Below are 112,269 nucleotides of genomic sequence, written 5' to 3' on the forward strand. Positions count from 1 at the left end.
CGTCGGCGCCGGCGTTGTGTCGAAAATCATCGAGTAATTCGCACCCGCGAATACCGACAGAAAGGGCGCCCAAATGGGCGCCCTTTTTTGTTTTGCCTCACTCGGACCATAGTGAGACGAGGGCTGGTTAGACATTCATACCGTCGAAAACTCCCCAGAAGGGCATTATATGGACCGTTTTGTGGTCTATGTGGCGCCATAGCAGCGGTGGGTTTTACGAGTTGTAGAATGTCCAAAGAAGTGCTCATAAAGGTCTCTGTCGATCCACTTTGACGCAAGCGTTCAGGGAGTTCTTTAGATGGACGAAATCGTACAATGAATGTCCAGACGTTTGAAACGCCGCGGCTATGAGGTTCTGCCGAACAAAGAGACAGGCGAATACATCCGCAGTCTCGGTTTTGACGTTCAAATCGTCATAGAGGTTGGGGTCGCCGGTGGAACCGCGCATCTTTATGAGGCATTCCCCGACGCCAAGTTCGAATTGATCGAGCCTATTGTTGAATACGAAACCAAACTTCGAAAAAACTGGTCGGACAAAATCGACTTTGACTTTCATGCCTGCGGTGTTGGGGCGGAAAGCGGGCAGACAACGCTGCGTATTCCACCTGTTGGCACCCGGTCGATGGGCACACGCGCGACCATGCTGGAATTCGAAGAATCTGCAACGGCACAGATGTCAAAAATCGAAGAGCGACAGGTGCCGGTAAAGACTCTTGACGAGGTTGCGTCGACTTATGAAGGGCCATTCGGCCTGAAAATTGACACAGATGGTTTCGAGATCGAAGTCATCCGAGGCGCATCGGAGTTGTTGAAAAACTGCGCCTTCGTCTTGGCCGAGGTTTCAACGCGCCGCCGTTACCAGGGCGGCTACAAGTTCAGCGATTTCGTCTCGATTATGGCCGGTCATGGGTTTGAGTTGCACGAGTTCATCAGCCCCCCGTCACCGCAAGCAACCGACTGCGACGCGATTTTTGCGCCTTTCGACAGCTCTTTGTTCGACTACCGGGATTTGAAGCTTTCGCGCATGACAAAGAAGGGGTGAAAACCATAGGTCGCCGCGTTGTGCCGAAAATCGTCGCGTAATTCGGTTCTGCCGACCGATGGGTAAAATGGCTCTGCCGGACAAGTTAGAGCCCACACCATCGAATTAAGAAAGAACATCCCATATCAGACGGTCTGTTTTGTCTTCGACACGATCGTAGATTTGCTGAGTGGAGCAGGCCTTCAAGCAGCCACGGCGGCCCCCAGTGGAACGCCCTCTATCGTGACTCTGTGCATCAATCGACGAAAGCCGTGGTAGTCGTTGATAGCTTTGTGCCAGGTTGCCCGGTTGTCCCATATGGCAATGTCTCCGGCGCTCCAGCGTACACGGCATTGAAATTCAGGTTGTTTGCAATGCTCATATATCATGGCCAGAATCGCCAGTGACTCATCTGGATTTAAGCCTTGGATATGGGTGGTAAAAACTGGATTTACATATAATCCCCGGCGGCCACTGATCGGATGTGTGATGACCATGGGATGTGTTGCATCCTGCGTCGCAGCGTCAGCATTTCCGAGCCGCCCGCTTGTTGCTGCTTCGGAGTCGCGAATAGAGGATCCGAATACATGGCGAGACGAGTGGACGGCTGACAGGCCATCAACGAACTTGCGCATAGAAGGTGAAAGAGCTTCGTATGCCGCCGCCATGGAAACAAATAAGGTGTCTCCGCCGAACGGAGGGACTTCCAGTGCGCGCAAGATCGAACCCATCGCGGGAACTTCGTCATATGAGTGATCCATGTGCCACCCTTCGCCGACGGCTTCCGTTTGATCTTTTTCTTTGAGCACGGTGGCAATCTCGGGATAGCCCACAACGGGTTTAAAGAACCGGTTTACGTTAATCTGGCCAAAGCGCCGCGCAAAAGCCAAGTGATCGCCCGGCGTGCATTGCTGATCTCGTATGACGACAACGGAGTGCTCTGCAAAGGCGTCGAAGATTTGCTGAAAATCGTCGGGGTCAGTTACACGCGCGCCTACAATCTCGGCGCCGATAGTTCCAGTCAACGGGATAACTTTCACCTTTTCCTCCTCCCAGTATTGGCCACCAAGTTTCGGCTACTTCACTTGAGCTTACCTCATAAGGCTTGCTACACGACAAGGTGCCGTCGGGTTCGTGATGTAATTGAGCTTAGCATGCGGTGTACCAGCTGCATTCAATTTTACTCTTGCCAAAATACTCGAGCGCCTTTAGTACGCGCGAGTTCTCAATAAGAACGTCAAGGCGGGGTGATTCCCGCCTTTTGGGTTCGAAGAGGGTTGGCGATGCGCGTCTGTCCTCCTCTCAACCTCAACGCCTAAAAAAGGCTGTTAATATGCAAAGCCAAAACATCCGTATTCGGCTGAAGGCATTTGACTATCGCGTTCTGGATGCCAGCACGCAAGAGATCGTCAACACTGCCAAGCGGACCGGCGCGAACGTGCGCGGCCCGATCCCGCTGCCGAACAAGATTGAGAAGTTCACGGTTCTCCGTGGCCCTCACGTTGACAAGAAATCCCGCGACCAGTTCGAGATCCGTACGCACAAGCGTCTGCTCGACATCGTTGATCCGACCCCCCAGACCGTTGACGCGCTGATGAAGCTCGACCTCGCTGCTGGTGTGGACGTCGAGATCAAGCTGCAGTCGTAAGATCGGAGGGTATAGATTATGCGCTCTGGTATTATCGCAAAAAAAGTTGGCATGACCCGCCTGTTCATGGAAGACGGCAAGCAGATCCCTGTGACCGTTCTTCACCTGGACAACCTGCAGGTTGTTGCACAGCGTACCGCTGACAAAGACGGCTACACCGCCGTTCAGCTGGGCGCCGGTGCTGCCAAGGCAAAACGCACCTCGAAAGCCATGCGCGGTCACTACGCCGCTGCAAAGGTTGAGCCCAAGCGTAAGCTGGCCGAGTTCCGCGTCTCCGAAGATGGCCTGATCGATGTGGGCGCCGAGATTTCGGCAGAACACTTCCTGGAAGGTCAGAAAGTTGACGTTTCGGGTACCTCGATCGGTAAAGGCTTTGCCGGTGCGATGAAGCGCCACAACTTCGGTGGTCTGCGCGCCTCGCACGGTGTTTCGATCAGCCACCGTTCGCACGGTTCGACCGGTCAGTGTCAGGACCCGGGCAAGGTGTTCAAAGGCAAGAAGATGGCCGGTCACATGGGTGCAGCCCGTGTAACCACCCAGAACCTGGAAGTCGTCAAAACCGACGCCGACCGGAACCTGGTCTTCATCAAAGGCGCCGTTCCCGGACCGAAATCGGGCTGGGTCACCGTCAAGGACGCCGTCAAGAAGAAAGCACCGGAAGGCCTGCCTTTCCCGGCTGCTGTGAAATCGGCTGCAACCGAAGCACCTGCGGAAGAAGCTCCCGCGGAAGGTGGTGAAGCATGAAACTTGATGTAATCAAACTGGACGGCGGTAAAGCCGGCGACATCGAGCTGAACGCCGATCTGTTCGGTCTCGAGCCGCGTGCGGACATCCTGCACCGTGTGGTCCGTTGGCAGCGCAACAACGCGCAGGCTGGCACCCACAAGGTCAAGACCCGCTCGGAAACCAGCTACTCGACCAAGAAGATCTACCGCCAGAAGGGCACCGGTGGCGCACGCCATGGTGACCGCAACGCGCCGATCTTCCGCAAGGGTGGTATCTACAAGGGCCCGACCCCTCGTTCGCACGGCCACGACCTGCCGAAAAAGTTCCGCAAGCTTGGCCTGCGCCACGCTCTGTCGGCAAAAGCCAAAGCAGGTGAACTGGTTGTGATCGAGAACGCCGAAGCCGAAGGCAAGACCGCCGCTCTGGCCAAACAGGTTGCAAACCTGGGCTGGAAACGCGCTCTGGTCATCGACGGCGCGACCGTGAACGAAGGTTTCCTGAAGGCGTCGCGCAACATCGAAGGTCTGGATATCCTGCCGTCGATGGGTGCAAACGTTTATGACATCCTCAAGCGTGACACCCTGGTGCTCACCAAAGCGGCTGTCGAAGCACTGGAGGCTCGTCTGAAATGAGCGCGAAGGCAGAACACTACGACGTGATCCGCAAGCCGATCATCACTGAAAAGTCGACCATGGCGTCCGAAAACGGCGCGGTTGTCTTTGAAGTGGCGATCGACAGCAACAAGCCGCAGATCAAAGAGGCCGTCGAGGCACTGTTTGGTGTGAAGGTCAAAGCGGTGAACACCACCGTGACCAAAGGCAAGGTCAAGCGGTTCCGCGGCCAGCTGGGCCGTCGGAAAGACGTCAAAAAAGCATATGTGACCCTGGAAGAGGGTAACACCATCGACGTGTCCACCGGTCTCTGATCGAACCCGTCTTTGGAAAGAGATAGAGATAAAGGCCCCCGCGAAAGCGGGGGTTTTTTATTTTGGGAGCTGTCTTTTACGCAATCTATTGTTGTGGAGGTGATATTCAGTGAATACAGAAGTTGATGAATTTGAGCTGATTTAGAAGCGCGATTGCGTATTCGGTAAGTCGCGTTCTGGTACGGCTCAACGCGAGAAAACCGAAGAAACTTAAGGAACCGAGCTTGATCTCCAAAGTAATAATCGAGAATTTCCTGAGAATAGACCAAGAGATTCATCTTCAACTATCGCCGCTCACAGTTTTGGTTGGGGAAAATGGTGCCGGAAAGTCGTCCGTTCTTAAGGCGCTACATTGGGGGATTCGTTGCGCGACATTGGCCGATGCCTCAAACAAAGTGACGCTTGAGCAAATGGACTATGTGCCAAGTAAAGAATTTCTTGAACTGGGACACAAATTGAAGCTGCAGAATTCTGCAGCGGGTCGGCGAACAGCGATTACCCTTGTGGATGACGACTTCCAGAAAACACTAATTTCTATTGGTGCCGCAAGAAATGATGCGGGTGTGAAAGTAGAAATGGAAGGTCCGCTCAGAGAGGTGCTGACAAGTGACAGTACTCCATCTACGGCATTTATCCCGGGGCTTTCAGGGTTAGCCGAAGAGGAAACTATTTTGGCTACCCCAGTGCTTCACCGCAGGGCGTCATCCGGGGAGGGAGGATCTGCTTTGCGCCAAGTTCTGTTGCAGCTTTCTGCTGGAGCTGAAGGAACTGGCACTGACTACATCGAGCTAGAAGAATTGTCCCAGTGGGTTGGAAAAGTGCTGCCCGGTGTCAGGTTTTGGATCAAATTCGATAGGTTACGTGATCGTAATATCGACGTCAGATTTCTCACGCCTGATATGAAAGTCGCTGGCCAAAGTGACCGCGTTGCTTGGAAATCCATTGATATGGCGGGGACTGGGTTTTTACAGGTAGTGCAGATTTTTGCGTATCTTTTGTACTTTAAACCTAAGTTGTTGTTGGTAGACGAACCAGATGCGCATTTACATCCAACGCGTCAGCAGTCCCTAATTCGCGCGTTGTCGGAAGCAACAAGCGTGTTTCCGGAAACGCAAATCATTGTCTCGACCCACTCCCCCAGCCTTGTGCGAGCGCTGCCGCAAGATACCAGAATACACTGGATTTCCGACGGTGAGGCGAAAGCCGAAGGCGACATAGTAAAGGAGAAGATGGGTTGGAGTGCGCTCGACAAGGAGCTAATAATTTTCTCAGAGGATGGTAACTCAAAGTATCTAGAGAGCATCCTGTCGGTTCGCCCCGACATTCAAAACCGATGCCTAGTCTGGCCGACCTTTGGAAAAGATGCTCTGCCAAACGGGCAGAAGGCCAAAAGCATTTCAAAGCGTATGAGTGTGAAGGTTCTCGTACATAGGGACAGAGACTTCATGAGCGACGCAGACGTCGAAGCTTGGGCGCAAAAGAAGGGATATGGTGATTGTGGTATTCGCCATTGGGTGCCGAATGGCTCTGATATCGAAAGCCTGTTCGTTTCTCCGGAGCACATAGCCCGAGCATTAGATGTTGATTTGAACATAGCGACCGAAATTCATGAAAATGCTCTCGCTCGCTTCAATGAAGCTACAACCATGACTGAGTTCTCCTCTGCCTATCAGGCTGCGGTTTCCAAACTTCCTGATATCGACGGTAGAAACCCGATCGCCCGTTGGGCTTTACTTGGAGGTTTCTGCAGGGAAACTATCAAAGGAAAGGACTTCCTCGCAGCTGTTAAAGCTGCTTGCGTTGAAGTTTTGCCTGCTCATGGACTCGGAAGAATGGTGGGGCGACGTGTCCAAATTAGTGAATCGAATTCGGACCACCCGATCGCGCAGGATTTATTGTACACCTTAGAGGAACTTTTGGAAGACTGACACATCTCCCTATAGACACCCACCCCCAACACTGCTAAATGCACCCAATCTTGCGGCCTCGGATTCGTTCCGGGGCCTCTGATATTTGTAACCGGGGACCTTCGGGGCCCTATACCCTTGGCACCTACGGGGGCCTATCACATAGCGGGGAAACTCCCTGCACTTGCTAAACGGAAGACAGAAAGCATGGCACTCAAGTCGTACAAGCCGACGACGCCGGGCCAGCGCGGGCTGGTGCTGATCGACCGTTCGGAGCTTTGGAAAGGACGTCCGGTCAAGTCTCTCACAGAGGGTTTGACCAAATCGGGCGGCCGGAACAACACCGGACGGATCACTTCACGCCGCCGCGGCGGTGGCGCAAAGCGTCTCTACCGGATCGTTGACTTCAAACGGAACAAATTTGATGTCGCGGCAACCGTCGAGCGGATCGAATATGACCCGAACCGGACCGCATTCATCGCACTGGTAAAATACGAAGACGGCGAGCAGGCATATATCCTGGCTCCGCAGCGTCTGGCTGTTGGTGACAAGGTCATCGCGTCGGCGAAAGCTGACATCAAGCCGGGCAACGCAATGCCGTTCTCGGGCATGCCCATTGGTACCATCGTCCACAACATCGAGATGAAGCCTGGCAAAGGCGGTCAGATCGCACGTGCGGCTGGTACTTACGCTCAGTTCGTTGGTCGCGATGGCGGCTACGCTCAGATCCGTCTGAGCTCGGGCGAGCTGCGCATGGTCCGTCAGGAATGCATGGCCACCGTTGGTGCCGTGTCCAACCCCGACAACTCGAACCAGAACCTCGGTAAAGCCGGTCGTATGCGCCACAAAGGCGTTCGTCCGTCGGTTCGTGGTGTTGCAATGAACCCAATCGATCACCCGCACGGTGGTGGTGAAGGTCGTACCTCGGGTGGCCGTACACCGGTTACACCGTGGGGTAAGGACACCAAGGGTAAGCGTACCCGCAACAAGAACAAAGCGTCCCAGAAGCTGATCATCCGCTCGCGGCACGCCAAGAAGAAGGGACGTTAATCTATGTCTCGCTCTGTTTGGAAGGGTCCTTTCGTCGATGCTTACGTGCTGAAAAAAGCCGAAGCAGCGCGCGAGTCGGGCCGCAACGAAGTCATCAAAATCTGGTCGCGTCGTTCCACCATTCTGCCCCAGTTCGTGGGTCTGACCTTTGGTGTGTACAACGGCCAGAAGCACATTCCCGTCAACGTCTCGGAAGACATGATCGGTCAGAAGTTCGGTGAATACTCGCCGACCCGTACCTATTATGGCCACGCCGCAGACAAAAAAGCGAAGCGGAAGTAAGTCATGGGCAAGGAAAAGAACCCCCGCCGCGTGGCTGAAAACGAAGCAATGGCGAAAACCCGCATGCTTCGCACCAGCCCGCAGAAACTGAACCTGGTTGCGCAAATGATCCGCGGCAAGAAAGTTGAGAAGGCTCTGACCGACCTGACTTTCTCGAACAAGCGTGTCGCGCAGGATGTCAAGAAGTGCCTGCAGTCCGCAATCGCGAATGCCGAAAACAACCACAACCTGGACGTTGACGAGCTGATCGTCGCCGAAGCATGGGTTGGTAAAAACCTGGTCATGAAGCGCGGTCGTCCGCGTGCCCGTGGCCGTTTCGGCAAGATCATGAAGCCGTTCTCGGAGATCACCATCAAGGTGCGTCAAGTTGAGGAGCAAGCCTAATGGGTCATAAAGTAAATCCGATCGGCATGCGCCTGCAGGTCAACCGCACCTGGGATAGCCGCTGGTACGCCGACACCAAGGACTACGGTGATCTTCTGCTGGAAGACCTCAAGATCCGTGAGTTCATCAACAAAGAGTGCAAGCAGGCCGGTGTTGCACGTGTGATCATCGAACGTCCGCACAAGAAGTGCCGCGTTACGATCCACACTGCACGTCCTGGTGTCATCATCGGCAAGAAAGGTGCAGACATCGAAGTTCTGCGCAAAAAGCTTGCTCGTATGACCGACAGCGAACTGCACCTGAACATCGTCGAAGTGCGCAAGCCCGAGCTTGACGCGCAGCTGGTTGCCGAGTCCATCGCTCAGCAGCTGGAACGTCGTGTTTCGTTCCGTCGCGCCATGAAGCGCTCGGTTCAGAACGCCATGCGCATGGGCGCCCTGGGTATCCGGGTGAACGTCGCTGGTCGTCTGGGCGGCGCAGAAATCGCACGGACCGAGTGGTATCGCGAAGGCCGCGTGCCTCTGCACACCCTGCGTGCCGACATCGATTACGCACATGCCGAAGCGATGACTCCTTACGGGATCATCGGGATCAAGGTCTGGATCTTCAAAGGTGAGATCATGGAGCACGATCCGCAGGCACGTGACCGTAAAGCACAGGAACTCCAGGACGGCCCTGCACCTCGTGGTGCTGGTGGCGGTCGTCGCTAAGGAGGGAAAGATATGCTTCAACCAAAGCGTACTAAATTCCGCAAGATGCACAAAGGCCGGATCAAGGGTCTCGCCAAGGGCGGCTCTGATCTGAACTTTGGCACCTACGGCCTAAAAGCTCTTGAGCCTGAGCGTGTAACCGCACGCCAGATCGAAGCTGCACGTCGTGCCATGACGCGTCACATGAAGCGTCAGGGTCGTGTCTGGATCCGCATCTTCCCTGACACTCCGGTCACTGCAAAGCCGATCGAAGTTCGTATGGGTAAAGGTAAAGGTTCGGTCGACCGCTGGGCATGCAAAGTCAAGCCTGGCCGCGTGATGTTCGAGATCGACGGCGTCAATGACGACATCGCCCGCGAGGCCCTGCGCCTGGCCGCGATGAAGCTGCCGATCAAGACCCGCGTCGTGGTTCGCGAAGACTGGTAAGCGATCCGGGGAAACCCGTTCGTTTTGAATTGACCCCGCCGGGAAACTGGCGGGGTTTTTCGTTTGTCGGGCGCAGGCCACAGAGACTTGACTGGCAATCGAAACGCAGACATGGCTATCAGCGAACCTAGCATTCTTGTCTCGGGACGGCCGGTCATGTCACGCATTCTTCGCCTGTTTGCATTTTCCTCTATGATGGCTTGCGCGGCATTCATGGTCGCGCCGACCGCGCGCGCTGCGTCGCCCGAAGTGAACCTGGGTCACTTCAACGGCCTCGCGATGAACGGCTACGACGTCATGACATATTGGCGTGGTGGCAACCCGCAAAAAGGCGACCCAGAGATTGCGGTCGAGTACAACGGGGCCACCTGGATTTTTCAGAGCGATGAAAACCGGCAAGCTTTCCTGTCCGATCCTGCGAAGTTCGCGCCACAATTTGGCGGATATTGCGCCTACGCGGCCAGCCAGAACGCGCTTGCGGATGTCGACCCGATCGCTTGGCGTATCTGGGACGACAAGCTTTACCTGAACTACAGCATCGAGGTGCGCCGGATTTGGGCCAACAAAATCGACGAGAATATCGAAAAAGCGAACGGCTACTGGCCGGACCTGTTGCAGCAATAGGTCGCGATCCCGGGCGGTCATAGCCCTCGCCTGCGGGAACTGACTGGGCTATGACGGGGCCATGGCACAGATTGAATCGCTCTTCGTTACCCGTCTCTATCGCGCAGCTTTGTCCGAGTTTGATCCCAAGATCGACGCGGGTGAGTTGGAAAGCTCTTGCCTTGTCATCGCCGAGGATGATGAGGCTGGGCAGGAATGGTGTGAAGAGAACGGCTATCCCGGCTATACCAGCTATGCCTCGCTGACCGATCTGCCGTGGCGGTTCCCGATCTTCGCCGATCTGGTCAAAGCGCTGGACAGCCATGTGGCCGCCTTTGCCAAGGATCTGGAGTTCGATCTGGGCGAGGGCGAGCTGAAGCTGGAAGACCTGTGGATCAACATCCTGCCCGAGGGCGGCATGCATTCGAGCCACCTGCACCCGCACAGCGTGATCTCGGGCACGACCTATGTGGCGATGCCCGAGGGGGCGAGTGCGCTGAAGCTGGAAGACCCACGCTCAGGCCGCATGATGGCTGCGCCGACGCGGATCAAGGGTGGTCGCCGGGATTTGCAGCCGTTCATCTATATGAAACCGCAGGTGGGCGACGTTCTGCTATGGGAAAGCTGGCTGCGCCACGAGGTGCCGATGAACATGGCCGAAGAAGAGCGGATCAGTGTCAGCTTTAACTACAAGTGGGAGTAACAGCTGCCTTGTGGAGGCTGTGAATGCTGGCGCTCCTGTATTTTGCGGCGGCTTCCTCATACTGTTTCTTGCGACGCTCTTTCGTTCTGGCGGGAACATAAGAAATAGTCTTCGGGCAATTCTGTGGCGTTCTAATTTGCACTTGCTGCCGAGATATGAGGGTGCAATCTGGGCCGCGATATTTGTTGCTACATTTTACGTCTCTTGGACTGCGTTAAAGGCTTGTTCGGGTTAGTGGAGAGCCGTGTTCAGACCGGCTTCCAAACTTTCCCTTGCCACCTACCCCCCAAACCCTTATACGGCGGCATCCTGCGATCTCCCGGCGTTGTCGGGCGATTCGTATGTCTATCATTCATCCACCAGGTCCAAGGTGACCCTATCAGGGGGCCTTCTGGTGTTTTGAGCAAAGGAAAAAGGCGATGAACGCCCAAGAACTGCGTGACAAGACCCCGGACCAGCTCCGCGAGGAACTGGCCAACCTGAAGAAAGAAAGCTTTAACCTGCGCTTTCAACAGGCAACCGGTCAGCTGGAAAACACTGCTGGTATCAAAGCGGCCCGCCGCAATGCTGCCCGTGTCAAAACCATTCTGAACGAAAAGGCCGCTGCTGCGGCATCCGAGGAGTAATCAGATGCCCAAGCGTATCCTGCAAGGCACCGTGACCAGCGACGCCAACGAACAGACCGTAACCGTTCAGGTAGAGCGCCGCTTTACACATCCGGTTCTGAAGAAAACCATCCGTAAGTCCAAGAAATACCGGGCTCACGATGAAAAGAACGCCTTCAAGGTCGGCGACACCGTACGCATCATCGAATGCGCGCCGAAATCGAAGACGAAACGTTGGGAAGTTCTGGAAGCGTAAGTTTCCGGGATTTTCCCATTTGTCGAAACCCTGGGGGATCTAACGAGACCAGCCCCCACAGGTCGGGAGAAACCACATGATCCAGATGCAGACCAATCTGGATGTCGCTGACAACTCCGGCGCTCGCCGAGTTCAGTGCATCAAGGTTCTGGGTGGTTCCAAGCGTAAATACGCCTCCGTCGGCGACATCATTGTCGTCTCGGTGAAGGAAGCCATCCCGCGCGGCCGCGTAAAGAAAGGTGACGTCCGTAAGGCCGTCGTCGTACGCACCGCCAAGGAAGTCCGTCGCGAAGACGGCACCGCGATCCGTTTTGATCGCAACGCCGCCGTCATCCTTAACAACAACAACGAGCCCGTAGGTACCCGTATCTTTGGCCCCGTTGTTCGCGAACTGCGCGGCAAGAACTTCATGAAAATCATCTCGCTGGCTCCGGAGGTGCTGTAATCATGGCTGCTAAACTCCGCAAAGGCGACAAGGTCGTCGTGCTGGCCGGCAAGGACAAGGGCAAAGAGGGAACCATTTCCTCGGTTGACCCCAAAGCCGGTAAAGCTGTTGTCGATGGCATCAACATCGCCATCCGCCACACCCGCCAGACCCAGAACTCGCAAGGTGGTCGTCTGCCTCAGGCGAACCCGATCGAGCTGTCGAACCTGGCACTGCTGGACAAAAACGGTAAAGCAACTCGCGTCGGCTTCCGCATGGAAGGTGACAAGAAGGTCCGCTTCGCCAAGACCACAGGGGACGTGATCGATGCTTGATAACGCAACCTACACCCCGCGTCTGAAAGCTCAGTACGTTGAAACCATCCGTGCCGCTCTGAAAGAAGAGTTCGGCTATAAGAACGACATGCAGCTGCCCAAGCTGGAAAAGATCGTTCTGAACATCGGTTGTGGTGCTGAGGCCGTCAAAGACTCGAAGAAAGCGAAAGCTGCTGTCGAAGATCTGACTGCGATTGCTGGTCAACAGGCCGTTGCAACCAAGGCGAAGAAGTCGATCGCGGGTTTCCGCGTCCGTGAAGACATGCCGCTGGGCGCGAAAGTGACCCTGCGCGGTGACCGGATGTACGAATTCCTGGATCGTCTGATCACCATCGCGCTGCCGCGCGTTCGTGACTTCCGCGGTGTTAAGCCTTCTTTCGATGGCCAGGGCAACTTTGCCATGGGCATGAAAGAGCACATCGTGTTCCCGGAAATCGACTTCGACAAGGTCGACGAGGTCTGGGGCCTGGATATCGTAATTGCCACCACAGCGAAAACCGACGCTGAAGCGAAGAGCCTGTTGAAAGCATTCAACATGCCGTTCAACGCGTAAGCGCCGGGAGGATTGAGACATGGCTAAAAAAGCAATGATCGAACGCGAGAAGAAGCGCGAACGCCTGGTGGCCAAATATGCCGCAAAGCGTGCCGAGCTGAAAGAAATCGCGAATGACGAGAGCCGCCCGATGGAAGAGCGTTTCAAAGCGCGTCTGAAACTGGCGAAACTGCCGCGCAACAGCTCGGCTACCCGTCTGCACAACCGTTGTCAGCTGACCGGTCGTCCCCACGCTTACTACCGTAAGCTGAAGGTCAGCCGTATCGCGCTGCGCGAGCTGGGTTCTGCTGGTCAGATCCCCGGCATGGTGAAATCGAGCTGGTAAGGGAGACATAGATATGAATGATCCTATCGGCGATATGCTCACCCGTATCCGCAACGCGCAAATGCGCGGCAAGTCCACCGTTTCCACTCCGGCTTCCAAGCTGCGTGGTTGGGTTCTGGACGTGCTGGCGGACGAAGGTTACATCCGTGGCTATGAAAAGACGACCGGTGAAAACGGTCATCCGGCCATCGAAATCAGCCTGAAATACTACGAAGGCACCCCTGTCATTCGCGAACTGAAGCGGGTCTCGAAGCCCGGTCGCCGCGTGTACATGGGCGTCAATGACATCCCGCAGGTCCGTCAGGGTCTGGGTGTGTCGATTGTCAGCACTCCGAAAGGTGTGATGTCGGACGCAAACGCTCGCTCCAACAATGTTGGCGGCGAAGTGCTCTGCACCGTCTTCTAAGGAGGTCTGCAATGTCTCGTATTGGTAAAAAACCGGTCGAGCTGCCCAGCGGCGTTACCGCCTCTGTGTCCGGCCAGACCATCGAAGTGAAAGGTCCGAAAGGCACCCGCAGCTTCACCGCAACCGATGACGTAACGCTGTCGGTCGAAGACAACGTGGTCAAGATCGACCCCCGTGGCATGTCCAAGCGTGCCCGCCAGCAGTGGGGCATGAGCCGCACCATGGTTGCCAACCTGGTAACCGGTGTGACCCAAGGCTTCAAAAAAGAGCTGGAGATCCAGGGTGTTGGTTACCGGGCTCAGATGCAGGGCAACACCCTGAAGCTGAACCTGGGCTACAGCCACGATGTTGATTTCACTGCCCCGGAAGGTGTCACCATCACCGCGCCGAAGCAGACTGAGATCGTTGTGGAAGGTATCGACCAGCAGCTGGTGGGCGAAACCGCGGCCAAAATCCGCGAGTGGCGCCGTCCCGAGCCGTACAAAGGCAAGGGCATCCGCTATAAGGGCGAGTTCATCTTCCGCAAGGAAGGCAAGAAGAAGTAAGGACGCAAACAATGGCAAACAGCAAAAGAACCCTGTTTCTGAAGCGCCGCCTGCGCGTTCGGAACAAACTTCGCAAAGTCAACGCCGGCCGTGTACGCCTGTCGGTTCACCGTTCGAACAAGAACATCAGCGTTCAGCTGATCGACGACGTTCGTGGCGTGACCCTGGCTTCTGCCTCGACCCTGGAAAAAGACTTGGGTGTTGTTGGCAAGAACAACGTCGAAGCGGCCACCAAAGTGGGCGCAGCTATCGCCGAGCGTGCCAAGAAGGCAGGCGTCGAAGAGGCCTATTTCGATCGTGGTGGCTTCCTGTTCCACGGCAAGGTGAAGGCAGTTGCCGACGCCGCGCGTGAAGGTGGTCTGAAGATCTAAGACTTGCGGGCGGGTTTCGGTCCGCCCCGATGATCCGGGAGCCCTGACGTCAGTCGGGGCTCACTTGGATTGAACTAAACGGCGCCGTAAGCGCCACATGAGAAAAGGGATGCCAAATGGCAGAACGTGAAAACCGTCGGGGCCGTGGCCGCGACCGTGAAGAAGCACCGGAATTTGCAGACCGCCTGGTCGCAATCAACCGCGTGTCGAAAACCGTAAAAGGTGGTAAGCGCTTTGGCTTCGCCGCTCTGGTGGTTGTCGGCGATCAGAAAGGCCGCGTCGGCTTTGGCAAAGGTAAAGCGAAAGAAGTACCTGAAGCCATCCGTAAGGCGACTGAGCAAGCCAAGCGTCAGATGATCCGCGTGCAACTGCGCGAAGGTCGGACCCTGCACCACGACATCGAGGGTCGTCACGGCGCTGGTAAAGTGGTTATGCGCACTGCACCTGAAGGTACTGGTATCATCGCCGGTGGTCCGATGCGTGCTGTGTTCGAAATGCTGGGCGTTAAGGACGTTGTGTCTAAGTCGCTGGGCTCGCAGAACCCGTACAACATGATCCGCGCCACCATCAACGGCCTGCAAAAAGAGCAGAGCCCGCGTTCGGTTGCCGCACGTCGTGGTAAAAAAGTTGCCGACATCCTGCCCAAGCGGGACGAAGCACCGGCTGCTGAAGCCGAAGCGTAAGGAGAGCGACCCATGGCAAAAACCATCGTCGTCAAGCAGATCGGTTCTCCGATCCGCCGCCCCGCCGAACAGCGCGCAACCCTGATCGGCCTGGGCCTAAACAAGATGCACAAAACCCGTGAACTGGAGGACACTCCTTCGGTCCGCGGCATGATCCGCAAGATCCCGCATCTGGTAGAGATCGTCGAAGAGCGCGGCTAATCGCGACCCCTTCGAAGACTTAGAAAAGGCCTCCGTTTCGGGGGCCTTTTTGCTTTTTGGGATAGATCGGAGTACCTTTGGGTCCGTTTTTTTATGGATGTTTATCATGAAGACTTTGATTTCTGCGCTTTGCGGCGTGTTTGTCGGTTTCACAGCTCAGGCCGCGTGCCCTGCTAAGGCTCCTAAATTGTCCAAGAGCTTCTTTTCGGACGGGGACCAGAAGGTGAATGCGGCATAGCTTCAGAAAAATCTTGCTGGTCGCAAAGTTGTGTACCCCGGAAACGAAGTTGAAACCTACACTGCGGATGGATCGTATTCCTACAAGGCCAATGGACAAACCTGGAGCGCTGGGTCCTACAAGTTTTATGACAATGGAATGCGGTGCATCGGCTATGCCAAGCCTCGGTTTGATCTCTATGTTGTGAACGATGGAAAACTGGTTCTGGTGAACGAGGGTAAAGGCCGTTACGTCGGCCAAATCAGAAACTAGGCCATCAGACCTTTTTGTGTTTCGCACAAGCCCTTGCAATTTTCGCATAGCGGCTAGACCAAATCTTCCGTTGTTAGCGATAGCGGTCCTGCCTATCTCACGCCTGTCCAACCAAGGAACAAACAAGTGGCATCGGGGAATACGCCCCGACATTCGAAAGGAACTGAGACATGGCACACACTGCAACACAGACATTTGGCGGCTTCAACCTGAGCGCCCGTATCGCAAACCTGGTCGCAAGCTTCAAAGAAGCTCAAGCCCTGCGCGCGCAGTACAATCAGACTTACTCGGAACTGCAGGGTCTGACAGATCGCGAACTGGATGACATCGGTGTACGTCGGTGCGACATCAAAGACATCGCTCGGGAACACGTGTACTGCTCGTAATCGAAACGAGAGTACTTTGATCCGGAGGCGCCGCAAGGCGTCTCTTTTGTTTTCAAGGGTTCGCATGCCACAGGGCGCGGGAAAAAACGTGCGTTTCGGTTGCGGGCTCTTCCAAAATCCGTCAAATCCTTCGATGGCGACCTATAGAGTTATTGTCCGAAGTGAGGGATGACTATTTTGGCTGAATATCAGATCGGAATGCTTTGGGTTGAAGGCCCGCTCAGTTTTCTTGAGCAACTTTGCATTAAGTCATACCTTGATGTCGGCCAAAGCGTACGTCTTTACACCTATGACAATGTGACAAACATTCCTGAAGGCGTTGAACATCGGGATGCGCGCGAGGTTTTACCTGACGTCGAGTTCATTACTCACGGCAAGACCGGCAGTCCCGCACCGCATTCGGATAAGTTTCGATACCGGATGCTGGCGCAAGAGAGCGATCTGATCTGGGCGGATACAGATGCCTATTGCATCAAGCCATTCACAACGGAGAACGGGCACTATTACGGTTATCTTCAAGGCGAGGTGGCAATTGGTGTGCTTGGTCTGCCGCAAGATAGCGAAACTTTGGGGAAACTGATTGAAGTTACCAACGACCCGTATTTTATCCCACCCTGGCTGCCTCCGCGCCATCGCAAGCCGCTAGAGCAGGCGCTGCTTGACGGCAACCCTGTAAACGTGCCCGAAGTGTTTTGGGGCGTCTGGGGCCCAAAAGCATTTGCCTGGGCTCTGCACCAGACCGGCGAGATCAGGTATACACTGCCCGAGCACGTGTTTTACCCCTTCAGCTACTCGCGCAGACGCGCGTTGGCCCGACCTGGTGTTGCTGCTAGCCGATTTCTGAAAGACGATACAGTTTCGATCCATTTCTACGGGCGGCGAATGCGCTCTATCCTACTGAACAAATATGGCGGTCAGCCCGACCCAGACAGTCTGATTGGTCGGTTGATTGCCAAACATGGAATAGATCCTCTCGCTGCACCGATACGCCCCCGCGAGACCTCGGAGACTGCTCGGGCAGAAGGTGCGTGACGCCAAGCCCCGACCGGGCTTGCCAAGCTATCTCAACAGTTCTATACGCCTCCGGTGGCTTTGCGGCCACGAGAATCAAAACCAAGAAATGCCGTGTTTGGCCCATCACGCTTCGGGGGTCACATCCGGCTTAGGAGAAGCGAAATGAAACTGAACGAACTGCGCGACAATCCTGGCGCCAACCCGAAACGCACCCGCGTTGGTCGTGGCCCAGGTTCCGGCAAAGGTAAAATGGGTGGCCGCGGTATCAAAGGCCAGAAATCCCGTTCGGGTGTGGCCATCAATGGCTACGAAGGCGGCCAGATGCCACTGTACCAGCGCCTGCCCAAGCGCGGCTTTAATAAGCCGAACCGCAAGGAATTCGCCGTTATCAATCTGGGCCTGATCCAGAAATTCGTCGACGCTGGCAAACTGGACGCCAAAGCTGCGATCACCGAAGATGTACTGGTTGCATCCGGTCTGGTTCGCCGCAAGCTGGACGGTGTTCGCGTTCTAGCCAAAGGCGAAATCAGCGCAAAAGTGAACCTGGAAGTCACCGGTGCCTCGAAATCTGCTGTTGAAGCAGTCGAGAAAGCGGGCGGCTCACTTAAGGTCACAAAAGCTGCTGCGGCAGAGTAAGCGCTTGTGAGCGGGCCAAGACCCGCTTACATAGACCTCAGAGTTTTCCAAGACGCCGCCCGAGCCGGAAAACGGTTCCGGGCGGTGTTTTCATAAGAGAGACCGATTTATGGTATCAGCAGCAGAACAAATGGCAGCCAACACAAGCTGGTCTGCCCTTGGGAAAGCCACCGATCTGCGCAACCGCATCCTGTTCACGCTTGCATTGCTGATCGTCTATCGTCTGGGCACCTTCATTCCGGTTCCGGGCATCGACGGCCAAGCACTGCGCGAGTTCATGGAGCAAGCGGGGCAGGGCATCGGCGGTATGGTTTCGATGTTCACCGGCGGGGCGCTGGGGCGGATGGGTATCTTTGCCCTCGGCATCATGCCTTACATTTCGGCCTCGATCATCGTGCAGCTGTTGACATCCATGGTTCCCGCGCTCGAACAGCTCAAGAAAGAGGGCGAGCAGGGACGCAAGAAAATCAACCAATATACCCGTTTCGGCACCGTGGCACTGGCCACTGTTCAGGCCTATGGTCTGGCCGTCTCGCTGGAATCGGGCGATCTGGCGACCGATCCGGGCATGTTCTTCCGCATGTCCACCATGATCACCCTGGTCGGCGGCACAATGTTCCTGATGTGGCTGGGTGAGCAGATTACCGCGCGCGGCATCGGCAACGGTATCTCGCTGATCATCTTCGTGGGCATCATCGCCGAAGTTCCCGCTGCGTTGGCGCAGTTCTTTGCATCGGGCCGCTCGGGCGCTATCAGCCCAGCAGTGATCATCGGTGTGATTATCATGGTCATCGCGGTTATCACCTTTGTGGTGTTTATGGAGCGTGCTCTGCGCAAAATCCACATCCAGTACCCGCGCCGTCAGGCCGGTATGAAGGTATACGAAGGCGGCTCAAGCCACCTGCCGGTCAAAGTAAACCCGGCGGGGGTTATCCCGGCGATCTTTGCAAGCTCGCTGCTGTTGCTGCCGGTGACGATCTCGACCTTCTCGTCGGGCGCGACCAATGGGCCGATCATGTCGTGGCTGCTGGCCAACTTTGGCCCCGGACAGCCTCTGTACCTGCTGTTCTTCGCCTCGATGATCGTGTTCTTCGCCTATTTCTACACGTTCAACGTATCGTTCAAACCAGACGACGTTGCGGACAATCTGAAAAAGCAGAACGGCTTTGTGCCCGGCATTCGCCCAGGCAAAAAGACCGCCGAGTACCTCGAATACGTGGTCAACCGCGTTCTGGTTCTTGGCTCCGTTTATCTGACAGCGGTCTGCTTGCTGCCTGAAATTCTGCGGAACCAGTTCGCCATTCCGTTCTATTTCGGCGGTACATCGGTTCTGATTATCGTCTCTGTGACCATGGACACGATCCAGCAAGTCCAGAGCCATTTGCTGGCGCATCAATATGAAGGGCTTATCGAAAAGTCCCAGTTGCGCGGAAAAAGCAAGAAACGCGGCAGGAAGGGACCCGCTCGTCGATGAACATCATTTTGTTAGGCCCGCCGGGTGCGGGTAAGGGAACGCAAGCGCGTCACTTGGTTGAAACGCGCGGCATGGTTCAGCTGAGTACCGGCGATATGCTGCGCGAAGCCAAGGACAGCGGTACCGAGATGGGCAATCGCGTTGCCGAAGTGATGGCAAAGGGCGAATTGGTCACCGACGAAATCGTCATCGGTCTGATCCGCGAGAAACTGGAAGCAGGCGCCGCAGGCGGTTTCATCTTTGACGGTTTCCCGCGCACTCTGGCGCAGGCAGACGCTCTGGGTGAGCTGTTGGTCAGCACCGGCGAAAGCCTTGATGCCGTGATCGAGATGGAAGTCGACGACGCCGCGCTTGTACAGCGCATCACTGCAAGGTCGACTTGTGGCGGGTGTGGTGAGGTCTACAACGATATCACCAAACCGATCCCGGCCGATGGCAAATGTACCAACTGCGGCAAGGAAAACGACTTCAAGCGCCGGGCGGATGACAATGAGGAAAGCCTCAAGACCCGCCTGATGGAATACTACAAGAAAACCTCTCCGCTGATCGGCTATTACTATGCCAAGGGTCAACTCACCAAGATCAACGGCTTGGGTGAAATCGAAGAGGTTCAGGGCGCGATTGCCGACGTACTGAACGGCTGACGTTTTGCCTGAAATGATATGGGCTTGACGTCCGGCTAAAAAGCCCATATCGACCCCCATCCCCTTAGGGAATCAAGACCGCAGGCGGGATTCGTCCCAACTGCCCCGACCACCTCGAATAATGCTGAACCCTCTGGCGGCACTGCCACGGTTAGGCGTTGTGAAAAAAGGTTCTGGAGCTACGGAACCGCAACGAAAAGGAAAGTGACACGTGGCACGTATTGCCGGCGTAAACATCCCGACTGCAAAGCGGGTACCTATCGCCCTCACATATATCACCGGTATCGGTAACACCTCGGCCAAAGCGATCTGTGAAGCCGTTGGCATTGAAGCGACCCGTCGCGTCAACGAACTGTCCGACGCCGAAGTACTGAAGATCCGCGAATACATCGACGAAAACTTCACCGTTGAAGGTGACCTGCGTCGTGAAGTTCAGATGAATGTCAAGCGCCTGATGGACCTGGGCTGCTATCGCGGTCTGCGTCACCGCCGCAACCTGCCGGTTCGCGGTCAGCGTACCCACACCAATGCTCGTACCCGCAAAGGCCCCGCAAAGGCCATCGCTGGTAAGAAGAAATAAGGGAGGGTCTGACTGATGGCACGTGATAAGACTCGCGTTAAGCGCAAAGAGCGTAAGAACATCGCATCGGGCGTTGCCCATGTGAACTCGACCTTCAACAACACCAAGATCCTGATCTCGGACGTACAGGGCAATGCCATTTCGTGGTCGTCTGCCGGTACCATGGGCTTCAAGGGATCGCGGAAATCGACTCCCTACGCCGCTCAGATGGCTGCAGAAGATGCCGGCAAAAAGGCGCAGGAACATGGCGTCAAGACGCTGGAAGTCGAAGTTCAGGGCCCCGGTTCGGGTCGTGAATCGGCTCTGCGCGCGCTGGCTGCAGTGGGCTTCAACATCACGTCGATCCGCGACGTGACTCCGATCGCTCACAACGGCTGCCGCCCGCCGAAGCGTCGCCGCGTCTAAGCGATTTTGAATTGAGCTGGGGCTGTGTTTTTGCACGGCCCCAGCACGTCATTTTGAACCTCGGGCGTCTGCACCTTGTTGGTCATGGGGCGCGGACAGGAATGGAGGGATTACATGATCCATAAGAATTGGGCAGAATTGATCAAGCCGACCCAGCTGGAAGGCAAGCCGGGCAACGATCCCGCGCGTCAGGCAACTCTGGTTGCTGAACCGCTGGAGCGTGGCTTTGGTCTGACCCTGGGCAACGCGCTGCGCCGCGTTCTGATGAGCTCGCTGCAAGGCGCGGCCATCACCAGCGTTCAGATCGACAACGTATTGCACGAATTCTCGAGCGTCGCAGGCGTTCGTGAAGACGTCACCGACATCATCCTGAACCTCAAGCAGGTTGCCCTGCGCATGGAAGTTGAAGGCCCCAAGCGCCTGTCGATCAATGCCAAAGGCCCTGCAGTCGTCACCGCAGGCGACATCAGCGAAAGTGCTGGCATCGAGGTTCTGAACCGCGACCACGTCATCTGCCACCTGGACGATGGCGCTGACCTGTTCATGGAACTGACCGTCAACACCGGCAAAGGCTACGTCTCGGCTGAGAAGAACAAGCCGGAAGACGCGCCCATCGGCCTGATCCCGATCGACGCGATCTATTCGCCGGTCAAAAAGGTTGCCTATGACGTTCAGCCGACCCGTGAAGGCCAGGTTCTGGATTATGACAAGCTGACCCTGAAGATCGAAACCGATGGTTCGATCACTCCGGAAGACGCGCTGGCCTTTGCCGCGCGTATCCTGCAGGACCAGCTGTCGATCTTCGTCAACTTCGACGAGCCGGAAGCCGCTGGCCGCCAGGACGAAGACGATGGTCTGGAGTTCAACCCGCTGCTGCTGAAGAAAGTGGACGAGCTGGAACTGTCGGTCCGTTCGGCAAACTGCCTGAAGAACGACAACATCGTTTACATCGGCGACCTGATCCAGAAGACCGAGGCCGAGATGCTGCGCACCCCGAACTTCGGCCGCAAGTCGCTGAACGAGATCAAAGAAGTGCTGTCCGGCATGGGTCTGCACCTCGGCATGGATGTCGAGGACTGGCCGCCTGACAACATCGAAGATCTGGCGAAGAAATTCGAAGACGCGTTCTAAACGCGTCTTCCCAAATGCCCGGGCGTCCGGGGATCAAATGGGCACTTCCGCCCCAAGGAGAGCCGGTGACACGCATCGCCGGCCAGACAAAGCAAAACGCGAAAGAAGGAACTAGAAAATGCGTCACGCACGTGGTTACCGCCGCCTGAACCGTACTCATGAGCACCGCAAGGCGCTGTTTGCGAATATGGCTGGCTCGCTCATCGAGCATGAGCAAATCAAAACGACTTTGCCTAAGGCAAAAGAACTGCGCCCGATCATCGAAAAGCTGGTCACTCTGGGCAAGCGCGGCGACCTGCACGCCCGTCGTCAGGCCGCAGCACAGCTGAAAGAAGACAAAGACGTCGCAAAGCTGTTTGAAGTTCTGGGCCCCCGCTACGCCGAGCGTCCGGGCGGTTATGTCCGTATCCTGAAAGCTGGCTTCCGCTATGGCGATATGGCTCCGATGGCGATCATCGAATTCGTTGATCGTGACGTCGACGCCAAAGGCGCGGCTGACAAAGCCCGCGTTGCCGCCGAAGAGGCAGCAGACGAAGAATAAGAAAGCCCGGCTTTCTGATCTAAACCCCTGCGTCTCGGGCGCGGGGGTTTTTTTGTGCCCGCGCATGTCGCAATCAGCGTATTTTCGGGAATTTCTGTGGAAGAAACCCCAACGCAAACACATCACGTTGTATGGTGCATGTGGAGGGCGAAAAATGACAATCCTTGCAGAAATTCCCAACGAACTGACGGGCCCATCTGTCTGGACCGGGCAAGACATGCGGGAACGGAAGGATGACTGGATCGTCGACCTGACCCCCGAAGACATCGCAGACCTTGAGCAGGCAGCACGTCACTACCTGAGCCTTAGGCAGGATATTGGTGAGATCACCAAGGTCGATTTTCCACTGAAACGGTTCGACCAGCATCTGGCCGAGTTGCGCGACAAGCTGATAAACGGAATCGGGTTCGAGGTAATCCGCGGCTTGCCAGTGCAAGGGTACACACAAGAAATGGCGGCCACGATCTTCTGCGGGGTCGGTGCGCATCTGGGCACGGCCCGGTCGCAAAACGCCCAAGGTCACATTCTTGGCCACGTTCGGGATATCGGCGCCGACGCCAACGACCCGAACACACGCATTTACCAGACCCATGAGCGTCAGACATTCCACACCGACAGTGCCGACATCGTCGGCCTTTTGTGCCTGCGTGAGGCCAAAGAAGGGGGCGACTCACTGCTGGTCAGCGCCGAAACGATCTATAATCGTATGCGGTCCGAGTGTCCGGAGTTGCTGGAACTGCTGTTCGATCCCATCGCAACCGACAGGCGTGGGGAAATCCCTGAGGGGATGGAGCCATTCATGACGATCCCGCCGTTCAGTTGGCATGATGGCAAACTGACGGTGTTTTACCAGCGGCAGTACATCGACAGTGCGCAGCGGTTCTCTGACGCCATGCGGTTGACGCCCGCGCATGTCGAAGCCCTGGACCGTTTCGATGCTTTGGCCAATGATCCGGATTTGTACCTGACCATGCGGTTGCAGCCCGGCGATATGCAGTTCGTCTATAATCACGCGCAATTGCACGATCGCACCGGGTTCGTGGACTGGCCGAATCCTGCTCAGCGGCGTCATCTGCTGCGGCTGTGGCTGTCGCCCGAAGGGGACCGTGAATTGCCCGAAGTTTTCAAGCAGCGTTATGGCACGATCGAGGTCGGCCAACGTGGCGGCATCATCACGCAAGGAACCCGCCTGCACGCCCCGTTAGATTGACCGGATGCTTGCATTACGGCCCACGTAGACGCATATCCGGTGTGCGATTATTCGACGGATGGATCATGCGGAAAGTTCTTTGCTCTTTGCTGCTGGCAACGCTGGCCGTATCGGCGCAAGCCGAAACCAAAGTGCCGACATCACAGGCCGAGATTAGCCTGGGATTTGCCCCGGTGGTGAAACAGGCGGCCCCTGCGGTGGTCAATATCTATGCCAAGATCGTACGGCAGGGCCGTTCCAATCCGTTTTTCTCGGATCCGTTTTTTGAGGATTTCTTTGGCCGAGGCTTTTCCGAACCGCGCCAACGGGTGCAGAACTCGCTGGGATCGGGCGTCATTCTAACGGCGGATGGCTATGTGGTTTCCAACTATCACGTGGTCGGTACGGCGACGGAAATCCGGGTTGTGACCACGGATCGCCGCGAGTTTTCTGCTCAAGTCGTATTGGGCGACAAAGAAAGCGATGTCGCGATTTTGCGTTTGGAAGAGGCGCAGGACCTTCCCCATTTGAGCTTTAGAGACTCGGATCAGGTTCAGGTGGGGGAGTTGGCCCTTGCCATCGGTAACCCGTTTGGGGTGGGCCAGACTGTGTCGTCCGGCATTATCTCCGGCCTGGCACGGACTGGCACGGCGACAGGGAATGCACGGGGTTATTTCATTCAGACCGATGCCGCGATCAATCCGGGCAACTCAGGCGGTGCGCTGATCGACGTGAATGGTGATCTGATCGGGATCAACACCTCGATCCTGACGCGCTCGGGTGGGTCCAACGGCATCGGGTTTGCAATTCCGGCGAATCTGGTGGCTGAGTTCCTGCGTCAGGCCAAGGCCGGGAACGACAGTTTTGTAAGTCCCTGGGCCGGTGTCGCTGGTCAGCACATGAGCGCCGACATCGCGGAATCGCTCGGGCTGGCCATCCCCATGGGCGTTGTGATTTCCGACATACATGACCTGAGCCCATTGGCTGAGGCCGGTTTGCGCGTGGGCGATGTTGTGACCCATGTGGATGGGGACGAAGTGAACTCGCCCGCCGAGATGAAGTTCCGCATGTCAGTGGCGGGGGTCGGTGGCACGTCGCTCCTGACCCGGTTGCGGGGCGAAGATCGAGCCGAGGTTGAGGTGGCTTTGATCAAAGCCCCGGAAACGCCTTCGGCGGATGAGACCGTGCTGGACGACGGCACCGTGATGCCCGGGCTTAAGGTCTCTCGGATCAATCCGGCGATCATCACGCAGATGGGTTTGTTGCTTTCGCAAACCGGCGTGGTTGTGGTGGATGCAAGCCGTTACGGAGGACGTTCCGGGCTGCGGGCCGGTGACGTGGTGCAGAGTATCAACGGCACCGCGATGAGCCATCCCAGCGACGTCGTGGACGCGCTGACAGATCCCGGTCGACGGGTGAATCTGGATGTGTTGCGGGGTGGGCAGCTCATATCCCTGCGGTTCCGGCTGTAACCTCGTGAGCGACCTGTTCGATACCCAAGCGGCCGAGCCCGCGTCAAACCCGCATCGCCCGCTGGCCGACAGGTTGCGGCCGCAGTCGCTGGCCGAGGTGATCGGACAAGAACAGGTTCTGGGCCCGGACGCGCCGTTGGGGGTTATGCTGGCCTCGGGCAGTTTGTCGAGCTTGATTTTCTGGGGGCCTCCGGGTGTCGGAAAGACGACGATCGCGCGGCTGCTGGCGCAAGAAACCGATCTGCACTTCGTCCAGATCAGCGCGATTTTCACAGGCGTCCCTGATCTGAAAAAGGTTTTTGAGGCCGCAAAAATCCGTCGGCAGAACGGGCAGGGCACGCTGTTGTTCGTGGATGAGATCCACCGTTTCAACAAAGCCCAGCAGGACGGGTTCCTGCCGCATATGGAGGACGGGACGATCCTGCTGGTCGGGGCCACGACCGAGAACCCGTCGTTTGAGCTGAACGCTGCTGTGCTCAGCCGAGCGCAGGTTCTGGTACTGGAACGGCTCAGCCTGGCCGATCTCGAACGCCTGACCCAACGCGCCGAGAAGGAACTGGACCGCGCGCTGCCGTTGACGGGGCCTGCGCGCGAGGCATTGCAGGAAATGGCCGATGGAGATGGCCGGGCACTTTTGAACCTGATCGAACAGGTTGCGGCGTGGAAGATTGATGTGCCGCTGGATCCCAATGCGCTTTCGACCCGACTGATGCGCCGGGCGGCGAAGTACGACAAGTCCGGGGACGAGCATTACAACCTGATCTCGGCCCTGCATAAATCGGTACGAGGATCGGACCCGGACGCGGCGCTTTATTGGTTCGCGCGGATGCTGACGGGCGGCGAAGACCCGCGCTATCTGGCGCGTCGGATCACGCGGATGGCGGTCGAAGACATTGGTCTGGCCGATCCGCAGGCGCAGGCGATTTGCCTGCAGTCATGGCAGACCTACGAACGGCTTGGCAGCCCAGAAGGCGAGCTGGCGTTGGCGCAGGCGCTGGTTTACCTGGCCTTGGCACCGAAATCGAACGGGGCATATGTGGGCTATAAGGCGGCAATGCGTTTGGCCAAACAGTCAGGCAGCGAGCCGCCGCCCAAGCATATCCTGAACGCACCGACCTCATTGATGAAGGATCAGGGTTATGGTGCGGGCTATGCCTATGACCACGACGCCGAGGATGGGTTTTCCGGCCAGAACTACTTCCCCGATGGCATGGAGCGCCCAGAGCTGTATCAGCCGGTCGAACGCGGTTTTGAACGTGAGTTGAAAAAGCGGTTGGACTACTTCGCCAAGCTGCGCGCGCAGCGGAACGGCTAACACGCCGCAACGTCACAGGCGACAGAACGAAAAAAGCGGGTTTCCCTCGGGTCATGGGAGTCGAGGGAGGAAGCTCATGACCGTATCAATCGACAAGACGGATGGCGTCTGGACCATCATTCACGACAGGCCAGAGGCGCGGAACGCCGTGGACAGCGACCACGCCAAGGCGCTGACAGACGCCTTTCTGGAATTTGAACACGGCCCGGCCAAGGCTGCCGTGTTCTGGGGAAAAGGTGGCAATTTCTGCGCCGGGTGGGATCTGAAAATGGCTTCGACCTTGTCTGACCCGGAACTGGGCGAACCCTACTACGAAAAACACGCATTTCCCATTGGCTCGGCCCCTTCCACGCTTGGCCCGATGGGGCCATCGCGGTTGGAACTGTCCAAACCGGTCATCGGGGCGATTGAGGGTGCGGCAGTGGCAGGAGGGATGGAGCTCGCTTTGTGGTGCGATATCCGGGTGATGGCCGAGACGGCCTATCAGGGTGTCTATTGCCGCCGCTGGGGTGTTACCCTGATGGATGGCGGCACCGTGCGCCTTCCACGTCTGGTCGGGCAAGGCAAAGCGCTGGAGATCGCGTTGACCGGTCGCAAAGTCGAAGCCGAGGAATGCTATCGTATCGGGCTGGCCGAAAAGGTCGTTCCCAATGGAGAAGCGCGAGCCGCGGCCGAGGCCATGGCGCACGAGATCGCCCGTTTTCCCCAAGCCGCTGTGCGCGCCGACCGTCGTTCGATCATCGAAACGCGCGGAATGCCGGTGCGCGACGCGTTGAAGGTTGAATGGGCCAACGGGCTTGAAGCCATCCGTCGCGAAGGTACGGCGGGTGCTGGCCGGTTTCGGGATGGTGCAGGGCGGCACGGGGACTTCTCGAACATCTGATCGGCTTGACTCTTTGCCCTTGGCACGCCACAGACGCGCATGTTTTCTAAGGCACTTACAGACAGGTTTATCGCGCGGACGATCCGCGCGACGCAAAGGGTATCGGCATGAGCGGCGTACAGATGATCACCGTAGCAGAAGGTGACGGCGACCAACGATTGGACCGTTGGTTGCGCCGCCTGTTCCCGCATGTCAGCCAGGGCCGGATCGAAAAGATGTGCCGCAAGGGTGAACTGCGCGTCGAAGGCGGGCGGGTCAAAGCTTCGACCCGGCTTGAGGTCGGGCAGGTCGTGCGCGTGCCACCTTTGCCCGACGTCGACCACAAACCGGCCGAGGTCAAGCGGCGTGTATCGGATGCTGACGCCAAGATGATCCAGTCCTGCGTGATCTATCGCGACGATCATGTGCTGGCGCTGAACAAGCCTCACGGCCTGCCCGTGCAGGGCGGCAGCGGCCAGACCCGCCACGTAGACAGCCTGTCCGAGGCGCTGCGGTTTGGCTATGATGAGAACCCCCGCCTTGTGCACCGCTTGGACAAGGATACATCGGGCGTTCTGCTGCTGGCACGTACGCGCGAGGCCGCAAAAGGCCTGACAGCAGCGTTTCGTCACCGCGACACGCGCAAGATATACTGGGCCTTGGTGGCAGGCGTGCCGACCCCGTATCTGGGCGAGATCAAGACCGGGCTCGTCAAGGCTGCGGGCCATGGCAAGCATGGCGAAGGCGAGAAGATGGTCGCCGTTCACCTGAACGAAATCAACGACAACCCCGGCGCGAAACGGGCCCATACGCTGTATGCGACGCTGTATCGAGTGGCGGGACGGGCCGCCTGGGTGGCGATGGAGCCGATCACGGGTCGGACGCACCAACTGCGCGCGCATATGGCAGCGATTGGACATCCGATCATCGGCGATGGCAAATATGGCGGCTCGGGGCAGGAAAACCTTGGCGATGGCTGGGGTGCACAGTTGGGCGGGATTATCAGCAAGAAACTGCACCTGCACGCGCGGCAGGCGACGTTCCAACACCCGGAAACACGCAAGACCATCACCGTCACAGCACCGTTGCCCGACCATATGAAACACAGCTGGGATACGTTTGGCTGGACCGAAGACCTGGCTGCCGAAGACCCGTTCGAGGAACTGCAATGAGCGCACCCTTGCGTTTGGTGCTGTTCGATGTGGACGGCACCCTGGTCGACAGCCAGGGCAGTATCGTTGCTGCGATGACCGCCAGTTTTCAGGCACTGTCCTTGCCTGTGCCTGACCGGCAGACGATCCTGTCCATTGTGGGCTTGTCGCTGCCAAACGCCATGGCGCAGCTGGCGTCCGACCAATCCAACAGCGTGCAGCACAGTTTGGTTGACGGTTACAAACAGGCCTATCATGCCAACCGGTTGAAGATGGGCGCGGCAAGCTCGCCGCTTTATCCCGGCGCACGCGACGTGATCGAAGCGTTACACGCCGTGCCCGAAATTCTGCTGGGCGTGGCGACCGGGAAATCGCAACGCGGGCTGGACGCGCTGATCGAGGCCCATGCGCTGGAACGTTACTTCGTGACTCGGCAAGTCGCAGATCACCACCCCTCGAAACCGCACCCGTCGATGATTGACACGGCCCGATCCGAGACCGGAGTTGAAGCTTCGGACACGGTCATGATCGGGGATACCCGGTTTGATATGGATATGGCGCAGGCGGCCGAGGTGGCGGGCATCGGCGTGGCCTGGGGCTATCACGATCGATCCGCATTGAACGGAGCGGCCTGCATTATTGAAACCTTTGACCAACTGCCGCGCGCATTGGATCACATCTGGACCTGAAAACATGAGCGACTGGAAGCCTAAGCGATTTTGGACTGCAAGCGCGGTCGTCCAAGCGGATGACGGATATACGGTCGAATTGGATGGTCGTCGGGTGAAAACACCAGCCAAAGCTGGGCTGATCTTGCCAACACTGGCCATGGCACAAGAGGTTGCGGCCGAGTGGGACGCGCAGGAAAAAGAGGTCGACCCGACCCGGATGCCTTTCACCCGATCGGCAAATGCCGCCATCGATAAGGTCCGCCACCAGCACGCCGAGGTTGCAGACATGCTGGCCGATTACGGTGACTCGGACTTGTTGTGCTATCGGGCGACTCACCCGCAGGAATTGCAGCAACGCCAGGCTGAAAGCTGGGATCCGGCGCTGGATTGGGCCGCTGACACGCTGGCCGCTCGGCTGGTACCTGTGGCGGGCGTACTGCATCAGCCTCAATCAGCGGCATCACTTGCCACGCTGCGGGGCCGCGTACACGATTTCAATGACTTCCAGTTGGCGGCCTTTCATGATCTGGTCAGCCTGTCCGGCTCGTTGATCTTAGGGTTTGCCGCGGCGATGGACTGGCGCAGCGCTGACCAGATTTGGGAGATCTCACGGCTTGATGAGCTGTGGCAAATCGAACAATGGGGCCATGATGACGAGGCTCACGCCGCCTCGGAAACAAAAAGAGCGGCCTTTTTGCACGCTAAACGGTTCTTTGAAATCTCTATCTGAGCCTATTCTGTGTTAATTTTTGACACAGACACGGTGATCTCTGAATTGACTCATCGTTTTCCCTGATCCGACCCTTGACGTTTGTTTATGAATGCGACCAAACTCGTGCGCACTAAAGGGGAGACGCCTTTGGGTAAACCTTTCTGGTGCCAGAGGCGCCGGACAGAGCCGCCCCGAAACGGGGCGGAAAATCAGGAAGAGGTAAAAATGAAAAAATCCGTAATTTTGGGCGCGGCAACGATTGCCGGTCTGGCTGCAGGCGCTGCTGCTGCGGGGACGATTGACGACGTCAAAGCGCGCGGCAAACTGAACTGCGGTGTGACCACTGGTCTGGTCGGCTTCGCGGCACCCGATGCAAATGGCGAGTGGCAAGGCTTTGACGTTTCGCTGTGCCGCGCTGTTGCTGCAGCCGTTCTGGGCGATGCGAACGCAGTTGAGTTCGTTCCCACCACCGGTAAAACCCGCTTCACCGCGCTGGCATCCGGCGAGATCGACATGCTGGCCCGTAACACCACCTGGACCTTCAGCCGCGACGTCGACCTGAAATTCGAATTCGTCGGTGTTAACTACTATGACGGTCAAGGCTTCATGGTTCCGAAGGCACTGGGCGTGAGCTCGGCCAAGGAACTGGACGGCGCAACCGTTTGTATCCAGACCGGCACCACCACCGAGCTGAACCTGGCCGATTTCTTCCGTGCCAACAACATCAGCTACGAACCGGTTCCGATCGAAACCAACGCCGAAGCGCAGCAGCAGTACCTGGCTGGCGCTTGTGACGTTTACACCACCGACGCTTCGGGCCTGGCCGCAACCCGCGCCACGTTCGAAAACCCCGGTGATCACGTCCTGCTGCCCGAAATCATCTCGAAAGAGCCGCTGGGCCCGCTGGTCCGTCATGGCGACCACGAGTGGGGTGACGTTGTTCGCTGGACTTTGAACGCACTGGTTTCGGCTGAAGAGCTGGGCGTGACCTCGGCAAACATCGACGAGCTGAGCGCTGGTACCGACAACCCGGAAATCAACCGCCTGCTGGGTACCGAAGGCACCCTGGGCGAGATGCTGGGACTGGACGCCGACTGGGCTGCAAAAGCGATCAAGTCTGGCGGTAACTATGGTGAAGTCTTCGCCAAGAACATCGGTGAAGAAACACCGATCGGTCTGGCACGTGGCCTGAACGCCCAGTGGACCGAAGGTGGTCTGCTGTACTCGCCGCCGTTCCGCTAAAACATAGACGGATGAGGGCGCAAGGAAACTTGCGCCCTCTTCTATAATAAACTGCTGCGGGCAGATGCAGAGCGGGGAAAACCTCGCCGAAAATAAGTAGCCCGCAAGCTACGGGGATCCCAAAATATGTCGACTATGACTGACCCACCGAAAGCTGATTTTCGGTTGTCGATGCTCATAAACGATACCCGCTATCGCTCACTTACATTTCAGGTGATCGCGGCCATCGTTATTGCGCTTTGTATTTGGTATCTGGGCAACAACCTGATCCAGAACCTTCGGGCCGCCGGCCTGAATATTTCTTACTCATTCCTTGGCGATTCAGCCGGGTATGACATCAACCAGCGTCTTATCGAATATGACAGCCAGTCCTCACACGGGCGTGCGGCTGTTGTCGGTATACTCAACACGCTTCTTGTTGCCTTTCTGGCTTGTATCACCGCCACCGTGTTCGGGGTGATCGCAGGTGTTCTGAGGCTTTCGAACAACTGGCTCGTGTCGAAACTGATGGCGGTGTATGTCGAGATCTTCCGGAATATTCCGGTCCTGATTTGGATCATCATCATCTTCACGATCATGACCGCTGTGCTGCCGGGGCCGCGTGCGTTCCGGGGGGACAACCCGACATCGAGCATGCTGTTTGACGCCTTTGCATTCACAAACCGCGGTGTCTATATTCCGCGCCCCGAGTTTGCGCATGGCCTGTTCAGTGCGACCTTGCTTAACTGGCTTGTCGTGATCGCTGGCTTTGTCGCCTCTTGGTTTGTCGCTCGTGAAATCGAAAAGCGGGCAGCGCGTAAGCAGGAAGAAACCGGCATTCGCCCCAAAACGATGCTGCCTAAACTGGCTGTTTGGCTTGGTCCGTTTGTTGTGTTGATGCTGCTGATGGGCCTGACATGGGATATCCCGGAACTGAAGGGCTTTAACTTTAGCGGAGGCATCAAAGTCGGCGGTCCGCTGATTGCGCTTTGGTTTGCCTTGTCCATCTACACAGGCGCGTTCATCGCGGAAAACGTTCGTGCGGGTATCCAAGCGATCTCGAAAGGCCAGACCGAGGCTGCTGCGGCGCTGGGTCTGCGTCCGGGGCGGATCATGAACCTGGTGGTTTTGCCGCAAGCGCTGCGGGTCATCATCCCGCCGTTGATCTCGCAATATCTGAACATCACCAAGAACTCGTCACTGGCGATTGCTGTGGGGTATGCGGACATCACCGCGACTTTGGGTGGTATCACGTTGAACCAGACCGGTCGCGCGATCGAGTGTGTTCTGTTGCTGATGCTGTTCTACCTGACGGCATCGCTGCTGATCTCGATGGCGATGAACATCTATAACGCATCCGTCAAGTTGAAGGAGCGCTGAGCCATGGCCGATCAAACAACCAATCCGATCGCATTCGTGGCCGAGGGGACAATCCCACCAGCGCCACCTCCGGCAAACCAAACCGGCGCGGTGAAGTGGCTGCGTGAGAACCTGTTCTCGGGCGTCACGAACACCATCCTGACAGTTCTGTCGCTGGTCCTGATCTATCTGCTTCTGCGCAATACGTTGCCGTGGATTGTGAACGGGGTTTGGCACGCCGACTCTCTGGCGCAGTGCCGAGAGATTCTGGACGGAAAAACTGGCGCGTGTTTTGCGGTTCTGACCGAGCGCTGGCACCAGTTGATCTACGGGTTCAAATACCCTGATGATGCCTACTGGCGCCCAAATCTGGCCTTCGTCCTGATGCTGGTGGCAATAGCACCGGTGCTGTTCTTCGATTTGCCGCGCAAACTGCTGATCTTCACAGCGCTTTACCCGTTCGTCGCGTTCTGGCTGATCTGGGGGGGCACCATTCTTGCGCCTCTGGTGGCGCTGGTTGGCTTTGTCGCTGCGGGTGCCGTATTCCAGAAGCTTGGCAGAAACAGCTTTGCGGCCGGGTTCTTTGGCGCAATCGTTGTCGCGTTGATCGTCTGGAACGTTGGTGCAGCGTTGATCCCCGAAGGGGCATCAGACAATGCGCTGCTGAAAGCCGTTCCCAGCCGGGATCTTGGTGGCTTCATGCTCAACCTCATGCTGGGTGTTACCTGTGTGTCGTTGTCCGTGCCTCTGGGTATCGCCCTGGCTTTGGGTCGTCAGTCCAACATGCCGCTGATCAAGTGGGTCTGCGTTATCTTCATCGAATTCATCCGCGGCGTGCCTTTGATCACGCTGCTGTTCGTGGCTTCGGTGATGCTGGCGTACTTCTTCCCGCCTGACAGCACGGTCGACCTATTCCTGCGCGTCGTGATCATGATCACCATGTTCTCAGCCGCCTATATCGCCGAGGTGATCCGCGGCGGTCTGGCAGCGCTTCCGCGCGGGCAGTACGAGGCAGCAGACAGCTTGGGTCTGGATTACCCGCAGGCGATGCGCCTGATCATCCTGCCGCAGGCTCTGAAGATCTCGATCCCCGGGATCGTGAACGTGGCCGTGGGCCTGTTCAAGGACACCACACTGGTTTCGGTCATCTCGATGTTCGATCTGGTGGGCATGATCCGGGGTCCAATTCTGGCGTCAACCGAATGGAACGGCGTCTATTGGGAGCTTCTGGGCTTTGCCGCGCTTCTGTTCTTTGTCGTCTGCTACGGCATTTCTCAATATTCACAGTGGCTCGAGCGTCGCCTTGCCACCGATCACCGTTAAGGAGTTCAACGCATGTCTGAACTTGCAATTGACCGCGAAATCGACCGCTCCAAGATGCAGGTGAGCGACGAGGTCGCCATCGAAATCAATGGAATGAACAAGTGGTACGGGTCCTTCCACGTGCTGCGCGACATCAATCTGACCGTCAATCAGGGCGAGCGGATTGTTATCGCGGGCCCGTCGGGCTCGGGCAAATCCACTCTGATCCGCTGCCTGAATGCGCTGGAAGAACATCAGCAGGGCAAGATCGTTGTGGATGGGATCGAATTGTCGAATGACCTCAAAAACATCGACAAGATCCGCTCTGAAGTTGGCATGGTGTTCCAGCACTTCAACCTGTTCCCGCACCTGACCATTCTGGAAAACTGTACGCTGGCCCCGATCTGGGTGCGCAAGACGCCCAAGAAAGAGGCCGAAGAGCGTGCGATGCACTTCCTGGAGAAGGTCAAAATCCCTGAACAGGCCGACAAGTATCCCGGTCAGCTTTCAGGTGGTCAGCAGCAGCGTGTGGCGATTGCCCGCTCGCTCTGCATGATGCCGCGGATCATGTTGTTCGATGAACCGACATCGGCACTGGACCCCGAGATGATCAAAGAGGTGCTCGACACCATGATCGAACTGGCCGAGGAAGGTATGACCATGCTGTGCGTCACGCACGAGATGGGCTTTGCCCGTCAGGTCGCCAACCGAGTGATCTTTATGGATGCCGGTCAGATCGTGGAACAGAACGAACCGGAAGAGTTCTTCAACAACCCCAAAAGTGACCGGACCAAGCTGTTCCTCAGCCAAATTCTGGGTCACTGAACCGGTTCACGACCCTAAGAAAAGGCGGGGCTTTGTCCCCGCCTTTTTCATTCCAGCAGTTCGCGCGGAATGACAAACCCTTCGACCTCGCCACTGTGCCAGCGAATTTCTGACCAATCGCTCATATCAAATCGGATCACCGTCGTCGCGCAGGTGGGGTAGTCGTAGAACCTTGCGTGGTCCGGCGGATGTTTGACAATCCGCTCAGCAAATGCCGAGATGCCGGGATTGTGGCCCAGCATCAGGACGGTATGCCCGGTCGCACCGGAAAGCTCGATCAGCATGTCTGCGGGCTCAGCATGATAAAGCGCGCGGTGAAAGCACAGTTTGTTGGCCTGCAAACCCATCCTGTCCCAGGTTTCCCGCGTTCTGGTCGCAGTCGAGCTGAGCACTTCGTCCGGCAGCCATTCGTTTTCGCGCAGCCATGCCCCAATTGCCGGGGCAGACTTACGACCGCGCTTGTTCAGCGGGCGATCATGATCCGCCAGGGCAAGGCTGTCCCAACTGGATTTGGCATGGCGGGTCAGGATCAGTCTGCGGCTCATGACGGGTGAAACGCTCTCATGTGGTGTGCGGATTGCTCGGGGTCTCGTCCGGCACCCGCGCTAAGCGGGCAGGATAGCCGCGCAAGGCATCCGCCCGTCATGCAGGTTTGGCCTTGGACGGTGGATAGGTGGTCATGGCAGGCTGCGACGTCATAAAAGCTTTGGCTGTTCAACGCGCTCACCGGGCAGGTTTGGGTGCAAGGTGCTGCGCAGGTGGTGCAAGGTGATACACCCTTCGGCGCGGGGATCGGAAATTCATGCTCGAAGTGCAGAGCGCCCCGGAATGAGATCATCATGCCGACCTCATCATGCACCAAGGCACCAACGGGGCTGCTAAAGGTGCGCCCTGATTTCAACGCCCAGTCAATAAACGGCGCATAGGGTGGACCACCAAACGGAAAATGCGCCTGGGCAGAAAAGTCCTGCGCCAATTGACCGACCACGCGTAGTGACCAGCGATCAACCGGGTCATCGCCTTGCCATTCGTCTGAAGCCTTGAGAGTAGGCCAAAAATCGGCCCCTGCGCCCAGCAGGATAAGCGTGCCGCCGTCCAGTTGCTTTGCATCGGCAACACGCGGATGAAGCGCGCCCATGACGATCAAACCGGCCGCGTTTGCAGCCTGTTCAACCTGTTCATAGGTATACGTAGCAGCGTCAGAGGAGAGTTTGGCGCGGTCTGGCATGTCTCCTCCTCTTGAGGCTTAGTCCGGGCGGATCAGTGATCCGGCGCCGTGTTCTGTGTATAGCTCAAGGAGGACCGCATTGGGGGCTCGTCCGTCCAGAATGACGACCGCCCGAACGCCACTGTGCAGCGCATCCAGCGCGGTTTCGGTCTTGGGGATCATACCGCCTGCAATCGTGCCATCCAGCGTCATCTCGCGGATCTGACCGGCTTTCAGTTCGGTTACAACGTCCCCTGCCGCATTCTTGACGCCAGAGACATCTGTCAGCAGCAGCAGGCGATCGGCTTTCAGCGCAGATGCAATGGCGCCGGCGGCTGTATCACCATTGACGTTGAACGTCTCGCCATTCCGTCCCGCGCCCAGCGGGGCGATCACCGGAATTACATCATGCGCAAAAAGGTTATGCAGGATTTTCGGGTTCATTTCCGCCGGGCTGCCAACAAAGCCCAGAGATTCATCGGTCTGATCGCACAGCATCAACTGCGCGTCTTTGCCCGACAGGCCAACCGCCATTCCGCCCTGATCGTTGATCGCCTGAACGATGCGTTTGTTCACAAGGCCAGACAGAACCATCTCGACCACTTCTACAGTGGCTTTGTCGGTGACACGCTTGCCGTTTACGAACTCGGACTCGATGTCCAGCTTGTCCAGCATCGCGTTGATCATCGGACCGCCGCCATGCACGATCACCGGGTTCACCCCGACCTGACGCATGAGGACGACGTCGCGCGCAAAGCTCTCCATCGCTTCGTCACTGCCCATGGCGTGACCGCCGAGTTTGATGACGACAATCGCACCGTCATAGCGTTGCAGATAGGGCAATGCGCTGTTCAGCGTTGCGGCGGTGGCGATCCAGTCCCGGTTCATGTCTCGTGTCTTCATGGCTGCTGTCCCTCTGGGACCCCGTGTTAGGAGGTTTGCGCAGCTCTGCCAAGACCGGATCGTAGATTGGGCCGCCCGGATAACCCGAAGCGGCCCGCTCAGGTCAGCTCATGGTGCGTTTCATTGCCGGAACGTTGCTGATCAACAGCAAATCCAGTGCCAACACAACCAGCAGCGTCAATCCGACCAACGGGAAGGCCATGGCGATAAAGAGGCCGATCAGTACGGCACCTTTCCACAACGGCATCTCTGACGGCATTGGTGGTGCTGCCAACCGAGCAGCGCGCTGAGGCCGGCGCTTGACCCACAACACCACACCCGAGATGCAGACAAAGATCACCGACAGGCAGAACACCAGGTTCAGGATAAAGTTCCACGTCCCCATCAGGCCCATGTGAAACGGGATACCGATGGCCATGGATTTACCCATAAGCGAGTAGTCCTCGTATCGGACATCCGCCAGAATCTTGCCGGTGAACTGGTCAACGTGAACGGTCCGGTCGTTCACCGGATCGGTCGAGTCGCTGCTCATGCTGTCGCGGTTCAGGGTCCAGACGCCGGTTTCGCTGCTGGGATAGGCGACCCGGACACGTCCCGTCATGTCCAGCGCGGTGCCAAGCGCCACGAGGGCGTCAATGTCCACGGGTGTGCCTTGTGGTACACCGTCGATCCCAGCATCCGAGCCTGAAGCGGGCATTGGGGTTTGTTCCAGCGCCCAGGGGACGTCGTTCTGGTGGCCGTGGTTCATGCTGGCGTGGGTCTCGTCGGATAAGGGAACGTTATCCCATTTCTCGGCCGGGAAACTACTCCAGGGCTGCACGATCATGCCGCCCCAGACGCCGGCCCAGGACAGACCTGAGATCAGGAAGACAACCAGCAAACCGGACATCCAAAACCCGACCACCGCGTGCAGGGACTTCCAAAAGGCGCGATCCCGCGCGCGCAGATTAGGGACGAACGCGGCGATTGCGTTGCCGCGCGGCCACCACAGGTAGAGGCCAGTGAAGACCAGCAACAGGCTCAACCCGGCGGCGATCTCAAGAATGCGGTCGCCGGTTGTGCCGATCAGAAGGGTCGAGTGAATGTTGTCCGCCAGATCATACCAACCTGCGCGCCGGTCCCAGATTTGCAGGACGTCCCCGGCATAGGGGTCGACGGCCACAAGGCGCTGACCTTCTTCTGTCTTGATACGGAACACGGTGGCCAGATCGGCCGCTTTGGGGCCAATCCACTCGACGACTGTACCGGGTACGGCGTTCAAGGCTATCTCGGCTTGTTGTGAGACGGGTAGGGCGGTGCCCTGAACCTCGACCGCGATCATTTCGCCGTCGCGACCATCGAATTGAGTGATGAACATCATCATCAGCCCAGTAACCGCCAGAATGATCAGGAAAGGGATGACAAAGATCCCCGCGTAGAAATGCCACCGCCAAGCGGCGAAATAGAATTTTTGCGCAGCAGTCTTCTGCGCCGGGGTGTCCCCCAGGGTTTGGCTGTCCAATGCCATTTTAGTCTCCGGATTCGAAAATTGCCCCGCGCAGCGCCTGCGCAGGTTCACAAGGAAGGAAGTGAATCAGGAGAAGAGGGGCGGAGCCCTGGCATCGTAGCGGGTGTAAAACCCGGCGCTGCGGTGGGTAAAGTCGCGATGGTTCCAGCGGGGCTGGATCGACGCCGCGAACGACACAACCGCACCGACCGACGGCAGGACAGTATCAGAGCTTAGACCCGCGAAAGGGCACAGGATGCGCTGATCCGTGTCGTCATGTACGGGTTCGTCCGCGTTCAGATCGACCCATTGTTCGACCGTACCTTCGCCGGTGCAGATCACCAGCAGAACTTTCCCGTCGCTGCCCATCGCGGGCATCCAGCCTTGCGGGATTGCGCTGGTCAGCACCAGTGCAAACACCGTCAGCACTGGGAAAATGCGGGTTAGGAAACTCATTCCAGATGCGCGATGATCGAACGAAGCGTCGGAATGCCGTCACCTTTCTCGGACGAGGTCAGGACGATCTCGGGGAAGGCGGCAGGGTGTTTAGACAGCGCACCGCGCACCTGATCCAGCACTTTCTGACGTTCATTGGCCTTCACCTTGTCGGCTTTGGTCATCACGCACTGAAACGTCACGGCGCTGGTGTCCAACAGCTTCATGATCTCGGCATCGACCGGTTTTACCCCATGGCGCGAGTCAATCAGAACAAAGGCCCGGCGCAAGGTCTGACGGCCGCTGAGATATTGTTTCAGCAAACGCTGCCACTTTTCCACGACCTTCACCGGGGCGTTGGCGTATCCATATCCGGGCAGGTCCACCAGATACAGCTCAGGACCTTGCGTGAAAAAGTTGATTTCTTGCGTGCGTCCGGGCGTGTTCGAAGCGCGTGCCAGACCTTTGGTACCAGTCAGCGCGTTGATCAGACTGGACTTGCCCACGTTTGAACGTCCGGCAAAGCACACCTCAAGCCGGTCAGGTGCTGGCAGGCCGTTCATGGCGACCACGCCTTTGACAAACTCAGACGGTCCCGCGAACAGTTTGCGACCACGTTCCAGCGCGAATTCGTCCGGATCTTCGGCCAGTGGGAAAGGCAGAGTGTTCATATCAGATGCACCTTGTCGCCGACCGAGATTTCGCCACCTCGAATGACCTCGGCATAGACACCGAAATCCTGATGGCCCCATGTTTCCAGCGCGCCCAGAGTGTCGGCATCGCGTTGGCCCGTGTCAGGGTTGGCGGTTGTTGCCAGACAGCGGGTGATCCGTTCGCGCACTTGGAATACGACCGCGCCAATCTGAACCTCGCGACCGATCCAGTCGAGCTCTTCCCACAGCGGCAAGCCATCAAACCAGATATTGCCGCGCCAGCGATTGATCGACAGATCGGTATCCAGCTTTTGCCCAACAGCGCGGTTCGATGCCATGTTGCAAAGGCTGATCGACGGAAAATCACTGTCGGTCATTCCACGACCCGGAGCCCGTATGATCCGCGCCGAGGCGGCACGGTCAGCGGGCATCAACGGTTTGACCCAGTCCAGAAAGGCCTGAACCTCGTGATCCGGATCAAAGGTCAATTCGGGACGATCCGGGTGAGACAGGGTCAGGCTTTTTTCGTTGGTGTGTGCCTCAATCGCCATCAACTGTGGTGCCTTGGCACCGCGGCTGAAATTGGCGCACGGTACCCAATCCGACCCGTCCGCCTTGGACGCCTCATGCGCAACCGCCCAAACACGATCCCCGGGCATGGTCTGCCCGGGGGTCATGGTTACGGATTGCACAGCTTCGCGACCGTGGCTTTTGATCGGATGCCGCCAGAGGCTGGTCACTTCACCGGTCATTTGTCATCCGTTTTCGGCGTTCGCTTGAAGCCGGATTTGATGTTGCCAAACACATCAGGTTTGTAACCCTGGCTGCGCATGATCAGATACTGTTGCGTGAAGGTGATCGTGTTGTTCGCGATCCAGTAGACCACCAACCCGCTGGCAAAGCTGCCCAGCATGAACATGAACACCCACGGCATCCAGGCAAAGATCATTGCCTGCGTCGGATCGGTTGGTGCCGGGTTCAGCTTTTGCTGCAGCCACATCGAGATACCCAGCAGCAGTGGCAGGATGCCGATGAAGATCAGCGCCATGAAGGTGTCCGGCTGCGGACCGCCCCAGGGCAGCAGACCAAACAAGTTCATGATCGAGGTCGGATCCGGCGCGCTGAGGTCCTGGAACGGGCCAAACCACGGGGCTTGACGCAGTTCAATGGTGACAAAGATCACTTTATACAGCGAGAAGAAGATCGGGATCTGCAGAAGGATCGGCAAACAGCCTGCGGCCGGGTTTACCTTTTCCTTTTTGTACAGCTCCATCATGCCCTGCTGCATCTTCTGGCGGTCGTCGCCAGCGGCCTCTTTCAGGGCTTCCATCTGCGGCTGCAGTTCTTTCATCTTCGCCATCGAGACGTAGGATTTGAACGCCAGTGGGAACAGGATCGCTTTGATGATCAGCGTCAGGCCGATGATCGACCAGCCCATGTTGCCAATCAGGACGTTGATGTTGTGCAGCAGCCAGAAGATCGGCTTGGTCAGGAAATAGAACCAACCCCAGTCGATGCTGTCGATGAATTTCTGAACGCCCTCGTTCTGATACTCGCGGATGGTTTCCCATTCCTTGGCACCGGCAAACAGTCGCGTAGTGACCTCTTCTGTCGCGCCCGGGGCAACGGCCACAGTCGGCAGGACGGTCTCTGTCTGATAGATTTTGCGGCGCGCGTCGTATTTTGCAGCGGCTTTGAAGGCGGCCCCTTCTTCCGGGATCAGGGTGGTCATCCAGTAGTGATCGGTAAAGCCAACCCAGCCACCTTCTTTGACCTGAAAGACTTCGGCCTGCGCGCGTTCGTTCGGATCAATGTCAAAGTCGCGCACGTCGCCATAGTCGATTTCGTCCAGGACGCCGTCGGCCATGACCATAACGCCTTCATGCAGGATGAAGAAGTTCTTCAGGCCGGGCAGGTCGCCGTCTTCGCCAATGCCGTGGCGGGCCAGGATACCGTAGGGGGCCATGCCAACTTCGGCCTGGGTGTTGTTCTGGACGGACTGGGTGACGGTGAACATGTAGTCGTGATCAACCGCAATGGTACGGCGGAAAGTCAGGCCGTTGCCGTTGTCCCATTTCAGGGTCACGGGCGTATCCACGCCGAGGGTCTCGCCGCTTTCGACAGTCCAAAGGGTGTTCGGGCCGGGCACATCAGCCCCGGCGACGCCTGCGCCCGGTGCCCATCCGTACAAGGCATAGTAGGCGGATTCAGAACCCACCGGCGAAAGCAGCTCAACAATGGGCGCACCCTCGTCGATCGAAACTTTGTAGTCCTTCAGGAATAGCTCATCAATGCGACCGCCGGACAAGGACAGGCTGCCTTTCAGGCGCGGCGTTTCGATGTCGATCCGGGGGGCCTGCGCGTCAGGCTCAACTTCTGTCCCCTCAGCAGTAGCTTCGCCAACTGCGTTGGTCCCCGCCGCGCTCGGCGTTTGAATCTCGGTGCCGTCCGTTGCACTGATCTCAGTCGCTTCCGGCGGAGTGGTCTGCTCGGGAGGAGGAAAGAGCACGAACCAAACCAGGATCACCAGAAAGCTGAGCGCGGTTGCGAGGATGAGATTCTTATTCTGATCGTCCATCTGGGACAGCCACCTTGAGCAGTGAAAGACACCCGCTGGGTTCAACAGAGTGCAGGGCCAAAGGTCAAGCGGAATCGCCCTTTATTTTACCTCGGATCAGCGTTCTATGGCGTTAATTCGCGTCTATGGCCCTGCTTTGCGCCCGATTTTCGGCATTCCGTTCAGCTTGTTCTGATGTGCTGCCATCCAATCCAGCGTTTTTTCGAACGGCATGGGTTTTCCAATCCCAAAGCCCTGGACGTGATCACAACCCAGTTGCGCCATCAGAGCATGTTCGCCGGGGGTCTCCACCCCTTCGGCCAATGTCTCGACACTCAGCCGCTCTGCCATGGTCAGGATCGCGCTCACCAGTTGTTGCTGGCCGGCGTCACGGTCTGCCTTGGCCACAAATGAACGGTCGATCTTGATGCGCGACACATCAAAGCGCTTGATTGAGGCAATGGATGCGTGGCCGGTCCCAAAATCGTCCAGGTCGATGCAGCAGCCCAGTTGGGACATGCTTGTCACATTGCGGGTAATCACGTCATCGGGGCGGCGGGAAAACACGGTTTCAAGGATTTCGACAGCCAGCCGGTCGGGGGTCAGGTCATTTTGGTCCAGCTCCCATTTCAGCCGGTCAATTAGCGCTGGATCGCGCAGTTCGTCCGACGAGAAGTTTACGCCAATCCGAGGCACCATAACTCCCGCTCGGTCCCAATCGCGCATCGCGGCAAATGCGTGGTGGCGCATCACCTGGCCCAGGCGTTCCATCAGGTCGGCCTGTTCGGCAAAGGGCAGGAAAACCTGCGGCCCTACCACGCCCTTTTGGGGGTGTTCCCACCGGGCCAGAGCCTCAAACCCCGTGATCTGCCCCGTGTCGGTTGAGATCTGCGGCTGAAACCATGGGCGGATTTCGCCGCTGTCCAAAGCCGCAAGAAACTCACTGCGCAGATTGGCGCGGACACGCGCCCGGCGTTGTGTTTCTGCCGTGTAGGCGCGGATAGTAGCGGGACCGTTCCGCTGCGCTTCGCACAAGGCCGCACTTGCGGCTTCAACCCAGTCGGCAAAGGTGTGATCTGAAAGAGTGGATTGCAGGCAGAAACCGATCGAACAGGATACATAAACACTGGTTCCGTTCAGGACGATCGGTTCGTCAACGGCGGTCTGAATACGCCCCGACATCTGGATGCAGGCCTCAAGATCCAGAGTGTTTGACGAAGGCAGGCCAATGACGATCCTGCCCTGATCGAGACCCGCGGCAATATCCTGCGAGCGGATGACTGACAGAATCCGGCTGCGGAACTGGTCAGCCATCAGCTGGCCGGCGGCATTCCCGTGCAGATCCAAAAATTCGGGAAACCCGTCCAGTTCGACGATCATGCACGCGGCCTCATGATCTGAACGCGGGTTTTTCAGCAACGCGCCCATCTCATGTGCGAAGGTTTCTATGGGGGCAAGCCCTCCATCGCCTTTGGCACGTTTGCCCGTCCGATTTGCCGTCGACGCGGCCATTGCAAACACAACCGGCAGCGCAAGCGCGACGACGATCAAAGCACGCCCGCCGCCCGTCCAGTAGGCGGCCAGACTGATCGCCGGTGCAAAGGCCAAAGCGGGCGGCCCGCTTAGCGCCGTGGCCAGAGAATCAATAGCTTTGTTGACTGAGATATGTTTCCACATCGGGTGTTCGGGCCTCTACCTTGCGTACAAAACGCTCTGGTCGACCCTAGGAAACCATTCTGAGTCACTCGTTAACGCAACTGAGGAATTTCTTCCGAATTGAGGTCTTTTTCACCCGAACTGAGCATAAGATTCTGAAAATCAAACAGTTTCGGGTCCAAAAGATGCGAGGGGCGTGCGTTTGTCAGCGCTCGGAACATCACTTGGCGACGACCGGGGCTGTTCTTTTCCCACTGGTCGAGAATCTGTTTCACCTGTTGGCGCTGCAACCCGTCTTGGCTGCCACAAAGATCGCATGGGATGATCGGATAGTTCATCGCGTTGGCGAATTTCTCGCAATCGGCTTCGGCCACATGGGCAAGAGGGCGAAAGACGAACAGGTCACCTTCTTCGTTGACCAGCTTGGGCGGCATGGTGGCCAGACGGCCGCCATGGAAGAGGTTCATGAAGAAGGTCTCAAGAATATCGTCGCGATGATGACCCAGCACGACGGCGCTGCACCCTTCCTCGCGCGCGATGCGATACAGGTTGCCGCGACGCAGGCGGGAACAGAGCGCGCAATAGGTGCGGCCTTGCGGAACCTTGTCCATCACAACGGAATACGTGTCCTGATACTCGATCCGATGCGGCACACCCATGCGTTCCAGAAACTCGGGTAGGACGGTCGCCGGAAATCCGGGTTGTCCCTGATCCAGGTTGCAGGCCAGCAGGTCGACGGGCAGAAGGCCGCGCCATTTCAGCTCGTACAGTACGGCCAACAGGGTATAGCTGTCCTTGCCGCCCGACAGGCAGACCAACCAGCGAGGCGGTTTGCCGTCCTTGTCATGCGCGGACGGGTCCACCATCCCGTATTGCTCGATGGCTTCACGGGTTTGGCGCACGATGCGCTTGCGCAGCTTCTTGAACTCGGTCGTCGAAGGCGCGCCAGCAAAGAGCGGGTGGATATCGTCAGCTTCGTCAAACATGCGCTGCCCCTACAGCAGTTGACGCAACCGGGCAAGTATTCGGGTCAACCGAGGCGCGCGACCAAGGCATCCGTGTCCAAACCGGACACCGACCCGTGGATGCGCCCGCTATTGCCCATAAGCCGGGCCGCAATATAGCCGTCCGCCACCGCGCCGGGGGCATGGCGCAGCAATTGGCTGGCCGTCAGCAGCAGCGCCGTGTTCTCGACGAACCAGCGTGCCTCGGCTTCTGCGGGCAGTCCGGGCCAACGTTTGCGGTGGGCCTTGAGTGCTTCGTCAAAGCGCCGGTCGGCCCCGGTTGCCTTGTCGAGTTCAACCTGCAACGCCTCGGCCGCCAGTGGGTCGCGGCCGATGGTGCGCAGAATATCCAGACAAATCACGTTGCCTGACCCTTCCCAAATGCTGTTGAGCGGCGCTTCGCGGTAGAGGAGGGGCATCTGCGTGTCTTCGACGTAGCCCATGCCGCCCAGCACCTCCATCGCTTCGACGACCACAGTGGGGCAGCGTTTGTTGTTTAGGAATTTCGCCAGAGCGACGCTGATGCGGGCAAAGGCTTTGTCCTCGTCCGTCTGACCGTCAAAGGCCTGAGCAACCCGCATTCCAAGGGTCAGTGCGCCTTCCCAGTCCAACACAAGGTCGGCCAAAACCGACCGCATCAGGGGTTGATCGATCAAACGGCGCTGAAAGGCGCTGCGGTGCAAGACCCAGTGGTGGGCTTCGACAAGGGCCGCGCGCATCAGACCTGCAGGCGCGACAGCTGTGTCGAGGCGCGTATGATGCACCATCTCGATGATCGTGCGAACGCCAGCGCCTTCGTCCCCGAGTTGATAGGCAAGGGTGTCATGATACTCGATTTCAGACGAGGCATTGGCCTTGTTCCCCAGCTTGTCTTTCAGGCGCATCAGGTGGATCGCATTGCGTTCGCCTTCCAGCCAGCGGGGTACTAGGAAACAGGTCAGACCGCCGGGCGCTTGCGCCAAGGTCAGGAAGCCGTCGCACATCGGAGCTGAACAGAACCATTTGTGACCGCGCAACCGCCAATGATCGCCATCCCGCGTGGCGATGGTGGTGTTGGCGCGCACGTCTGAGCCACCCTGTTTTTCGGTCATCGCCATGCCCAGCGTGGCGCCGGCTTTTTGTTCGATCGGTTTTGTCGAGGGGTCATAGCTGCGCGCCATCAGCTTAGGTCGCCAGATTGCAGCTAGATCCTTGTTGGCCTCAAGCGCAGGGATCGCGGCATAGGTCATGGTCAGCGGGCAGCAATGGCCGGGTTCGATCTGACCTGCCATATACATCATTGCGGCATGGGTGGCGTGGCCGCCAGGTTGCCCATCCCAGGCCAACGAAGCGTAACCCGCGGATTGGCTGACTCCCATGATCTTGTGATACGACGGGTGAAAGCGCACCTCATCCAAACGTCTGCCGCCCTGATCAAACAGTCGCAGTTCCGGCGGGTGGCGATTTGCCTCGCGCCCCAATTCTCGGGTTTCGGAGCGGCCCAACACATCGCCATAGGATGCCAGCGGGTCGGTGCGCGCACCAGAAAATCGCGCCGCGTTCTGTAGCACGAGATCTGACGACCAGACATTCGTATCACCGCGTGAGGGCGGTTGGTTCACCACGTCGTGGGTAGGCAGCGTGTGGCGGGCTTGGGATGTCATTTTGACCTCATGCTCAGCTGAGCCAAGTGTTCAGCCGAGCGTTGAAACGGTCAAGTCTGACGGCGGGTCACGAACAGCAGCCGCTGTCGTCCTTTCGATCGGGTACCGGATCGTATCCATCGCCGCCCCAGGGGTGGCAGCGTCCAATCCGGCGAGCTGCCAACCAGCTGCCTTTTACGACGCCATGTTTTTCCAGCGCCTCCAGAGCATAGGCCGAGCAAGTAGGCTGATACCGGCAGTTGAAGCCGACCCACGGGCTGAATACTAATCGATAAACCCGGATGGGCAGGGCGACGATATGGGAAAGAAAAGTCATTTCCGGTCGCTGTGGATCTTGCGCAGCGCATAACGCAGGTCATCCAGCAAGGCTGCGTACGGGCGGTTCGCAGTCGTATCCGCCCGGCCGATCAGAACATAGTCCCATCCCGCGCGGCCATGGGTCGGCAGAACGGCGCGCGCGGCCTCACGCAGCCGACGCTTGGCGCGGTTGCGGGCAACTGCATTTCCGACTTTCTTGGAACAGGTGAACCCGACTCGGATGCCTTCGGCCTCGCCCTCGACCCGTTTGCGGCCCTGCACCATCATCGACGACGTGCCCTGCCTGCGCGCACGGGCGGCTTTCAAGAAATCGGACCGTTTCTTCAGAACGGTTAAGGGTTCAGGCGCGCAAACGGACGCCGCCGGGGGCTTGACCCTCGGCTGGTTGCTACCATCCTCAGGGGCCTCCGGCGGCGTCATGTTCATAACCTGATCGGTGAGCGGTTTACGCGCTCAGCGACTTGCGGCCGCGTGCGCGGCGTGCGTTCAGGATCTTGCGGCCGGCCTTAGTGGCCATGCGCGCGCGGAAACCGTGGCGGCGTTTGCGAACCAGGTTCGAAGGCTGATAGGTGCGTTTCATCGCTCCGTCTCCAATCTATAGCGGTCGGGTGCGGCGCGGATTCGCCTAGCCCTAGTGTTCGAAGCCCGTCCTCTACTGGGTAGCGGGGGGTAAGTCAAACCCCTAGGTGGGGGTTTTCGCGCCTTTTGCAACAATTCTGTAACCGCAACGGGCAAAAGGTTTCAAAACACCGGTTTTCACAGCCCTATCCCTCACATTCCCTGCCGTAAAGATCAACGCCCCGTGAGGCCCCTGTTGCGCGGCGCGCTGGCAGCGCATGTTGGAGGCAAGATGAAACGCACGAAATCGGACAGCGTCATGAGCGATACAACTCAGGCCCCGCGAAGCGGGCTTGCGCGACATATACCTTTATTGGTGATTCTCGCCGTGGCGGCGGTGGGTTTCTTTACGCTGGGCGACTACCTGACATTCGAGACCCTGCGCGACAACCGCGAGGCCCTGCTGGCATGGCGTGACACGCATTATTGGTCGATGGCCGGGGTGTTCATCGCGGTCTATATCGTGATCGTCGCCTTCTCGTTACCCGGCGCGGCAGTCGCATCGATGACCGGGGGGTTCCTGTTCGGCCTTTTCGCAGGCACCGTTTTCAATGTCTTTGCGGCCACAATCGGAGCCTCTGCGATCTTCCTTGCTGCACGCTGGGGGTTGGGCGAATCTCTGACCGCGCGACTGGAATCGTCTGAAGGGACGATCAAAAAGCTCAAGGACGGTCTGCGCGAAAATGAGATCTCGGTCCTGTTCCTACTGCGTCTTGTGCCGGTGGTGCCATTCTTTGTTGCCAATCTGGTCCCTGCGCTGGTGGGGGTGAAGTTCCGCAATTTCCTTATCACCACTGCGCTGGGCATTATTCCGGGCGGAATCGTCTACACCTGGATCGGTGTTGGCTTGGGCGGTGTGTTTGATCGGGGCGAAACGCCCGACGTCTCGTTGCTATGGGAACCGTTTGTCATTGGCCCGATCATCGGCTTGTGTGTGCTAGCTACGCTGCCAATCGTCATCAAATCGTTGCGTGGCCGAAAGGACGGCTGAAATCATGCAAGAGCTGAAAACCGATATCCTGGTGATCGGGGCCGGGTCAGGCGGCCTGTCGGTCGCGGCAGGTGCAAGCCAGATGGGCGCAGACGTCATTCTGCTGGAAGGCCACAAGATGGGCGGAGATTGCCTGAACTTTGGCTGTGTCCCCTCCAAGGCGCTGATCGCCAGCGGTAAAGCCGCCTATGGGCAGGCGCATGCATCAGCGCTGGGCGTTGCCGATGTCGTACCGCAGGTGGACTATGCCGCTGCCAAGGACCATGTGCATGACGTGATTGCGCAGATTGAACCGATGGACAGTCAGGAACGGTTCGAAGGCTTTGGCGTCAAGGTGATCCGCGAATTCGGCAGCTTTGTCTCTCCGAGCCAAGTGCAGGCGGGCGATCACCTGATCACTGCGCGCCGGGTTGTGATTGCAACCGGCTCGTCTCCTTTGGTGCCACCGATCCCCGGTCTGGATCAGGTGCCGTTCTATACCAACGAAACCATCTTCGACCTGCGCGACAAGCCTGAACATCTGCTGATCATAGGCGGCGGCCCTATCGGCATGGAAATGGCGCAGGCCCATATCCGGCTAGGCTGCAAAGTCACGGTGATCGAAGGGATGACAGCGCTGGGCAAGGACGACCCAGAGGCCGCCGAGATCGTGCTGGATACGCTCCGCGCAGAAGGTGTGGAGATCCACGAAGACGCAATGGTGGCGCAGATTCGGGACAACAATGGCACTGTTGAGGTCGTGACCGAGAAGGGCGAGATTTACACAGGCTCGCATCTGTTGCTGGCAGCCGGACGAAAGGCCAATACCGACCGGTTGAACCTGCAGGCTGCCGGGATTGAACCGACCCGCACCGGGATCAAGGTTGACGAGGCGCTGCGCACCACGAACCGCAGGGTCTATGCAATCGGCGACGTGGCCGGTGGCCTGCAGTTCACGCATGTCGCTGGCTATCACGCCGGGGTCATCATCCGTTCGGCGCTGTTCGGGCTGCCGTCCAAGGCCAAAACCGCGCATATCCCCTGGGCAACCTATACGGACCCGGAATTGGCTCAGGTTGGCCTGACCGAAGCGCAGGCCCGCGCCCAACATGGCGACAGGGTCGAAATCGCGCGGTTTGATTACCACCACAACGACCGTGCCATTTCCGAGCGTAAGACGAAAGGCTTCATTAAGGTCATGGTCGTAAAAGGCCGACCTGTTGGGGCCACAATCGTGGGTCATCAGGCGGGGGAACTGATCAACTTGTGGTCGCTGGCATTGGCCAATAACCTGAAGATGGGGCAGATTGCTGCGATGGTTTCGCCCTATCCGACGATCGGAGAGCTTAACAAAAGGGTGGCGGGTGCCTATTTCTCGCCAAGGCTGTTTGAGAATCAGACGGTTAAACGAGTGGTCAGGTTCGTCCAGCGCTGGATCCCCTGACCGGGAAAGGAGCGCCAATTGAACTCGCTGTCGGGCCGTTTTCTGATCCTGACAACGGTCTTCGTGATGTTGGCCGAGATATTGATCTTTGTGCCTTCAATCGCGCGATTCCGTGAGGATTTCCTGCTGAACCGGCTTGAGCGTGCTCAGATCGCCTCGCTGGCTTTGCTGGCCGATGACATGCTGGCCGACGAGCTTGAGGCCGAGCTACTGGCCAATGCAGGCGTCTACAATGTTGTGCTGCGCCGGGACGAGGTGCGGCAGCTGATGCTGTCCTCGCCCATTCCGGAGCAGATCACCAAGACATATGATCTGCGCGATGCCGGTCCTTTGGTCCTGATCCGCGATGCGCTCGCACGTCTGTTCACCCCGGAAAACGAAGTGATCCGCGTGATCGGCGAGCCGGTAAAAGGCGCAGGGCTGTTGATCGAGGTGACAATCGACAGCATGCCATTGCGCATGGCGATGACAGACTACGGTCTTCGCATCCTGGGCTTGTCCTTCGTGATTTCCATCATCACCGCGTTCTTTCTGTTCCTCGCTGTCCGGGTCGTTCTGGTCAAGCCGATCAAAAGCGTGGTCGGTTACATGCAGCGCTATGCCGGGGCGCCCGAAGACGCGCGGGGGATCATCTCACCCAATTCCAAGGTGACCGAACTCCGCGAGGCGGAAGAAGCGCTACAGCAGTTGCAGACGGAACTGACCCAGGCCCTGAAACAGCGTGAACGTCTGGCGCAGCTGGGCGGTGCGGTGGCAAAGGTCAGCCATGATCTGCGAAACATTCTGACCTCTGCGCAATTGTTCACTGACCGTATCGAAACCAGCGATGATCCATTGGTGCGGCGGATGGCGCCCAAACTTGTGAACTCGATAACCCGCGCCGTGTCCTTGTGCGAAAGCACGCTGGCATTCGGGCGCGCGGAAGAACCCGCGCCGACCCTGACCATGGTGCCCCTGCGCGACATCGCCGAAGACGTTGTGGCCAGTGAACAGCTAGCGGTCGCGGATGCCTGCGTTGAGATCGTGAATGAGGTGCCAAATGACCTCGTAGCCCGTGCGGACCCTGAGCAGATATTCCGCGTGATGATGAACCTTGTCCGCAACGCACGTCAGGCACTCATCGCGTCGGGTAAACCCGGTAAGGTCACTATCGCGGGCTGTGAGCATGATACCAGCTGGTGCATCGAGATCCGCGACAATGGCCCAGGTTTGCCGCCCAAAGCGCGTGAAAACCTGTTTACCCCGTTTCAGGGCGGTGTACGCAAAGGCGGTTCCGGGTTGGGGCTTGCGATCTCACAAGAACTGGTGCGCGGGCACGGCGGAGACCTCGTGCTTGCGGAAACCGGACCCGAGGGCACAACCTTCGAAATCAGGCTTCCCCGGGGCGACGGGACTTTTTGAAATTTTTTTGAAGAATCGACTTGCACGTCCCGAACACCGGGTCTACATACCGCCTCACCAACGCGGACCGATAGCTCAGCTGGATAGAGTACTTGACTACGAATCAAGGGGTCGGGGGTTCGAATCCTCCTCGGTCCGCCATTGGTGTCCTGTTGAACGTCACACGAACCTTACCCAACCGTCATAGTTGGACCAGAAACTAGGTGAGCGTGCGACATCAGAAGGCGCCCCCAACGTTGGATACCAGTTGAATTTGACCATTGCGTCATCAACTAACAAACCGCCCCCATTTTATGCTCCCGCAGGCAGATTGATTTGTTCTTACTTCCCTTTCGGAAAATCAGAGCTGATTTGTAGGGCAGACAGCGAAGCTGCCTGTTCCTGCTAATCTGCCACGTGGCGAACGCGGGAGGGGGCGAGGCAACGCTATTCGAAAGGGGTGGTGCGGCCACCAGGCATTGCCGAGGACACGGCTCTGTCTAAAAGTGAGTCTCCCCATCTGAACTGGTGCACCGCTATGTTTAGGTAACGGAGGACCAAGAATGGCAATCAGCCGACCGAAGCCGGAAGAGATTGTCTCGAAGTTACGGCAGGTTGCACGCGCTTCGGCTTTTGGCAGATATCCTCGCTGCCTTCCAAGATGTTCACCCTATGCCCAAAACCGGATCTTAATTTAAGCTGACCCAAGCCGCATTCCTTGAAGAGCTTTGCACGCATGCGGCCACAAATTTAACACCATTGAGCCCGTCATGAACCGTTGGATAAACAACGGACGCGTCAGGTGAAATCCCATTTCGGAAAGCTTGGATCGCCTCAGCGGCCTCTCCATAGATATTGGCGAAACCTTCAAGATATCCCTCTGGATGGCCCGGAGGGACTCTACTCAACCGATTGGCAGCATCGCCAACTCCAGCTCCATTTCGGGTGATCAGCCGCTTGGGTTCATTGTATGGCGCGAACCAAAGGTAATTGGGATCTTCCTGAGACCATTCCAACCCACCTTTCTCACCATAGACGCGCAAACGAAGTGCGTTTTCATTGCCGGGGGCCACCTGAGACGACCACAGCATGCCGCGCGCTCCACCTTCGAATCGAAGCAAAACGTGCGCGTTGTCATCGACTTTTCGCCCCGGCACAAAGGCCTGCAAATCCGCCGCCAAGCATTCCGCTGTCAGCCCGGTTACAAAACAAACAAGGTTGTAAGCGTGGGTCCCGATGTCACCGGTTGATCCACCCGCGCCCGAGCGTTCGGGATCGGTTCGCCACTCAGCCTGTTTGAAATCCTGCTGCTCGGTCAGCCAGTCCTGCGGGTACTCAACCTGAACCACGCGGATCTTGCCGATATCGCCGTTGGCAACCATTTCACGCGCCTGCCGAACCATCGGATAACCCGTGTAGTTGTGGGTCAAAATGAATAGGGCATTTGCGCTTTCCGCCGCTTTAACCAGCTTTTTTGCATCGGCAAGGGTCGAGGTGAGTGGCTTGTCACAAATGACATGAATGCCGCGTTTCAGGAACTCACGCGCGGCTGCATAGTGGACGTGATTTGGCGTGACGATTGAGACCGCCTCGATCCCGGATTTCAGCCGGGCTTCGCGTATCGCCATTTGTTTGAAGTCTTCATAGACCCGTTCGAGCCCCAATGCATTGCCGCTTTCAATGGATCTTTCGGGCGTCGAGGACAAAGCACCGGCAACCAATTCGAACTTGTCGTCTAGTCGCGCGGCTATGCGATGAACGCCGCCTATGAATGCGTCGTTTCCGCCGCCAACCATGCCAAGGCGAATGCGGCCAGAGGTTTCTTCATTGCGTCCTGTGACCATCACTCTATCCCCAGCATTTTACGATTGGCTGCTTCGTCTGCGCCACCATCAGCGAAATCATCAAAGGCTTTCTCGGTCACACGGATGATTTGATCGGACACGAACTGAGCGCCTTCACGCGCTCCATCCTCGGGGTGTTTGAGGCAGCATTCCCATTCGACCACAGCCCAGCCATCAAAGTCATTTGCCGCCATTTTTGAAAAGACCGCCCCGAAATCCACCTGGCCATCACCAAGCGACCGGAAGCGCCCGGCACGATCGACCCAGCTTTGATACCCGGAATAAACACCCTGTCGGCCGGTTGGGTTAAACTCGGCATCTTTGACATGAAACATCCGGATCCGATCTTTGTAGATGTCGATATTGTCCAGATAGTCGAGGCATTGCAGCACGTAGTGCGACGGGTCGTACAGCATACAGGCCCGCGGGTGATTGCCTGTTCGTTCGAGGAACATTTCGTAGGTCACCCCATCGTGGAGGTCTTCTCCGGGGTGGATTTCGTAGCAGACATCAACGCCGCAGTCTTCGGCGTGATCAAGAATTGGCACCCAACGGCGAGCGAGTTCATCAAATGCCGTTTCAATCAAGCCAGCAGGGCGCTGCGGCCAAGGATAGACATAGGGCCATGCCAGTGCGCCCGAGAATGTCGCATGTGCCGAAATGCCCAAATTTTTGGAAGCGGATAGCGCTTTTTTGACCTGGTCTACTGCCCATTCTTGCCGGGCTTTCGGGTTTCCTCTGACGCTTTCGGCCGCGAAGCCATCAAACGCGCTGTCATAGGCCGGGTGAACGGCCACAAGCTGGCCCTGAAGGTGTGTCGACAGCTCAGTGACTTCGACACCATTTTCCCTGGCTTTGCCTTTGAAGTCATCGCAATAACCGGTGCTGGACGCGGCCTGTTCAAGGTCAAACAACCGGCCATCCCAACTGGGAACCTGAACGCCTTTGTATCCACAGTCGGCTGCCCATTTAGTCATCGCGTCCCACGAATTGAACGGCGCTTCGTCCCCCGCGAATTGCGCAAGAAACAAAGCTGGCCCTTTGATCGTTTTCATAAAATCTCCTCCCCAAAACCTAAGCCTCTATGGCGGTAAATTTTCTTTCAGATAGATGTCGATACGGATACGTTCCTGAGCTTTGTTGAATGGTACTTTGTCTGAAGTTGCGCGCAGCAGACGGACGGCTGAACGAACAATGTGCCCAGTGTCTTGCGAGATTAAGGCGTCAAATGTACCCAGCGTAAGCGCCTCACGACTGAGCGGTGTAAGCTCATGAGCTATGATCACTAGATCTTTGCTGAGTTTGTTCTCGGAAAGAAATTGAATCAGTCCTGCATTGCCTGCTGCGGAGGAATAAATTCCAACCAGATCCGGGTAGGTTTCAAAGATCTCGGGCATCATCTTGTAAATCAGACCCGGGTCATCCCGGCCCTCGACAGACGCTACGACTTCGAGGTGTGGGAATTCCTCAGCCACAACTAGATCAAAGCCTTGACGACGCTCTAGGTGGTCACGTGCCAAACGGGATCCTGTAAGTACCAAGACCTTGCCGTCGCGATGAACAAATCTTCCCATCAGCTGAGCGGCGGTTCGTCCTGCCGAAACGTTATCGATTCCCACAAAGTGGTCTCGCTCAGAACTCGGCAAGTCAGACACCAACGCAACCACCGGAACGCCTTTGTCCCTGAGCCTTTTGACAGCATCGCGGACAGAAGGCGTTTCGGGTCCGAAAACTGCGACTCCGTCAACATCCAAACTGTCGACGGCATCCAGAATGTTGACGATATCTTGCGGCTCAAACGGAGCCACTTTCTTTATCGCAATACGAGTCCGCTCGATAAATTGGTCACGGGATTGTTCTGCGATCTGACTGCTGATTGCCTCCACAAACTCGTTGTCCGTGTCCGGCAGAACAAAGAGGAAGTTGTAAACTCGGTTTCGTGCAAGGTTGGCCGCGGCCGTGTCGCGCACATACCCCAGCTCATCAATCGCCTTTTGTACCTTCTGTACGGTCACCGCCCGCACGCCGGGGCGTCTGTTCAAGACCCGGTCAACAGTCGCTAGGCTAACACCCGCAACGCGCGCGATGTCATTAACGGTTGGCTTTTTCACCAATTCTAATCTTTGTTTTTGGTCTTCCACGTGTTCTTCAGCCCTCAATCTCCCGCGCTAAGCCTTCAAACAACAAAGCAACAGCCTCAGCGCCGGGATCGTTATGTCCAACAAGGTTTTCTTCGGGAACATAGGCTGCGCGGCCCGCCTTCGCACGACGAATATTTGCAGTGTTGTTCGCGCCTTCGCGGGCAGCCTCGGCTGCATGTGTCAGACCAGATGGTAGTGCGGCAAGTGCTGGTGCCAGGGCGTCAATCATTGTCCTGTCACCGACATTGGCACCCCCAACCTGGCTGACGCGATTCAGACCTTCGACTAGAGATTTCGGTACCGACGCCCCGCTCGCACAGGCATCTCCAGCTGCGTTGAAGAAAATTGCGAGTATCACGCCAGAAGAACCACCCATTGTCTGGCTTAACTCATTTCCTAATGCCGGAAACAGTTGCGTCAGATCAGCAAGCGGCATGCGGTCAAGGCTACCTTGCAATGCTCGTGCGGCAGTCGCCAATGTGCTTCCTGTATCGCCATCCCCAGATTTCGCGTCCAGCTCGTTCAGGTTCTTCTCAGCGTTGATGAGCAGTTCAGACAATCGGGTGATCGTTTCCCTTGTGGCGGGGTTGTTCGAAGGAATTGGATCGATAGGTGTCAACCCGTCGGGTAAAGGCGCTACTTTTATGGGGTCGATGGAATTGACGCCGGGCCAAGCCGCCAGATCAACAGGAGCTGTAAGAGCCGATAAATCGTCCTGATCTACAGGCAGAATAGAAACAGAAAACCCGTGCATATCCAGCGATGTCATCATTGGAGCTGGGCCGATGATATGGTGGGCAATTCCAGTCTCGGACAAGGCGTGCGTGAGGACAGCCATTTCTAGCGGAGTTGTAGAACCTAAGTTGTTGACCAACGCCACACAATTCCCAGAGCCCACCCTTTGCTTCAGCTTCTCCACCACTGTAGACATGGCCGATACAGCATTTGAGAACTCGACTTGCTGTACACCGGGCTCGCCGTGGATGCCTAAGCCTAACTCCGCTTTACCGGGTGCAATCCTGTCTTCTTTCGGAGATCCCGGAACAGTACAGGTGTCCAGGCTCATACCGATGCTGACGACCTTGGCTATGGTGCTTCTTGCTGCTTTGGTAACGGTGTCTAAGTCAGCACCACTTTCAGCAAGCGCTCCGGCGATTTTGTGTACGAACAACGTGCCCGCTACGCCACGTGGTTGCGGAAGATCGGGCAGGGCGATGTCATCATCAACAACGACCATCTCTACTTTGCGGCCTAATGCACGGGCGCGTTCAGCTGCCAGTCCAAAGTTCAACCGATCACCGGTGTAATTTTTGACGATAAGCAGGCACCCAGCCTCACCCGCGACCGCAAGAATGCCTGCCAGAACCGCCTCGACTGACGGGGATGCAAACACTTCCCCGCACACCGCGGCTGTCAGCATGCCGGCGCCAACAAAACCTGCATGGGCGGGTTCGTGACCAGACCCTCCGCCAGAAACCAGGGCGACTTTCGACTTGTCCCAATCTGACCTGTAGACGACCTTGATGTGCGGGTAACCGTCCAACCGGGTGAGTTGCCCTCCGGAAGACGCCAGAAGACCGTCTATCGCCTCTGTCACCAAAGTTTCTTTTGTGTTGAGGAACTGGGCCATGCTTTTGCTCCTTAATTCACGCGCGTGCCGGACGCGTCAAAATACAACGGGTTGTGGGGGCGGATTTTTATAGTTTTTCCAGATGGATAATCCTGATGGACATCAATCAAGGTCACAACCGAGTGACCGTTTAAGTCCAGGTGCAACCGCGTTTGATCCCCCAGATGCTCAGCACGTATGACACGCGCTTCACTGCCTTCACCTTCAATGATGTTTTCCGGGCGTAGGCCAATCTGCGGGCCTTTGTGGTCGCCTTCGAACAACCCCGACGGCAGGATGTTTATCCGCGGCAGACCCAATCGGCTGGCTACGTAAACACTGCCCGGGTTTTCATAAATGTCCCGAGGTGTACCGTACTGAACCAACCGGCCGTTCTCCAAAACGCCGATATGCGTCGCCATTGTCATGGCTTCGACCTGATCATGGGTCACGTAGAGCAAGGTTGACCCCAGATCGGCCTGAATCCTTTTCAACTCGACACGCAAATCCGCACGAAGCTTGGCGTCCAAAGAACTGAGCGGTTCATCCATCAGGAAGATTTGGGGATCACGCACCAGCGCTCGTCCAATTGAAACGCGCTGCATTTCGCCGCCAGACAGTTCGGTGGCTTTGTTGTCCAACTTGTGCGGGATCTGGAGGATGTCCGCGACTTCGTTGACCTTCCTAGTGATCTCATCCTCTGGCGTCTTCAGGATCGGCGACCGCAGAGGAAAAGACAGGTTCTCTTGTACAGTCATATGCGGGTACAGCGAGTATTGCTGGAAGACCATCGCTACATCGCGCTGAGCGGGAGTGTCTATTCCAACGTCACGCCCGGCAATGTGCACAGTTCCTGAGTCCAGTTTCTCGAGCCCGGATATCAATCTCAGCGTAGTTGTTTTTCCCGCGCCAGTCGGACCCAACAACACCACAAAGGCACCGTTGGGGATCGTCATCGAAATACCGTCCACCGCTTTGACGTTGCCAAATGACTTCGAGATATTCTCCAAAACGACTTCAGCCATTGCTCAGTACCTCGTCGTTCAGAGCGGACCTCAACGCGCGTCCGGTGGATTTTTCAAAAAGGGTTACAGCAGGTGAGCGGAACTCCAATCCAACGGTCTCACCGGGACTGATGACCTCGCGTGCATCAATTCGCGCTTTCAGTTCACCGTTCGGGCTTTGCAGTGTAACGATTTGGGTGGTCCCCAGGTATTCTGCTGCCAGGACTCTGGCCCGGTATTCGCTCCCATCCGACAGAAAAACATGCTCGGGGCGAACGCCAAAAACCAAGTCACCTTCCGCCCCTTCCATCAACCTCGGCACGGCTTCGTCATGGCCATTCAGCAGAACCATTTCCGAACCAGGTTCGACCTTTCCCTCAAACGGCAGGAAGTTCATCGAAGGAGACCCGATAAAATCCGCAACGAACATCGTCGCTGGTTTGTCGTAGATTTCCTGAGGTGTGCCAAACTGCTCGATCACAGCGTTGTTCATCACCACGATCTTGTCGCCCATTTGCATGGCTTCCAACTGATCATGTGTGACGTAAACAGTGGTCGCGCCCATGCGATCATGAAGTGCGCGCAGTTCTTCGGCCATGTGCTCGCGAAATTCGGCATCCAGGGCGCCAAGAGGTTCGTCCATCATGAATGCCTTGGGTTCGCGAACAATCGCGCGTCCAAGCGCTACGCGCTGTCTATCGCCGCCCGAAAGCCCACCTACTGGGCTATCGAGGATGTCGTTGATCCCCAGAATTCCCGCGACTTCCTCTACTTTGGCTTTGACAGCAGCGCGGGGCATACCCTGCGATATCAGGGGGTAGCTGATATTCTTGCGCACGTTCATGTGGGGATACAGAGCGAACATCTGGAACACGAAGGCAATGTCTCGCTCCGACGGTGGCCGCTGGCTGATCTCTTCGCCGTCCAGGTAGATTTCACCCGATGTTGGTAGCTCCAATCCTGCGATCATCCGCAGCGTCGTCGTCTTTCCGCAGCCGGATGGCCCCAGCAGCATGAAAAACTCACCGTCCTCAATCGTGAACGAGCTTTCGCGGACAGCCGTGAAATCGCCAAACATCTTTCTTACGTTTTTGACTACGATCTGGGCCATTTCTACTCCGGAAAATGACTGACGATGATGAACATGACGGTTCCGATCAGCGTGACGATGAAGGAATAGGTGAAGGCCCAAAGGACAAAGGGCTGCATCAGCATGAAGACTCCCAGTGCGATAAGGATGGTTGCGACCATCTCCCACGGGCCGCGGCGGAGCCGCATCAATCCGGTTAGAAAATCGCTCATTTGCGCACGGCTCCGAATGTGATCCCACGCAGCAAATGTTTGCGCATCAGGATGGTGAAAATCATGACGGGGATCAGGAAGATCGTGGCACCTGCCGCCACAGCAGGCCAGTCCAGGCCGCCAATACCAATAATGGTCGGGATGAACGGTGGTGCAGTCTGCGCATTCGCGGATGTCAGCAGCACGGCAAACGCGTACTCATTCCAGGCGAAGATCAGGCAAAAGATAGCTGTTGAGGCTATGCCGGTTGCGGCTTGCGGCAGCACCACTTTGTAGAAGGCCTGAAATCTCGTGTAGCCATCTATGAGGGCGGCCTCTTCGTACTCTCTTGGGATTTCGTCGATGAAACCCTTCAGCAACCAAACCGCCAAGGAAATATTCACGCCCGTATACAGCAGGATCATTCCCAAATGTGTGTCGCTGAGCCCAAGGTTTCTGAACATCAAGAAGATTGGGATGGCGACGGCGACCGGGGGCATCATCCTTGTACTGAGGATGAAAAATAGTAGGTCGTCCTTAAGCGGTACTTTAAACCTGCTGAAGGCATAGGCCGCCAGCGTGCCAAGGAAGATACTCAAGAACGTTGAGCCAAATCCGATGATCACCGAATTCATAAAGCGCTCGCCGAACTTGGATGGCCCGACAATCACCATGTCGTATTGGCGCACGATCTCATCGGCCCAGTTCTGCGGTGGGTTTGCTTCCAGAAATTCCTGCGTTTGCCGTGTTCGTGTGGTGAAGAGGTTGACGTAGCCTTCAAGTGTTGGGTCAAAGACCACTTTGGGTGGGTAACTAATCGCATCGGCCGGGGACTTGAAGCCAGTCAGCAAGATCCAAACCAGCGGGATCATCGTGATCAGCGCATAAGTAATTACCAGGAAGCCTGCGATCCACTTGGACCGGTTCGAAGGTTCGGTGACGGAAAAACTGCTCATCTCTGTTTCACCTTGTTCAGGGCTTTGACGTAGATCGACGCGAGGCCGAACACGGTGACGAAAAGGATGATCGCATAGGCTGACGCATAGCCCGTACGCCATTTCTCAAAGGCTTCGCGTTTCAGGTTGATCGAAGTGAGTTCCGTTACAGAACCGGGGCCTCCACCGGTGAGCTGAACAACAAGGTCGAACATCTTGAAGTTCTCTATGCCTCGAAACAGCACGGCCAGCATCAGGAAGGGCAGCACCATCGGGATGGTAATCGTAAAGAACTGTCGCAGCTTGCTGGCCCTGTCGATTTCAGCCGCCTCGTAGATGTAATCGGGAATGCTGCGCAGACCGGCCAGACAGATCAGCATCACGAAGGGGGTCCACATCCAGGTGTCGACAATCACGATCGCCCACGGAGCCAACGTCACGGATCCCAGCATTTCAAAGCTCGACGGGTCCTTGCCGGTAAACCAGGACACGATGTAGTTAAACAGTCCGATTTGAGGTTGATACAGGAACTTCCAGAAGTTCCCGACAACCGCCGGAGACAGCATCATTGGCAGCACGATAATCGTGGTCCAAAGGTCGTTGCCCTTGAATTTCTTGTTGATCAACCACGCCAGAGTAAACCCGATTAGGACCTGGAAAAAGATCGTCCAGAACAGGAAATGCGCCGTCGCCTGCATATTTAGCCAGGTGTCCGAGTCCATCAGGATACGCTCGTAATTCCTGAGACCGACATCTTTGACTTCACGCCCGATCCGGTTCGCTTTGTAGTTGGTAAAGCTCAGTTGGATGGTCCAAATCAACGGAAAGATGTTAATCGCCAGCAATAGAAAAATCGTTGGGGAGATGAATATCCAGGCGATCGCGCGGTCGGATAACCCTCGGATTTTTCGCGCAACTCGCTCGGGCGTTGCCTGCGCAACGCGATCTACGGTCCTGTCAGACATCTCTTTGCCAGTTCTTTTGGTTTCGGACTCACGGGTGAAGGTGGAGCGGGTTTGCACCCGCTCCTGCCTGTGTCCGGACTACAGCTTGCCTTCGTCTTCAAAGACTTCCGTCCAGTCTTCGATCAGAAGATCAAGCGCTTCTTGAGCTGTGCCTTGGTCGGCAACCACGTAGTCGTGGATGCGCTTCTGCATTGCCAACAGCAGTTCCGCATAGGCAGGCTCTTGCCAGAAATCCTGAACTCCAGCCATTGCTTCCAGGAAGTCACCGGCAAACGGTTGGCTGTCTACGAAACCAGGGTCTTCCAGCACCGAGTTATGCGCCGAATAGCCTCCAAGTTCCCACCATTTGGCCTGCACTTCTGGCTGTGCGAACCATTTGATGTACTCAAGTGCGGCGTCCTGTTTGTCAGAGTAGCTGACGACAGAAATACCTTGTCCGCCCAGTGTCGAACCTGCCTGATTTTGTGGTGGGTTCACGAAGAAGTCGATTTTGTCACCGCCGGTATTGGGGTCGGCATAGAGACCTGGGAAGAACGCAAACCAGTTCATCGCCATGGCGACCTGACCGGACTTAAAGGCGTCCAAGCTCTCACCCATGTAAGAGTTGGTATATCCCGGAGGCGTCGCCGTCTTGTAGAACTCTTTGTAGAATTCCAGCGCCTCAACCGCTTCGGGTGAGTTTACGGCGCCTTCCATGTCATAGGAACCTGGGGTGTTTTCGTATTTGAAACCCCAAGGATACAGCGCTCCGGTCACACCCATGGTGATCCCTTCCGAGCCGCGCTCGGTAAAGATTGCTGCGCCATAGACGGTCTTGCCGTCGATCTCACGACCTTGGAAGAACTGCGCGATCTGCAACAACTCTTTCTGAGACTGAGGTTCACGTAGGTCCTGACCAGTCGCCTCTTTGTATGCAGCTTGGATTTCGGGGTTTTCGAACCAGTCCTTGCGATAGAACCAGCCGTTTGCATCGCCCATCGCAGGCAGCGCGTAGTAATTTGGTGTGCCCTTAGGCCAAGTCGAATAAGCATATACCGTGGCCGGAGCGAAATCGTCCATGCTGATGCCTTCAGCATCGAAGAAGTCGTTCAGCTGGACATAGTGGCCGTTTTCGGCGCCACCGCCGATCCATTGGCTGTCACCAATCAGCAGGTCGCAGAGCTTACCCCCAGAGTTCAGCTCGTTCAGCATGCGGTCCGCGAAATTTGGCCAAGGAACAAATTCAAAGTTCATGGTGTGGCCGGATTCTGCTTCGAATTCTTTTGATAGCTCAACGAGCGCATTGGCCGGGTCCCATGCAGCCCAACAGAGCGTCAGATCTTCGGCATTTGCCTTGGTAGAAAGAGTAGTAGCGGCAAGGACTATTGCGCTGGCCGAGGCCAGTTTTGTGTAAGTCATCCATTCCTCCCTTTTTTGCGCCGTCAATCGAGGATGTGCGATTCGCGGCCTACATCCAAGGCTATTTGAGGTACGCACCTCAAGTCCAGATATTTTTGAGGTTCGTACCTCAAGAACCCAAAAGACATCGCCAATTTTGTCTCTTAGTTATTGATTCTTAGAGAAATTGTTCATTGAACTTGATGTGCATGTATTTTCGGCAGCGAGGTATTGAGCGGTCATATCGACTTAAATGGGCGCAGCCGTCATGCGGCCGCCAGGTTCAGCGAGCCCGCTTCTGAAGCGCTAAAATATTATTTGGTCGATACCTTTGAGAATTCGAGATAGCGTCAAACAGCGCGGACAATTCGGGACCGTGCATAACACTTCTTGGTCAGGTGCAGACGTATGAGCAATCTCTCCATCGTCCGATTGAACCGCTACCCTATAAAAGGCTTGAGTTCCGAGCCTATGCGCACTGTGACGCTGCGAGCAGGAGATGGCATTCCGGGCGATCGCCTGTTCGGATTTGCTCGCTACAACTCCGGTTTCGACATGCAGAACCCAATGCCACTGCCGAAAGATCGTTTTGTCGTTTTGTTGAACGAGGCTGCACTGGCAGGCATTCAGACCGAATTTGAAACTGAGTCCCAAGCACTTGAGATCAATGCGAACGGAAAGATACGACGCTTTGATATGCGAGAGTCTGAAGATCGGGAGAAGGCAGCAGAGTTCCTTTCTTCAGAGATCGATTTAAAAGATCCAGAGCCGCCAAAGTTTGTCTCCTCTGCTCCTCATAGGTTTACAGATGTATCTGTCGTAACGTCGCAAATGATGAACGCTATATCCGTTTTAAATCTGGCCTCTGTGAGAAAGTTGGGCGAACAACTGAACGCAGAAATCCACCCGGCGCGCTTCCGAGCGAATATTGAGATAGACGGATTACCTTCGTTTGCTGAGCTGGATGCAGTTGGATCAGTTTTAAGATTTGGCGATGTCGAGTTGAAGATACTCTCACGTACGAAAAGGTGTGCAGCAACTGAAGTGAACCCGAAAACGGCCGAGCGCGACTTGAAAATACCCTACCTTATTCGGAAATTGATGGGCCATATGGATATGGGCGTCTATGTCGAAGTGGTCAATGGTGGCACGCTACTGGTCGGTCAAGCTGGGGAAATACTCGCCTAAATCTTGCCTCCCGCCAAAGTGGCTTTTCTGAGAGGTTTGAGCCATGTTCGGTCAGACGATTAAACTCAACTCTTGCTCTGTCTTTCTTTTGGCTATCCGGGGTATCGAAGGACGTCGCGTTCGTGCTTTCTGATACAGATACGATTGGAGCGCACTCCTTTGACAGAGCCTTGACAAGATCCCTGTTTCAAATAATTTTAATCATTAAAATATTTAGGCGGGTGGTGCTCAATGTATCTGGGCTTAGATTTGGGAACGTCAGGTCTCCGCGGGATTCTGGTAGATGACACAGGACACGTTGTCGGTGATGCCGAAGTCAGCGTATCCACTTCGACGCCCAAGCCTGGCTGGTCTGAGCAGGATCCTTTGGATTGGATCAACGCTTGCGAAGAGGTTGTTGGGAAGCTTCGCATTGGTAACCAGCAAGCATTCTCAAAATTGCGAGGTATTGGCCTAAGCGGACACATGCACGGTGCTACACTGCTGGATCATGATGGCGAAATATTGAGGCCCTGTATTCTTTGGAACGATACTCGGTCAGCCGACGAAGCATCGACACTAGATCAAACACCAGAGATGCGCGCAATATCGGGAAACATCGTATTCCCGGGGTTTACTGCGCCGAAGCTGGAGTGGGTGCGTGCGAATGAGCCGGATGTATTCTCAAAGGTGTGCAAGGTATTGCTGCCGAAAGATTATTTGCGGTTTTGGTTGACTGGCGAATATGTTTCGGACATGTCTGACAGCGCAGGAACATCCTGGCTGGACGTTGACACTCGGCAGTGGTCAGAAAAGGCACTAGCCATAGGTCACATGCGTGTCGAGCAGATGCCGCGCTTGGTTGAGGGCAGTGATCCGGGTGGAGAGTTGAAGGCCCGTTTGAGGCGTGAGTGGGGGCTTTCGAATCCGGTTCTCGTGGCTGGTGGTGCCGGCGACAATGCTGCCGCTGCCTGCGGTATAGGGAGCATCAACGACGGCACTGGGTTTGTCTCTCTTGGTACGTCCGGTGTGTTGCTCGTGGCGCGGGAAGCCTATGCTCCTGATCCGGAAACAGCCGTGCACTGTTTTTGTCACGCGGTTCCTGATCGGTGGATACAAATGGGTGTCATGCTTTCAGCAACGAACAGCATGAACTGGCTTGCTCGCAATCTGGGCGAACCCGTGGAAAGACTCGCTTTAGCTATGCCTGAAAGACTGAACGGACCTGCAGCGATCACCTTCCTGCCATATCTGTCAGGAGAACGTACGCCACATAACAATAGCCATATTCGAGGCGCGTTTTTGGGCGTGGACATCTCGTCGGAGCCCGCTGAGTTGACCCAGTCTGTAATGGAGGGTGTTTCTTTTGGAATGAGAGATTGCCTGGAAGCACTGAAGAGCACCGGAACCCAGCCAAATAGCCTTATGGCAGTCGGGGGAGGTGCACGATCTCGGTTCTGGCTGGAAACCTTAGCTACTGTTTTGCAAGTTCCACTGGAATTGCCAAAAGGCAGCGAATTCGGTGCCGCTTTGGGCGCTGCGCGCCTCGCGATATGTGCTGTCAACGGCGCTGAACCGGCGCAAGTCATGACGCCGCCGGAAATTCAGGAACGCATTGAACCACGAGGCGATCTGATTGACGCCTACGAAAACGAATACCGGAGATATAGGAAATTCTATCAGGCGCTTGCGCCGCTGGCAGTGAGATGAAACCAGAAACGGGTAAAGCCTCCGGGATCGAAACCGCCATTCTTACCGATGGGAATATGCGTGTTTCGGTCCTGAACTATGGAGCTATCACGCAGGGTTGGTGGTACAAGGACGTGCCGCTCATCCTTGGGTTTGACGATCCAACTGCGTATCTCACCGATACGCGTTATCTAGGCGCAATTGTTGGGCGCGTTGCCAACCGTATCAGCGGCGCGACGTTTGAATTGGATGGTGCCAGTTTTGAACTGAACGCCAATGAGGGCAAAAACACCCTGCATGGCGGCGACGATGGGCTGTCTAAACAGTTTTGGGAACTCGAACAGATTGCACAGAACGAGGTTTTGCTGAGCTACGTTTCTCACGACGGAGAGGGAGGCTTTCCGGGGAATATCGGGTTCGAAGTCAGGATCCGCCTACAGGGCTCACGCTTGGTCTATTCAATAACTGCAAAGCCTGACCGGCCGACGCCGATAAGCATTACACAGCACAACTACTACACTTTGGGTGCTGCAGAAGGGGTAGACGAGCATAAGCTGACACTCGCTTCAAATTGGTATCTGGAAATCGACGATCAGGGTATTCCGTCGGGCAGAGTGCTTGCGACCAACGAAAAAGGGTTGGATTTTTCAACGCCCAATACGATTGGAAGTGTGCCTGATGGGATTGATCACTATTTCTGCTTTGATCATGATCGAGGCGCCAAGGCTCCGGTGGCGGAACTCACTTCACCCTCTGGCCTTGCGTTGACAGTCTACTCTGACCAGCCCGGAGCACAGGTTTATTCGGGCTATGGGCTGACAAAACCGCGGGGCGCTTCGCGTGGTGTGTGTATCGAGCCATCGGGTTATCCCAACGCACCGAATATCTCGTCGTTTCACTCAATAATCTATACTCCGGAGAACCCGTATCGGCAGGAACTTATTCTAGAAGTTTCTGAGGAATGACATGAGAGCAGTTTCGCTATTCTTGATAATAGGCTCAACAATCTCAGCGGTGGGTAGTGCGCGTGCCCAATCGCTTGGTCCTTCGCCGGAGTTCCTCGAACCGGACTTTGCAAGTGTCGAATTGGGGCGGTTGCTGTTCTACGATCCAATATTGTCCGGCAACAAGAATATCAGCTGCGCGACCTGCCATCATCCCAAGCTTGGCACGTCAGACGGTGTATCCCTTGGCATAGGGGAAGGAGGAATTGGGCTTGGTCCCGAGCGGACATTGGACCCAGAGAATACCCCGGAACAACGTATTCCTCGAAACTCACCAGGGCTTTGGAACCTAGGAGCCACTGAGTTCACGACGTTTTTCCATGATGGGCGACTAGAGGCAGACCCAACGCAACCTGATGGTATCAGAACCCCGTTGGGTACCCATATGCGGTCTGGTTTCAATTCAGCGCTGGCCGCACAGGCCATGTTCCCGGTTTTGTCGCCAGACGAAATGGCGGGTCACTATTCTGAGAATGACGTGAGCAAAGCGGTTCGCCTCGGATTTCTGACACAGCAAGGCGGTGCGTGGGATCTGATTGCAGAACGTGTTGCGGCCATTCCAGAGTATGAGCAGAGGTTTGAGGACTTAGCGCCGGATGATGAAATTTCGTTCACGGCAATTGCCAATGTAATCGCGGATTTTATCGCATTCGAGTGGCGTGCGGATAACAGCCCGTTTGATCGCGCAATGCGAGGTGAGGCTGAGCTGTCAGAAGAGGCCGAGATTGGTATGGGCCTGTTCTATGGAAAAGCCGGATGCAGCAATTGCCACTCGGGCTGGTTCCAGACCGATCACAAGTTTCATTCGATCGCACTGCCGCAGATCGGCCCGGGAAAGGCGGCGCGATTTGAAAACCATGTCAGGGACGACGGGCGTCTTCGCGTGACCGGTGATCCCGACGACGCGTTTGCTTTCCGCACGCCATCTTTGCGCAACGTGACACTGACAGCTCCGTACGGACACAACGGAGCTTTTACCGAACTTGAGGACATCGTGCGGCATCATCTGGACGCGGTTTCGTCGTTAAAAAACTACTCGATCGAGTTGGCGGCATTGCCGGACATCCCGGGCTCCAAAGATCAAAGGGCAATGTCGGACAATCAGCACGTGGAGGCGATTGCCCAAAGCAACAGCTTGTCGAATGTTAACCTAACGGACCAGGAAATCGACGCTCTTCTCAGATTTCTGGCCAGCCTTGAAGACCCGGCAGAGCGGCTAGGTGTGCCCGACCAGGTTCCAAGCGGGCTACCGGTTGAAAAGTAATCAGCGGTGAAGACGTATGATTTGGTTGGGCTGATATTCCAACCAATCGCCTTTCGATCCATCCGGCCAGATCATACGAACCTGCACCTGGTCCTCACTCCCAAGCCCAAAATGCTGAAACCCAGCGATACCACCAGCGTGACCGCCGCCGATTGTTAGCTCGCGAGTTTGAACACCCAGCGAGGTTTTGACTTCAATAAATCCACCAATTGCTGCGTGATTGGATTGATCCTGAGTGACATCCAGCAATAGCCAGTCGCCACCCTGAGAAGTGTTTTGGCTGATTTCGAGCTCAGAACCTCGGTTGACGACCACCAGATCCAGCTTCCCATCGTTGTTCAGGTCGGCAAGCGCTGCGCCACGAGACTTAGCCATCGAGGCAGCACCGGCATCTGCTGCAGCTTCAACAAACTGACCGTCGGAGTTCTGTAGCAGTAAGTTATTGGGGTCGTTCAGAGCCGCATCGGGCATCTGTTCTACGTTTCCCTTGGCCACGAATATATCGTCCCGGCCGTCGTTGTTGACGTCGCCAAACTGTGCGTGCCACCCGGTGGATGGCCTTCCGTCTCCACCGATATGCGGTCTATGAGCGGTCGTGCCCTTTTCGTATGTTGCATCGCGCCAGGTCGGGCCGTTTGTTGCTGGGTCAAATACCTGAAGTTTCTGATCACCCATCGAGGTCAGATAAACTTCGGGAAAACCGTCTCCTGTAAGGTCCCGAGAGGCGATCCCCATTCCCCAGATCGAAAATGGAAGCCAGTTTTCGTCTTCTGAGTATTGCCGAGGCTCAGGCTCCATTGCCCATAACTGCTCGTGACCGCCGCGAACATAGTAGTGACGGTCGTTACTGACGCGAAGATCAGCGCGGCCAGTTCGGGCCCAGTCCGAAAACAGAATAGAAAGCGAGCAGTAGCTGGGCTCAAGATGCAGTGGCTCGGGATAAAAGTCGCCTTCTGGGCGGTACAAAAGGGTTGGTCCGCAGGATCCAAAAGGACCTTCGGCATCAAACCGATCAACATAGGTGCCAAACGCCAAGGTCGGTAAAGTTTGCCCGCTTTCCCATGTTGCCGAGAAACCTGTGGTCCAGTGATCCTCGGACTGAAACCCGAGTTCAGTGAAAGGGCTGAATTGGCAGTCGGGATGGCCCCGAAGAAGCAGGTCTGGGCCAACACGCAAAATCGCCAGATCCATTACGCCGTCGCTATCAACGTCGAGAGGGTAGGCGCCGGTAACACCGGTCACAGAAATAACTTCAGGCGTCTCAGCCTGAAATGATATCTGTTCCTTCGAGGTATTGATGAATAGTTGAGACCGGTTGGAACCGCCGGCCAAAAAGAGCTCTGGCAGCGAGTCCCTATTGCAATCGAAAACGGCCACACCACCGCCGACAAAATGCTCCCACCCGCCATCATAGACGTGTTTTGGCACATCCACTTTTTTGAATTCAGGAGCATCAGCGCCCGCATTCGTAACTGTGGCCAAAGCCGCAATTAGTGCAAAATCAAGACGCATTCGACGTCAGCTCCTTGACCTTGAGAATCGAGACTTGCTCAATTCCATAGGCTGCTGCCCCTTTGGCCCACATCATGTCGCCCCAGTGATGAACTTTGATCTGGGGCAAAGGTGCATCGACATTCACAACGCCATTCCGAATGCGGGTCTTTACTTCGCTGGAGCACAAATGTTCAAAGCTCATTTGTGTCCCCGAGACGATAATGCACTCTGGGTCATACAAGTTGATCAGGTTGGAAATCCCGAGGCCAAACATCTGACCTGCGCGGGCAAGCACCGATGATGCTCTGTCGTCGCCTGAGTTGGCGCGGTCATGTATGTCGGAAACGGATTTCATGTCGTTGGTATGGCCGGTGACTGTCATCTCGCGGATCAAAGCATAGTCGCCCACATAGGCTTCAAGACAACCGCGTTGACCGCATTGGCACAAAGCCCCGTCAAGTTGAACTTTGGTGTGCCCAAACTCAGCGCCGCAGCCTCGTTCTCCACGGTATAGTTTACCGTCCAATACGATACCAAGGCCAACACCGTGTTCGATCGTAACGACGAGGAAATTCTTTAGGCCCTTGCCTAAGCCAAAAAGCTGTTCGGCCTTGGCGACAAGATTGGCGTCGTTGTCAACAAATGCGGGGCAAGGGAGCGCATTTGAAAGTAAGTGGCTAAAATCAATGTTTCTCTCAGTAATCGAAGAAGACCAGTGGACAAAATTTTTGTTTGCATCGACCAGTCCAGCGACCCCGATAGAAACACCTGCCAAATGAGCGACAGAACGATCGATCTGACTGCAGGTTTCTTCAAGAGCTTCGCGGATCGCCGATACACATTCTTGCGGCGACATTCTGGCTTTATCCAGAGCATATTTATGGGATGCGAGTTCGTTACCTTCAAAGTCGACCAAGATAACTGAGATTACTTGCCGAGCCACCTTGAGGCCGGCCACAAGATGCATCTGACCGTCCAATTGCAGCAATACTCTGGGTCTGCCTCTCTTCCCCGACGTTGACTGTGCTTGGCTTTCAGTCTCTTTGACCAGCCCGGCCGAGATGAGATCAGCCGTGGCGGCGGTGACAGTCGCAGGGCTGGTTTGCAAGGCGGATGCAATATCGATCCGCGAGACGGCCCCCTTGGCTCTGATGTGCTCCAATACCCGCAGGCGGGTTGCATTTCTTTGTTCCAAAGAAACCGGAGAGGCTTTGCTTTTCAGCATCTTGTCCTCGCGAATCTTGCTGTTGGCCCAATCTATTTGAATTTGGGTACCTCTTGTAGAGTAAATATTTTACCGACTGAAATAAATATGGTATTCAGATGTGCGAGAGCCGCGAATCGAAATGCGATGGCTCGGCAAATGGGAGGAAATCATGAAGAGAATTCTCAGCTTTTCGGCTGTGGCCACTTTGTTGGCTTCGACCGCATTCGCAGAGCCAGTGGTCGGCGTAAGCTGGTCGAACTTTCAGGAAGAGCGTTGGAAAACGGATGAGGCGGCAATTAAATCGGCGCTTGAAGCAGGCGGCGCTGAGTACATTTCGGCAGACGCGCAGTCGTCTTCTGCAAAGCAGCTTTCGGACATTGAAAGCCTGATCGCCCAAGGTGTAGACGCACTTATCATTCTGGCCCAGGACGCGCAGGCAATCGGACCAGCTGTTCAGGCTGCGGCGGACGAAGGTATTCCAGTCATTGCCTATGATCGCCTGATTGAGGATGACCGTGCGTTCTATCTGACCTTTGACAATGTGGAAGTCGGCAGAATGCAGGCCCGGGCTGTTTTTGAAGCCATGCCCAAGGGCAACTACGTGATGATCAAGGGCTCTCCTACTGATCCAAACGCAGATTTCCTGCGCGGTGGTCAGCAAGAGATCATCGGAGCAGCCGTAGACAGCGGTGACATCGTAATCGTTGGTGAGGCTTATACGGATGGTTGGTTGCCCGCGAACGCGCAGCGGAACATGGAACAAATCCTGACCGCGAACGAGAACAACGTGGATGCGGTCGTTGCGTCGAATGACGGTACTGCAGGCGGTGTTGTTGCTGCGCTGACCGCTCAGGGCATGGAAGGCATTCCGGTTTCCGGTCAGGACGGCGATCACGCAGCATTGAACCGTGTCGCACTGGGAACGCAGACGGTTTCGGTTTGGAAGGATGCTCGCGAACTTGGAAAGGCCGCTGGCGAAATTGCAGTTGCTTTGAGCGGTGGGACAAGCCCTGCTGATGTCGAAGGTGCAGTGAGCTGGACGTCACCGGGTGGAACCGAGATGAACTCGGTTTTCCTAGCGCCTGTTCCAATCACTAAGGACAACTTGTCCGTGGTTGTTGATGCCGGATGGATCCCGTTGGAGGATTTGTGTCAGGGCGTTGAAAGCGGACCTGCCCCTTGTAACTAAACCACTCAGCCCTGGGCCTTTAAGTATGGGCCTGGGGCAAATGCTGAATATGAAAGATCGGAAATGACCGAAACTTCGTCTCAGCCGATACCTGAAAAAGCGAAGCCCAGCCTGTTCCAACAATTGGAACTGGATATGCGGCTTTTGGGAATGATCGGCGCGTTTGTCATCCTGTGCATTGGATTCAATATCGTTACGGAAGGGCGGTTCTTGACCCCTCGCAACCTGTTCAACCTGTCTATCCAGACGGTCTCGGTCGCAATTATGGCCTGCGGGATGGTGTTCATCATCGTCACGCGGCACATCGACCTGTCAGTTGGGGCACTGCTGGCAACAACCTCAGCCGTTATGGCGATGACGCAGACCGAGCTATTGCCGCAGGTGCTTGGGTTGGGTTTGAACAATCCGGCAACCTGGGCGATTACCATTGTCGTTGGGCTGTTTGTCGGCACGCTGATCGGAGCATTTCATGGCTGGATGGTCGGATACCTGACGATACCAGCCTTCATCGTAACACTTGGCGGCTTTCTGGTTTGGAGAAACGTAGCGTGGTATCTGACTAGCGGCCAGACGATTGGTCCTCTGGATAGTACATTCCTGATGTTTGGTGGGACCAACGGAACATTGGGAACAACGACAAGCTGGCTGTTCGGCTTGTTTGCTACCGCAATCGCGATCTGGGCTTTGTGGAGTGGTCGCCGCGCAAAAGCGTCACATGGTTTCCCGGTAAAACCTGTTTGGGCCGAGGCCACTCTGGCCGGGATAATTGCAATTGCTATCCTTGGGTACGTTTACATCGTAAATAGCTACGCCATTCCGACGCGCCGGCTGCAACGTATGTTCGAAGCGCGCGGCGAGACTATGCCAGAAGGGCTGGTCGTCGGATACGGCATACCTATTTCTGTACTCATCCTAATCATCGTGGCCGTCACACTGACAATTGTGGCGCGAAAAACACGGTTTGGCCGATACATCTTTGCCACCGGCGGCAACCCGGATGCGGCAGAGCTTTCGGGTATCAACACTCGGCTACTGACCGTTAAAATCTTTGCTTTGATGGGTTTCTTGTGCGCCGTTTCCGCGGTGGTCGCATCGGCCCGCTTGGCAAACCACTCGAACGACATTGGTACGCTCGACGAACTTCGGGTCATAGCCGCTGCAGTGATCGGAGGAACCGCATTGTCCGGCGGCATCGGTACCATCTATGGTGCGATCCTTGGTGCATTGATCATGCAGGCGCTGCAATCGGGCATGGCAATGGTTGGCGTGGACGCACCGTTTCAGAACATCGTCGTCGGCAGCGTTCTCGTGTTGGCCGTCTATATCGACATCGTCTACCGCAAGCGATTGGGGGCTAAGTGATGCAAGCTCAAGACACGCAAAAAGCACCTCCCAACTCCGGACGCGGTTCGGGCGCGCCGCCATTGGTCGAGATGCGCGATATTTCGATTTCCTTCGGCGGGATTAAGGCCGTCGACCATGTGTCGGTCGATCTCTACCCGGGTGAAGTCGTTGGCCTGCTTGGCCATAATGGGGCCGGGAAGTCCACTCTGATTAAGGTTCTGTCCGGCGCCTATCAGATGGATCACGGTGAGATCCTGATTGATGGCAAGCCAGTCGAGATTGGCAATCCCCGTGACGCCCGGGCGAATAACATCGAAACGATATATCAGACGCTAGCCTTGGCCGACAATCTGGACGCGACATCGAACCTGTTCCTGGGGCGCGAGATGACGACCCCTTTTGGTTTGGTCAACGACGCAGCCATGGAGGCCGAGTGCCGAAAGATCATGGCTCAGCTCAACCCGAACTTTCAGAAGTTCAATGACCCGGTCTCCGCCTTGTCGGGCGGGCAAAGACAATCAGTGGCGATCGCTCGGGCTGTCTACTTCAACGCACGTATTCTGATCATGGATGAACCGACAGCAGCGCTCGGGCCGCATGAAACTCAGATGGTGGCGGATCTGATCCACCAGCTAAAGGCGCAAGGCATCGGGATATTTCTGATCGATCACGACGTGCATGCCGTCATGGAACTGTGCGACCGCGCCTCGGTCATGAAGAACGGAAAACTGGTTGGGACGGTCGATATCGCAGACGTAACTGATGACGATCTTTTGTCGATGATCATTCTCGGCAAGCAGCCAGCACAAAAAACAGAGTAGGGGGCAGAAATGCCAAGTGGATTTTTTGAAGGGATCGAAAAGATCCGGTTTGAAGGCGTGGATAGCAAGAATCCGTTGGCCTTTCGTCACTACGACCCGGATGAAATCATCATGGGCAAGCGTATGGAGGACCATCTGCGGTTTGCTGTGGCCTGGTGGCATTCATTCGCGTGGGAGGGCGGAGACCCCTTTGGTGGACCTACGTTCGAACGCCCATGGTATCCTCAGGACGATATGGGCCGGGCCCGCCAGAAGGCAGATATTGCATTCGAATTGTTTGAGCTTTTGGGGCAGCCATTCTTTTGCTGGCACGACGCTGATATCCGGCCTGAACAGGGAAATTTTGCCGATAACCTGCGCACATTGGAAGAAATCACCGACTATATCGGTGAAAAGATGCAAGTGTCTGGCACCAAACTGCTTTGGGGTACGGCCAATATGTTCAGTCATCGTCGCTGGATGTCTGGCGCCAGTACCAATCCTGATCCCGACGTTTTTGCGTTCGCTGCAGCGACAGTGAAATCCTGTATGGATGCAACTCACAAACTAGGCGGTGAAAACTATGTTCTGTGGGGTGGTCGTGAGGGCTACGAAACCCTTCTGAACACGGACCTGAAAACTGAATTGGACCACATGGGCCGTTTTCTAAACATGGTCGTAGAGTACAAACACAAGATCGGGTTCAAAGGTACTATTCTTGTGGAGCCAAAACCTCAGGAGCCTTCTAAGCACCAATACGACTATGATGCAGCTACTTGTATCGGATTTCTTAGGAAGTACGGTTTGGAGAAAGAAGTGAAGCTGAATCTCGAGCAGGGCCACGCGATCCTTGCCGGGCATAGCTTTGAACATGATATTGCGGTTGCGGCTTCTGAGGGGATGCTGGGTTCGATTGATATGAATCGCAACGACTACCAATCCGGATGGGATACTGACCAGTTCCCGAACAACACACCGGAAGTTGCCCTAGCTTACTATTACATCCTGAAAGCTGGTGGTTTTACCACCGGCGGCACAAATTTCGACGCCAAAATTCGCCGGCAATCGATTGACGCTGTCGACCTGGTGGCGGCCCATATCGGCGGAATGGACATATGCGCACGTGGTTTGAAAGCAGCGGCTGCTATGATTGAAGATGGAGGTTTGGAGAACGCGCTTTCGCAACGGTATTCCGGTTGGAAGTCTCCAAAAGCGGAGGCCATGTTAGGCAGTAGCCTGGATGAAATTTCCGCGCGCGTTTTAGGTGAAGGAATAAACCCAGAGCCGCAATCTGGACGCCAGGAAATACTAGAGAATTATGTGAACAGATTTGTTTAACTGCCAAACTTGGGTGTTTTCCACTGTTGTCAAAAGTCACGCCAAGCCGCCCTTGGAGCTGAGGACACGAAGAGAGGTTTTGTTCATTACCCGCCTATAAAGACATAACTGTTCCTTGATCTGGTCAAACGTCCGCAATTCTTTTTAGGTCACAGATGCTTGACGTTTGGGTCAGAAATGAATGACGTGATTGACCGATCTAATGAGGTTTTTGCCGTCGATTGAGTCAATTATCAGTGACGTTCCACATGTCCTGTTGAACGTCACACGAACCTGATCCAACCGTCATAGTTGGACCAGAAAACCAGTGAACGTTCGACATCAGAAGGCACCCCAAGTCAAATTTCTTTCCAGAAACGAATTGAGATGCAGAGCTGGAGATGGTTTTCTGGAGCTCGAGTTTGGTCCCATCTTTTTGATAATCAGAAAGTCGTCACTTGCGGCCCAAATCGGTCATTGAGCTTTGCCAACCTATGCTGCGAGGCGCTGAAAGACAAAGGGATATGCGCCTGCATCCCCGGCCGTAAGCAGCGCAAGACGCCTGTCAAATACGACAAACGCCGCTACAAACGGCGAAACCGCACCGAGATCACGTTCGGCAGGCTCAAAGACTGGAGGCGCGTGGCAACCCGCTATGACCGATGCCCAAAGGTCTTCCTATCAGCCATCGAGCTGGCGGCAACTGTTATCTACTGGTTATGAATCCTGACCCTACCATGCGAGCTTCAGCGCTGCTTTCGTTTGACCGAAATAATGCACCCAGAATGTTTTGGATGGCGAGCAGGTACATCCCGGGCCATTGCGTCCACGTTTCCGAGGTGCCGCAACGCTCCGTTGTTCAGCAACACGCCTCGCCCAGCATCATACCGGCGCTGTCCAAATCCGCTGGCAACGCATTCCCAGTCTTCCTTGGCCGCCGCGTTGCGGAATCTCGGTAGGTCGTGCGGGTCATGTCGTCCAGGTGTTGCTGCGACGTGATCGTGTTTCTTCGCATTGCTTTGGTGGGTTAAATGGTGGGTCACTTGTGTTGTGCCAGGTTGCTGGACAGTACCGGTTGTCGGCCTCGGCTTAGGGCGCATGATTGTCACGACGCCTTGTGGTTTCGGATGTCCTGGGACTGCCACGTGAGTTGCCGTAGGTTTTGGTGCCAACTGTGGAACCTGACCAGGAACCGCCGTGGGAACCTGATTGGGGGTTGCGGTTGGGACAAGCGGTGGTGTCGCTGTAGTGCCGCTGGGTTGGGGAACACGGCCGGGTACTGCGACCGGAATCTGGTTTGGTGTTGCAGTCGGGACGAGCGGTGGCACAGCAGTTTGACCCGTGGGCTGAGGTGGGACCAGACCAGGAACTGCGACTGGTATTTGGTTTGGTGTTGCGGTGGGCGCAAGTGGCGGCACCGCTGTTGGGCCGGTAGGTTGAGGCGGAACCTGGCCAGGGATAGCTATCGGAACTTGATTGGGAGTTGCAGTCGGAACTTGCGGCGGCACCGCGGTGGGACCAGTAGCCAATGGCGGAACCTGATTTGGAACAGCTGTCGGAACCCGGTTTGGTGTCGCGTTTGGTGCCAGAGGCGGAGTTAGGGTCGGCGCTACTATCGGCGTGGGAACCTGACCAGGAACCGCTATCGGTGTCGCGATAGGAACCTGACCGGGAATTGCGTTCGGGACCGCGCCCGGCGCAAGGACTGGAACAGCAACGGACGTGGGCGTTTGCTGCGTTCCCTTAGGCGGCAACTGATTTGCCACCGGCTGAGTTGGGCCAGTAACTTGATTACCTGCCCCTTGCCCACCAGCCTGCCCGCACCCTTGGCTCGACTGGTGTGGGTTCCCTACGCCTCGGCACCATCCGTAGTGATTTCCGCGGGCAAAGACCTGAGTAGCGGCCAGTTCTGCAATTAGACAAGTTGCGGTAAGTACAGCAATTCGGTTCAGTTTCATAACATTCTCACCAACTTGTTGTCAGAGCAAGATACGCGCCAGGATCGCCAGAGTCGGTCAAAGGGCCGTCTCTCAAAGGGACACCGACATATCCGGACAGAAATAGATTTTTCTTAAACTCAATGTCCAAACCCAGACCTGTCGACGCCAGTGTAGCATTATCAACTTCGAAACTTGCAGGGTCATTGTTCGAGATGTAACCCACGTCGAAAAAGGCAAAGGGCGTCAAGCGATGAATGCTTTGGGAACTGGGGAAGTAGGAATGAGACACTTCGAAAATCGCGGAAATCCCGGAATCACCATCCACTTCGTCAAACCGATATCCACGCAAAGCATAACGATCACCAAGGAAGTACTCCTCGACCGAGGGTAGCCGGTCTGTTGTGTACTGCCCCCAAATCTCAGTGCGCCAAGCTGTGTTGGGCGACAAGCTCGTAAGCGGGCTTTCGTACCCGATGCCGCCCCGCAGATGCCAGAACGAAGAGTCTCCGTCGTCAAAATTCGCGTCTGTCGTGTCATTGTCATTGTCGCCAAAAGACAAGGTTAGCCCCGCTTCCAGAGCTTGTCCTTTTGGATAGTTTTGCCCGTAAAGATATGTAAGGCCAACGACACTCGCGTCACTGGATAGTGGAACGCCACCACTGACTGAGTCCGCTTTTGAAAGGCGATAGTCCAACAGAAGATACCCATAACGGGCCACATCGCGGATCACGGGGTAACCCATCGCGACTGTGAAGTTCTCGCCGTCAATATCTGTTCTCGCAAAGTCCCCCGAGAGGTCACGTTTTGCGTTTATGTTCCCGTAGAAGATCTCACCGTACAGACCATTGCTGTTCAGCGGCGTGCGATAGGTAAGAGCGCCCCATAAAGAGTGTTCATCGTCTTTGTCCCAATTGTAATTGCCTGATCCCTCAAATCGCAGCAAATCCCCGACGGTCAGCGTTGAATAAAACTCTTGTACGATATAGAAGCTGAGCGCTTCTCCAAGCTCACGCGGAGGGTTGTCGAGTGTCGCGCTGCCGGCTTGTTTTCGCAAAGGCTCTCCCAATACCCTCAGCCGAGCACCAGCTTGATCCGGATAATCAAGTTCGGTCGACACGTCCAAGTCGGGTATGTCCTCGGCCAACATAACCGCCCGCTCAAATCGTTTGAGAGTTATTGGGTATGCGGTGGTGAGGGGGCGAAAGATCTTTTCTAGGGTTTGGAACGTGCGCGTATCTACACCTTCTATTTCGATTGTTTGAATACGTCCCTCATCAACAACTATGCTCTGCCCATCGGGACCAGGCCACGCCTCAGCCAAGAAGTAACCGTCTTCTCGGTAGATCTGAGTGATCGTTGATGCGACATCTACCGCTGTAATGCGCCCTGACCGATCAAAGGCCAACTGACCGGCAAAAGTTAGCAGCTCGTCCGTATCATACACTGTTACGCCGCTGACAGAGTGCTGTGATGCTATGTCCCAGGTTTGTGCAATGCTGTATTTTGGAACCGAAACAATGGCGACAAAAGTGCAAATGATCGCAATTACAACCGAGTTGGTTACGGGCATTTTCTACAACCTTTGCATGATTGAGAATGTTAAAACCCAATCCTATTACGAGGTTTGAATGTCTGAGCTTGCCGATATTCAAATTTGATCACGACTGGTGCTTTCGAGATACACAGCGAACAGGTTACAATGCGCCTTCGTCGCCTAGGAACTCGATACCAGCTGTGGCGCCATCAGAGTAAGCAATACAATTCCAAGGAGCGCGATCCTCACCAACACCGACAGTGACTTGTGTTCCGGCCTCGCTAAACGCGGATGAGAGCACAACGACTTGCGAATTGTTCGTCGTGTTGGCTACATCTCGCAAACACGCCTGCTGAGCGGGTGTGGGTTCGGCGGACGTACTGGATGTACTCGTGTCGTCACAGGCCGCAAGCATTGCGAAACAAGTTGCGCCTGCAATCATCACCATCTTTTTGGTCATTTTCTTCTCCCTCTGGGTCCGTTGAAATTAGTAGGATTGGATGCGTTAAGTTTCAGCACCGCGTTCTCCCAACGCTCGGTTCTTGTAAGACGCCTTCCAACCGCCAGCACTCACTCCAGCGGCCGGATGGGCTCGGCAAAGCGAGCAGCAACGACAACAACGGGGTTAAATTAAGTTGTGTCGAATTCGCATGTTTGAATCCTATTTTTGATAAATCAACATTTTTTCCGAGCGTAAAATTCTTTACGCTCTCGTGCGATAGGCTTCTGCTTTCAAAAAGGTAAGAGGGAGCATCCTTAGGGGCGAGTGAGTTCTCGTGAGCGGCGACGCGTTTGAGACCGCACAGAAAGTAAGAAAGGAGTGAAATATGGGATTTGGCGAAGCAGTAAAAACGTGTTTCTCAAAATACTTCCAGTTCTCCGGTCGGGCTTTACGCTCAGAATACTGGTGGTTCTTCTTGTTCGTAGTTCTCGCGAGCGCTGCTTTAGCTGTACTGGATACGATCATATTCGGGACCAACCCCGAAACAGGGCAGGGATCTCGGGTTCTGTCCTCTGTTTTCCAACTGGCCGTTCTCATACCTATGCTGGCCGCCGGTTGGCGGAGGCTGCATGATACAGGACGACCTGGCTGGTATTTGCTGCTGCCGATGGCGCTCAGCCTTACAACGCTCTTTGTTATGCTGGGTGGGGTGGCGTTCTTTTCGGTATTGGAGCAAGGGACGGATAACCCCGATGCATTACGAGGACCCGCGGCCGTCCTGGGCGTGACCGGAATTGTTGTTGTCGCAATTCTTCAATTGGTTCTGTCCATTCTGATGGTCTGGTGGTTGTCGCGCCCTTCCCAAGAAGGCGCAAACGAATACGGCGAACCTGTGTCCTGATCTGGTTGCCTAGGTAACGGCCGGAATCTCTGCTTAATAACAGCGCGAAACGTAACACAATGGAGAGAAAAATGAGGTTCAAAACGATTTCCATTGGAGTGTTGATGATGGCAATGGCGACCACAGCATCGGCGGAGTGGTCGTTCAACTCCGGGCCTAATCCCAATGCATTTATTCAGACTGGAAACATGACACTGGAACTTCAGTGTGACCGTATCCGCTTTGGTCCAGCTGGATACGAGGACAGCCAGGACATTGTGGAGAAGCAGGGGCTTTCCATTCGTTTTTTGAAGAATGGCACCACCGAAGTTGGGGCATTTCAGATTGGCGCAGAAAACGCTGCCGTGCAGATCGTCGATAATTATCCTGTCGAGGTCAGTTTCAATAGTCAGCAAGACTATGGCTTTGTACTGGACCAGCTTGCGGCCAATGCATCGGTTAACCTGTCGATGATTGACCAAGATGTCAGCTATGGGATCTTTGACTTGAAAGGTTCCAGCGCGGCAATTCGATCCCTTCGTTCTGAGTGCAACTCGGATGCTAGCCAAGAGGCCTCATACGAAGCACCCGAAGGCATCGTCTATTGTGGTGGCGGGGCGATAACACGCGTGATCGAACCCGTAATTTTGGACAACCCGGAGGGAGAGTGGGACGCGCGAGTAACGGTCAACGGCGAGTCGATCAGAGCCATGACGGCCTACAGTTACTTCGGAAACTCTGAGCCACCAGCCGGATTTGTCGTTGCCCTACTTGGGGAAGACAGATCCGAGTTTCTGATTTTTAGCGAAGGCTCGGTAAACTGGCTGGAATACGGGGACTACAGATATGATCAGTGCAATTGATGCCACCTTACAATCGGCTTCCCAAGTAGTGCGTCAATTGCAAGGTCCAGTTTCCAGGATTGTGCTGGTCTCTGGTTTAGTATGGAACTCACCAGCTGTCGCGGCTGATGTTTCGCAACTTCCCATCGGTTTGCGGGAAAAGGTTGATCTGGCGGCACAGGCCTGCGCGGAGTTCAACGACGGTCAGTTTGACTTAGGTTGGGGTGCGGTTGAGAGGGTCGATCTCGACGGAGATCTACGACACGACTGGGTTCTGAATGAGTCTGGTTTTGCGTGTTCGAGCGCCGCATCTCTTTATTGCGGAACTGGCGGGTGCATGTCGCACTTTTGGGTTGGCGAAGAGGTGCGCTCCTTGCTCAATCAAGGCTGGACGGTAGTTGATTTTGGGCGCCAACGCGTTGTGGCGGCAGATGTTCATGGATCCAATTGCGACGGAATAAACCCAACGCCTTGCGTCACCGCCAGTGTTTGGGACGCGGAAGCTAAAACGTGGCGCTCGTCTGCTGGTGATTGGGAGTAAACTGCAATTGGGCACCGTATAGAAGCCTGAGAGCCTGTTTGTTCGATGGGTTCTCTGTAGCATGCAAACTTAAGGGAAAGCCGTGTAAAGTTATGCGCAAAAACCGCGCAGAGTTATGGGCAGAATTTCAAGATTTTCTTCAATGAAATCAATGATGGGAATGTAGCGTTTTCAGCGCACCTACATCCGGTCCCGGAAATTACAAAGTCTTGTTACGGATGTCCGCTTTGGGCTGACTGCGGTCCTTTGGAGAAAAAATGCGGATGGCAGCAATGTCCGCATGGCTGCCGTTCGTAAGATCGGATCGAATGACCGCTCCGAGCCCAAGCGGACGCTCGTCTTAAGAAACCCCTATAGCCGAGCCGTTTTTGGGTCGACTCGCCGTTTCCATCGGCGTCTCACCGAAGAATTGGCGGTAGGCAACTGATGTCCGGCCTAAGTGACTAAAACCGGCCTCGCCGATGAGCTTCGAAACGACACCTTTCTCATAGGTGCTTTCCTGCAGAAGCGACCTTAGTCGATGCAGCTGGACAATCGATTGAAACTTGCTTGGGCCAACACCAAGTTGTTTTTCAAAGGCCAAAAAGAGTGACCGCCTCGATACCCCGAGTTCGCGGCACAGTTCTTGAACCGTTAGTTTCGTGCCTGCCGGGTTTTCTGAAAAATACGCTTCAGCCGCCGCAACGGTCTTCCATTGACTATAGCTCGCCTTGTCGGCGCCCATTTGTGGTTCGGTCCGGTAAAGGAGTTCACCTGCCAAGTTTTCGAGGTTTACAAGGATGTCATTTAACATCCAAGCATCTGTCCCATCCACGGTCGTTTGTTTGTGGCAAAGCCACTTCTCAATGCATCGGGCATAAGCACTCAGAGCGTCGGATCTGGACAGGCGGATGGGTGCTTTAAACGTTGCCCATCCACGCTTCTCGACCTGTAGCCACGGAACTTCCAGCAGGTATATCTGAGTGCCAGCTTCGGCTACGTAGTCATACTCTGTTGGCTTTTGCCCTTGCCAGAACACAAGAAACGGATCCTCATATAGAGTTCCCTGAAATCGAACCGGTTCGCCATTGGGCAAGACTAAACCGAGAAAGACTGTGTCGCCGTGTTGAACTTCTTGGAAACGAATACGCGAAAAATATTCCTCGCAATAAAGGCTAAAACCATTGTGTTGGGCCATGCGCCAATTCAGCTTCGGACCCTGTGGAGAGAGAGCGAGCGCTTCGAGTTGGACGCCAGTGTAATCAGGCAGGTGATCCACTGAACGTATTTTCTTGGACAGTAACATAGCGCCTCAGTTAACCCTTACTGCGACCGGCTCTGGCAGCAGCACATTGAAATTCAATTATTCATAATAGTTTGCACGATTCGGATAGCCAGTCACAAACTCAGGTTACACTATCGATCTCGAACACAGAAAACCTGTCAATGTCCTCGGAGTGCCTCATGAAAAAGCTGACACTTTCCCTTGCTGCGCTATTGGTATCGTCAACTGCTCTGTACGCGCAGGCCGCCGATCTGGTCTTTACCAACGCTTCTGTTCTTACCATGAATGACGATGCGCCGACCGCGCAGGCCGTTGCCGTCACGGGCAACCAGATAACCTATGTTGGCGATGTCGCGGGAGCAGAGTCTCTGATAGGTGACAATACCGAAGTTCTGGACTTGGGCGGGGATACCCTGTTGCCGGGCTTTGTGTCAGGTCACGATCACATCGTTGCATCGGGTTGGACGTCGCGCGGTGTAAGTCTGTTCGGAATAGAAACGCTTGATGAGGCCTTGGCGGCAATCAAGGAGTACGCCGATGCAAACCCTGACGAGGAGTTGATCCTTGGATATGGGTTCAATCAAGTGGCTTATGGTGGTTGGCCTACAAAAGAAGATTTGGATTCGGTGGTTTCTGACCGTCCGGCCTTTATCCTCGACTTCACAATCCACGATGTTTGGATGAACTCCAAAGCCTTTGAAGCGGGTCAGGTCAGCCCCGACGAAGAGGATCAGGTGCCGGGCGTTATGTTCTGGCAGCGTGACTCGGAAGGCAATCAGACCGGAATCGGGATTGAGTTCCAGTGGGCTGCGGCCTTTCGAAATGCAGGCGCATGGGATCCAGCAGGTGAAATTCCTGACATCCAGAAAAATCTCTACGATCAGGCCGTTAAAACCGGAATCACAGCGGTACACGTGCCTCTGATGGCTATGCCGACAGTTACCGATCTGTCTCTTGTGAAAGATGACGAGAAACTCGCGCTGGCCCACCTACATGAACTGGAAAAGAACGGTGAGCTAACGATCCGAACCTTTGTTGCGACGGGGTTCAAGGACCCGACCGCCACTGCTGACGAAATAGTAGAACACACACTTGAGTTACGCGAGCAATACGACAGCGACATGCTGCGCATCTGGGGCATCAAAATCCATCCAGAGGGGAACTGGAGTTCAAAGACGGCCTGGATGCTGGACGATTACGCCGATGGGTCTGCAACGCGCGGTGCGGCTGCCATTGAAGGCCCAATGATAACTTCGGTCTATCTGCATGCTAATCAGAACGGGCTTCCGGTGGGCACTCACGTGGATGGATCACAAACAGTGCGTAATACGGTGGACGCGATCATGACCGCGCGCGGCGCTGGTTATGACGTTCCCAACAATCTATTGCATCACTACTTTTGGGTATCAGATCAAGACCATGAAACAGTCATTGAGAATGACATCATGGTAAATACGACGCCTATTTTCCACGTTGATTGGGAAAACCAAGATGTTAACGCATTGGACTTGTTGGGTCGTGCAAAGGTCGAGGCGATTTTTGCCCGCTATTCCTCGCTGATGGCACTCGGACACAACGTATCGATATCTTCGGACGTGCCATCCTCGCCGATTGATCTGATTGGTCCGCTACTAAATGTTGAGATTGCGATGACTTTGCAGGACCCACTGAATCCGGACAGCAAGCCGTTCCCGTTGTCCCGCAAACCGGCCTCATTGGAAGAATCTTTGAAAGCAGTCACGATCTATCCTGCCGCGCAGCAAGCGATGGAGGACAAAATAGGCTCCATCGAAGTGGGAAAATATGCCGACCTTGTTGTTCTCGATCAGGACATAACTGCCGTCGAACCGCGTGAAATCTCGGACATAAGGGTGTTGGGCACGCTTATGGATGGGCGCTTCACGCATCGGGACGGTATTTGACTTCAGAGGCCGTTTCGGCTGGGGGCACACAATGCCCCTCGCCGCTTCAGGAAGGAAACCAGAATTGAAACGACTGATCTGTTGCAAAGCCGCTTTGATAGCGACATCCCTTTTTGCGCCGGCGTATGCGCACGCGGAGGAAGTCGCATTCATTGCGATATTGAACGTTCCGGCTGGAAACGCACAGGCTTTTGATGCTTTGGCCAGAGACATGGTTGAGGCATCTGCCACCGATGACGGGCTTTTGATTTACGAGTTCGCCCGGGTCGGCGAGACGGTGTACGGCTATGAACGCTATGTGGATGCGGCTGCCCACGCCCGGCACGAAGCGTTGATCGAGCCCTTCATTCCGCAGTTGGTTGAGTTGGCGCAGTTCAAGAAGATTGTCACCCTATCGCAGCTTACAGATGATCATCAGGAATTGTTCCAAAGCACTGGGGCAGAGATTGGCCAACCAATTGCCGCGGCAGCGCAAGGACCATCCAAATGAATGCGCAATGGCAAGGAAGGTTTAGAAAAAGCCTACAGATAATTCTAAGCGGAATCCGGGAGCATATGATGAAATGCCGACTTTGCACTTGTGCTGTCTTCTTCGTTGGGATGCTGAGTTTTCAACCCAATGAAGCTCAAGCTTGTGACGCGGCTTGTCAGGCAGCGCGGAAGGCCGCGAACCCGCTTGCGGACACAAAAGCGCTGATCACCGACAATACAATCGCCTTCAGAACCGGGACGAACGACGACGACAGCTACAACTTTCAGCTACAGCCCGTCTATTCAGTTCCACTGACAGACGCGACATTGGTGCTTCGGGGGATTGTGCCGATTCAGGGTGTCCAGCCGGGCGCCGTATTGCCGCCTGGAATTGTCGATCCTTCGGAAGAAAATGATCTGACTTGGAGCATCGGTGATTCCACGGTTCAGGCATTTTATTCACCTACGCCGGGAGAAAGCGGAATCGCACTGGGCTACGGCCTGCAAGTTTCCTTGCCAACGCACACGAATGACGCCTTGCAAGGTGCAGGTTGGGGGGCTGGTCCTGCCTTTGTCATGTTTGGGCAAACAGGTGATTTGTCTTGGGGTGGTGTCGTTGCCCATATGTGGGGCGAGAACGATTTCAGTGTGACCATCCTTCAACCTATTCTCACCTACGGTTTGGGAGAGGGTTGGTACGTTGGGTACAACAACGTCGTTTCGTACAACTGGAATTCGGCCAGCAATGATGAAGCGTGGGCAATTCCTTTGGGTTTGACCGCTGGCAAAACGTCGATCATCAATGAAGCTAAAGGCACCGCTATGGATGTCAGTGTCGGATACTACACTTTGGAGCGCAAACCTGACGGCGGGCCGGACAGACAACTTAAGCTGGGTCTGTCGTTCTTTTTTTGACTGGCGCTTTGGAAGAATGATTCAAGAGACTGCTTTCAACTACTGGGAACAAAAAACACGAGAGTGAAAGATCCCTTGCATATTGAAACTTGGCCGAAAAATTTGACCCGTCGCAACTTGGAGTGAAAACTGGAGTTCAGAAATGACAAGTAACCTGATTGCTCTGATAATTTCTGCTTTTGCGTTCGCATACATTCAAGCTGCTCAGGCAGAGGTTGTCCAAGTTCCGCAAATATCTGCTGCCCAAACTTCTCCTTCAGGAGCAAAGCGTTTTGACATGTCTGAGCGCATGCTTGATTTGGCCATTGCCGCAAGCTCCACAGCGCTAGATGATCCTATTCGGGAGCATGTTGCGGTTAGCTGGCGTGATTTAAAACCAACCCTAAAGTCTCTGGAAACCCCATTTGAAACGCTGCCAGGTCCGTTGTTGAACGCTATGCGAACGCAAGTTCGTTGGCGAACATCCAGTGCCAGTGAGCGCTCTGATCCTGATCTAATCAAAGAATACAAGGCGGCCAATGGTGTTCTGGCCGCAAATGATGTCGACGTAGAAAAGCTAATGCTAGAACGCCGAAAAATCATTGCGCAAAACAATGCAATCGGGCGCGGTCCAAATCTAGAAAAACTGGGTACAACAATCAGGCTACCCGGGTACATAGTACCACTGACAATCGATGGAGGAGTTGTAACCGAATTCCTGTTTGTTCCGGTTGCAGGTTCTTGCGTTCATACTCCTTCGCCGTCACCCAACCAGATCATTCATATTGATTACCCAAAGGGCGTCGAATTTAAATCGATATTCGATGCATTTTGGATTGAAGGCGAACTGCTAGCTGAACCCAAGGTCAGCGATGTTGCCTTCTACGACGGCGCTGCAAACGTGGAATCTACTTACAAACTAAACGCGAGTCTTGTCGAAGTATTCACCTATTGATCCCGAGAGGTTCATTCTTCGAAAGCTTAGGGCGTTAGATCACTGGTTTGAGGTTGTGAAAGTGTTGACGCCCCGTTGGTCTCGCTGTGACGTTGTGGGTTTGCGAGAACCCTGAATGCAGACGGCTACATAATGACGTATCATTCTAAATAGTTGATTTAAAAACCTTTTGCTTCATTTTCGGAAGCATCGGGAAGTGAGGGAATCCACCGCTTGCTTTAAGCGCGATGCCTAAAATCTACCAAAACAGATGATCTTTAGTACTTTGCAAAGTGACTTGCAGCCATTCGTCAGATATCGTTTTTGGAACATCCCGCATCAAAAACACTGCGAATTATTGGAATAACCAGATGGGTGTCGACAACACTTGGTTAAGGCATTTTGCCCAAATGCTCGCGCAGCGCATGGAAGATGCAAATGAATTTGAGAAAGTCTTAAAAAACTCAGGTTTGACGCGAGCCGACTTGAAAGAGTCCACCAGAGAAATTGACCCATATAAGGAGGGTCAATTTATTCGTTTGGCTTGTGATCAGTTAAGAGACCGCGCCTTCGCCACAATAGCCGGTTTGGCATTTAAAACGCCTCGCGACATAGTCTGGTATATTTCAAAGTATTCACAGAATCTCAAAGAAGCTATTGTAAATGCTTCACTCTACGGTGCTTTGGTTGATGAAAGCATTGAATACAGTCTTGTTGAGTCAGGAAACCACGCTTCGTTGAGGATGCAAGTTCTTGATGGCGAGCTTAGCAGGTATCATCGACGCACCGAGTTTCTGTTGTTCTCGACAGTTTCATTGATGCGAATTGTCACGAATACTCAACTTCACCCTCTGGAAGTTCGGTACAAGCACGCAGTTAAGTCTTCGGCATCCGCAATGAAAAAAGCGGCGGGCTGCACGATTTCCTTTGGTTCCGAAGAAAACGAGATCATTTTATCGCTTGCATCGCTTGATCTCCCAATACCAAGTTATGACCCCGCACTCAGAAACCATCTTACGGACTACGGAAATACCCTTTTGAGAATGCGCGTCGCGAGTTCACCAGGGATACGTAGCAAGGTGGAAGCCCAGATATTGAATGGGCTCCCAGGACGAATTTTAAACGCGCAGGAAGTGGCGTCAAACCTTGGGCTAAGCACGCGTTCGCTCTCGCGACGTCTCAGTGAGGAAGGCCTGAGTTTTCGTGGTATTGTCAAAAACATCAGGTGCGATCTTGCGAAGACGTATCTCAAGGACGGGTTCAGCATCGGAGAAGTTGCATTCTACCTGGATTTTGCCGACCAGCCCGCGTTTTCCACGGCATTCAAGCATTGGACGGGGCTAACGCCGCGTGAATTTCAAAGACAAAATTGAGCGGACGCGATGTCCTGGCTTCGGTTTGGGCTGTTTTACCAAACCTGAGATACGTCGCTGTTTGATTAGTGCGTCTTAGAGGAAATTTGGGTGACTACGCAGTTTGAAATCTGCGGCGCCCTCCACAAGACGAGTTCATTAAGCTCACCATTTTCGATAACCATTGCGACAGCGCTTTTTGGGATTTTGGTTTCAAGGATGATCGGAATTTTGGCTGTCGAACCACGACGTCTAGTTGCATAGTCCAACGCTGCATCAAGGTTTATCGTCCAAGACAAACCAACTTCTTTTCCTAGGCTTTGACCGCGAAAAACCGAGATTTCGTTGGGAAGCCGATGCCACTGTTCCGTCGGAATCCAACATGACTTTCGTTTTTCTGCGTCCATCGCGTGCACGAACATGGTGTGATCAATTTTTTCGAACCCACCCCATAAGCCACGCAATAAAGGCCAGAAATCTGCGCTGGAGATTTCATTTTCTAGTAACATTTCGACAACGGCATCTGCGCGTTGATCAGCTTCATAGTGTCTGTTCAAATGCATGTTGATTACTTCGACGGCACTGATTGCTTCGGTCTGCATGACTGACGCTCCAATTCTATCTCTGTAACTTACGAGGCACCTTGTTTGGCGCGTCATCCAATATTGGTTTGGAGTGTCCATTCACTCATTCGAAATTCAGCCTAAATTTTTCTTTCTTCGGCCAAAACGAAGTGAGATCGAGCCAATACCAGTTGCTTCATGATTTCGATGCAGGAGGACGCTTATTTTTTGGATGGTGGCTTAACGATCTATTGGGTTCAATTGACCTGACAAACATAGGTCGATAAGGCTGCGTCGCAGCTCCATCAACGGTACTCCCATTTTAACGCCGGTCTGCGAGCGTAGGATTTTCGTATTCTGATAGTCTTTTGCGTGACCGTTTTGGTCGCATGGCTGAAACCCAAGAGTTGGCACTCTGGTGTTCGCTTCACGCATAAAGCCAACATCTTAATCGTGTTCGGCAACGCTGGTTGTGCCCTCCCGCAACCAAAATCAACAAAAATCAAAAAACCACAATCGACCAAAATTGATCCCCAAGATCAATCAATTGCTGGCGCGACGCTATCATCCTTCCGTCATTCGGAACGTCAGACGTGAAAACCCAAATCACGGAAACAAATTTACCAAACCAGCCGCCGCAAGGCGGCTTTGTTCACTCTTGGCCAGCCCAATCATTGCCGCTAGGGTACCCTCCAGTTCGATCTGCATCCCATCCCTCCATGTTGGATCGTAACATGTTCGATCAAGTCCCGGATAATCTGCGCCTCGGTAAAACCGAACTTCCGCATTCGTCTGCTTTTTCCGGGTTAGGCAGACTCTACATCTTGGAGAGGGACTTCGCGGGGGGGCAGGTCAAGGCCAAGGGCATTCGGGTCACATCGTCTATGAATTGGCGCTGAGCAAAAACCACTTTTTCCACTCGCCGGTGGTTCGCAATTTGGAGGCGTTCAAGCAATAGGCCGGCCTGATCGTCGCCAACCGCTTGTCGGACGAGATACGCGATGTCAGCGACAGGGTCTTTACCCGCGATCTATTCGGCGCGGACTAAGGCTGAACACCCACGCCCGGTCAAAAGACAACCTGCCGCACAGACAATGCGCGGCAAGGTCCGGTACTGGTAACATCAATTTCCGTCAACTCGAAAGAAACTGTTATTGTCGTGCCAAGTCAGCCAACTCGTCAGCGATGCCTGGCGATTTCGCCCGCAATTTCAAGGCAGAACTTGCGAAGCTACTGATAAACTGTGGAGCGGACAACTTTCACGCCTTGAGTGGTCAACAAATTGACTTAGTCCTGGCACGAAAACCAGCGACGCAGACATACCACTAAAGTTCACAGAACGATGGCGGAAAGGTTTCTCTTATTCGGTCGCTAATTTCCTCTTTAGAAACTTTGTCAAGCCCGCCTCTTCCGACGTAGTCAACGCTCGGTTGATAATGCCATGCGTGTATAGGCGTGCGCCTCCCGGTAACACCCGGTCACCGGCCCCGATAGTCTGCCCGGATGTGATGGTTGACCCGTCTTCATCCATCCAAAACTCGGTGGCATCCGATCCCGGATCAGCCAGGCTAACGATGAGGTCGTCGTCACCTTGATCGCGGGAAAGATACCAGAGGTCGCGCTGCCCAGATTCAGTAATATCGTACTGGTCTACACGCGTTTGATATGCGGTAACGCCACTACCTGTCTCGATCTGAGTTCGTCCAACAGATACCTTTTTTCCAGCTACTACGTCGTTGTTCCAAAGGGCGACTTCTAAAAGGTTGGAGGTAAGAGAGACGGCTTTTCCGGTGATTGAGATGCGCGCGAACCCATTTCCAAGGTCTTCAAAACCGTAGGATACGGACTTCCAAATCGTGCCGTTGCTCGAGTCCTTGGCAATGAAGCTTGCCGGCAGCAGCACCGGGTCAAATTCTAAGATTACCCTGTGTTCGCTACCTTTACCCAAGGCCAGAGACCATTTGGACGACGTACAGTCACTTGTATTCAGCACAACTGATGCAGTGTATGTTTTCCCGTTTTCTGCAGTTACAGCGGCCCTTTTAATGATACGGTCATTGATATTCGTTGAATTGTACAGGACGCTGAACGCCATGCTTCCGTCTGGATCGGATGAAGCGTTGGCTTCTACAGTGATACCTGCCCCACCGACATTTGCAGACCAATCCTCGCTGGCGTCCAGCAAGTTCCTGACACCGCTGGTCGGGTGCCGCGCAAGCTTAGGTCGTTTGTCACCGTTCACTGGTTTGGCAGCATGATGGCCAAATACTTCACGAGCCGACAAGCGGGTAATTGTCACATCCGTTGGCCCCGAAGCTTGCCTGATACTCAGGTTTTTCACAGAAGCTCTGACAAAAACACTGTGTTGACCCAACGTGACAGGCAGCGACAAATCACCCTGTTCAAGACCGATGGACAAACCCCCAAAGCCGTAAGCCGTCACGGTGTATTCAATACGATACCATTTTCCAACAGTTAGGATGTCCGTTTGTCGGATTTCTGTGTGAGAGCCGTCAGGTGAATAAATGCGCGCTTCCCCATCATTGATGGTGACACCACCTATCGTGTTCCAATTGTTTGCTCCGTCGCGGAAGTCTCCGTTCATAACGACATTCTGCCCGCGCGTGAGGCCGCTCGACCTGTCTAACATCAGCCCCACTGGCTGTCCCGGCCCGGTTACCGGCGCAGTTCCCAAGCCATCCTGAAACAACGTGCGCTTATCAGACGGATCAAACAATGGTTGGGGATTAAAACAGTCGATCCCGTGGCAGTTTTTGCGGACTGCAAGCGACAAGGAACCAATACCAAGACCAATCATATTTGTTCACCTTCTAGAATTGCATCCTCGGGTTGAGGCGTTATTCGGTCAATTGGAAGAGGATTGACCGAAAACGGGTATGGCGTTCGGGACATATTCATGGATCTCCATTGCATCGAAATTTCGGGTGCTCCAAGTCGATTGCCACTTCAACCTTGAATCCTCAGAGCTGCACTTTTGGCCGTGGGTTCCAGCTGGGCCTTTTCGTTGCGCAAGATGATTTCGAAAGTTCATTTTGTTTGAGTTAGACTTCCGTACGGTGTGGTAAGAAAGAACTAGCGCAATGCTAGGCGAAGGCGCGCTTCGCGGCTTGGGTCGATATGGGCACATATGTAAAGCGCCAACGCAGCACCGGGCATTGATGACATGGGCTTTTTTGGTTTAGGCATGCCAAGACCCGAGCTGAGCACCACTCAGGAAATGAGTTAAAATTAGCGCGCTTTGTTGACTAAATTGGCGGCGGCCACCCCGATCTCCGAATCTGACCGCTAACACGGTCGCAGGCCTTTATTTATGGTTTTTTGTCATGTATGAGGCCCGCGTTCTAGCGTTCAGAGCAACGTGGACACAGGGAGCCCGGCCATGGCAATGACGCTTTCCAACAGCATATCCGCCTTTGCAGTTCGGGGCGGCGTTGTCGGCTGCAATTTTGTTGCGATGCTGGCGATTGGATCCATGGCGGAACCGCCAACCTATGGCGCGTTCGTTTTTCTCTGGTCCGGAGCACTCCTGATTTCCTCACTGATTTCCTTTGGCGCGCCGCTGTATTTGCTCAAGGAAACGGCGCTTTCGCAGACCTCTGGTGGGTATAGCGCCAATTCTGCTATCAGGTTGATTTTTGTTTACCCCGCACTGCTGACAGCAGCCGCTATCTCTGTATTCCTGCTTTTCGGTCCGCAAATTTTGACGCTTGTTCCGGATCTTCCGGGAACCAACAGCACAGCCCTGATTTTGCTTGGGCTCCTGGGTTTTCTGATCAATCTGAACAGTTGCATGTGCAGCCTGTTTCACGGCCTGAATCTGCTAAACACTTCGATGTTCCTGAAGGATGCAGCGCCGCAGTTTATTGCGCTGGTCAGCACTACGTTCTTCTACCTCGCGGCAGAAGTGAAACTCATTTGGATGCTCGGCAGCACCGTAGCTTTGCTGGCAGCGTTGTGCCTGACCGAGATCCTTTTGTTCCTGCAGCTCAACCGGCGGGCGGGTCTGATCAACCGAAATGGGCGTCACGGTTCGTTCACGCCTTATTACTGGGGGGGGACGGTCACTGGAATTGCCTGGGCACAGATCGACATTCTGGTCGGAGCCTACCTGATGACCGCCGAGCAGCTGGGCCTTTATAACATCGTGCGCCGCATCTGCAATTTCGTGACCTTGCCTCTTTCCATTGCAACCTGGCTGACCGTCGGCAAATTCTCACGCGCTTTTCAGGCCAAGGATGCCACTGCTCTGCAAGAGACGGTGCGTGCCTCGCTGATCCTGTCAAACGGGGCCGGAGCGGTTCTGGCGTTGGTCGTCATTGCATTGATCCTGCCAGTGCAGAATTTCTACAACTTTCCGCCCCACACAAACTTCCTGCCGGTTTGGGGCATTTTGATCGTACAGGCGGTCACCAGTCTGCTGTATGCTCCATCTACAACCATGGCACAGACATCGGGACTGGAAGCCAGCGCCATGTACGCGCGCCTTTGGGGAATTGTCGTTTACCTGCTGTTGGTAGTGATCCTCTCGGTCTGGTTCAGCGGCCCTGTTCTGAATGGAGTGGCTTTGTTGGTCGGAACACTGGCCCTCAACGTTTTTGTCTGGCAGAGAGTAACCACACGTTTCGGCATCGACTCCTCGGCCTTCAGTTTGTTTAGACGGGCATAGAAATGACAGAGTTCCTAGCCAGTTTCATGGCGGTTGTTTTTGCCTGCTTATGTACTTTTTTGCCTTTTTGGTGCGCTAACAGGTACGGCATAATTAGATACTTTTCCCCACTGCACATTTGTGGCGGGCTTGCCTTTCTTGGGATTACTCTCAAAGTGATAACATATCAGCTTTATCCGGACATCGCTTTTTACTTGCGGTACACAACGGATACATTTGCCCTGTTTTGGGGAACGTTTTACGTTACGCTGTTCATTGTTTCCTTGTGTTTCGGCTATTTGCTGTTGTGCACCAAGAGGCGTTTTGTGCCGGTTCTGTTCAAGCCCGGGCACATGCCAGCCTTACGGTACCGCAAGCTGCTAATGCCAACAGCAATTGCGACCACATTGGTAGTCACTCATATGCTTTTTTCCCAGCGCGGGCTCAGCGTTTTTGATCCGCAATCATTTCTGATTGTGAATACCGTAAAGCAATATGGGCTGAATGCTAATAGTGTAGGTTCTACCGGGGCGCTCGTAAAAGTTTTCTACACAATCCCCAGAACACTATTTGTTCTCTGCGTTCTATGGGCAATGTCCACAGGCCGGCGCGATGCAATCTTTGCTGCTGCTGTTACGTTTGTGGCTCTAATTTTTGCTGCGCTAGCGTCAGGTGACAGATTTGATCTAGCGCGGCTACTGTTGTTTACGGGTATTTCTCTGTCTTGTGCAGGGTGGGTTTTCAAATTCCGTTCACTGATAACTAGTATCATTTTAGTGTTCACTATCATTGCAGCTGTAGGCTTAATGAGTTCGCTTCGCAAAGCAAACCAGCAGGACACTGTCGATTTGTCCGTCGCATCAAGTATCGCGAACGTAGTAGAACAAGTTACCGGTTCGACGTACTTCATGGACGTAAATGTCTCGGCGATACTCGTTGAGACAATGGATCCAAAATACACTTTGTACGGTGAAACCTATACTTGGTGGACCTTTGGCTGGATTCCTCGCGTGTTTTGGCCCGACAAACCATCGACTGACGCCGGTACCTACCTAAAGCGTGACGTTCTTGGGCACGGCAGCACCTCGGTTGGAGCTATCAATGTAACGGGGCCAGGAGAAGCATTTATCAACTTTCGTTGGGCAGGCGTTGCGTTTGGTTTTTTACTTGGAGTCATGTTTCGCTCAATAGAACTTCTGCTGTTGTTCCATAGGCATTCTACGCGACACACATTCATCTATTACCCGGTTGTTGCAGTTCCTTTGATCGTCGCCTGCCTTCAATCCAGCTTTAGCGCAGCGCTTGTGTCAGCTGCGCTGGCCGCGGTTTTATGTGGAGGCACCAAAGCTATCTTTTTGTCGGATGGTAGACGTCTCCGTCTCCGCCAAAGACCGCCGTCACACTCTATGGTCAATCTTGAGTCCTAGATCGCAAGAAGCGCGAAGAAACGAAAGCTCGCTTGATGAATATCCTGCACGTCAGCCCTACCTTCTATCCGGCCACCTATTGGGGCGGGCCAATCTATTCGACAAAGGCGATTTGCGATAGCACCCATGGCGCCGGAGCCTCGGTTACTGTGCTGAGTACGGATGCGGCCGGGCCTGGCCGAGGCGACCGGTTGGAGTCTGACGCTGGGAAATCGATGCCCTATCCTGTTTGCTATTCGCGCCGGACCGCGGGTGTCAGCATCTCGCCGATGCTGCTGGCGCGTTTGCCGCGTGCCATTGCCAAGGCCGATCTAGTGCACTTGACCGGCACCTTCAGTTTCCCGACTTTGCCGACCCTGTTGTTGGCCAAGCTAATCGGGCGACCTGTGGTCTGGTCGCCTCGGGGCGCGATACAGGCGACACTCGACTGGAAAGACAGCCCTAAACAGGGGACTAAGCGGCGTTTTCTGGCATTGGCGTCACGGCTTCTGCCGCGCGGCAGTCGCTTGCATGCCACAGCTGCTGTCGAGGCCGAAGCGAATGGGCATTTCTTTCCCGATGTTCCCAGCGTTGTGATTGCCAACAGTGTTCAAGTACCCGAAGATCTTCCGCCCCATCGGGATAGTGAAAAGTTTCGCCTGATCTTTGTCAGTCGGCTACACCCCAAAAAAGGTCTGGATCTTTTGATCGCGGCGATGAGACAGCTTCCTGAAAACGTCACTCTGGATATCTACGGTAGCGGGGATCCTGCATACACTGAAGAGGTAAACTCTATGGCCGCCAGCCTGCCTGGACGTGTCAAGGTGCACGGTCATTTGTCTGACGACCAAAAAGCTGAGGCCTTTGCAAACTCCGATCTGTTTGTCTTACCGAGCCATTCCGAGAATTTTGGAATCGTTGTGGCAGAGGCTTTGGCGCACGGGGTCCCTGCGCTAACGACAACAAACACACCTTGGGCGTTTTTGGACGAAACCGGCTGTGGTCGCTGCATCCCGCTGTCTGTTGAGAACTTGGTCAAGACAATTGCTGAACTCAGGGCTGCCGACTTGCTTGCAATGGGGGGGCGGGGACGCGCATTAGCTGCTGAGCGTTTTTCGGAAGCCGCAATGGGCGAGCGATTTTTAGAACTGTACGGAGAAGTTTTGTCGCTCGCACCTGAAGGGGCGTATGCAAATGGTTGACGTCAGCCTCAACCGAAAAGCCCGCAAGTGGAGCCGAAAAGAGCAGATGGCAAGGGTGCTGTGGGCTCTGGCGCACCCGTTGTTCAGATTGGTACCGCGCCCATTTTGGGGGTGGCGTCGGATGCTGTTGCGCTGTTTCGGTGCAACGGTCGGGCCGCAGGTTCATATCTACCCCAGTGTTCGGATCACAATGCCCTGGAACCTTAGTCTTGGGGCGCAATGCGCGGTGGGAGACAGAGCTATTCTTTACGCCCTCGGAAAGATCGAGATCGCGGAAAGGGCGACAATATCGCAAGGTGCACATCTTTGTGCGGGCAGCCACGATCTGTCTGATCCGAGCCGTCCTTTGACAAAGCCGCCAATTTACATCGGCGAAGATGCTTGGATTTGTGCGGATGCTTTTGTCGGCCCAAACGTCCGAGTCGGGGCCGGTGCAATTGTCGGGGCGCGGGCTGTTGCCATGCGTGACGTCCCTGAACGCCGAGTCGCGGTTGGTAATCCGATCGAGCTCACGGAACGGGAATTACCATGACAAGACGTCCGACTTCACCCAGTCAGCTCACCGTTGTCATCCTGACGTTTAACGAAGAGCGCCATATCGCCCGTGCGATCGGGTCTATTCGCGGCATTGCTGAGCGAATCGTAGTGGTCGACAGCGGGTCAAATGATCGTACGGTAGAAATCGCGCGCGGTTTTGGTGTCGAGGTACTTAGCAATCCCTGGCGCAATCACGCGACCCAGTTCAATTGGGCGTTGGATCAACTGGACGACAAAACTCAATGGGTGCTGCGTCTGGATGCCGATGAAGTTGTCTCGGAAAAGCTCGCGGACCAGATATCAGCGGCGATATCTTCCGCGCCAGAGACGACTGACGGCTTCACAGTAGGCCGGCGCATGTGCTTTCTGGGGCGCCCCATTCGTCATGGCGGCTTGTTTCCAATGGCCATCCTGCGCCTGTTCAGGCATGGCAAGGGTCGATGTGAAGACCGTTGGATGGACGAGCATATCATGGTCGACGGCGACACCGGTATTCTGACTGGCGAATTGCTGGACGACAATCTCAACAGCCTTTCCTGGTGGACGGACAAGCACAACGCATATGCCAGCCGGGAAGTCGTCGACATGCTGAACCATGAGTTCCAGTTCATGCCCATTGAAACCGTCGCGGGATTGGGAAAGGGGCAAGCGGGTTTGAAGCGCTGGCTCAAGGAGAAAGTCTATTCTCGTAGTCCGGGTGGTCTTCGGGCGTTCTTGTATTTCTTGTATCGCTACGTATTGCGCCTGGGGTTTCTGGACGGGCGCGAGGGGTTGGCCTTTCACGTGCTGCAGGGTTTTTGGTATCGGTTTTTGGTTGACGCAAAACTGCAAGAAGTCCGCAGTTACATGGACCGCAATGGAAGCACTGCGCCCCAAGCAATCCGGGCCGTTTTGAAGATCGATGTTTAGATCAGGGTAAGTACAGGAATTTAATATGAAGTTTTCAATCCTTACAGCCGTCTGGAACCGGGCGGAAACGCTTCCTGATGCCTTGCAAAGTCTGGACGCTCAAAGCTACCGAAACTTTGAACACGTGGTTCAAGACGGGGGCTCCAGCGATGGTACGCTGGAACTACTCAAAGGGCGCAACGATCCCCAGATGCGGCTTGTCAGTGAAGCGGATCGGGGAATTTATGACGCTTTGAACCGCGCCACTGCCAGGGCGACAGGAGATGTCATCGGCTTGTTGCATTCCGATGACTTTTTTGCGCATGGAGAGGTGCTTGCTCGCGTGGCAAAGGTCTTTCAGGAAACCGACGCCGATGCAGTTTATGGCGACCTAGATTACGTGTCGGGGCAGGATTCCAGCAAGGTCGTGCGCCATTGGGTTTCGGGACCATTTAGTCTGGGCAAGCTGAAGCGCGGGTGGATGCCGCCGCACCCAAGCCTTTTCATTAAACGCGATGTCATCACCCGTTACGGAGCATATGATGACAGCTTCCAAATATCTGCTGATTACGATAGCATCCTGCGCTACTTTGGCCGGGGCCGCATTTCTGCAGCCTATTTGCCGGAAGTTCTAACCAAGATGCGCCTCGGCGGAGCCAGCAACGGTAGTGTTGTTAGAATAATCAGGAAATCGAAAGAGGACTATCGGGCTGTCCGGCGCAACGGAGTTGGGGGTGCTTCCACTCTAATCATGAAGAATGCTCGGAAATTACCGCAGTTCTTAAAAAATTAGGCGGATAAAAAAGTCAAAAGCTGTCTGTTCGTTGATCGCATTGCAGGACCGGGCAACCTAGGGCCAGGCTTCATAACCAATAGATGACGGTTCCGGCCAAAGCGATGGCTGAGAGTTAGGCCTCGGGACAGCGATCATAGCGTTTCGCTACACGTCGCCAGTCTTTCAGCCTGCCACACATGATCTCGACGCGCTCGCGTCGTTTGTATCAGCGCTTGTCGCATTTGATCGGCGTCTTGCGTTTCATTCTTCCGGGCATGCATGCGCGTACAACTTTGTCTATCATCGCGTCCCTGAACCAGTCTGCGTCATAGCCACGATCCGCGAGCAACCAGACGACTTTTGGCAGGCTGCTGAGCATGGACCTACTGCCCGTGTAGTCTCTTTGACGTGCCCCCCACTGGTCCCTCGTTCGTTTCGAGAGTCTGCGGCTTTGATTTTGGTAGTCATCGGTTTCGGGCTTGGCAAGCGCGCTGGGCGCGGAGCCCTCAAACTGCTCAAGCGTCCGCTGCGATATAGCGAATGACCGCGTCGAGCCTAAAGCGGAGGTTCAAAAGAGCATGATTTATGGCTCTCAGTAGCCGGTGGACGCAGATGCTGGTATTCAGAGAATTAGGTCGTCCTATGAGGTCAACAATGCAGCGATCACTGGCGTTAGTCTCAACCATCCTTCTATCAATTTCCACGACAGCAGCCAGTGCAACGGAAGACATCAGACTTGTTGTGCAAATTACAGTTGATGGACTGCGCGGAGACTTGATCTCTCGCTATCAGGCCGCCTTCGGGGGCTCAGGATTCAATAGGCTGATTGAAAACGGCGCCTGGTATACCGACGCTCATCATCGTCACGCCAACACGGAAACTATTGTTGGTCACGCGACCCTCGCGACAGGAGCCCATCCCTCTGAACATGGAATGATCGGCAATGCCTGGTTCAACAGGGCTGAAGAGCGATTGGGCTATAATATTGAAGATCCGGACTACCCGATGTTGCCAGTTCCTGGCTTCGGCGGAAACGTTGATCAAGTCGATCCGACACAAGCCGCTGCTGCGACTTCGGGCCGTTCTCCCGTCAACTTGTTGGCAACGACGTTCGGAGACGAACTGGTGAAAGCAAATGCGGGCCGATCAAAAGTCTTTTCCGTATCTGGTAAAGACCGCTCAGCGGTTGCAATGGCGGGACATTCTGGAAAGGCTTTTTGGCTGTCGGCGGCTACAGGGGCATTTGAAACAAGTACTTTTTACTATGGCGCGTATCCTGATTGGGTTCTCGGTTGGAACTCTAAACGCCCAGCAGATGCGAAGATCGAAAGTGAATGGTGGCCGGAGTGTTCAGACGCGCCTTACCTGATGGAAAGAAAGGAGCGCTCCTTCGTAACGAACCTTGGCACGTTCGGTCGCATTTTTCCACATTTCTATGGGAAGCCGGACGACGGGCTCTACTACACGCAGGTCTTGTTGTCGCCGCACGGGGACCGGATCACGGCCGACTTCGCAAAAACTGTGGTGAAAGAGGAAGGGCTTGGTGATGACGAGTGGCCAGACTATCTAAGCGTTAGTTTCTCTGGTGTTGACGCCACCAACCATTTTTTCGGGCCATCCAGCTTGGAGAATGAAGAAATGGTGCGTTGTTTGGATCAGACACTGTCAGATTTCTTCGAGTTCATGGATCAAGAGGTCGGGCGTGCGAATGTGCTTTACGTGCTTTCCGCCGACCATGGCATGCCGGAAGCGCCAGAAGAGATGGCCGAAGCTGGGCTTTCGACGTTCCGAAACTCTACTGAAGCATTGATGATGGATGTGAACTCGGTGATCGCCGATGAGTTTGGAGTAGAATCCGCAATACAGTTCTTTTTTCGTCCTTACGTTTATCTGGACAACACCGCGATTGAAGAGTCGGGCACCGACCGGCGCGTAATCGAAAGACGTATCGCCGAAAAACTGATGGCTGCATCTGGCATTGAGCTTGCAATGCCGACCGAACCGCTTGCTGAACAGCGAGGGCATACACTTGAGGAGCAGATCCGGCGAAATTATCACCCAACGCGCTCTGGCGACATTTATGTTGTGCAAACGCCTTATTCATTTCTCTTTGAGGATGGTCCAATCGCCGTAATGCACGGATCACCTTGGCGCTATGACACGCATGTTCCAATCATCTTTGCTGGTCCGGGTATCAAGCCGGCTCGTGTGAGCCGCCCTGTTTCCACGGTGGACGTCGCCGTCACCCTGAGCACTATTTTAGGTATCAGCCAACCTAGCAGTGCTGCGGGTGAAACATTGAGCGAGATTGGTGTAAATGATCTATAGGCGGTCTTGCCATTTGGCCGAGTGACAAACGGTTAGATGTACCTAAACGCCTGGTCGTGAGCATTCTAGCCAGCAAGAAGCACTACGAGGTCCAGCCGGCCAGTCTCAGTTGGCTGATCAGGTTCTCTGCGCCTTTCGGATCACGAGACAGTCGGAACAATGAACTCCTCAATCCTGCTATGAGGCCATGCTTCTATGATTTCCTGAACGTGACTTCGGTGGTTGCGACAGTGATTTCGCTTGGCAGTTGGGACTGACATTTGACTAACGGATCAACAATGGGCTCTAAGTTTTGAATATCGCCATCTTGACTGGGATATCGGAAACTCGAATGTAGTGAGAGACCTTTCGTTCTCAGGTCCAATCATTGGCGCGAAGTTGGCCTTTTGAAGGCGCCTATGAGTTTAGAGGTGCCCTGTCATCAGGAGCGCGACAACAACCTTACACGGCGGCCTCTATGCGTTGCTCCGCCCGGGAAACACAATGGAGCATCGAAATTGCTGATTGTTCTGGCACTATATTTTGGCCTCGCCTGGCTGGTGTTCTCAAAACTCCGCCTGCTGCCATGGAACGCGGTTTCAAAGACCTTCATCTATGGCGGTGGTGTCGTAATCGCACTGGTGGTTATTGGCGCGCTTAACCACACGACACCAAGCGGGGCGGTTTCGGTTCAAGGCGCTGTAATCAGTATAGCGCCAAACGTCGCAGGACCAGTGATAGAAGTCGAAGCGGAGGCAAATGAGCTAGTGTCAAAAGGGGATGTTCTGTTCAGGATAGATGATACGGAATATGCCGCTGAAGTCGCTCGACTTGAAGCATCGCTTGCCGCCGCCCAATCAGAGGCAGATCAACTAAGGAACGACCTTGAGGCAGCTGAGGCGGACATCGCGTCACTTTCCGCACAACTGGAGTTTGGGGTGGCGCGGCGCGATGATATTATCCGTCTCGCCGAACGAGGAGCGTCCACTGAGTTCCAGCTTCAGGAAGCCGTTTCAACCATAGAACAGCTTGAAGCGGGCTTACGCGCTGCAAACGCGCGGAAAGCGGGTCTTGAACGGCGTATCGCCGCCCAGGTGGAAGGGGTCGATGTCGGCGTTGTCGAAGTAGAGAATATGTTGATTCAAGCGCGCTGGGCATTGGAGCAAACTGTCGTGCGCGCACCAGCAGATGGCATGGTTACAGGCCTGACCCTGCGCCCAGGGAATCGAGTGACGACTCTGCAGGGAGCAATAAATTTTGTTGTGCCAGACGATAGAGTTTTAGTCGCGACACTTCCTTTGAGCAGTCTGCAAAACGTTTCTGCTGGCGATGCAATACGTGTGGCCCTGCGTAGCGCACCGGGGCAGGAGTTCGAAACCACGATTGTAGACATACCACCCTCTACTAGCGAAGGGGCGTTGGATGCCAGAAGTGGCCTCCCTTCACTGCGTGAGCTGGTCGGCGCGACGGATTATATCGTTGTGGCAGATGTTCCGGATGACCAAAGCGCACAAGTGACTAAGTTGGGTGCGTCAGGTACGGCCTTGGTCATCACCGAGGAAGCTGGCGCGATTTCGGTGTTGGCAGAAGTTTTGTTCTGGATCACAAAGAAGCTGAATTACCTTTGATTTGTCCGAAACAATTTAGGCGCACCTATTTCAAGACCAATCAATTCGTACAGTCGCGTTGCGCTTCACCGACTGAATTGTCCGTGAAGCAGTCTTTTGTATTCGTTCTACCGAACGGCCATCGCTCAACCAGAGATCGCGTCACACAACACCGGCACAGCGATGTTCGTATCTTGCCAAAACGCTGACAATCACTCGCTGGTTGAGATGAAACTTGCCATTCTTAAGGCTTGGTGAAGGGCATCAGCGCGCGACTCGATTTGACTGCCTAGCAATTCAACGCGTCATGACTTGGTGGCAATCTTCCCATTGTTTTCCCGCTGCTTTCTAATCTCAGCGCGGACCAATCCTGTGGGTGAGGATCACATACCATCGGACGTTTCCTGTGCTTGGGATAATGCCCTTCGCGGTCGCCGAAGCTGTTGAGAAATGTCCCTTATTGCAAGACATCTCCACAAAACTCCAATTTGGGGAGGTTGGATGGGCTCAATGAAAGATTGCAATCGACAACACTCCCGCAAATTTTGAGTTGACTGACGCTAGATGAGTCTGGCAAGCGCTTTCGTATGTTTGGTTCCGGGTTCGTCCGGATAAAAGGGAATGCGGTGCGGGTCTAGTCAGACGACAACCCAATGCCGCAACTGCCCCCGCAACTGTGAGCGGCGAGCAAGGCTGATATGCCACTGGGATCTTTTCCCGGGAAGGCCAGTCCGATGCTTTGACCCGCAAGTCAGGAGACCTGCCAGACATGCGCCCCCGGAAGGGGTGCGTCACCGATGCCGGGGTGTGCGTCGGGCCGGTACCTGCAAAAGGGTACGAGGTCCCGTTTGCCCCGTTGTCAAACACAACAATGTGCCGGGGTTGGCACAACGGGACAAGGATAAGACCTAATGAAAAAGCTGCTCTGCACGGCTGCCGCTGCGCTGGCAATTCCTGCCATGGCGCAGGCGCATTTCCTTCTGGAGTACACCACCAACACCATGATCAAGAAACCGGGCGATGTGCCGGTCAAGCTGATCTTCTGGCACCCGTTCGAAAACGGCCACGTCATGGATCTGGAAAAGCCGCAAGAGTTCTATGTAATTCACAACGGTGAAAAAACCGATCTGCTGGACACGCTGGAGCCTGTTCGCTTCACCGGAGGCGAAAACGAGGGTGCGGCGTTCAAGGGCTCGGTTCCTGTGAAGCGTTCCGGCGACTACGTGCTGGTTACCGTTCCTCAGCCTTACTATGAGGAATCCGAGGACATCTATATCCAGCAACTGACCAAAGCGTTCCTGAACCGCAACGAACTGCCGACCGATTGGATGAACCCGGTTGGCCTTCCGACCGAGATCATTCCGCTGAACAAACCGACCAACGTCATTGCAGGTTCGACCTTCACCGGTCGCGTTTTGGCCGATGGTCAGCCGGTTGCAGGAGCCGAGATAGAGATCGAATACATGGCAGCTGAACCGGACATGGACAGTTCAGCCTCGTCGACTCCGTCCGTTTCGCCGATGCCCGGCGGTGCTGTGGTCGCAATTTCGGACGATAACGGTTACTTCTCGTTCGGCGTACCAAAAGCCGGTTACTGGGGCTTTGCCGCACTCGGCGCGGGCCCGGCAACCGAGCATGAGGGCAAAGAACTCAGCCAGGATGCGGTCATCTGGATCCGCGCTTGGGACATGGAATAAGAAATGCACATCGTCGACGGTGCCTTGTCCAACCCGGTCGTTATTGGCGGTGCCATTGCAGCCGCGGGCGGGATTGCAGTGGGGCTCAGGTCGCTGGACCTTGATCGTATCCCGACCGCGGGGGTGCTGTCGGCCGCTTTTTTCGTGGCCTCACTAATCCACGTCCCCATTGGTCCGTCTTCGGTGCATTTGATCCTGAATGGCATGGCCGGGCTTCTGCTCGGCTGGGCCGCCTTCCCGGCGCTGTTCGTCGGGCTTTTGCTTCAAGCCGTCTTCTTCGGCTTTGGCGGGTTAACGGTGTTGGGGATCAACACCCTCAACATCGCGCTGCCTGCAGTTGTGGCCGGAATGCTTTTTGGCCACCTGATCGCGCGCGGCACACCTCTGCATGGTGCGATTTGGGGCGGCATCGGCGGAGCTTTTGCCATTGCCGCCACGACCGGAATGGTCGCCTTCTCACTGGCTTTATCCGGAGAAGAATTTCTGCCCGCCGCCAAGCTCGTATTCTTCGCGCATATCCCCGTCATGGTAATCGAAGCAGTATTGACCGGTTTTGCCGTTTTGCTCGCCCGCAAGGTCAAGCCCGAGCTGTTCATCAAAGGAGTTGCCACATGATACGTGCGGTTCTTTTTCTGGCTTTGTGCTGCGCGCCCTTGCCGGCGCTGGCGCATAAGGTCATCGCAGGTGTCTTTGCCTCGGGTGACTCGATTGAAGGCGAACTTGGTTTCTCGAATGGCGATATGGCCAGCGATACCGAAGTTGTCGTGACAGGCCCTGGTGGAACCGAGTTGGGCCGCGTGATCACGGATTCGGACGGGTTCTTCATCTACACACCAACCTCAGCAGTGACGCATACTTTCTTTGCGGATCTCGGTGCAGGTCACATCGCTGAAATCACCATGCCCGCAGAAGAAGTCGCGGACATCATGGGGGTTGAGGTTGCTGAAACGCCTGCTGCAACCACCTCTGCGAACGCAGTGTCGTTCAACGCCGAACAGCAACAGATGATTGCCAAAGTTGTTCGCGACGAGATGCGCCCCCTGCGCCGCGAGATCGCGGCTTATCGCGAGCAGAACGACCTTCAGACCATCCTCGGCGGGATTGGATATATTTTTGGGCTGTTCGGTCTTGGCTTTTACCTGGCCGCGCGCCGGAAGCTGGCCGCCTGATGGCGCACGCGCTGGGACCCCGCGAAAAGACTCTGTCCGAGGCAGGAGTCCAGCGTGAAGGCCTGATCAGCCCACTTGATCCGCGTGTACGGATCGTGATGGCAGTGATTTTTGGCATCGCGACAGTTTCGCTTTGGTCCATTCCTGCGCTCTGCGCTGCGCTGGCGGTGTCGCTCTCTCTTCTGGCGATGTCACGCTTACCCTGGAGGAAAACGCTGAAACGTATGGCGATGATGGATGGGTTCATCATTTTCATGCTTTTGCTGCTTCCGTTTTCCACGCCCGGAGACCCGATGTTTTCCGTTTGGGGCTTTCCAGCCAGCTGGCAGGGCCTGTGGAAAGCGATCGAGATCGCACTCACCGCCAACGCGGTGATCCTGTCCCTGATGGTTCTGGTCGGCACGATGGAACCTGTCACGCTTGGCCATGCCCTGCACCGCCTGCGTTGCCCCGACAAACTGGTGCATCTGTTGATGTTCACCATCCGCTACATTGAAGTTTTACGCGAAGAATACCTGCGTCTGCGCGGGGCGATGAAGGTGCGCGGCTTTCGCCCGACGACGAATTGGCACACCTATCGCAGTTTTGGCTATTTGGTGGGCATGATGCTGGTCCGCGCAATCGAACGGTCAGAGCGCATCCTCGGAGCGATGAAATGTCGAGGCTTCTCTGGGCGCATGTTGTTGCTTCAGGATTACAAGCTGAGCCACAAGGACATTGTTTTTGCTGTCGGTCTTGGTGCCCTTTGCCTGGTCTTGCTCATATGGGATTTCGCATGACTTTGATCTCGCTTGAAGACATCTGCTTTGCGTATCCCGGCCAAGCCCCTGTTCTGAACGGGGCCAACCTGCATCTAAGCACAGGACAGCGCCTGTCGCTGACAGGAGCGAATGGTTCGGGTAAGTCGACGCTGTTGCGTATCACGCTGGGGTTGCAACGCCCATCCTCAGGGACTGTAACCATCTTTGGGCAGGAACGCACAGTTGAGGCTGATTTTCACGACGTACGACGCCGGGTCGGCCTTGTGTTTCAGGACCCCGACGATCAGCTTTTCTGCCCCACTGTTGCCGAAGACATCGCCTTTGGCCCTCTGAACCTGGGTAAAACACGGGACGAGGCACTTAGCATCGTTGACAGTGTGTTGGGCGATCTGGACCTGATGCATTTGAAAGACCGCATCACGCACAAGCTCTCGGGCGGGGAAAAGCGGTTGGTCACGCTTGCCACGGTTTTGGCGATGGAGCCGGAAGTCCTGCTGTTGGACGAACCGACCAACGCGCTGGACACCAAGAACGAAGCGCGTTTGCTGGAGATCTTGCAGTCGCTTCCGCAAGCAATCTTGCTGGTAAGTCACTCGCCCGCGTTCCGCACGGCGCTGGCACCGGATGAACTGGATTTGCGCGACGGGCGTCTGATGCCAGCGTAGTGGGCTTAACGCTGTCCCCTCAACCCAGATAGGCAATTGTCTTGCGGCCCCCAGATAAGTGAACCGCTTGTGGCTTTGGGGGCAGGGGGTTCGAACGTGATCCTCGTGCGCGGTACAGATGACCAGAATAGGGCGGTCCATAACACATGTCGCCATCGCGGCTCGATCATTTGCGATGCGCCGAAATCGGTCTGCCCGTATCACCAATGGACCGATGAGCTTGACGGCTCATTGCTGTGGGCTCGCGACTTGGGGCCGGACTTGGACCCCAACAGCATGGTTTGACGACAGCGCATTGCCGCGAACTTGCTGGATTGGTATGCATCTGCCTTGCCGATGACGCCCCCGACTTCGACGCCTTTGCCAACATAGCGCGCCCGCATCTTGAGTCTCATGACCTGGGGAATGCCATAGTCGCCTTTGAAAGCACAATCATGGAGAACGGTAACCGGAAGCTGGTCTGGGAAAACACCCGCGAGTCCTATAATTGTGGCGCCAACCATCCTGCTTTGTGCGGGACCTTCCCGGATAATCCGGGCGTCACTCCGACCTGACCGACAGAGACCGAGGTCACAACCAAATGGCTAGTCAACAAAGACGCATTTGAATGCGTTGACTACGACACTAAACATCTGACCACAGTTTAGGTCGCCAGGAATGACGAAGATCGCCGGGTGGTCGAGGACAACCAGCAAGGCATCGGCAAAGCTGCCTGCCAACTGCATCGAAACTCTATGGGGCACTTGTGCCAATGGCGGTGAAATGAAGTCTGAAACGGACAATCCTTCGCGTATCGAAAAAGCCATTATTACTGATGGTGATATGCGCCTTTCGGTCCTGAATTACGTAGCCATTACAAAGCGTTGGTGGCTGCGAGATGTGCCTCTCATTCTTGGATTTGATAACACCGCTGCCTATCTCTCGGATCCGCGGTATCTGGGCGCAATCGTTGGGCGTGTTGCGAACCGAGTTGATGGGGCAAGGTTTGACTTGGAGGGGCGGAGTTTTGAGCTGAGCGCCAACGAAGGCAAGAACACTCTGCACGGCGGCGAGGAAGGATTGTCAAAGCAATTCTGGGACCTCGAACAGGTTTCCATAAATGAAGTCTTGCTGCGCTACGTATCCCGAGACGGAGAAAGCGGTTTTCCCGGAGAGATCAGGTTCGAGGTCAGAATTTACCTGCAGTTTCCACGCTTGGTGTACTCGATAACTGCACAGCCGGACCGACCAACGCCAATCAGTATTGCCCAACACAATTACTACACCCTGGGTGCGTTGGAAGGCGTAGATCAGCATAAGCTCGGGCTTGCATCAGATCGGTATCTGGAGATTGACGATCGGGGTATTCCGACGGGCAGGGTGCGGGCGACCAAAGAAAGCGAACTCGATTTCACGGCACACAAAACGCTTGGAAGTGCTTCTGAGGGGATCGATCACTATTTTTGCTTCAAACAGGATCGCGACCCCTATGAGCCAGTAGCAGAACTTGTTGCGCCCTCTGGTCTTGCTTTGTCAGTCTGCTCTGACCAGCCCGGGGCGCAGGTGTATTCGGGCTATCGGATGCCGGGACCAATTCGCGCTTCTCGTGGACTATGCATTGAACCATCAGGCTATCCCAACGCGCCCAATATTTCATCCTTCCCCTCGATTATCTGTACACCTGACAAGCCGTATCGGCAGGAACTGGTCCTGAAGGTGTCAGAGCGTCGCAATCTGGGCTAATCGATGTTTCCAGCCATGGGGCGCTGGGGTCTCGTCCGCTTGCAACCTCTTCAAGCGTCGCAAATCAATCGATCAAGCATTTCAAACTTCCGTTCGATGAACTCAAGAAGCCGGTGTGTTGAAGCTGACATGTGACGCCCACTTAGCGTGACGCAGCCCAAATGACGGTCAGGATCGCCTATTTTGATCGGTAGTGCGGTTAGTGTCTTCTGCCGTTGCATCATGAAGACCACTGAAAAAGGCAGAACGGTCAAAGAATCCGAGCCCGTCAACACGTTCACAACCGCACTGAGCGACCCGCCGGTGAAACTGATTTTTAGGTCGCGAACCCCGATGCCGTCCAGTGTATTGCGCAAGTCGCGGAAAAGCGGGCTGTTCGCGGGCGGCGCAATCCAGGAATAGTCGGTGATATCTTCAAGCTTTACCGTTTTCTTTCGTGCCAGTGGGTGTCCGGCCCGGCAAGCAATGACATTTCGACCAGGTAAGATTTGGCGAAACTCGAATTCGTCGGCAACGTCTGCGGGGCGAATGGGCAGAATTGCGACATCCAAAGCTTCACCTGAAGTCTTGGACAAAAGTTCGGTTGGGTATCCATAGGACTGATCGATCCGGATGTTCGGGTGCTCGGCCTGGAACTCGGCAATTACGCTCGAAATGACTCCGTCCATAAAGATCGGTGTCCCGGCAACCCGGATCGCACCCGCAAGACCCTGGCGGTATTCATCAACCAAGCGACTGGCCTGCCGACTGGCATCCAGAATCTTCTGACCTTCCTGCGCAAGGGCAAGACCCAGTTCGGTCGGTTGCAAAGGTCGGCGGGTTGGCTGGAACAGAGGTTCGCCCACCCGATCTTCGAGCAGAGAGACACTTCTGGAAACACTCGGCTGGGATTTTCCAAGTAAAACAGCGCCTTCCGTCAGGCCGCCGGCTTCGACAATCGCGGCAAGAATCTCCAGATGTCTCGGATCCAATTTCATAACGCAAAGTTATATTGGTTGCAGAAAATTCGATCAAGAACGCATTCCTGCCCTGCTAGCGTTTCCTTCAATCCGCATACTCATGCATTCGAGGAACGCGCCCCATGGCCCCCAGCATCACAAGCATCAACGGTCAAAAAGTCCGGTTTGGTCAGGGCTTGCGGAATGACATCTGCGCTGAGTTGTCCGGGCTGGGGTCGGCAAAAGCCCTGGTGCTGTCGACACCTCAGCAAGTCGATATGGCGATGGAACTGGCGACCACGATCGGGGATCGCGCAGCAGGCGTCTATACACGGGCAACAATGCACACGCCGGTCGATGTGACCGAAGAGGCTGTAGAACACGCTCAGTCAGTTCAGGCGGACAGCATCGTATCCATCGGCGGCGGTTCAACGATTGGTCTGGGCAAAGCGATTGCCCTACGCACCGGGCTGCCGCAAATCGCTGTTCCGACCACTTACGCCGGCAGCGAAGCCACCCCGATACTCGGGCAGACGGAAGACGGGATAAAAACCACCCTCACAGATCCGAAGGTTTTGCCACGGGTTATTTTATATGACCCTGAACTCGTTGCGTCCTTGCCGCCAGCGATGACCGTTACAAGCGCTTTGAACGCAATGGCTCATGCGGCCGAGGCACTGTACGCAAAGGATCGCACAGAACAGACCACGGAACTTGCGATCGATGGGCTGAAGGCTTTCGCTATCGGCTTGCCAAAAGTTATAGAACAGCCGGGCGACCTGACCGCGCGCGCTGAAACACAGCAAGGTGCGTGGGCATGCGGCACGGTGCTTGGCCTGGTCGGAATGGCGCTGCATCACAAGCTTTGTCATACGCTGGGCGGCTCTTTCGATCTGCCGCATGCCGAAACCCATGCAATCGTTCTGCCCCATGCCATCTCTTACAACGCACAGGACGTGCCCGAGTTGCTTGCACCGATCTCAAAGGTTTTGGGTGGTACCAGCCCCGGGCAGGCGCTTTGGGATTTTGCTAAGAAAATGGGCGCACCGACAGCATTGAAAGATCTGGGGCTTGCTGAGGCCGACCTGGATCGCGCCACCGAAATCGCACTGAAAAACCCGTATTGGAATCCGCGGCCAGTCACTGCCGACGGGTTGCGGGCGATGTTGCAAAACGCCTGGGCGGGCAACGCCCCGAGCGATTGAGTTCACCGTGTCAAGGGAGGGACACATGATCACACGACGTAAACTGCTGCAATCCAGCGCTGCCACCGGCCTTGGATTGGCTGCCGGTGCCCTTGCCGCACCTGCCATCGCACAGGGCGCGAAGATCAAGCTGGGCTATGTCAGCCCGCAATCAGGGCCGCTGGCTGCATTTTCCGAAGCAGACAAATACATTCTGGACAACTTCGCCGCGTCCGAAGCTGGCGCGAATTTTGAGGTCATCGTTAAGGACAGCCAGTCGAACCCGAACCGGGCGGCAGACGTGGCGGGCGAGCTGATCGTGGATGATGAGATCGACCTGATGTTGGTGGCCTCGACCCCCGAAACCACGAACCCGGTTGCCTCGACCTGTGAGGCCGAGGAGGTGCCTTGCATTTCAACCGTTGCGCCGTGGCAGCCATGGTTCATCGGCCAGCAGGGCAATCCCGGCGACCCAGCAAGTTGGGAGCCGTTCTACTACGCCTTTCATTTCTTCTGGGGCCTCGAGGATGTGATCTCGGTCTTCACCGCGATGTGGGGTCAGTTGGACACCAACAAACAGGTTGGCGGCTTGTTCCCGAATGATGGCGACGGCAACGCGTGGGGCGATCCGAATGTCGGCTTCCCTCCGGTCTTGTCCGAATTGGGGTATACCCTGACGGATCCGGGAAGGTATCAGAACCTGACGGATGATTTCTCGGCCCAGATCAATGCGTTCCGTCAGGCGAATGTCGAAATTGTAACCGGCGTTCCAATTCCGCCTGATTTCACTACCTTCTGGAGCCAGGCCAAACAGCAGGGTTTTACGCCTAAAGCGGCGAGCATCGGTAAAGCGATCCTGTTCCCGCAAGCGGTCGAAGCTTTGGGCAATGCGGGCAACAACCTGAGTTCCGAGGTCTGGTGGTCTCCGACGCACCCATTCTCGTCATCGCTGACCGGCGCAAGTTCGGCCGAATTGGCGCAAGGATACACGGCAGCCACCAGCCGTCAGTGGACTCAACCCATCGGCTTCGTGCACGCATTGTTCGAAATGGCCGCTAATGTCATGGGCCGGGTCGATGACGCGGGTGACGGAGATGCCGTGGCCGAAGCAATTGCCGCTACGCAGTTGGATTCGATCGTGGGTCGGATCGCCTTTGACGGTGCGGGTTTGCCGCCATTCGCCGCGCAGAACGTTGCAAAAACGCCTTTGGTCGGTGGTCAGTGGCGACTGCTCGACAACGGCAGCTATGACCTTGTGATCGTCGACAACTCCTCAGCGCCCGAAATCCCAACTGCGGGCGTGATGGAAGAAATCACCTGATCGCAATGAAACCAACGCCCCGGACACAAGTTCGGGGCAGGGACCTTGGTATGACAATTCTATCGCTCAAAAATGTCTCCAAAAGCTTCGGTGCTTTGACCGTCACCGACGACGTCAGCTTTGATGTCGAACAGGGGCAGGCGCTTGGGATCATTGGCCCAAACGGAGCCGGGAAGTCGACGCTGTTCAATCTGATTACTGGTAATCTGACCTCGGACGCGGGTTCGATCCATTTTGATGGGAACGACGTCACTCGTGTTCCGCCAATGCAGCGGTGTTTGTCGGGGATTGGTCGGTCTTTCCAGATCCCGCAACCGTTTGATCATTTGACTGTTTTCGAGAACCTGCTGGTGGCGGCGACGCATGGGCAAGGCAAATCCGAACGCGAGGTCGAGCGGGATTGTGCCCGAATTCTGGAGCAAACGGAAATGGCTGAGGTGGCCAACGACCCGGCCGGTGGTTTGCGGTTGCTTCAGCGCAAGCGGCTGGAGCTTGCCCGAGCGATGGCAACCAACCCAAAGCTGCTGCTGCTGGACGAAATCGCCGGAGGTCTGACCGACGCAGAATGTACGGCCCTGATCGAAACGATCAAAGGGCTGCACGGCAGCGGTGTCACGATCATCTGGATCGAGCACGTTCTGCATGCCCTGACATCCGTGGTCGAGCGATTGCTGGTTCTGGATTTCGGCAAGGTGATCGGTCTCGGTGATCCGGACGAGATTATGAACAGCCGGGAAGTCAAAGAAATCTATCTGGGGATCGAAGTCTGATGAGTTTGCTAGAGACCCAAGGGCTGACGGCCCATTACGGAGATTTTCAGGCCTTGTTCGGCGTGGACATCCGATTGGAGGAAGGCGAAACGGTCGCCATTATCGGCGCAAACGGGGCCGGAAAGTCGACCCTGATGCGCTCAATCTCAGGCGTTTTGACCAACGGCTCGGATCAAGTGCGCTTTGATGGCAAACCCATCGGCGATCTTGCGGCAGACGAGATCATGTCGCGCGGCGTCGCCATGGTGCCCGAAGGGCGCCGGTTGTTCCCATCATTGAGCGTCGAAGAAAACCTGCTGATCGGGACCTATGGGCGGAAAGCTCAGGGGCATTGGTCGCTGCAAACCATCTACGACCTGTTCCCCATCTTGCAGGAGCGCCGGAACCATCCAGGAACCGCACTCTCGGGCGGACAGCAGCAGATGGTGGCCATTGGCCGCGCCCTTATGAGCAACCCTCGTATTTTGCTTTGTGACGAAATCAGTCTGGGGTTGGCGCCTGTGGTCATCAAGGACATCTACGCCGCCGTGCCCCGCATTCAGGAGGCAGGGGCCAGCCTGATTGTGGTCGAACAAGACATCGGCCAGGCCATGAAAGTCGCAGACCGCGTCTATTGCATGATGGAGGGTCGCGTCACGCTGGAGGGCACTGCAGACACGCTCAGCCGCGAGGCTATTCACGACGCTTACTTCGGAGGAGCC

Annotated in this window: 115 protein-coding genes, 1 tRNA gene, 3 pseudogenes and 1 riboswitch (1 of these 120 only partly in view); of the genes and pseudogenes, 85 read left to right on the plus strand and 34 right to left on the minus strand. The window is 55.5% G+C overall.

The window, feature by feature from the left end; translation table 11 throughout:
- Positions 1-319 precede the first annotated feature (319 nt).
- On the plus strand, positions 320-1,042 hold the full coding sequence (locus ACR0MV_RS19035) for an FkbM family methyltransferase (protein WP_170429257.1): 723 nt from the start codon (positions 320-322) through the stop codon (positions 1,040-1,042).
- Positions 1,043-1,224: 182 nt separating this feature from the next.
- Here ACR0MV_RS19035 and ACR0MV_RS19040 read toward each other — a convergent pair whose 3' ends face one another.
- Positions 1,225-2,061 (minus strand): TauD/TfdA dioxygenase family protein, encoded by an 837-nt coding sequence (locus ACR0MV_RS19040; protein WP_480703294.1) that lies wholly within the window; start codon positions 2,059-2,061, stop codon positions 1,225-1,227.
- A 293-nt stretch (positions 2,062-2,354) separates the two neighbouring features.
- Here ACR0MV_RS19040 and rpsJ point away from each other — a divergent pair, with 293 nt between their 5' ends.
- The 44 genes from rpsJ to ACR0MV_RS19260 all read left to right on the plus strand — a co-directional run bounded on the left by rpsJ (position 2,355) and on the right by ACR0MV_RS19260 (position 34,469).
- The gene (rpsJ, locus tag ACR0MV_RS19045) at positions 2,355-2,669 is read left to right on the plus strand and encodes a 30S ribosomal protein S10 (protein ID WP_008756422.1); all 315 of its coding nucleotides are present in this window, start codon (positions 2,355-2,357) and stop codon (positions 2,667-2,669) included.
- Between the two features lie 18 nt (positions 2,670-2,687).
- Positions 2,688-3,413 carry a 50S ribosomal protein L3 gene (rplC, locus tag ACR0MV_RS19050; protein ID WP_170328778.1) on the plus strand — a complete coding sequence of 242 codons (726 nt, stop codon included), beginning with the start codon at positions 2,688-2,690 and terminating at the stop codon, positions 3,411-3,413.
- Positions 3,410-4,027: a 50S ribosomal protein L4 gene (gene rplD, locus ACR0MV_RS19055; protein ID WP_155148664.1), complete on the plus strand. Its 618-nt coding sequence runs from the start codon at positions 3,410-3,412 to the stop codon at positions 4,025-4,027. The genes rplC and rplD overlap by 4 nt, the downstream gene beginning before the upstream one ends.
- The gene (locus tag ACR0MV_RS19060) at positions 4,024-4,320 is read left to right on the plus strand and encodes a 50S ribosomal protein L23 (protein ID WP_008757532.1); all 297 of its coding nucleotides are present in this window, start codon (positions 4,024-4,026) and stop codon (positions 4,318-4,320) included. Before rplD ends, ACR0MV_RS19060 begins: the two co-directional genes overlap by 4 nt.
- Before the next feature lie 224 nt (positions 4,321-4,544).
- Positions 4,545-6,248, plus strand: coding sequence for an AAA family ATPase (locus ACR0MV_RS19065; RefSeq protein ID WP_480703295.1), 1,704 nt, complete (start codon positions 4,545-4,547; stop codon positions 6,246-6,248).
- A 186-nt stretch (positions 6,249-6,434) separates the two neighbouring features.
- Positions 6,435-7,277, plus strand: coding sequence for a 50S ribosomal protein L2 (rplB, locus tag ACR0MV_RS19070; RefSeq protein WP_170356688.1), 843 nt, complete (start codon positions 6,435-6,437; stop codon positions 7,275-7,277).
- A gap of 3 nt (positions 7,278-7,280) precedes the next feature.
- On the plus strand, positions 7,281-7,559 hold the full coding sequence (gene rpsS / locus ACR0MV_RS19075; RefSeq protein WP_005980699.1) for a 30S ribosomal protein S19: 279 nt from the start codon (positions 7,281-7,283) through the stop codon (positions 7,557-7,559).
- Positions 7,560-7,562: 3 nt separating this feature from the next.
- On the plus strand, positions 7,563-7,943 hold the full coding sequence (rplV, locus tag ACR0MV_RS19080) for a 50S ribosomal protein L22 (protein WP_039538267.1): 381 nt from the start codon (positions 7,563-7,565) through the stop codon (positions 7,941-7,943).
- Positions 7,943-8,653, plus strand: a complete 711-nt coding sequence (rpsC, locus tag ACR0MV_RS19085) for a 30S ribosomal protein S3 (protein ID WP_008758042.1) — start codon at positions 7,943-7,945, stop codon at positions 8,651-8,653. The genes rplV and rpsC overlap by 1 nt, the downstream gene beginning before the upstream one ends.
- Positions 8,654-8,665: 12 nt before the next feature.
- The gene (rplP, locus tag ACR0MV_RS19090; protein ID WP_058283513.1) at positions 8,666-9,079 is read left to right on the plus strand and encodes a 50S ribosomal protein L16; all 414 of its coding nucleotides are present in this window, start codon (positions 8,666-8,668) and stop codon (positions 9,077-9,079) included.
- Between the two features lie 156 nt (positions 9,080-9,235).
- Positions 9,236-9,703, plus strand: a complete 468-nt coding sequence (locus ACR0MV_RS19095; RefSeq protein ID WP_170429273.1) for a YHS domain-containing (seleno)protein — start codon at positions 9,236-9,238, stop codon at positions 9,701-9,703.
- Positions 9,704-9,764: 61 nt separating this feature from the next.
- Positions 9,765-10,385, plus strand: a complete 621-nt coding sequence (locus tag ACR0MV_RS19100; protein WP_170429276.1) for a 2OG-Fe(II) oxygenase family protein — start codon at positions 9,765-9,767, stop codon at positions 10,383-10,385.
- A 419-nt stretch (positions 10,386-10,804) separates the two neighbouring features.
- Entirely contained in the window at positions 10,805-11,011 is a 207-nt protein-coding gene (gene rpmC, locus ACR0MV_RS19105) for a 50S ribosomal protein L29 (protein ID WP_010437082.1), read from the plus strand.
- A 4-nt stretch (positions 11,012-11,015) separates the two neighbouring features.
- Positions 11,016-11,246 carry a 30S ribosomal protein S17 gene (rpsQ, locus tag ACR0MV_RS19110; protein WP_170356682.1) on the plus strand — a complete coding sequence of 77 codons (231 nt, stop codon included), beginning with the start codon at positions 11,016-11,018 and terminating at the stop codon, positions 11,244-11,246.
- 76 nt (positions 11,247-11,322) lie between these two features.
- Positions 11,323-11,691 carry a 50S ribosomal protein L14 gene (gene rplN, locus ACR0MV_RS19115; RefSeq protein ID WP_008757934.1) on the plus strand — a complete coding sequence of 123 codons (369 nt, stop codon included), beginning with the start codon at positions 11,323-11,325 and terminating at the stop codon, positions 11,689-11,691.
- A 2-nt stretch (positions 11,692-11,693) separates the two neighbouring features.
- Positions 11,694-12,005 carry a 50S ribosomal protein L24 gene (gene rplX, locus ACR0MV_RS19120; RefSeq protein WP_155148683.1) on the plus strand — a complete coding sequence of 104 codons (312 nt, stop codon included), beginning with the start codon at positions 11,694-11,696 and terminating at the stop codon, positions 12,003-12,005.
- Positions 11,998-12,558 carry a 50S ribosomal protein L5 gene (gene rplE, locus ACR0MV_RS19125; RefSeq protein WP_170429279.1) on the plus strand — a complete coding sequence of 187 codons (561 nt, stop codon included), beginning with the start codon at positions 11,998-12,000 and terminating at the stop codon, positions 12,556-12,558. Before rplX ends, rplE begins: the two co-directional genes overlap by 8 nt.
- 19 nt (positions 12,559-12,577) lie before the next feature.
- Entirely contained in the window at positions 12,578-12,883 is a 306-nt protein-coding gene (gene rpsN / locus ACR0MV_RS19130) for a 30S ribosomal protein S14 (protein ID WP_068340744.1), read from the plus strand.
- A 13-nt stretch (positions 12,884-12,896) separates the two neighbouring features.
- Complete coding sequence (gene rpsH, locus ACR0MV_RS19135; RefSeq protein ID WP_068340741.1) at positions 12,897-13,289, plus strand: 30S ribosomal protein S8; 393 nt, start codon at positions 12,897-12,899, stop codon at positions 13,287-13,289.
- 11 nt (positions 13,290-13,300) lie between these two features.
- Positions 13,301-13,834, plus strand: a complete 534-nt coding sequence (gene rplF / locus ACR0MV_RS19140; protein ID WP_155148689.1) for a 50S ribosomal protein L6 — start codon at positions 13,301-13,303, stop codon at positions 13,832-13,834.
- Positions 13,835-13,845: 11 nt separating this feature from the next.
- Positions 13,846-14,205, plus strand: a complete 360-nt coding sequence (gene rplR, locus ACR0MV_RS19145) for a 50S ribosomal protein L18 (protein ID WP_039523386.1) — start codon at positions 13,846-13,848, stop codon at positions 14,203-14,205.
- 116 nt (positions 14,206-14,321) lie between these two features.
- On the plus strand, positions 14,322-14,888 hold the full coding sequence (gene rpsE / locus ACR0MV_RS19150; protein WP_170328768.1) for a 30S ribosomal protein S5: 567 nt from the start codon (positions 14,322-14,324) through the stop codon (positions 14,886-14,888).
- Between the two features lie 12 nt (positions 14,889-14,900).
- Positions 14,901-15,089: a 50S ribosomal protein L30 gene (gene rpmD / locus ACR0MV_RS19155; protein WP_050605831.1), complete on the plus strand. Its 189-nt coding sequence runs from the start codon at positions 14,901-14,903 to the stop codon at positions 15,087-15,089.
- A 268-nt stretch (positions 15,090-15,357) separates the two neighbouring features.
- Complete coding sequence (locus tag ACR0MV_RS19160) at positions 15,358-15,579, plus strand: hypothetical protein (RefSeq protein ID WP_480703297.1); 222 nt, start codon at positions 15,358-15,360, stop codon at positions 15,577-15,579.
- A 170-nt stretch (positions 15,580-15,749) separates the two neighbouring features.
- Positions 15,750-15,965, plus strand: coding sequence for a DUF1127 domain-containing protein (locus tag ACR0MV_RS19165; protein ID WP_170429286.1), 216 nt, complete (start codon positions 15,750-15,752; stop codon positions 15,963-15,965).
- A gap of 168 nt (positions 15,966-16,133) precedes the next feature.
- A complete protein-coding gene (locus ACR0MV_RS19170) occupies positions 16,134-16,997 on the plus strand; it encodes a hypothetical protein (protein ID WP_170429289.1) in 864 nt (287 codons plus the stop codon).
- Between the two features lie 144 nt (positions 16,998-17,141).
- On the plus strand, positions 17,142-17,615 hold the full coding sequence (rplO, locus tag ACR0MV_RS19175) for a 50S ribosomal protein L15 (RefSeq protein ID WP_170429292.1): 474 nt from the start codon (positions 17,142-17,144) through the stop codon (positions 17,613-17,615).
- A 109-nt stretch (positions 17,616-17,724) separates the two neighbouring features.
- Positions 17,725-19,089: a preprotein translocase subunit SecY gene (gene secY, locus ACR0MV_RS19180; protein ID WP_170429295.1), complete on the plus strand. Its 1,365-nt coding sequence runs from the start codon at positions 17,725-17,727 to the stop codon at positions 19,087-19,089.
- Positions 19,086-19,733, plus strand: coding sequence for an adenylate kinase (locus ACR0MV_RS19185; protein WP_170429298.1), 648 nt, complete (start codon positions 19,086-19,088; stop codon positions 19,731-19,733). The genes secY and ACR0MV_RS19185 overlap by 4 nt, the downstream gene beginning before the upstream one ends.
- A 211-nt stretch (positions 19,734-19,944) precedes the next feature.
- The gene (gene rpsM, locus ACR0MV_RS19190; protein ID WP_170332212.1) at positions 19,945-20,313 is read left to right on the plus strand and encodes a 30S ribosomal protein S13; all 369 of its coding nucleotides are present in this window, start codon (positions 19,945-19,947) and stop codon (positions 20,311-20,313) included.
- A 15-nt stretch (positions 20,314-20,328) separates the two neighbouring features.
- The gene (rpsK, locus tag ACR0MV_RS19195; protein WP_008757289.1) at positions 20,329-20,718 is read left to right on the plus strand and encodes a 30S ribosomal protein S11; all 390 of its coding nucleotides are present in this window, start codon (positions 20,329-20,331) and stop codon (positions 20,716-20,718) included.
- Positions 20,719-20,832: 114 nt separating this feature from the next.
- Entirely contained in the window at positions 20,833-21,849 is a 1,017-nt protein-coding gene (locus ACR0MV_RS19200) for a DNA-directed RNA polymerase subunit alpha (protein WP_113791474.1), read from the plus strand.
- 118 nt (positions 21,850-21,967) lie between these two features.
- Positions 21,968-22,390, plus strand: coding sequence for a 50S ribosomal protein L17 (rplQ, locus tag ACR0MV_RS19205; protein WP_170356670.1), 423 nt, complete (start codon positions 21,968-21,970; stop codon positions 22,388-22,390).
- Positions 22,391-22,544: 154 nt separating this feature from the next.
- The gene (locus ACR0MV_RS19210) at positions 22,545-23,600 is read left to right on the plus strand and encodes a TauD/TfdA family dioxygenase (protein ID WP_480703299.1); all 1,056 of its coding nucleotides are present in this window, start codon (positions 22,545-22,547) and stop codon (positions 23,598-23,600) included.
- A 65-nt stretch (positions 23,601-23,665) separates the two neighbouring features.
- Positions 23,666-25,051, plus strand: coding sequence for a trypsin-like peptidase domain-containing protein (locus ACR0MV_RS19215; RefSeq protein ID WP_480703301.1), 1,386 nt, complete (start codon positions 23,666-23,668; stop codon positions 25,049-25,051).
- A 4-nt stretch (positions 25,052-25,055) separates the two neighbouring features.
- Positions 25,056-26,366 carry a replication-associated recombination protein A gene (locus ACR0MV_RS19220; RefSeq protein ID WP_480703302.1) on the plus strand — a complete coding sequence of 437 codons (1,311 nt, stop codon included), beginning with the start codon at positions 25,056-25,058 and terminating at the stop codon, positions 26,364-26,366.
- A 76-nt stretch (positions 26,367-26,442) separates the two neighbouring features.
- A complete protein-coding gene (locus ACR0MV_RS19225; RefSeq protein ID WP_480703304.1) occupies positions 26,443-27,249 on the plus strand; it encodes a crotonase/enoyl-CoA hydratase family protein in 807 nt (268 codons plus the stop codon).
- A 107-nt stretch (positions 27,250-27,356) separates the two neighbouring features.
- The gene (locus tag ACR0MV_RS19230) at positions 27,357-28,400 is read left to right on the plus strand and encodes an RluA family pseudouridine synthase (RefSeq protein WP_480703305.1); all 1,044 of its coding nucleotides are present in this window, start codon (positions 27,357-27,359) and stop codon (positions 28,398-28,400) included.
- The gene (locus ACR0MV_RS19235; protein WP_480703306.1) at positions 28,397-29,068 is read left to right on the plus strand and encodes an HAD-IA family hydrolase; all 672 of its coding nucleotides are present in this window, start codon (positions 28,397-28,399) and stop codon (positions 29,066-29,068) included. The genes ACR0MV_RS19230 and ACR0MV_RS19235 overlap by 4 nt, the downstream gene beginning before the upstream one ends.
- A 4-nt stretch (positions 29,069-29,072) precedes the next feature.
- Positions 29,073-29,780: an ATP12 family chaperone protein gene (locus ACR0MV_RS19240; RefSeq protein ID WP_480703308.1), complete on the plus strand. Its 708-nt coding sequence runs from the start codon at positions 29,073-29,075 to the stop codon at positions 29,778-29,780.
- A gap of 207 nt (positions 29,781-29,987) precedes the next feature.
- Positions 29,988-31,004, plus strand: coding sequence for an amino acid ABC transporter substrate-binding protein (locus ACR0MV_RS19245; RefSeq protein ID WP_170429321.1), 1,017 nt, complete (start codon positions 29,988-29,990; stop codon positions 31,002-31,004).
- A 126-nt stretch (positions 31,005-31,130) separates the two neighbouring features.
- Positions 31,131-32,363: an amino acid ABC transporter permease gene (locus ACR0MV_RS19250; RefSeq protein WP_480703309.1), complete on the plus strand. Its 1,233-nt coding sequence runs from the start codon at positions 31,131-31,133 to the stop codon at positions 32,361-32,363.
- A gap of 3 nt (positions 32,364-32,366) precedes the next feature.
- Positions 32,367-33,665 (plus strand): amino acid ABC transporter permease, encoded by a 1,299-nt coding sequence (locus ACR0MV_RS19255; RefSeq protein ID WP_480703310.1) that lies wholly within the window; start codon positions 32,367-32,369, stop codon positions 33,663-33,665.
- Positions 33,666-33,677: 12 nt separating this feature from the next.
- On the plus strand, positions 33,678-34,469 hold the full coding sequence (locus ACR0MV_RS19260; protein WP_170429330.1) for an amino acid ABC transporter ATP-binding protein: 792 nt from the start codon (positions 33,678-33,680) through the stop codon (positions 34,467-34,469).
- Between the two features lie 47 nt (positions 34,470-34,516).
- Here ACR0MV_RS19260 and ACR0MV_RS19265 read toward each other — a convergent pair whose 3' ends face one another.
- The 14 genes from ACR0MV_RS19265 to rpmH form a co-directional block, all read right to left on the minus strand.
- Complete coding sequence (locus ACR0MV_RS19265; RefSeq protein ID WP_480703311.1) at positions 34,517-35,014, minus strand: SixA phosphatase family protein; 498 nt, start codon at positions 35,012-35,014, stop codon at positions 34,517-34,519.
- A complete protein-coding gene (locus ACR0MV_RS19270) occupies positions 35,011-35,697 on the minus strand; it encodes a ferredoxin (RefSeq protein ID WP_480703313.1) in 687 nt (228 codons plus the stop codon). The genes ACR0MV_RS19265 and ACR0MV_RS19270 overlap by 4 nt, the downstream gene beginning before the upstream one ends.
- A gap of 18 nt (positions 35,698-35,715) precedes the next feature.
- On the minus strand, positions 35,716-36,579 hold the full coding sequence (gene argB / locus ACR0MV_RS19275; protein WP_170429339.1) for an acetylglutamate kinase: 864 nt from the start codon (positions 36,577-36,579) through the stop codon (positions 35,716-35,718).
- Positions 36,580-36,682: 103 nt separating this feature from the next.
- The gene (locus ACR0MV_RS19280) at positions 36,683-38,086 is read right to left on the minus strand and encodes a PepSY-associated TM helix domain-containing protein (protein ID WP_480703315.1); all 1,404 of its coding nucleotides are present in this window, start codon (positions 38,084-38,086) and stop codon (positions 36,683-36,685) included.
- A gap of 66 nt (positions 38,087-38,152) precedes the next feature.
- The gene (locus tag ACR0MV_RS19285) at positions 38,153-38,521 is read right to left on the minus strand and encodes a DUF2946 domain-containing protein (RefSeq protein WP_254445868.1); all 369 of its coding nucleotides are present in this window, start codon (positions 38,519-38,521) and stop codon (positions 38,153-38,155) included.
- Positions 38,518-39,171 (minus strand): ribosome biogenesis GTP-binding protein YihA/YsxC, encoded by a 654-nt coding sequence (yihA, locus tag ACR0MV_RS19290; protein WP_170429344.1) that lies wholly within the window; start codon positions 39,169-39,171, stop codon positions 38,518-38,520. The genes ACR0MV_RS19285 and yihA overlap by 4 nt, the downstream gene beginning before the upstream one ends.
- Positions 39,168-39,905 (minus strand): MOSC domain-containing protein, encoded by a 738-nt coding sequence (locus ACR0MV_RS19295; RefSeq protein WP_480703317.1) that lies wholly within the window; start codon positions 39,903-39,905, stop codon positions 39,168-39,170. The genes yihA and ACR0MV_RS19295 overlap by 4 nt, the downstream gene beginning before the upstream one ends.
- Positions 39,902-41,731 (minus strand): membrane protein insertase YidC, encoded by a 1,830-nt coding sequence (gene yidC / locus ACR0MV_RS19300; RefSeq protein ID WP_480703319.1) that lies wholly within the window; start codon positions 41,729-41,731, stop codon positions 39,902-39,904. The genes ACR0MV_RS19295 and yidC overlap by 4 nt, the downstream gene beginning before the upstream one ends.
- A 123-nt stretch (positions 41,732-41,854) precedes the next feature.
- A complete protein-coding gene (locus ACR0MV_RS19305) occupies positions 41,855-43,387 on the minus strand; it encodes a putative bifunctional diguanylate cyclase/phosphodiesterase (protein ID WP_480703320.1) in 1,533 nt (510 codons plus the stop codon).
- 71 nt (positions 43,388-43,458) lie between these two features.
- Positions 43,459-44,352, minus strand: coding sequence for a tRNA 2-thiocytidine(32) synthetase TtcA (gene ttcA / locus ACR0MV_RS19310; protein ID WP_480703321.1), 894 nt, complete (start codon positions 44,350-44,352; stop codon positions 43,459-43,461).
- 44 nt (positions 44,353-44,396) lie between these two features.
- Complete coding sequence (locus ACR0MV_RS19315) at positions 44,397-46,013, minus strand: acyl-CoA dehydrogenase family protein (RefSeq protein ID WP_480703322.1); 1,617 nt, start codon at positions 46,011-46,013, stop codon at positions 44,397-44,399.
- A 67-nt stretch (positions 46,014-46,080) separates the two neighbouring features.
- A complete protein-coding gene (yidD, locus tag ACR0MV_RS19320; protein WP_480703323.1) occupies positions 46,081-46,329 on the minus strand; it encodes a membrane protein insertion efficiency factor YidD in 249 nt (82 codons plus the stop codon).
- Positions 46,326-46,751: a ribonuclease P protein component gene (rnpA, locus tag ACR0MV_RS19325; protein WP_480703324.1), complete on the minus strand. Its 426-nt coding sequence runs from the start codon at positions 46,749-46,751 to the stop codon at positions 46,326-46,328. The genes yidD and rnpA overlap by 4 nt, the downstream gene beginning before the upstream one ends.
- A gap of 25 nt (positions 46,752-46,776) precedes the next feature.
- The gene (gene rpmH / locus ACR0MV_RS19330; protein ID WP_005980833.1) at positions 46,777-46,911 is read right to left on the minus strand and encodes a 50S ribosomal protein L34; all 135 of its coding nucleotides are present in this window, start codon (positions 46,909-46,911) and stop codon (positions 46,777-46,779) included.
- A gap of 270 nt (positions 46,912-47,181) precedes the next feature.
- Here rpmH and ACR0MV_RS19335 point away from each other — a divergent pair, with 270 nt between their 5' ends.
- The 4 genes from ACR0MV_RS19335 (at position 47,182) to ACR0MV_RS19350 (ending at position 50,905) form a co-directional block, all read left to right on the plus strand.
- Positions 47,182-47,940, plus strand: a complete 759-nt coding sequence (locus ACR0MV_RS19335; protein WP_437440842.1) for a TVP38/TMEM64 family protein — start codon at positions 47,182-47,184, stop codon at positions 47,938-47,940.
- Positions 47,941-47,944: 4 nt separating this feature from the next.
- Positions 47,945-49,363, plus strand: coding sequence for a dihydrolipoyl dehydrogenase family protein (locus ACR0MV_RS19340; protein WP_480703325.1), 1,419 nt, complete (start codon positions 47,945-47,947; stop codon positions 49,361-49,363).
- 18 nt (positions 49,364-49,381) lie between these two features.
- Positions 49,382-50,764 carry a sensor histidine kinase gene (locus ACR0MV_RS19345; RefSeq protein WP_480703326.1) on the plus strand — a complete coding sequence of 461 codons (1,383 nt, stop codon included), beginning with the start codon at positions 49,382-49,384 and terminating at the stop codon, positions 50,762-50,764.
- A gap of 64 nt (positions 50,765-50,828) precedes the next feature.
- Positions 50,829-50,905: transfer RNA gene (locus ACR0MV_RS19350), tRNA-Arg, on the plus strand.
- A gap of 527 nt (positions 50,906-51,432) precedes the next feature.
- Here the strand turns inward: ACR0MV_RS19350 and ACR0MV_RS19355 are convergent.
- The 10 genes from ACR0MV_RS19355 to ACR0MV_RS19400 all read right to left on the minus strand — a co-directional run bounded on the left by ACR0MV_RS19355 (position 51,433) and on the right by ACR0MV_RS19400 (position 61,920).
- Positions 51,433-52,587: a Gfo/Idh/MocA family protein gene (locus ACR0MV_RS19355; RefSeq protein WP_480703327.1), complete on the minus strand. Its 1,155-nt coding sequence runs from the start codon at positions 52,585-52,587 to the stop codon at positions 51,433-51,435.
- Entirely contained in the window at positions 52,587-53,642 is a 1,056-nt protein-coding gene (locus tag ACR0MV_RS19360; RefSeq protein WP_480703328.1) for a sugar phosphate isomerase/epimerase family protein, read from the minus strand. The genes ACR0MV_RS19355 and ACR0MV_RS19360 overlap by 1 nt, the downstream gene beginning before the upstream one ends.
- A gap of 27 nt (positions 53,643-53,669) precedes the next feature.
- Positions 53,670-54,728, minus strand: coding sequence for a LacI family DNA-binding transcriptional regulator (locus ACR0MV_RS19365; RefSeq protein WP_480703330.1), 1,059 nt, complete (start codon positions 54,726-54,728; stop codon positions 53,670-53,672).
- Positions 54,729-54,735: 7 nt separating this feature from the next.
- Entirely contained in the window at positions 54,736-56,358 is a 1,623-nt protein-coding gene (locus ACR0MV_RS19370; RefSeq protein ID WP_480703331.1) for a dihydroxyacetone kinase subunit DhaK, read from the minus strand.
- An 11-nt stretch (positions 56,359-56,369) separates the two neighbouring features.
- Complete coding sequence (locus tag ACR0MV_RS19375) at positions 56,370-57,362, minus strand: ABC transporter ATP-binding protein (RefSeq protein WP_480703333.1); 993 nt, start codon at positions 57,360-57,362, stop codon at positions 56,370-56,372.
- Positions 57,355-58,452 carry an ABC transporter ATP-binding protein gene (locus ACR0MV_RS19380; protein WP_480703335.1) on the minus strand — a complete coding sequence of 366 codons (1,098 nt, stop codon included), beginning with the start codon at positions 58,450-58,452 and terminating at the stop codon, positions 57,355-57,357. The genes ACR0MV_RS19375 and ACR0MV_RS19380 overlap by 8 nt, the downstream gene beginning before the upstream one ends.
- A 2-nt stretch (positions 58,453-58,454) precedes the next feature.
- On the minus strand, positions 58,455-58,643 hold the full coding sequence (locus ACR0MV_RS19385) for a hypothetical protein (RefSeq protein ID WP_010442360.1): 189 nt from the start codon (positions 58,641-58,643) through the stop codon (positions 58,455-58,457).
- Positions 58,640-59,578 carry a carbohydrate ABC transporter permease gene (locus tag ACR0MV_RS19390; RefSeq protein ID WP_010442361.1) on the minus strand — a complete coding sequence of 313 codons (939 nt, stop codon included), beginning with the start codon at positions 59,576-59,578 and terminating at the stop codon, positions 58,640-58,642. Before ACR0MV_RS19390 ends, ACR0MV_RS19385 begins: the two co-directional genes overlap by 4 nt.
- Positions 59,575-60,522, minus strand: coding sequence for a carbohydrate ABC transporter permease (locus tag ACR0MV_RS19395; protein ID WP_480703336.1), 948 nt, complete (start codon positions 60,520-60,522; stop codon positions 59,575-59,577). Before ACR0MV_RS19395 ends, ACR0MV_RS19390 begins: the two co-directional genes overlap by 4 nt.
- Positions 60,523-60,600: 78 nt before the next feature.
- A complete protein-coding gene (locus tag ACR0MV_RS19400) occupies positions 60,601-61,920 on the minus strand; it encodes an ABC transporter substrate-binding protein (protein ID WP_171186543.1) in 1,320 nt (439 codons plus the stop codon).
- Positions 61,921-62,307: 387 nt separating this feature from the next.
- On the opposite strand from ACR0MV_RS19400, the gene ACR0MV_RS19405 reads away from it, so the two are divergent.
- From ACR0MV_RS19405 to ACR0MV_RS19420, 4 genes are all read left to right on the plus strand, one after another.
- Complete coding sequence (locus tag ACR0MV_RS19405; RefSeq protein ID WP_480703338.1) at positions 62,308-63,087, plus strand: MOSC domain-containing protein; 780 nt, start codon at positions 62,308-62,310, stop codon at positions 63,085-63,087.
- A 231-nt stretch (positions 63,088-63,318) separates the two neighbouring features.
- A complete protein-coding gene (gene xylB, locus ACR0MV_RS19410; RefSeq protein ID WP_480703340.1) occupies positions 63,319-64,776 on the plus strand; it encodes a xylulokinase in 1,458 nt (485 codons plus the stop codon).
- Positions 64,773-65,720, plus strand: coding sequence for an aldose epimerase family protein (locus ACR0MV_RS19415; protein WP_480703342.1), 948 nt, complete (start codon positions 64,773-64,775; stop codon positions 65,718-65,720). The genes xylB and ACR0MV_RS19415 overlap by 4 nt, the downstream gene beginning before the upstream one ends.
- A 1-nt stretch (position 65,721) precedes the next feature.
- Positions 65,722-67,023, plus strand: a complete 1,302-nt coding sequence (locus tag ACR0MV_RS19420; protein ID WP_480703343.1) for a cytochrome-c peroxidase — start codon at positions 65,722-65,724, stop codon at positions 67,021-67,023.
- On the opposite strand, the gene ACR0MV_RS19425 is transcribed toward ACR0MV_RS19420, so the two are convergent.
- Together ACR0MV_RS19425 and ACR0MV_RS19430 are read right to left on the minus strand one after the other, a co-directional pair.
- On the minus strand, positions 67,024-68,535 hold the full coding sequence (locus ACR0MV_RS19425) for a CRTAC1 family protein (protein WP_480703345.1): 1,512 nt from the start codon (positions 68,533-68,535) through the stop codon (positions 67,024-67,026). It abuts the gene before it with no gap.
- On the minus strand, positions 68,525-69,742 hold the full coding sequence (locus tag ACR0MV_RS19430; RefSeq protein ID WP_480703346.1) for an ROK family protein: 1,218 nt from the start codon (positions 69,740-69,742) through the stop codon (positions 68,525-68,527). Before ACR0MV_RS19430 ends, ACR0MV_RS19425 begins: the two co-directional genes overlap by 11 nt.
- A 151-nt stretch (positions 69,743-69,893) precedes the next feature.
- On the opposite strand from ACR0MV_RS19430, the gene xylF reads away from it, so the two are divergent.
- The 5 genes and pseudogenes from xylF to ACR0MV_RS19455 all read left to right on the plus strand — a co-directional run.
- Complete coding sequence (xylF, locus tag ACR0MV_RS19435) at positions 69,894-70,913, plus strand: D-xylose ABC transporter substrate-binding protein (protein WP_480703348.1); 1,020 nt, start codon at positions 69,894-69,896, stop codon at positions 70,911-70,913.
- A gap of 63 nt (positions 70,914-70,976) precedes the next feature.
- The gene (locus tag ACR0MV_RS19440; RefSeq protein ID WP_480703349.1) at positions 70,977-72,275 is read left to right on the plus strand and encodes a sugar ABC transporter permease; all 1,299 of its coding nucleotides are present in this window, start codon (positions 70,977-70,979) and stop codon (positions 72,273-72,275) included.
- A complete protein-coding gene (locus ACR0MV_RS19445; protein WP_475201431.1) occupies positions 72,275-73,078 on the plus strand; it encodes an ATP-binding cassette domain-containing protein in 804 nt (267 codons plus the stop codon). Before ACR0MV_RS19440 ends, ACR0MV_RS19445 begins: the two co-directional genes overlap by 1 nt.
- 9 nt (positions 73,079-73,087) lie before the next feature.
- The gene (gene xylA, locus ACR0MV_RS19450; protein ID WP_480703351.1) at positions 73,088-74,395 is read left to right on the plus strand and encodes a xylose isomerase; all 1,308 of its coding nucleotides are present in this window, start codon (positions 73,088-73,090) and stop codon (positions 74,393-74,395) included.
- 480 nt (positions 74,396-74,875) lie between these two features.
- Positions 74,876-75,097 (plus strand): annotated as a pseudogene (locus tag ACR0MV_RS19455) (transposase); the annotation flags it as partial.
- A 1,242-nt stretch (positions 75,098-76,339) separates the two neighbouring features.
- On the opposite strand, the gene ACR0MV_RS19460 reads toward ACR0MV_RS19455, so the two are convergent.
- On the minus strand, positions 76,340-77,884 hold the full coding sequence (locus tag ACR0MV_RS19460) for a ShlB/FhaC/HecB family hemolysin secretion/activation protein (RefSeq protein WP_170429863.1): 1,545 nt from the start codon (positions 77,882-77,884) through the stop codon (positions 76,340-76,342).
- A 124-nt stretch (positions 77,885-78,008) separates the two neighbouring features.
- Positions 78,009-78,308, minus strand: coding sequence for a hypothetical protein (locus ACR0MV_RS19465; protein ID WP_480703353.1), 300 nt, complete (start codon positions 78,306-78,308; stop codon positions 78,009-78,011).
- Between the two features lie 457 nt (positions 78,309-78,765).
- Here ACR0MV_RS19465 and ACR0MV_RS19470 point away from each other — a divergent pair, with 457 nt between their 5' ends.
- The 3 genes from ACR0MV_RS19470 (at position 78,766) to ACR0MV_RS19480 (ending at position 80,553) form a co-directional block, all read left to right on the plus strand.
- Positions 78,766-79,191 carry a DUF805 domain-containing protein gene (locus ACR0MV_RS19470; protein ID WP_480703354.1) on the plus strand — a complete coding sequence of 142 codons (426 nt, stop codon included), beginning with the start codon at positions 78,766-78,768 and terminating at the stop codon, positions 79,189-79,191.
- Positions 79,192-79,262: 71 nt separating this feature from the next.
- Entirely contained in the window at positions 79,263-80,033 is a 771-nt protein-coding gene (locus ACR0MV_RS19475) for a hypothetical protein (protein WP_480703355.1), read from the plus strand.
- The gene (locus ACR0MV_RS19480) at positions 80,017-80,553 is read left to right on the plus strand and encodes a hypothetical protein (protein WP_480703356.1); all 537 of its coding nucleotides are present in this window, start codon (positions 80,017-80,019) and stop codon (positions 80,551-80,553) included. The genes ACR0MV_RS19475 and ACR0MV_RS19480 overlap by 17 nt, the downstream gene beginning before the upstream one ends.
- A gap of 340 nt (positions 80,554-80,893) precedes the next feature.
- Here the strand turns inward: ACR0MV_RS19480 and ACR0MV_RS19485 are convergent, their stop codons facing one another.
- Positions 80,894-81,838 (minus strand): helix-turn-helix domain-containing protein, encoded by a 945-nt coding sequence (locus ACR0MV_RS19485; RefSeq protein ID WP_480703357.1) that lies wholly within the window; start codon positions 81,836-81,838, stop codon positions 80,894-80,896.
- 158 nt (positions 81,839-81,996) lie between these two features.
- Here ACR0MV_RS19485 and ACR0MV_RS19490 point away from each other — a divergent pair, with 158 nt between their 5' ends.
- The 5 genes from ACR0MV_RS19490 to ACR0MV_RS19510 all read left to right on the plus strand — a co-directional run bounded on the left by ACR0MV_RS19490 (position 81,997) and on the right by ACR0MV_RS19510 (position 87,411).
- Positions 81,997-83,739, plus strand: coding sequence for an amidohydrolase (locus ACR0MV_RS19490; RefSeq protein ID WP_170429414.1), 1,743 nt, complete (start codon positions 81,997-81,999; stop codon positions 83,737-83,739).
- Positions 83,708-84,229 (plus strand): putative quinol monooxygenase, encoded by a 522-nt coding sequence (locus ACR0MV_RS19495; RefSeq protein WP_480703358.1) that lies wholly within the window; start codon positions 83,708-83,710, stop codon positions 84,227-84,229. Before ACR0MV_RS19490 ends, ACR0MV_RS19495 begins: the two co-directional genes overlap by 32 nt.
- The gene (locus ACR0MV_RS19500; RefSeq protein WP_480703359.1) at positions 84,226-85,125 is read left to right on the plus strand and encodes a hypothetical protein; all 900 of its coding nucleotides are present in this window, start codon (positions 84,226-84,228) and stop codon (positions 85,123-85,125) included. The genes ACR0MV_RS19495 and ACR0MV_RS19500 overlap by 4 nt, the downstream gene beginning before the upstream one ends.
- A gap of 142 nt (positions 85,126-85,267) precedes the next feature.
- On the plus strand, positions 85,268-86,059 hold the full coding sequence (locus ACR0MV_RS19505; RefSeq protein ID WP_170429422.1) for a DUF3299 domain-containing protein: 792 nt from the start codon (positions 85,268-85,270) through the stop codon (positions 86,057-86,059).
- A gap of 350 nt (positions 86,060-86,409) precedes the next feature.
- Positions 86,410-87,411: an AraC family transcriptional regulator gene (locus ACR0MV_RS19510; protein WP_480703361.1), complete on the plus strand. Its 1,002-nt coding sequence runs from the start codon at positions 86,410-86,412 to the stop codon at positions 87,409-87,411.
- Positions 87,412-87,476: 65 nt separating this feature from the next.
- Here ACR0MV_RS19510 and ACR0MV_RS19515 read toward each other — a convergent pair whose 3' ends face one another.
- The gene (locus tag ACR0MV_RS19515; protein ID WP_170429427.1) at positions 87,477-87,992 is read right to left on the minus strand and encodes a hypothetical protein; all 516 of its coding nucleotides are present in this window, start codon (positions 87,990-87,992) and stop codon (positions 87,477-87,479) included.
- A gap of 1,321 nt (positions 87,993-89,313) precedes the next feature.
- Positions 89,314-90,771: a phage head spike fiber domain-containing protein gene (locus tag ACR0MV_RS19520; protein ID WP_170429430.1), complete on the minus strand. Its 1,458-nt coding sequence runs from the start codon at positions 90,769-90,771 to the stop codon at positions 89,314-89,316.
- Between the two features lie 582 nt (positions 90,772-91,353).
- On the opposite strand from ACR0MV_RS19520, the gene ACR0MV_RS19525 reads away from it, so the two are divergent.
- From ACR0MV_RS19525 to ACR0MV_RS19550, 6 genes are read left to right on the plus strand one after another with little or no spacing between them, the layout of a single operon-like run.
- Positions 91,354-92,640, plus strand: a complete 1,287-nt coding sequence (locus tag ACR0MV_RS19525) for a polysaccharide biosynthesis protein (RefSeq protein ID WP_480703363.1) — start codon at positions 91,354-91,356, stop codon at positions 92,638-92,640.
- 2 nt (positions 92,641-92,642) lie between these two features.
- Entirely contained in the window at positions 92,643-94,046 is a 1,404-nt protein-coding gene (locus tag ACR0MV_RS19530) for an oligosaccharide repeat unit polymerase (RefSeq protein ID WP_480703364.1), read from the plus strand.
- 35 nt (positions 94,047-94,081) lie between these two features.
- Positions 94,082-95,227, plus strand: a complete 1,146-nt coding sequence (locus ACR0MV_RS19535; protein ID WP_480703365.1) for a glycosyltransferase — start codon at positions 94,082-94,084, stop codon at positions 95,225-95,227.
- Complete coding sequence (locus ACR0MV_RS19540; RefSeq protein WP_170429441.1) at positions 95,220-95,759, plus strand: LbetaH domain-containing protein; 540 nt, start codon at positions 95,220-95,222, stop codon at positions 95,757-95,759. Before ACR0MV_RS19535 ends, ACR0MV_RS19540 begins: the two co-directional genes overlap by 8 nt.
- Positions 95,756-96,673: a glycosyltransferase family 2 protein gene (locus ACR0MV_RS19545; protein ID WP_170429444.1), complete on the plus strand. Its 918-nt coding sequence runs from the start codon at positions 95,756-95,758 to the stop codon at positions 96,671-96,673. Before ACR0MV_RS19540 ends, ACR0MV_RS19545 begins: the two co-directional genes overlap by 4 nt.
- 25 nt (positions 96,674-96,698) lie before the next feature.
- Entirely contained in the window at positions 96,699-97,445 is a 747-nt protein-coding gene (locus tag ACR0MV_RS19550; RefSeq protein ID WP_170429447.1) for a glycosyltransferase family 2 protein, read from the plus strand.
- A 115-nt stretch (positions 97,446-97,560) separates the two neighbouring features.
- Here ACR0MV_RS19550 and ACR0MV_RS19555 read toward each other — a convergent pair.
- Positions 97,561-97,827, minus strand: a pseudogene (locus ACR0MV_RS19555) (transposase); the annotation flags it as partial.
- A 254-nt stretch (positions 97,828-98,081) separates the two neighbouring features.
- Between ACR0MV_RS19555 and ACR0MV_RS19560 the strand changes: the two are divergent.
- The 9 genes and pseudogenes from ACR0MV_RS19560 to ACR0MV_RS19600 all read left to right on the plus strand — a co-directional run bounded on the left by ACR0MV_RS19560 (position 98,082) and on the right by ACR0MV_RS19600 (position 107,355).
- Complete coding sequence (locus ACR0MV_RS19560; protein ID WP_480703366.1) at positions 98,082-99,755, plus strand: alkaline phosphatase family protein; 1,674 nt, start codon at positions 98,082-98,084, stop codon at positions 99,753-99,755.
- Positions 99,756-100,252: 497 nt separating this feature from the next.
- Positions 100,253-101,362 carry an HlyD family secretion protein gene (locus ACR0MV_RS19565; protein WP_480703367.1) on the plus strand — a complete coding sequence of 370 codons (1,110 nt, stop codon included), beginning with the start codon at positions 100,253-100,255 and terminating at the stop codon, positions 101,360-101,362.
- Between the two features lie 554 nt (positions 101,363-101,916).
- Positions 101,917-102,123, plus strand: a riboswitch (cobalamin riboswitch).
- Between the two features lie 129 nt (positions 102,124-102,252).
- Entirely contained in the window at positions 102,253-103,038 is a 786-nt protein-coding gene (locus ACR0MV_RS19570; RefSeq protein ID WP_480703368.1) for a DUF4198 domain-containing protein, read from the plus strand.
- 3 nt (positions 103,039-103,041) lie between these two features.
- Positions 103,042-103,653, plus strand: a complete 612-nt coding sequence (gene cbiM, locus ACR0MV_RS19575; protein WP_480703369.1) for a cobalt transporter CbiM — start codon at positions 103,042-103,044, stop codon at positions 103,651-103,653.
- Positions 103,650-104,207 (plus strand): cobalt ABC transporter permease, encoded by a 558-nt coding sequence (locus ACR0MV_RS19580; protein WP_480703370.1) that lies wholly within the window; start codon positions 103,650-103,652, stop codon positions 104,205-104,207. The genes cbiM and ACR0MV_RS19580 overlap by 4 nt, the downstream gene beginning before the upstream one ends.
- Positions 104,207-104,986 (plus strand): cobalt ECF transporter T component CbiQ, encoded by a 780-nt coding sequence (cbiQ, locus tag ACR0MV_RS19585; RefSeq protein WP_480703371.1) that lies wholly within the window; start codon positions 104,207-104,209, stop codon positions 104,984-104,986. The genes ACR0MV_RS19580 and cbiQ overlap by 1 nt, the downstream gene beginning before the upstream one ends.
- Positions 104,983-105,633 (plus strand): energy-coupling factor ABC transporter ATP-binding protein, encoded by a 651-nt coding sequence (locus ACR0MV_RS19590; protein WP_480703372.1) that lies wholly within the window; start codon positions 104,983-104,985, stop codon positions 105,631-105,633. The genes cbiQ and ACR0MV_RS19590 overlap by 4 nt, the downstream gene beginning before the upstream one ends.
- Positions 105,634-105,717: 84 nt before the next feature.
- Positions 105,718-106,394, plus strand: a pseudogene (locus ACR0MV_RS19595) (aromatic ring-hydroxylating oxygenase subunit alpha); the annotation flags it as partial.
- Complete coding sequence (locus ACR0MV_RS19600; RefSeq protein ID WP_480703373.1) at positions 106,291-107,355, plus strand: aldose epimerase family protein; 1,065 nt, start codon at positions 106,291-106,293, stop codon at positions 107,353-107,355. The pseudogene ACR0MV_RS19595 and the gene ACR0MV_RS19600, both read left to right, overlap by 104 nt.
- A 50-nt stretch (positions 107,356-107,405) precedes the next feature.
- Here the strand turns inward: ACR0MV_RS19600 and ACR0MV_RS19605 are convergent, their stop codons facing one another.
- Positions 107,406-108,332, minus strand: a complete 927-nt coding sequence (locus ACR0MV_RS19605; RefSeq protein ID WP_480703375.1) for a LysR family transcriptional regulator — start codon at positions 108,330-108,332, stop codon at positions 107,406-107,408.
- A 104-nt stretch (positions 108,333-108,436) separates the two neighbouring features.
- Between ACR0MV_RS19605 and ACR0MV_RS19610 the strand changes: the two genes are divergently transcribed.
- The 4 genes in view from ACR0MV_RS19610 to ACR0MV_RS19625 are tightly spaced (at most 50 nt apart) and all read left to right on the plus strand, a layout consistent with a single transcriptional unit that may run on beyond the window.
- Positions 108,437-109,498, plus strand: a complete 1,062-nt coding sequence (locus ACR0MV_RS19610; protein WP_480703376.1) for a maleylacetate reductase — start codon at positions 108,437-108,439, stop codon at positions 109,496-109,498.
- A gap of 25 nt (positions 109,499-109,523) precedes the next feature.
- Positions 109,524-110,798, plus strand: a complete 1,275-nt coding sequence (locus ACR0MV_RS19615) for an ABC transporter substrate-binding protein (RefSeq protein WP_480703377.1) — start codon at positions 109,524-109,526, stop codon at positions 110,796-110,798.
- A 50-nt stretch (positions 110,799-110,848) separates the two neighbouring features.
- Positions 110,849-111,568 carry an ABC transporter ATP-binding protein gene (locus ACR0MV_RS19620; RefSeq protein ID WP_480703379.1) on the plus strand — a complete coding sequence of 240 codons (720 nt, stop codon included), beginning with the start codon at positions 110,849-110,851 and terminating at the stop codon, positions 111,566-111,568.
- Positions 111,568-112,269, plus strand: the 5' portion of a protein-coding gene (locus ACR0MV_RS19625; protein WP_480703380.1) for an ABC transporter ATP-binding protein. The gene runs 9 nt beyond the window's last position; the window shows 702 of its 711 coding nt (coding positions 1-702); the start codon lies at positions 111,568-111,570; its stop codon lies off the right edge, out of view. The genes ACR0MV_RS19620 and ACR0MV_RS19625 overlap by 1 nt, the downstream gene beginning before the upstream one ends.

The organism is Ruegeria sp. BC3 (assembly GCF_056539265.1).

Bases quoted from the DNA above. Each gene is read 5' to 3' on its own strand.
- rpsJ (WP_008756422.1), top strand. From the start codon at position 2,355: ATGCAAAGCCAAAACATCCGTATTCGGCTGAAGGCATTTGACTATCGC.
- rplF (WP_155148689.1), top strand. From the start codon at position 13,301: ATGTCTCGTATTGGTAAAAAACCGGTCGAGCTGCCCAGCGGCGTTACC.
- ACR0MV_RS19255 (WP_480703310.1), top strand. From the start codon at position 32,367: ATGGCCGATCAAACAACCAATCCGATCGCATTCGTGGCCGAGGGGACA.
- ACR0MV_RS19545 (WP_170429444.1), top strand. From the start codon at position 95,756: ATGACAAGACGTCCGACTTCACCCAGTCAGCTCACCGTTGTCATCCTG.
- ACR0MV_RS19200 (WP_113791474.1), top strand. From the start codon at position 20,833: ATGATCCATAAGAATTGGGCAGAATTGATCAAGCCGACCCAGCTGGAA.
- ACR0MV_RS19370 (WP_480703331.1), bottom strand. From the start codon at position 56,358: ATGGCCCAGTTCCTCAACACAAAAGAAACTTTGGTGACAGAGGCGATA.
- ACR0MV_RS19100 (WP_170429276.1), top strand. From the start codon at position 9,765: ATGGCACAGATTGAATCGCTCTTCGTTACCCGTCTCTATCGCGCAGCT.
- rplP (WP_058283513.1), top strand. From the start codon at position 8,666: ATGCTTCAACCAAAGCGTACTAAATTCCGCAAGATGCACAAAGGCCGG.
- ACR0MV_RS19280 (WP_480703315.1), bottom strand. From the start codon at position 38,086: ATGGCATTGGACAGCCAAACCCTGGGGGACACCCCGGCGCAGAAGACT.
- rpmC (WP_010437082.1), top strand. From the start codon at position 10,805: ATGAACGCCCAAGAACTGCGTGACAAGACCCCGGACCAGCTCCGCGAG.
- ACR0MV_RS19605 (WP_480703375.1), bottom strand. From the start codon at position 108,332: ATGAAATTGGATCCGAGACATCTGGAGATTCTTGCCGCGATTGTCGAA.
- ACR0MV_RS19515 (WP_170429427.1), bottom strand. From the start codon at position 87,992: ATGCAGACCGAAGCAATCAGTGCCGTCGAAGTAATCAACATGCATTTG.
- ACR0MV_RS19095 (WP_170429273.1), top strand. From the start codon at position 9,236: ATGTCACGCATTCTTCGCCTGTTTGCATTTTCCTCTATGATGGCTTGC.
- ACR0MV_RS19530 (WP_480703364.1), top strand. From the start codon at position 92,643: ATGACAGAGTTCCTAGCCAGTTTCATGGCGGTTGTTTTTGCCTGCTTA.
- rpsS (WP_005980699.1), top strand. From the start codon at position 7,281: ATGTCTCGCTCTGTTTGGAAGGGTCCTTTCGTCGATGCTTACGTGCTG.
- rplQ (WP_170356670.1), top strand. From the start codon at position 21,968: ATGCGTCACGCACGTGGTTACCGCCGCCTGAACCGTACTCATGAGCAC.
- ACR0MV_RS19440 (WP_480703349.1), top strand. From the start codon at position 70,977: ATGACCGAAACTTCGTCTCAGCCGATACCTGAAAAAGCGAAGCCCAGC.
- ACR0MV_RS19490 (WP_170429414.1), top strand. From the start codon at position 81,997: ATGAAAAAGCTGACACTTTCCCTTGCTGCGCTATTGGTATCGTCAACT.
- ACR0MV_RS19420 (WP_480703343.1), top strand. From the start codon at position 65,722: ATGAGAGCAGTTTCGCTATTCTTGATAATAGGCTCAACAATCTCAGCG.
- ttcA (WP_480703321.1), bottom strand. From the start codon at position 44,352: ATGTTTGACGAAGCTGACGATATCCACCCGCTCTTTGCTGGCGCGCCT.
- ACR0MV_RS19240 (WP_480703308.1), top strand. From the start codon at position 29,073: ATGAGCGACTGGAAGCCTAAGCGATTTTGGACTGCAAGCGCGGTCGTC.
- ACR0MV_RS19250 (WP_480703309.1), top strand. From the start codon at position 31,131: ATGTCGACTATGACTGACCCACCGAAAGCTGATTTTCGGTTGTCGATG.
- rplC (WP_170328778.1), top strand. From the start codon at position 2,688: ATGCGCTCTGGTATTATCGCAAAAAAAGTTGGCATGACCCGCCTGTTC.
- ACR0MV_RS19405 (WP_480703338.1), top strand. From the start codon at position 62,308: ATGAGCAATCTCTCCATCGTCCGATTGAACCGCTACCCTATAAAAGGC.
- ACR0MV_RS19380 (WP_480703335.1), bottom strand. From the start codon at position 58,452: ATGGCCCAGATCGTAGTCAAAAACGTAAGAAAGATGTTTGGCGATTTC.
- ACR0MV_RS19060 (WP_008757532.1), top strand. From the start codon at position 4,024: ATGAGCGCGAAGGCAGAACACTACGACGTGATCCGCAAGCCGATCATC.
- ACR0MV_RS19525 (WP_480703363.1), top strand. From the start codon at position 91,354: ATGGCAATGACGCTTTCCAACAGCATATCCGCCTTTGCAGTTCGGGGC.
- yihA (WP_170429344.1), bottom strand. From the start codon at position 39,171: ATGAACACTCTGCCTTTCCCACTGGCCGAAGATCCGGACGAATTCGCG.
- ACR0MV_RS19270 (WP_480703313.1), bottom strand. From the start codon at position 35,697: ATGCCAGACCGCGCCAAACTCTCCTCTGACGCTGCTACGTATACCTAT.
- rplB (WP_170356688.1), top strand. From the start codon at position 6,435: ATGGCACTCAAGTCGTACAAGCCGACGACGCCGGGCCAGCGCGGGCTG.
- ACR0MV_RS19480 (WP_480703356.1), top strand. From the start codon at position 80,017: ATGATCAGTGCAATTGATGCCACCTTACAATCGGCTTCCCAAGTAGTG.
- ACR0MV_RS19340 (WP_480703325.1), top strand. From the start codon at position 47,945: ATGCAAGAGCTGAAAACCGATATCCTGGTGATCGGGGCCGGGTCAGGC.
- ACR0MV_RS19360 (WP_480703328.1), bottom strand. From the start codon at position 53,642: ATGAAAACGATCAAAGGGCCAGCTTTGTTTCTTGCGCAATTCGCGGGG.
- ACR0MV_RS19230 (WP_480703305.1), top strand. From the start codon at position 27,357: ATGAGCGGCGTACAGATGATCACCGTAGCAGAAGGTGACGGCGACCAA.
- rplV (WP_039538267.1), top strand. From the start codon at position 7,563: ATGGGCAAGGAAAAGAACCCCCGCCGCGTGGCTGAAAACGAAGCAATG.
- ACR0MV_RS19245 (WP_170429321.1), top strand. From the start codon at position 29,988: ATGAAAAAATCCGTAATTTTGGGCGCGGCAACGATTGCCGGTCTGGCT.
- ACR0MV_RS19210 (WP_480703299.1), top strand. From the start codon at position 22,545: ATGACAATCCTTGCAGAAATTCCCAACGAACTGACGGGCCCATCTGTC.
- rpsN (WP_068340744.1), top strand. From the start codon at position 12,578: ATGGCTAAAAAAGCAATGATCGAACGCGAGAAGAAGCGCGAACGCCTG.
- xylF (WP_480703348.1), top strand. From the start codon at position 69,894: ATGAAGAGAATTCTCAGCTTTTCGGCTGTGGCCACTTTGTTGGCTTCG.
- ACR0MV_RS19225 (WP_480703304.1), top strand. From the start codon at position 26,443: ATGACCGTATCAATCGACAAGACGGATGGCGTCTGGACCATCATTCAC.
- ACR0MV_RS19535 (WP_480703365.1), top strand. From the start codon at position 94,082: ATGAATATCCTGCACGTCAGCCCTACCTTCTATCCGGCCACCTATTGG.
- ACR0MV_RS19285 (WP_254445868.1), bottom strand. From the start codon at position 38,521: ATGAGTTTCCTAACCCGCATTTTCCCAGTGCTGACGGTGTTTGCACTG.
- ACR0MV_RS19520 (WP_170429430.1), bottom strand. From the start codon at position 90,771: ATGATTGGTCTTGGTATTGGTTCCTTGTCGCTTGCAGTCCGCAAAAAC.
- ACR0MV_RS19170 (WP_170429289.1), top strand. From the start codon at position 16,134: ATGACTATTTTGGCTGAATATCAGATCGGAATGCTTTGGGTTGAAGGC.
- ACR0MV_RS19355 (WP_480703327.1), bottom strand. From the start codon at position 52,587: ATGGTCACAGGACGCAATGAAGAAACCTCTGGCCGCATTCGCCTTGGC.
- ACR0MV_RS19460 (WP_170429863.1), bottom strand. From the start codon at position 77,884: ATGCCCGTAACCAACTCGGTTGTAATTGCGATCATTTGCACTTTTGTC.
- rplO (WP_170429292.1), top strand. From the start codon at position 17,142: ATGAAACTGAACGAACTGCGCGACAATCCTGGCGCCAACCCGAAACGC.
- ACR0MV_RS19390 (WP_010442361.1), bottom strand. From the start codon at position 59,578: ATGAGCAGTTTTTCCGTCACCGAACCTTCGAACCGGTCCAAGTGGATC.
- ACR0MV_RS19415 (WP_480703342.1), top strand. From the start codon at position 64,773: ATGAAACCAGAAACGGGTAAAGCCTCCGGGATCGAAACCGCCATTCTT.
- ACR0MV_RS19495 (WP_480703358.1), top strand. From the start codon at position 83,708: ATGGGCGCTTCACGCATCGGGACGGTATTTGACTTCAGAGGCCGTTTC.
- ACR0MV_RS19505 (WP_170429422.1), top strand. From the start codon at position 85,268: ATGACAAGTAACCTGATTGCTCTGATAATTTCTGCTTTTGCGTTCGCA.
- rpsE (WP_170328768.1), top strand. From the start codon at position 14,322: ATGGCAGAACGTGAAAACCGTCGGGGCCGTGGCCGCGACCGTGAAGAA.
- ACR0MV_RS19445 (WP_475201431.1), top strand. From the start codon at position 72,275: ATGCAAGCTCAAGACACGCAAAAAGCACCTCCCAACTCCGGACGCGGT.
- yidD (WP_480703323.1), bottom strand. From the start codon at position 46,329: ATGACTTTTCTTTCCCATATCGTCGCCCTGCCCATCCGGGTTTATCGA.
- rpsK (WP_008757289.1), top strand. From the start codon at position 20,329: ATGGCACGTGATAAGACTCGCGTTAAGCGCAAAGAGCGTAAGAACATC.
- ACR0MV_RS19600 (WP_480703373.1), top strand. From the start codon at position 106,291: ATGACGAAGATCGCCGGGTGGTCGAGGACAACCAGCAAGGCATCGGCA.
- ACR0MV_RS19550 (WP_170429447.1), top strand. From the start codon at position 96,699: ATGAAGTTTTCAATCCTTACAGCCGTCTGGAACCGGGCGGAAACGCTT.
- ACR0MV_RS19385 (WP_010442360.1), bottom strand. From the start codon at position 58,643: ATGAGCGATTTTCTAACCGGATTGATGCGGCTCCGCCGCGGCCCGTGG.
- rplX (WP_155148683.1), top strand. From the start codon at position 11,694: ATGGCTGCTAAACTCCGCAAAGGCGACAAGGTCGTCGTGCTGGCCGGC.
- rplN (WP_008757934.1), top strand. From the start codon at position 11,323: ATGATCCAGATGCAGACCAATCTGGATGTCGCTGACAACTCCGGCGCT.
- ACR0MV_RS19610 (WP_480703376.1), top strand. From the start codon at position 108,437: ATGGCCCCCAGCATCACAAGCATCAACGGTCAAAAAGTCCGGTTTGGT.
- cbiM (WP_480703369.1), top strand. From the start codon at position 103,042: ATGCACATCGTCGACGGTGCCTTGTCCAACCCGGTCGTTATTGGCGGT.
- ACR0MV_RS19430 (WP_480703346.1), bottom strand. From the start codon at position 69,742: ATGCTGAAAAGCAAAGCCTCTCCGGTTTCTTTGGAACAAAGAAATGCA.
- ACR0MV_RS19375 (WP_480703333.1), bottom strand. From the start codon at position 57,362: ATGGCTGAAGTCGTTTTGGAGAATATCTCGAAGTCATTTGGCAACGTC.
- rpsH (WP_068340741.1), top strand. From the start codon at position 12,897: ATGAATGATCCTATCGGCGATATGCTCACCCGTATCCGCAACGCGCAA.
- ACR0MV_RS19615 (WP_480703377.1), top strand. From the start codon at position 109,524: ATGATCACACGACGTAAACTGCTGCAATCCAGCGCTGCCACCGGCCTT.
- ACR0MV_RS19260 (WP_170429330.1), top strand. From the start codon at position 33,678: ATGTCTGAACTTGCAATTGACCGCGAAATCGACCGCTCCAAGATGCAG.
- ACR0MV_RS19305 (WP_480703320.1), bottom strand. From the start codon at position 43,387: ATGTGGAAACATATCTCAGTCAACAAAGCTATTGATTCTCTGGCCACG.
- secY (WP_170429295.1), top strand. From the start codon at position 17,725: ATGGTATCAGCAGCAGAACAAATGGCAGCCAACACAAGCTGGTCTGCC.
- ACR0MV_RS19265 (WP_480703311.1), bottom strand. From the start codon at position 35,014: ATGAGCCGCAGACTGATCCTGACCCGCCATGCCAAATCCAGTTGGGAC.
- rpsC (WP_008758042.1), top strand. From the start codon at position 7,943: ATGGGTCATAAAGTAAATCCGATCGGCATGCGCCTGCAGGTCAACCGC.
- cbiQ (WP_480703371.1), top strand. From the start codon at position 104,207: ATGGCGCACGCGCTGGGACCCCGCGAAAAGACTCTGTCCGAGGCAGGA.
- rplR (WP_039523386.1), top strand. From the start codon at position 13,846: ATGGCAAACAGCAAAAGAACCCTGTTTCTGAAGCGCCGCCTGCGCGTT.
- ACR0MV_RS19185 (WP_170429298.1), top strand. From the start codon at position 19,086: ATGAACATCATTTTGTTAGGCCCGCCGGGTGCGGGTAAGGGAACGCAA.
- rplE (WP_170429279.1), top strand. From the start codon at position 11,998: ATGCTTGATAACGCAACCTACACCCCGCGTCTGAAAGCTCAGTACGTT.
- xylB (WP_480703340.1), top strand. From the start codon at position 63,319: ATGTATCTGGGCTTAGATTTGGGAACGTCAGGTCTCCGCGGGATTCTG.
- ACR0MV_RS19500 (WP_480703359.1), top strand. From the start codon at position 84,226: ATGAATGCGCAATGGCAAGGAAGGTTTAGAAAAAGCCTACAGATAATT.
- ACR0MV_RS19235 (WP_480703306.1), top strand. From the start codon at position 28,397: ATGAGCGCACCCTTGCGTTTGGTGCTGTTCGATGTGGACGGCACCCTG.
- ACR0MV_RS19485 (WP_480703357.1), bottom strand. From the start codon at position 81,838: ATGTTACTGTCCAAGAAAATACGTTCAGTGGATCACCTGCCTGATTAC.
- ACR0MV_RS19215 (WP_480703301.1), top strand. From the start codon at position 23,666: ATGCGGAAAGTTCTTTGCTCTTTGCTGCTGGCAACGCTGGCCGTATCG.
- ACR0MV_RS19540 (WP_170429441.1), top strand. From the start codon at position 95,220: ATGGTTGACGTCAGCCTCAACCGAAAAGCCCGCAAGTGGAGCCGAAAA.
- ACR0MV_RS19335 (WP_437440842.1), top strand. From the start codon at position 47,182: ATGAAACGCACGAAATCGGACAGCGTCATGAGCGATACAACTCAGGCC.
- ACR0MV_RS19620 (WP_480703379.1), top strand. From the start codon at position 110,849: ATGACAATTCTATCGCTCAAAAATGTCTCCAAAAGCTTCGGTGCTTTG.
- ACR0MV_RS19400 (WP_171186543.1), bottom strand. From the start codon at position 61,920: ATGACTTACACAAAACTGGCCTCGGCCAGCGCAATAGTCCTTGCCGCT.
- ACR0MV_RS19035 (WP_170429257.1), top strand. From the start codon at position 320: ATGTCCAGACGTTTGAAACGCCGCGGCTATGAGGTTCTGCCGAACAAA.
- ACR0MV_RS19590 (WP_480703372.1), top strand. From the start codon at position 104,983: ATGACTTTGATCTCGCTTGAAGACATCTGCTTTGCGTATCCCGGCCAA.
- ACR0MV_RS19315 (WP_480703322.1), bottom strand. From the start codon at position 46,013: ATGACATCCCAAGCCCGCCACACGCTGCCTACCCACGACGTGGTGAAC.
- ACR0MV_RS19560 (WP_480703366.1), top strand. From the start codon at position 98,082: ATGCAGCGATCACTGGCGTTAGTCTCAACCATCCTTCTATCAATTTCC.
- rpmD (WP_050605831.1), top strand. From the start codon at position 14,901: ATGGCAAAAACCATCGTCGTCAAGCAGATCGGTTCTCCGATCCGCCGC.
- ACR0MV_RS19570 (WP_480703368.1), top strand. From the start codon at position 102,253: ATGAAAAAGCTGCTCTGCACGGCTGCCGCTGCGCTGGCAATTCCTGCC.
- argB (WP_170429339.1), bottom strand. From the start codon at position 36,579: ATGAAGACACGAGACATGAACCGGGACTGGATCGCCACCGCCGCAACG.
- xylA (WP_480703351.1), top strand. From the start codon at position 73,088: ATGCCAAGTGGATTTTTTGAAGGGATCGAAAAGATCCGGTTTGAAGGC.
- rnpA (WP_480703324.1), bottom strand. From the start codon at position 46,751: ATGACGCCGCCGGAGGCCCCTGAGGATGGTAGCAACCAGCCGAGGGTC.
- ACR0MV_RS19295 (WP_480703317.1), bottom strand. From the start codon at position 39,905: ATGACCGGTGAAGTGACCAGCCTCTGGCGGCATCCGATCAAAAGCCAC.
- ACR0MV_RS19475 (WP_480703355.1), top strand. From the start codon at position 79,263: ATGAGGTTCAAAACGATTTCCATTGGAGTGTTGATGATGGCAATGGCG.
- ACR0MV_RS19580 (WP_480703370.1), top strand. From the start codon at position 103,650: ATGATACGTGCGGTTCTTTTTCTGGCTTTGTGCTGCGCGCCCTTGCCG.
- ACR0MV_RS19510 (WP_480703361.1), top strand. From the start codon at position 86,410: ATGGGTGTCGACAACACTTGGTTAAGGCATTTTGCCCAAATGCTCGCG.
- ACR0MV_RS19165 (WP_170429286.1), top strand. From the start codon at position 15,750: ATGGCACACACTGCAACACAGACATTTGGCGGCTTCAACCTGAGCGCC.
- rplD (WP_155148664.1), top strand. From the start codon at position 3,410: ATGAAACTTGATGTAATCAAACTGGACGGCGGTAAAGCCGGCGACATC.
- yidC (WP_480703319.1), bottom strand. From the start codon at position 41,731: ATGGACGATCAGAATAAGAATCTCATCCTCGCAACCGCGCTCAGCTTT.
- rpsQ (WP_170356682.1), top strand. From the start codon at position 11,016: ATGCCCAAGCGTATCCTGCAAGGCACCGTGACCAGCGACGCCAACGAA.
- ACR0MV_RS19465 (WP_480703353.1), bottom strand. From the start codon at position 78,308: ATGACCAAAAAGATGGTGATGATTGCAGGCGCAACTTGTTTCGCAATG.
- ACR0MV_RS19425 (WP_480703345.1), bottom strand. From the start codon at position 68,535: ATGCGTCTTGATTTTGCACTAATTGCGGCTTTGGCCACAGTTACGAAT.
- ACR0MV_RS19395 (WP_480703336.1), bottom strand. From the start codon at position 60,522: ATGTCTGACAGGACCGTAGATCGCGTTGCGCAGGCAACGCCCGAGCGA.
- rpmH (WP_005980833.1), bottom strand. From the start codon at position 46,911: ATGAAACGCACCTATCAGCCTTCGAACCTGGTTCGCAAACGCCGCCAC.